This is a genomic window from Bdellovibrio sp. MYbb2 (assembly GCF_056175685.1).
Genome location: NZ_JBJKJI010000001.1, coordinates 1,678,660 through 1,792,592 on the forward strand (window position 1 = coordinate 1,678,660; position 113,933 = coordinate 1,792,592).

110 protein-coding genes and 1 tRNA gene (2 of these 111 only partly in view) are annotated in these 113,933 nt (G+C 50.5%); 59 read left to right on the forward strand and 52 right to left on the reverse strand.

Annotated elements, in window-relative coordinates; genetic code table 11:
- Window positions 1-649, reverse strand: the 5' portion of a protein-coding gene (locus AC04MQ_RS08105; RefSeq protein ID WP_015091907.1) for an FUSC family protein. 386 nt of this gene lie to the left of the window's left edge; only the first 649 of its 1,035 coding nucleotides appear in the window; its start codon is at window positions 647-649; the stop codon falls past the left edge of the window.
- Between the two features lie 31 nt (window positions 650-680).
- Here AC04MQ_RS08105 and AC04MQ_RS08110 point away from each other — a divergent pair, with 31 nt between their 5' ends.
- Complete coding sequence (locus AC04MQ_RS08110; protein WP_475391803.1) at window positions 681-1,313, forward strand: DsbA family oxidoreductase; 633 nt, start codon at window positions 681-683, stop codon at window positions 1,311-1,313.
- On the opposite strand, the gene AC04MQ_RS08115 is transcribed toward AC04MQ_RS08110, so the two are convergent.
- Window positions 1,279-2,100: a substrate-binding periplasmic protein gene (locus tag AC04MQ_RS08115; RefSeq protein ID WP_475391804.1), complete on the reverse strand. Its 822-nt coding sequence runs from the start codon at window positions 2,098-2,100 to the stop codon at window positions 1,279-1,281. The genes AC04MQ_RS08110 and AC04MQ_RS08115 overlap by 35 nt on opposite strands.
- 45 nt (window positions 2,101-2,145) lie before the next feature.
- On the opposite strand from AC04MQ_RS08115, the gene AC04MQ_RS08120 reads away from it, so the two are divergent.
- Window positions 2,146-3,330, forward strand: a complete 1,185-nt coding sequence (locus tag AC04MQ_RS08120; protein ID WP_015091905.1) for an RtcB family protein — start codon at window positions 2,146-2,148, stop codon at window positions 3,328-3,330.
- On the opposite strand, the gene AC04MQ_RS08125 is transcribed toward AC04MQ_RS08120, so the two are convergent.
- The 4 genes from AC04MQ_RS08125 to AC04MQ_RS08140 form a co-directional block, all read right to left on the reverse strand.
- On the reverse strand, window positions 3,327-3,806 hold the full coding sequence (locus AC04MQ_RS08125; RefSeq protein WP_015091904.1) for a hypothetical protein: 480 nt from the start codon (window positions 3,804-3,806) through the stop codon (window positions 3,327-3,329). The two genes, AC04MQ_RS08120 and AC04MQ_RS08125, sit on opposite strands and share 4 nt — an antisense overlap.
- A gap of 108 nt (window positions 3,807-3,914) precedes the next feature.
- Complete coding sequence (locus tag AC04MQ_RS08130) at window positions 3,915-4,511, reverse strand: DUF4360 domain-containing protein (RefSeq protein WP_015091903.1); 597 nt, start codon at window positions 4,509-4,511, stop codon at window positions 3,915-3,917.
- A 56-nt stretch (window positions 4,512-4,567) separates the two neighbouring features.
- Window positions 4,568-5,284 carry a DUF4360 domain-containing protein gene (locus AC04MQ_RS08135; RefSeq protein WP_475391805.1) on the reverse strand — a complete coding sequence of 239 codons (717 nt, stop codon included), beginning with the start codon at window positions 5,282-5,284 and terminating at the stop codon, window positions 4,568-4,570.
- A 140-nt stretch (window positions 5,285-5,424) separates the two neighbouring features.
- Complete coding sequence (locus AC04MQ_RS08140) at window positions 5,425-8,064, reverse strand: ATP-binding protein (protein WP_475391806.1); 2,640 nt, start codon at window positions 8,062-8,064, stop codon at window positions 5,425-5,427.
- Between the two features lie 120 nt (window positions 8,065-8,184).
- Here AC04MQ_RS08140 and gloA point away from each other — a divergent pair, with 120 nt between their 5' ends.
- From gloA to mdtD, 8 genes are all read left to right on the forward strand, one after another.
- Window positions 8,185-8,694, forward strand: a complete 510-nt coding sequence (gene gloA / locus AC04MQ_RS08145) for a lactoylglutathione lyase (RefSeq protein WP_475391807.1) — start codon at window positions 8,185-8,187, stop codon at window positions 8,692-8,694.
- A gap of 4 nt (window positions 8,695-8,698) precedes the next feature.
- On the forward strand, window positions 8,699-9,451 hold the full coding sequence (gene mtgA, locus AC04MQ_RS08150; protein ID WP_475391808.1) for a monofunctional biosynthetic peptidoglycan transglycosylase: 753 nt from the start codon (window positions 8,699-8,701) through the stop codon (window positions 9,449-9,451).
- Window positions 9,452-9,524: 73 nt separating this feature from the next.
- On the forward strand, window positions 9,525-9,932 hold the full coding sequence (locus tag AC04MQ_RS08155) for a hypothetical protein (RefSeq protein ID WP_041577892.1): 408 nt from the start codon (window positions 9,525-9,527) through the stop codon (window positions 9,930-9,932).
- 9 nt (window positions 9,933-9,941) lie between these two features.
- Window positions 9,942-10,610 (forward strand): AlkZ-related protein, encoded by a 669-nt coding sequence (locus tag AC04MQ_RS08160; RefSeq protein WP_475391809.1) that lies wholly within the window; start codon window positions 9,942-9,944, stop codon window positions 10,608-10,610.
- An 85-nt stretch (window positions 10,611-10,695) separates the two neighbouring features.
- Complete coding sequence (locus tag AC04MQ_RS08165; protein ID WP_475391810.1) at window positions 10,696-11,841, forward strand: CapA family protein; 1,146 nt, start codon at window positions 10,696-10,698, stop codon at window positions 11,839-11,841.
- A 33-nt stretch (window positions 11,842-11,874) separates the two neighbouring features.
- Window positions 11,875-12,369 (forward strand): Cys-tRNA(Pro) deacylase, encoded by a 495-nt coding sequence (ybaK, locus tag AC04MQ_RS08170; RefSeq protein WP_015091895.1) that lies wholly within the window; start codon window positions 11,875-11,877, stop codon window positions 12,367-12,369.
- 123 nt (window positions 12,370-12,492) lie between these two features.
- Complete coding sequence (locus AC04MQ_RS08175; RefSeq protein ID WP_015091894.1) at window positions 12,493-14,157, forward strand: ATP-binding protein; 1,665 nt, start codon at window positions 12,493-12,495, stop codon at window positions 14,155-14,157.
- A gap of 46 nt (window positions 14,158-14,203) precedes the next feature.
- A complete protein-coding gene (mdtD, locus tag AC04MQ_RS08180; protein ID WP_015091893.1) occupies window positions 14,204-15,637 on the forward strand; it encodes a multidrug transporter subunit MdtD in 1,434 nt (477 codons plus the stop codon).
- Here mdtD and AC04MQ_RS08185 read toward each other — a convergent pair.
- Window positions 15,634-16,404 (reverse strand): protein-glutamine glutaminase family protein, encoded by a 771-nt coding sequence (locus tag AC04MQ_RS08185; RefSeq protein ID WP_015091892.1) that lies wholly within the window; start codon window positions 16,402-16,404, stop codon window positions 15,634-15,636. The genes mdtD and AC04MQ_RS08185 overlap by 4 nt on opposite strands.
- Window positions 16,405-16,494: 90 nt before the next feature.
- Here AC04MQ_RS08185 and AC04MQ_RS08190 point away from each other — a divergent pair, with 90 nt between their 5' ends.
- From AC04MQ_RS08190 to AC04MQ_RS08205, 4 genes are all read left to right on the forward strand, one after another.
- Window positions 16,495-17,592: a 2-methylaconitate cis-trans isomerase PrpF family protein gene (locus tag AC04MQ_RS08190; protein WP_015091891.1), complete on the forward strand. Its 1,098-nt coding sequence runs from the start codon at window positions 16,495-16,497 to the stop codon at window positions 17,590-17,592.
- A gap of 128 nt (window positions 17,593-17,720) precedes the next feature.
- Window positions 17,721-19,274 (forward strand): Rossmann-fold NAD(P)-binding domain-containing protein, encoded by a 1,554-nt coding sequence (locus AC04MQ_RS08195; RefSeq protein ID WP_475391811.1) that lies wholly within the window; start codon window positions 17,721-17,723, stop codon window positions 19,272-19,274.
- 63 nt (window positions 19,275-19,337) lie between these two features.
- Window positions 19,338-21,053, forward strand: coding sequence for an ATP-binding protein (locus AC04MQ_RS08200; protein ID WP_475391812.1), 1,716 nt, complete (start codon window positions 19,338-19,340; stop codon window positions 21,051-21,053).
- A gap of 34 nt (window positions 21,054-21,087) precedes the next feature.
- Complete coding sequence (locus tag AC04MQ_RS08205; RefSeq protein ID WP_080602415.1) at window positions 21,088-21,729, forward strand: response regulator transcription factor; 642 nt, start codon at window positions 21,088-21,090, stop codon at window positions 21,727-21,729.
- Between the two features lie 18 nt (window positions 21,730-21,747).
- Here the strand turns inward: AC04MQ_RS08205 and AC04MQ_RS08210 are convergent, their stop codons facing one another.
- Entirely contained in the window at window positions 21,748-22,281 is a 534-nt protein-coding gene (locus AC04MQ_RS08210) for a YceI family protein (protein ID WP_475391813.1), read from the reverse strand.
- 156 nt (window positions 22,282-22,437) lie between these two features.
- Between AC04MQ_RS08210 and AC04MQ_RS08215 the strand changes: the two genes are divergently transcribed.
- Window positions 22,438-22,710: a GNAT family N-acetyltransferase gene (locus AC04MQ_RS08215; protein WP_015091886.1), complete on the forward strand. Its 273-nt coding sequence runs from the start codon at window positions 22,438-22,440 to the stop codon at window positions 22,708-22,710.
- Window positions 22,711-22,712: 2 nt separating this feature from the next.
- Here AC04MQ_RS08215 and AC04MQ_RS08220 read toward each other — a convergent pair whose 3' ends face one another.
- Complete coding sequence (locus AC04MQ_RS08220; protein WP_015091885.1) at window positions 22,713-23,192, reverse strand: C40 family peptidase; 480 nt, start codon at window positions 23,190-23,192, stop codon at window positions 22,713-22,715.
- A gap of 160 nt (window positions 23,193-23,352) precedes the next feature.
- On the opposite strand from AC04MQ_RS08220, the gene AC04MQ_RS08225 reads away from it, so the two are divergent.
- The 9 genes from AC04MQ_RS08225 to AC04MQ_RS08265 all read left to right on the forward strand — a co-directional run bounded on the left by AC04MQ_RS08225 (window position 23,353) and on the right by AC04MQ_RS08265 (window position 37,380).
- Entirely contained in the window at window positions 23,353-25,050 is a 1,698-nt protein-coding gene (locus tag AC04MQ_RS08225; protein WP_475391814.1) for an NAD-dependent malic enzyme, read from the forward strand.
- 167 nt (window positions 25,051-25,217) lie between these two features.
- Window positions 25,218-27,020 carry a sensor histidine kinase gene (locus AC04MQ_RS08230; RefSeq protein WP_475391815.1) on the forward strand — a complete coding sequence of 601 codons (1,803 nt, stop codon included), beginning with the start codon at window positions 25,218-25,220 and terminating at the stop codon, window positions 27,018-27,020.
- Window positions 27,021-27,145: 125 nt separating this feature from the next.
- Window positions 27,146-28,567 carry a S8/S53 family peptidase gene (locus AC04MQ_RS08235; RefSeq protein WP_475391816.1) on the forward strand — a complete coding sequence of 474 codons (1,422 nt, stop codon included), beginning with the start codon at window positions 27,146-27,148 and terminating at the stop codon, window positions 28,565-28,567.
- Window positions 28,568-30,004, forward strand: coding sequence for a S8/S53 family peptidase (locus tag AC04MQ_RS08240; protein WP_475391817.1), 1,437 nt, complete (start codon window positions 28,568-28,570; stop codon window positions 30,002-30,004).
- Between the two features lie 291 nt (window positions 30,005-30,295).
- On the forward strand, window positions 30,296-32,374 hold the full coding sequence (locus tag AC04MQ_RS08245; RefSeq protein ID WP_015091880.1) for a methyl-accepting chemotaxis protein: 2,079 nt from the start codon (window positions 30,296-30,298) through the stop codon (window positions 32,372-32,374).
- Window positions 32,375-32,376: 2 nt separating this feature from the next.
- Window positions 32,377-33,201, forward strand: a complete 825-nt coding sequence (locus tag AC04MQ_RS08250; protein WP_475391818.1) for a CheR family methyltransferase — start codon at window positions 32,377-32,379, stop codon at window positions 33,199-33,201.
- A 1-nt stretch (window position 33,202) separates the two neighbouring features.
- Window positions 33,203-33,673: a chemotaxis protein CheD gene (locus tag AC04MQ_RS08255; RefSeq protein ID WP_015091878.1), complete on the forward strand. Its 471-nt coding sequence runs from the start codon at window positions 33,203-33,205 to the stop codon at window positions 33,671-33,673.
- Between the two features lie 9 nt (window positions 33,674-33,682).
- Window positions 33,683-35,158, forward strand: coding sequence for a chemotaxis protein CheW (locus tag AC04MQ_RS08260; protein ID WP_041577885.1), 1,476 nt, complete (start codon window positions 33,683-33,685; stop codon window positions 35,156-35,158).
- Window positions 35,159-35,223: 65 nt separating this feature from the next.
- The gene (locus AC04MQ_RS08265) at window positions 35,224-37,380 is read left to right on the forward strand and encodes a DUF748 domain-containing protein (protein WP_041577884.1); all 2,157 of its coding nucleotides are present in this window, start codon (window positions 35,224-35,226) and stop codon (window positions 37,378-37,380) included.
- On the opposite strand, the gene AC04MQ_RS08270 is transcribed toward AC04MQ_RS08265, so the two are convergent.
- From AC04MQ_RS08270 to AC04MQ_RS08320, 11 genes are all read right to left on the reverse strand, one after another.
- Window positions 37,381-37,779 (reverse strand): hypothetical protein, encoded by a 399-nt coding sequence (locus AC04MQ_RS08270; protein ID WP_015091875.1) that lies wholly within the window; start codon window positions 37,777-37,779, stop codon window positions 37,381-37,383.
- A 145-nt stretch (window positions 37,780-37,924) separates the two neighbouring features.
- Window positions 37,925-38,215 carry a hypothetical protein gene (locus tag AC04MQ_RS08275; protein ID WP_148278843.1) on the reverse strand — a complete coding sequence of 97 codons (291 nt, stop codon included), beginning with the start codon at window positions 38,213-38,215 and terminating at the stop codon, window positions 37,925-37,927.
- Between the two features lie 67 nt (window positions 38,216-38,282).
- A complete protein-coding gene (locus tag AC04MQ_RS08280) occupies window positions 38,283-39,638 on the reverse strand; it encodes a cytochrome c biogenesis ResB family protein (RefSeq protein ID WP_475391819.1) in 1,356 nt (451 codons plus the stop codon).
- A 19-nt stretch (window positions 39,639-39,657) separates the two neighbouring features.
- Window positions 39,658-41,037: an ammonia-forming cytochrome c nitrite reductase subunit c552 gene (locus tag AC04MQ_RS08285; protein WP_041577882.1), complete on the reverse strand. Its 1,380-nt coding sequence runs from the start codon at window positions 41,035-41,037 to the stop codon at window positions 39,658-39,660.
- Window positions 41,038-41,046: 9 nt separating this feature from the next.
- The gene (gene nrfH, locus AC04MQ_RS08290) at window positions 41,047-41,502 is read right to left on the reverse strand and encodes a cytochrome c nitrite reductase small subunit (protein ID WP_015091871.1); all 456 of its coding nucleotides are present in this window, start codon (window positions 41,500-41,502) and stop codon (window positions 41,047-41,049) included.
- Window positions 41,503-41,645: 143 nt separating this feature from the next.
- Window positions 41,646-41,954: a hypothetical protein gene (locus tag AC04MQ_RS08295; protein WP_475391820.1), complete on the reverse strand. Its 309-nt coding sequence runs from the start codon at window positions 41,952-41,954 to the stop codon at window positions 41,646-41,648.
- 110 nt (window positions 41,955-42,064) lie between these two features.
- Window positions 42,065-42,763, reverse strand: coding sequence for a hypothetical protein (locus AC04MQ_RS08300; RefSeq protein ID WP_015091869.1), 699 nt, complete (start codon window positions 42,761-42,763; stop codon window positions 42,065-42,067).
- Window positions 42,764-42,767: 4 nt separating this feature from the next.
- Window positions 42,768-43,535 carry a TIGR02147 family protein gene (locus tag AC04MQ_RS08305; protein WP_015091868.1) on the reverse strand — a complete coding sequence of 256 codons (768 nt, stop codon included), beginning with the start codon at window positions 43,533-43,535 and terminating at the stop codon, window positions 42,768-42,770.
- Between the two features lie 122 nt (window positions 43,536-43,657).
- The gene (locus tag AC04MQ_RS08310; RefSeq protein ID WP_015091867.1) at window positions 43,658-44,590 is read right to left on the reverse strand and encodes a PLL family lectin; all 933 of its coding nucleotides are present in this window, start codon (window positions 44,588-44,590) and stop codon (window positions 43,658-43,660) included.
- 92 nt (window positions 44,591-44,682) lie between these two features.
- Window positions 44,683-45,375 (reverse strand): RluA family pseudouridine synthase, encoded by a 693-nt coding sequence (locus AC04MQ_RS08315; RefSeq protein ID WP_015091866.1) that lies wholly within the window; start codon window positions 45,373-45,375, stop codon window positions 44,683-44,685.
- 78 nt (window positions 45,376-45,453) lie between these two features.
- Window positions 45,454-46,128, reverse strand: a complete 675-nt coding sequence (locus AC04MQ_RS08320; RefSeq protein WP_041577881.1) for a hypothetical protein — start codon at window positions 46,126-46,128, stop codon at window positions 45,454-45,456.
- Between the two features lie 88 nt (window positions 46,129-46,216).
- On the opposite strand from AC04MQ_RS08320, the gene AC04MQ_RS08325 reads away from it, so the two are divergent.
- Complete coding sequence (locus tag AC04MQ_RS08325) at window positions 46,217-46,378, forward strand: hypothetical protein (RefSeq protein WP_475391821.1); 162 nt, start codon at window positions 46,217-46,219, stop codon at window positions 46,376-46,378.
- Window positions 46,379-46,464: 86 nt separating this feature from the next.
- Window positions 46,465-46,680, forward strand: a complete 216-nt coding sequence (locus AC04MQ_RS08330; protein ID WP_235046134.1) for a hypothetical protein — start codon at window positions 46,465-46,467, stop codon at window positions 46,678-46,680.
- A 14-nt stretch (window positions 46,681-46,694) separates the two neighbouring features.
- Here the strand turns inward: AC04MQ_RS08330 and AC04MQ_RS08335 are convergent, their stop codons facing one another.
- The gene (locus AC04MQ_RS08335) at window positions 46,695-47,633 is read right to left on the reverse strand and encodes a glycerophosphodiester phosphodiesterase family protein (protein ID WP_475391822.1); all 939 of its coding nucleotides are present in this window, start codon (window positions 47,631-47,633) and stop codon (window positions 46,695-46,697) included.
- Window positions 47,634-47,778: 145 nt separating this feature from the next.
- Between AC04MQ_RS08335 and AC04MQ_RS08340 the strand changes: the two genes are divergently transcribed.
- Window positions 47,779-48,681, forward strand: a complete 903-nt coding sequence (locus AC04MQ_RS08340; RefSeq protein ID WP_015091860.1) for a mechanosensitive ion channel family protein — start codon at window positions 47,779-47,781, stop codon at window positions 48,679-48,681.
- A gap of 1 nt (window position 48,682) precedes the next feature.
- On the opposite strand, the gene AC04MQ_RS08345 is transcribed toward AC04MQ_RS08340, so the two are convergent.
- A complete protein-coding gene (locus tag AC04MQ_RS08345; RefSeq protein WP_015091859.1) occupies window positions 48,683-49,486 on the reverse strand; it encodes a class I SAM-dependent methyltransferase in 804 nt (267 codons plus the stop codon).
- 215 nt (window positions 49,487-49,701) lie between these two features.
- Here AC04MQ_RS08345 and AC04MQ_RS08350 point away from each other — a divergent pair, with 215 nt between their 5' ends.
- Both AC04MQ_RS08350 and AC04MQ_RS08355 read left to right on the forward strand, forming a co-directional pair.
- Entirely contained in the window at window positions 49,702-50,376 is a 675-nt protein-coding gene (locus AC04MQ_RS08350) for a response regulator transcription factor (protein WP_015091858.1), read from the forward strand.
- A gap of 118 nt (window positions 50,377-50,494) precedes the next feature.
- Window positions 50,495-50,758: a helix-turn-helix domain-containing protein gene (locus AC04MQ_RS08355; protein WP_475391823.1), complete on the forward strand. Its 264-nt coding sequence runs from the start codon at window positions 50,495-50,497 to the stop codon at window positions 50,756-50,758.
- An 8-nt stretch (window positions 50,759-50,766) separates the two neighbouring features.
- Here the strand turns inward: AC04MQ_RS08355 and AC04MQ_RS08360 are convergent, their stop codons facing one another.
- Window positions 50,767-51,456, reverse strand: a complete 690-nt coding sequence (locus AC04MQ_RS08360; protein ID WP_475391824.1) for a class I SAM-dependent methyltransferase — start codon at window positions 51,454-51,456, stop codon at window positions 50,767-50,769.
- 50 nt (window positions 51,457-51,506) lie between these two features.
- On the opposite strand from AC04MQ_RS08360, the gene AC04MQ_RS08365 reads away from it, so the two are divergent.
- Window positions 51,507-51,995, forward strand: coding sequence for a hypothetical protein (locus AC04MQ_RS08365; protein WP_015091855.1), 489 nt, complete (start codon window positions 51,507-51,509; stop codon window positions 51,993-51,995).
- A gap of 5 nt (window positions 51,996-52,000) precedes the next feature.
- Here AC04MQ_RS08365 and AC04MQ_RS08370 read toward each other — a convergent pair whose 3' ends face one another.
- Window positions 52,001-52,999 carry a zinc-binding dehydrogenase gene (locus tag AC04MQ_RS08370; protein ID WP_475391825.1) on the reverse strand — a complete coding sequence of 333 codons (999 nt, stop codon included), beginning with the start codon at window positions 52,997-52,999 and terminating at the stop codon, window positions 52,001-52,003.
- A gap of 245 nt (window positions 53,000-53,244) precedes the next feature.
- Between AC04MQ_RS08370 and AC04MQ_RS08375 the strand changes: the two genes are divergently transcribed.
- From AC04MQ_RS08375 to AC04MQ_RS08385, 3 genes are all read left to right on the forward strand, one after another.
- Complete coding sequence (locus AC04MQ_RS08375; protein ID WP_475391826.1) at window positions 53,245-55,539, forward strand: nitric-oxide reductase large subunit; 2,295 nt, start codon at window positions 53,245-53,247, stop codon at window positions 55,537-55,539.
- Between the two features lie 93 nt (window positions 55,540-55,632).
- The gene (locus tag AC04MQ_RS08380; protein WP_475391827.1) at window positions 55,633-56,046 is read left to right on the forward strand and encodes a DoxX family protein; all 414 of its coding nucleotides are present in this window, start codon (window positions 55,633-55,635) and stop codon (window positions 56,044-56,046) included.
- Window positions 56,047-56,082: 36 nt separating this feature from the next.
- Window positions 56,083-57,063 (forward strand): hypothetical protein, encoded by a 981-nt coding sequence (locus AC04MQ_RS08385; protein WP_475391828.1) that lies wholly within the window; start codon window positions 56,083-56,085, stop codon window positions 57,061-57,063.
- Here AC04MQ_RS08385 and AC04MQ_RS08390 read toward each other — a convergent pair.
- On the reverse strand, window positions 57,060-57,665 hold the full coding sequence (locus tag AC04MQ_RS08390; RefSeq protein ID WP_475391829.1) for an HAD family hydrolase: 606 nt from the start codon (window positions 57,663-57,665) through the stop codon (window positions 57,060-57,062). The two genes, AC04MQ_RS08385 and AC04MQ_RS08390, sit on opposite strands and share 4 nt — an antisense overlap.
- A gap of 27 nt (window positions 57,666-57,692) precedes the next feature.
- A complete protein-coding gene (locus AC04MQ_RS08395) occupies window positions 57,693-58,487 on the reverse strand; it encodes an MBL fold metallo-hydrolase (protein WP_015091849.1) in 795 nt (264 codons plus the stop codon).
- Window positions 58,488-58,663: 176 nt separating this feature from the next.
- On the opposite strand from AC04MQ_RS08395, the gene AC04MQ_RS08400 reads away from it, so the two are divergent.
- Window positions 58,664-59,557 carry a GlxA family transcriptional regulator gene (locus AC04MQ_RS08400; protein ID WP_158320241.1) on the forward strand — a complete coding sequence of 298 codons (894 nt, stop codon included), beginning with the start codon at window positions 58,664-58,666 and terminating at the stop codon, window positions 59,555-59,557.
- Here AC04MQ_RS08400 and AC04MQ_RS08405 read toward each other — a convergent pair whose 3' ends face one another.
- Together AC04MQ_RS08405 and AC04MQ_RS08410 are read right to left on the reverse strand one after the other, a co-directional pair.
- Window positions 59,558-65,329 carry an RCC1 domain-containing protein gene (locus tag AC04MQ_RS08405; protein ID WP_475391830.1) on the reverse strand — a complete coding sequence of 1,924 codons (5,772 nt, stop codon included), beginning with the start codon at window positions 65,327-65,329 and terminating at the stop codon, window positions 59,558-59,560. It abuts the gene before it with no gap.
- Window positions 65,330-65,456: 127 nt separating this feature from the next.
- The gene (locus tag AC04MQ_RS08410) at window positions 65,457-67,205 is read right to left on the reverse strand and encodes a tetratricopeptide repeat protein (RefSeq protein WP_475391831.1); all 1,749 of its coding nucleotides are present in this window, start codon (window positions 67,203-67,205) and stop codon (window positions 65,457-65,459) included.
- A 218-nt stretch (window positions 67,206-67,423) separates the two neighbouring features.
- Between AC04MQ_RS08410 and AC04MQ_RS08415 the strand changes: the two genes are divergently transcribed.
- Window positions 67,424-68,056 (forward strand): hypothetical protein, encoded by a 633-nt coding sequence (locus AC04MQ_RS08415; protein ID WP_475391832.1) that lies wholly within the window; start codon window positions 67,424-67,426, stop codon window positions 68,054-68,056.
- An 11-nt stretch (window positions 68,057-68,067) separates the two neighbouring features.
- Window positions 68,068-68,994 (forward strand): hypothetical protein, encoded by a 927-nt coding sequence (locus AC04MQ_RS08420; RefSeq protein ID WP_041577877.1) that lies wholly within the window; start codon window positions 68,068-68,070, stop codon window positions 68,992-68,994.
- Here the strand turns inward: AC04MQ_RS08420 and AC04MQ_RS08425 are convergent.
- Window positions 68,942-70,471: an MFS transporter gene (locus AC04MQ_RS08425; protein WP_015091844.1), complete on the reverse strand. Its 1,530-nt coding sequence runs from the start codon at window positions 70,469-70,471 to the stop codon at window positions 68,942-68,944. The genes AC04MQ_RS08420 and AC04MQ_RS08425 overlap by 53 nt on opposite strands.
- Window positions 70,472-70,520: 49 nt before the next feature.
- On the opposite strand from AC04MQ_RS08425, the gene AC04MQ_RS08430 reads away from it, so the two are divergent.
- Window positions 70,521-71,087, forward strand: a complete 567-nt coding sequence (locus AC04MQ_RS08430) for a TetR/AcrR family transcriptional regulator (protein WP_015091843.1) — start codon at window positions 70,521-70,523, stop codon at window positions 71,085-71,087.
- A gap of 1 nt (window position 71,088) precedes the next feature.
- Here AC04MQ_RS08430 and AC04MQ_RS08435 read toward each other — a convergent pair whose 3' ends face one another.
- From AC04MQ_RS08435 to AC04MQ_RS08445, 3 genes are all read right to left on the reverse strand, one after another.
- A complete protein-coding gene (locus AC04MQ_RS08435; protein ID WP_015091842.1) occupies window positions 71,089-71,355 on the reverse strand; it encodes a hypothetical protein in 267 nt (88 codons plus the stop codon).
- 96 nt (window positions 71,356-71,451) lie between these two features.
- Window positions 71,452-71,814 (reverse strand): hypothetical protein, encoded by a 363-nt coding sequence (locus AC04MQ_RS08440; RefSeq protein WP_015091841.1) that lies wholly within the window; start codon window positions 71,812-71,814, stop codon window positions 71,452-71,454.
- A gap of 169 nt (window positions 71,815-71,983) precedes the next feature.
- On the reverse strand, window positions 71,984-72,832 hold the full coding sequence (locus AC04MQ_RS08445) for a TIGR02147 family protein (protein WP_015091840.1): 849 nt from the start codon (window positions 72,830-72,832) through the stop codon (window positions 71,984-71,986).
- Window positions 72,833-73,056: 224 nt separating this feature from the next.
- Here AC04MQ_RS08445 and AC04MQ_RS08450 point away from each other — a divergent pair, with 224 nt between their 5' ends.
- Window positions 73,057-73,710 carry a hypothetical protein gene (locus AC04MQ_RS08450; protein WP_015091838.1) on the forward strand — a complete coding sequence of 218 codons (654 nt, stop codon included), beginning with the start codon at window positions 73,057-73,059 and terminating at the stop codon, window positions 73,708-73,710.
- A 239-nt stretch (window positions 73,711-73,949) separates the two neighbouring features.
- On the opposite strand, the gene AC04MQ_RS08455 is transcribed toward AC04MQ_RS08450, so the two are convergent.
- The 5 genes from AC04MQ_RS08455 to AC04MQ_RS08475 form a co-directional block, all read right to left on the reverse strand.
- Window positions 73,950-74,025 (reverse strand) — tRNA-Gln (locus AC04MQ_RS08455).
- A 267-nt stretch (window positions 74,026-74,292) separates the two neighbouring features.
- Window positions 74,293-74,619 carry a septation regulator SpoVG gene (spoVG, locus tag AC04MQ_RS08460; protein ID WP_011165187.1) on the reverse strand — a complete coding sequence of 109 codons (327 nt, stop codon included), beginning with the start codon at window positions 74,617-74,619 and terminating at the stop codon, window positions 74,293-74,295.
- Window positions 74,620-74,910: 291 nt separating this feature from the next.
- The gene (locus AC04MQ_RS08465) at window positions 74,911-76,338 is read right to left on the reverse strand and encodes a trypsin-like peptidase domain-containing protein (RefSeq protein WP_015091837.1); all 1,428 of its coding nucleotides are present in this window, start codon (window positions 76,336-76,338) and stop codon (window positions 74,911-74,913) included.
- A gap of 40 nt (window positions 76,339-76,378) precedes the next feature.
- Window positions 76,379-76,627 carry a DUF1844 domain-containing protein gene (locus tag AC04MQ_RS08470; RefSeq protein ID WP_011165185.1) on the reverse strand — a complete coding sequence of 83 codons (249 nt, stop codon included), beginning with the start codon at window positions 76,625-76,627 and terminating at the stop codon, window positions 76,379-76,381.
- A 44-nt stretch (window positions 76,628-76,671) separates the two neighbouring features.
- Entirely contained in the window at window positions 76,672-77,484 is an 813-nt protein-coding gene (locus AC04MQ_RS08475) for a M48 family metalloprotease (RefSeq protein WP_015091835.1), read from the reverse strand.
- Between the two features lie 158 nt (window positions 77,485-77,642).
- On the opposite strand from AC04MQ_RS08475, the gene AC04MQ_RS08480 reads away from it, so the two are divergent.
- From AC04MQ_RS08480 to AC04MQ_RS08525, 10 genes are all read left to right on the forward strand, one after another.
- Window positions 77,643-78,617 carry an AAA family ATPase gene (locus AC04MQ_RS08480; protein ID WP_038451994.1) on the forward strand — a complete coding sequence of 325 codons (975 nt, stop codon included), beginning with the start codon at window positions 77,643-77,645 and terminating at the stop codon, window positions 78,615-78,617.
- Window positions 78,617-79,486, forward strand: coding sequence for a DUF58 domain-containing protein (locus AC04MQ_RS08485; protein WP_015091833.1), 870 nt, complete (start codon window positions 78,617-78,619; stop codon window positions 79,484-79,486). The genes AC04MQ_RS08480 and AC04MQ_RS08485 overlap by 1 nt, the downstream gene beginning before the upstream one ends.
- Complete coding sequence (locus tag AC04MQ_RS08490; RefSeq protein ID WP_475391833.1) at window positions 79,486-80,385, forward strand: hypothetical protein; 900 nt, start codon at window positions 79,486-79,488, stop codon at window positions 80,383-80,385. Before AC04MQ_RS08485 ends, AC04MQ_RS08490 begins: the two co-directional genes overlap by 1 nt.
- The gene (locus AC04MQ_RS08495; RefSeq protein ID WP_015091831.1) at window positions 80,382-81,392 is read left to right on the forward strand and encodes a vWA domain-containing protein; all 1,011 of its coding nucleotides are present in this window, start codon (window positions 80,382-80,384) and stop codon (window positions 81,390-81,392) included. The genes AC04MQ_RS08490 and AC04MQ_RS08495 overlap by 4 nt, the downstream gene beginning before the upstream one ends.
- Window positions 81,392-82,456, forward strand: coding sequence for a vWA domain-containing protein (locus tag AC04MQ_RS08500; protein WP_475391834.1), 1,065 nt, complete (start codon window positions 81,392-81,394; stop codon window positions 82,454-82,456). Before AC04MQ_RS08495 ends, AC04MQ_RS08500 begins: the two co-directional genes overlap by 1 nt.
- A 245-nt stretch (window positions 82,457-82,701) precedes the next feature.
- Window positions 82,702-83,304, forward strand: coding sequence for a tetratricopeptide repeat protein (locus AC04MQ_RS08505; RefSeq protein WP_475391835.1), 603 nt, complete (start codon window positions 82,702-82,704; stop codon window positions 83,302-83,304).
- Entirely contained in the window at window positions 83,288-85,273 is a 1,986-nt protein-coding gene (locus AC04MQ_RS08510) for a BatD family protein (RefSeq protein WP_475391836.1), read from the forward strand. Before AC04MQ_RS08505 ends, AC04MQ_RS08510 begins: the two co-directional genes overlap by 17 nt.
- A gap of 2 nt (window positions 85,274-85,275) precedes the next feature.
- On the forward strand, window positions 85,276-85,713 hold the full coding sequence (locus tag AC04MQ_RS08515; RefSeq protein WP_475391837.1) for a hypothetical protein: 438 nt from the start codon (window positions 85,276-85,278) through the stop codon (window positions 85,711-85,713).
- Between the two features lie 171 nt (window positions 85,714-85,884).
- The gene (locus tag AC04MQ_RS08520; protein WP_015091826.1) at window positions 85,885-86,613 is read left to right on the forward strand and encodes a tail fiber protein; all 729 of its coding nucleotides are present in this window, start codon (window positions 85,885-85,887) and stop codon (window positions 86,611-86,613) included.
- A 29-nt stretch (window positions 86,614-86,642) separates the two neighbouring features.
- On the forward strand, window positions 86,643-87,458 hold the full coding sequence (locus AC04MQ_RS08525) for a tail fiber protein (protein WP_475391838.1): 816 nt from the start codon (window positions 86,643-86,645) through the stop codon (window positions 87,456-87,458).
- Between the two features lie 32 nt (window positions 87,459-87,490).
- Here AC04MQ_RS08525 and AC04MQ_RS08530 read toward each other — a convergent pair whose 3' ends face one another.
- On the reverse strand, window positions 87,491-88,021 hold the full coding sequence (locus AC04MQ_RS08530; protein WP_475391839.1) for a hypothetical protein: 531 nt from the start codon (window positions 88,019-88,021) through the stop codon (window positions 87,491-87,493).
- 129 nt (window positions 88,022-88,150) lie between these two features.
- Here AC04MQ_RS08530 and AC04MQ_RS08535 point away from each other — a divergent pair, with 129 nt between their 5' ends.
- A complete protein-coding gene (locus AC04MQ_RS08535) occupies window positions 88,151-88,423 on the forward strand; it encodes a peptide methionine sulfoxide reductase (protein ID WP_041577875.1) in 273 nt (90 codons plus the stop codon).
- Here AC04MQ_RS08535 and AC04MQ_RS08540 read toward each other — a convergent pair.
- A complete protein-coding gene (locus AC04MQ_RS08540) occupies window positions 88,420-89,226 on the reverse strand; it encodes a hypothetical protein (RefSeq protein ID WP_475391840.1) in 807 nt (268 codons plus the stop codon). The genes AC04MQ_RS08535 and AC04MQ_RS08540 overlap by 4 nt on opposite strands.
- Window positions 89,227-89,411: 185 nt before the next feature.
- Here AC04MQ_RS08540 and AC04MQ_RS08545 point away from each other — a divergent pair, with 185 nt between their 5' ends.
- Window positions 89,412-89,735, forward strand: coding sequence for a hypothetical protein (locus AC04MQ_RS08545; protein ID WP_015091821.1), 324 nt, complete (start codon window positions 89,412-89,414; stop codon window positions 89,733-89,735).
- Between the two features lie 3 nt (window positions 89,736-89,738).
- Here AC04MQ_RS08545 and AC04MQ_RS08550 read toward each other — a convergent pair whose 3' ends face one another.
- Both AC04MQ_RS08550 and AC04MQ_RS08555 read right to left on the reverse strand, forming a co-directional pair.
- The gene (locus AC04MQ_RS08550) at window positions 89,739-90,050 is read right to left on the reverse strand and encodes a helix-turn-helix transcriptional regulator (protein ID WP_475391841.1); all 312 of its coding nucleotides are present in this window, start codon (window positions 90,048-90,050) and stop codon (window positions 89,739-89,741) included.
- A gap of 221 nt (window positions 90,051-90,271) precedes the next feature.
- Window positions 90,272-90,979, reverse strand: a complete 708-nt coding sequence (locus AC04MQ_RS08555; protein WP_475391843.1) for an NAD-dependent deacylase — start codon at window positions 90,977-90,979, stop codon at window positions 90,272-90,274.
- A 122-nt stretch (window positions 90,980-91,101) separates the two neighbouring features.
- Here AC04MQ_RS08555 and AC04MQ_RS08560 point away from each other — a divergent pair, with 122 nt between their 5' ends.
- Window positions 91,102-93,360: an aconitate hydratase gene (locus AC04MQ_RS08560; protein WP_015091818.1), complete on the forward strand. Its 2,259-nt coding sequence runs from the start codon at window positions 91,102-91,104 to the stop codon at window positions 93,358-93,360.
- Window positions 93,361-93,427: 67 nt separating this feature from the next.
- Here AC04MQ_RS08560 and AC04MQ_RS08565 read toward each other — a convergent pair whose 3' ends face one another.
- The 6 genes from AC04MQ_RS08565 to AC04MQ_RS08590 form a co-directional block, all read right to left on the reverse strand.
- Window positions 93,428-94,504, reverse strand: a complete 1,077-nt coding sequence (locus AC04MQ_RS08565; protein ID WP_475391844.1) for a PA0069 family radical SAM protein — start codon at window positions 94,502-94,504, stop codon at window positions 93,428-93,430.
- Window positions 94,505-94,554: 50 nt separating this feature from the next.
- A complete protein-coding gene (locus AC04MQ_RS08570) occupies window positions 94,555-95,334 on the reverse strand; it encodes a substrate-binding periplasmic protein (RefSeq protein ID WP_015091816.1) in 780 nt (259 codons plus the stop codon).
- Window positions 95,335-95,412: 78 nt separating this feature from the next.
- Window positions 95,413-95,904 (reverse strand): hypothetical protein, encoded by a 492-nt coding sequence (locus AC04MQ_RS08575; RefSeq protein ID WP_015091815.1) that lies wholly within the window; start codon window positions 95,902-95,904, stop codon window positions 95,413-95,415.
- Window positions 95,905-95,908: 4 nt separating this feature from the next.
- Complete coding sequence (locus AC04MQ_RS08580) at window positions 95,909-97,114, reverse strand: hypothetical protein (RefSeq protein ID WP_475391845.1); 1,206 nt, start codon at window positions 97,112-97,114, stop codon at window positions 95,909-95,911.
- Between the two features lie 93 nt (window positions 97,115-97,207).
- Window positions 97,208-98,827, reverse strand: coding sequence for an FAD-dependent oxidoreductase (locus AC04MQ_RS08585; RefSeq protein WP_475391846.1), 1,620 nt, complete (start codon window positions 98,825-98,827; stop codon window positions 97,208-97,210).
- Between the two features lie 81 nt (window positions 98,828-98,908).
- On the reverse strand, window positions 98,909-99,388 hold the full coding sequence (locus tag AC04MQ_RS08590; RefSeq protein WP_015091812.1) for a hypothetical protein: 480 nt from the start codon (window positions 99,386-99,388) through the stop codon (window positions 98,909-98,911).
- Between the two features lie 216 nt (window positions 99,389-99,604).
- Here AC04MQ_RS08590 and AC04MQ_RS08595 point away from each other — a divergent pair, with 216 nt between their 5' ends.
- From AC04MQ_RS08595 to AC04MQ_RS08630, 8 genes are all read left to right on the forward strand, one after another.
- Window positions 99,605-100,183: an HD domain-containing protein gene (locus AC04MQ_RS08595; RefSeq protein ID WP_015091811.1), complete on the forward strand. Its 579-nt coding sequence runs from the start codon at window positions 99,605-99,607 to the stop codon at window positions 100,181-100,183.
- Window positions 100,184-100,289: 106 nt separating this feature from the next.
- Window positions 100,290-101,297 carry a GDP-mannose 4,6-dehydratase gene (locus AC04MQ_RS08600; protein ID WP_475391847.1) on the forward strand — a complete coding sequence of 336 codons (1,008 nt, stop codon included), beginning with the start codon at window positions 100,290-100,292 and terminating at the stop codon, window positions 101,295-101,297.
- Window positions 101,298-101,389: 92 nt separating this feature from the next.
- Entirely contained in the window at window positions 101,390-102,775 is a 1,386-nt protein-coding gene (locus tag AC04MQ_RS08605) for a UDP-glucose dehydrogenase family protein (RefSeq protein WP_475391848.1), read from the forward strand.
- Window positions 102,776-102,788: 13 nt separating this feature from the next.
- Window positions 102,789-104,204 carry a hypothetical protein gene (locus tag AC04MQ_RS08610; RefSeq protein ID WP_475391849.1) on the forward strand — a complete coding sequence of 472 codons (1,416 nt, stop codon included), beginning with the start codon at window positions 102,789-102,791 and terminating at the stop codon, window positions 104,202-104,204.
- Entirely contained in the window at window positions 104,188-104,772 is a 585-nt protein-coding gene (locus AC04MQ_RS08615) for a hypothetical protein (RefSeq protein WP_475391850.1), read from the forward strand. The genes AC04MQ_RS08610 and AC04MQ_RS08615 overlap by 17 nt, the downstream gene beginning before the upstream one ends.
- Complete coding sequence (locus tag AC04MQ_RS08620) at window positions 104,772-106,016, forward strand: TolC family protein (RefSeq protein ID WP_475392014.1); 1,245 nt, start codon at window positions 104,772-104,774, stop codon at window positions 106,014-106,016. Before AC04MQ_RS08615 ends, AC04MQ_RS08620 begins: the two co-directional genes overlap by 1 nt.
- Entirely contained in the window at window positions 106,013-106,957 is a 945-nt protein-coding gene (locus tag AC04MQ_RS08625; RefSeq protein ID WP_475391851.1) for an efflux RND transporter periplasmic adaptor subunit, read from the forward strand. The genes AC04MQ_RS08620 and AC04MQ_RS08625 overlap by 4 nt, the downstream gene beginning before the upstream one ends.
- Complete coding sequence (locus AC04MQ_RS08630) at window positions 106,957-108,939, forward strand: ABC transporter permease (RefSeq protein WP_475391852.1); 1,983 nt, start codon at window positions 106,957-106,959, stop codon at window positions 108,937-108,939. The genes AC04MQ_RS08625 and AC04MQ_RS08630 overlap by 1 nt, the downstream gene beginning before the upstream one ends.
- Before the next feature lie 22 nt (window positions 108,940-108,961).
- On the opposite strand, the gene AC04MQ_RS08635 is transcribed toward AC04MQ_RS08630, so the two are convergent.
- The 5 genes in view from AC04MQ_RS08635 to AC04MQ_RS08655 are tightly spaced (each overlapping or abutting the next) and all read right to left on the reverse strand, a layout consistent with a single transcriptional unit that may run on beyond the window.
- Entirely contained in the window at window positions 108,962-109,732 is a 771-nt protein-coding gene (locus AC04MQ_RS08635) for a polysaccharide lyase family 20 protein (protein ID WP_475391853.1), read from the reverse strand.
- Entirely contained in the window at window positions 109,729-110,877 is a 1,149-nt protein-coding gene (locus tag AC04MQ_RS08640) for a glycosyltransferase family protein (protein ID WP_015091802.1), read from the reverse strand. Before AC04MQ_RS08640 ends, AC04MQ_RS08635 begins: the two co-directional genes overlap by 4 nt.
- A complete protein-coding gene (locus AC04MQ_RS08645) occupies window positions 110,874-112,118 on the reverse strand; it encodes a glycosyltransferase (RefSeq protein WP_015091801.1) in 1,245 nt (414 codons plus the stop codon). Before AC04MQ_RS08645 ends, AC04MQ_RS08640 begins: the two co-directional genes overlap by 4 nt.
- Entirely contained in the window at window positions 112,115-113,272 is a 1,158-nt protein-coding gene (locus AC04MQ_RS08650; protein WP_015091800.1) for a glycosyltransferase family protein, read from the reverse strand. Before AC04MQ_RS08650 ends, AC04MQ_RS08645 begins: the two co-directional genes overlap by 4 nt.
- Window positions 113,265-113,933, reverse strand: partial view of a polysaccharide deacetylase family protein gene (locus AC04MQ_RS08655; protein ID WP_015091799.1) — the 3' portion only. Its footprint extends 21 nt past the window's final position; 669 of the gene's 690 nt are visible here — the last part of the coding sequence; its start codon lies beyond the right edge, outside the window; its stop codon occupies window positions 113,265-113,267. The genes AC04MQ_RS08650 and AC04MQ_RS08655 overlap by 8 nt, the downstream gene beginning before the upstream one ends.

The window sequence follows — 113,933 nt, forward strand, 5'->3', positions numbered from 1 at the left end:
CGTGATCCACCTTCAACACATCCACGGCAATCAAACTCAGCAGGATCGCCAGAGCATAGCCCGTGGCGTACAGATGCCGCGACTTTTCTGTCGTCATGGATTCTTTCAGCGTGGTGCGAAGCCGTGCAAAAGGGTTGGGCTTGTGTCGGCGCAAAAACACCAGGATGGCCAATGAAACAAAAACGCACAGATAACCCAGGAAAGCATAACTTACGATCGGCACAAAATATTTTTGCAGATCACCGGCATAGGCTCCGGCCAGAACCTGAAAGATTGAAAACAACAAGGCCCGTTCAAGCTCTGCCCCTTTGCCTCCGCCCATCAGGCCCAGCCAGTACACCAGACCCAACAGCGTCGGAATGAAAAGAGCGTTGTGTTTGTGAGTCAGTATTCCCAGGGAAAGCCCTGCCGCCATCATCACAAAGGTAAGCGTGATCGTCCACAGACGATGCCCCAAGGTCCCCAGGTGATCATTCAGGGGCAGCAGGAACCCCATCAGCGAACCAAAGATCGCCACGGGCAGTTGTCCCATCATCATGCCGACCACCAGGGGAAAGGCTGTCGCAAAAGCACAAACGAACATGCGAGGCCATGGAGATGGCATCGGCTGAATTCGCAGAACTTCGTCGATATGTTGGCGCAGACTCATGAAACTCAGTATACTACTGCTGAGGTGCCTTATGAAAAAGAAAATCAAACTTGAGCTGGTGGTCGATATTGTTTGTCCATGGTGTTATGTCGGAAAAACAACACTGTTCAAGGCCATGGAGTCTGTCAAAGATGAGTATGACTTTGATGTGAGTGTTCTTCCGTTTCAACTGGATCCTGGCACTCCGGCAGAAGGTGTTTCGCGTGCGGCGTATCTGGCGGCCAAGTTTGGCAATAGCGAACGTTTTCAAATGGCAGAACAAAGAGTCGTTCAAGCAGCGGCGGCAGCAGGCGCGGAACTTCATTTTGATAAAATGCAGGTGCAGATCAACACGATGGACTGCCATCGTCTGATCTGGTGGGCGGGCACCCGAAACAATCAGGTCGCGGTCACCAATGAAATTTACCAGGCTTACTATGCCGAGGCCCTGGATCTGTCTCAGCGTGAAGTTTTGGCAGGTGTGATGGCGCGAGTGGGTTATGACAAGGCTGACGTGTTGACCTTCCTGCAGAGCGATCAGGGTTTCAATGAAGTGGCTGCGCTGATTGATGAAGCGTATGCGCTGGGAATCAGTGGTGTGCCGTTTGTTATTTTAAATCGGGAGGCTGGAATTTCAGGAGCTCAGCCACTCAAGGTGTTTTTGCAGGCCTTTCAACAAGTTTAAGAACCGGGTGTGGGGGAGGCAGTGAAATATGAACTCCCGCAGGTGCCTTCAGATTTAAGAACCATTTTTTGTAAAGGTGATCAAACTGACCGGTGCGTTTGATTTCCTCAAAGGCCGTTTTCCATTTTGTGATCGTCAAAGGTGCAGTCCCCCGCGAAAAGGCAAAGTACAACGAGCTGTGACTTAGTGACAGAACTTTGACGAAGGGGCTGGAGGTGTATCCCGCGCGGCGGAAAAGTTCGGCGACCGCCAGCTTATCATCACAGATGGCATCCATCCGGCCTGTCATCAGCATTTTTACGGCGTTAACCGATGAATTCACCGGAACGATGTTGCGAAAGCCCTCTTGTTCCAGAATATTATGAAAAGCCGTGCCCCGATGAGTGGCGATGCGCAGTTCTTTTTTCAGGGATTGCAGGGTCACTTTGCCAAGGTCATAGGTGCCTCGCATATAAATGGCGATTTCACCGTTGGCAATGGGACCAATCAGCGTGAAAAGTTTTTCGCGTTCGGGATTGCGGACCACCGTGAACAGCAGAACGTCCGGCTGATTCACGGCAAGGTGATAAGCCCGCGGCCAGGGCAGAACTTCAATACTTTGTGTGAGCGACGCTGATTTTTGAATCATGCGCGCCAGATCCACAGCCATGCCTTCGGCGGCACCCGATTTTTCATAGGTAATAGGAGGCCAGTGCTCGGTCACAATTCTTAATGGAATTTGTGAAGACCAGCAGGGCTGCGCCAGTGGCAGCAGTAAAAAAATAATCAAAAAAAACAGCTGCGACATGTGTTAATCTTATCACAGATCAAACATCGGTGGAGGAAGAGCTATATGCCAGTCCTGTCGAATATCAAGTCTGCTCACGTTCCAGTGAAAATCTGGTCCCCGGAATCCGAAGTTGAGTCACAAGCGCTGAAGCAACTTCAGAATGTGGCGTCGTTGCCATTTGTATTCAAACACGTGGCTGCAATGCCTGATGTGCATCTGGGAATTGGAGCCACAGTCGGAAGCGTGATCGCCACCAAGGGCGCGGTGATCCCGGCGGCTGTGGGTGTGGATATTGGTTGCGGTATGATTGCCGCTCGTCTGAATGTGAATCCGGAATTGGTGCTGCATGATCTGGATCGCCTGCGTGCCGGAATTGAACGTGTGATTCCGTTGGGGCATGAATCCAACAAAAAGCTGACCCAGGAAGTGCAAAACTGGAAGGGCTGGAAGAACATGCCTGAGTCCGTTTCATTGTTGCGCTTAAAAGACCGCGCCGCTCACCAACTGGGAAGTCTGGGTGGAGGCAATCACTTTATTGAAATCTGCACCGACGAAGAAGGTGCCGTGTGGGTGATGCTGCATTCCGGTTCCCGCAACGTTGGTAAAAGTCTGGCCGAAGAACACATCCGCGAAGCCAAAGGCGAAATCGCAAAGCTGGCGGTGAAGTTGCCCGATCCGGATCTGGCTTATTACCTTGAAGGAACCACGGAATACGAAAATTACATGCGCGATCTGGAGTGGGCACAAAGTTATGCTCTGGAAAACCGCGAAGAGATGCTTCGCCGGGTGATGGAGGTGATTTCCCATCACGTCGGGAAAAAAGGGGCGCCGCTGCCGTATTCCCTGAAGGTCAATTGTCACCACAACTATGCCACGCGCGAGGTTCATTATGGTGAAGACGTTCTGGTCACCCGCAAAGGGGCCGTGCGCGCAAGGCAAGGGGATCTGGGCATCATTCCCGGTTCGATGGGGGCCCGATCTTACATCGTCAGGGGTAAGGGCAGTGCCGAATCTTTTGATTCCTGTTCGCACGGGGCGGGTCGGCGCATGTCACGCTCGGAAGCCAAACGTCGTTTCAGTCTGGCGGACTTGCAAAAACAAACTGCGGGGGTGGAGTGTCGTAAGGACGCCGGGGTCATTGATGAGATTCCCAGCGCTTACAAGGACATCGACCAGGTGATGAAAAATCAAACGGATCTGGTCGATGTGGTGGCGGTGCTAAAACAGGTGCTGTGCGTGAAAGGCTAGTTGCGTTTCTTGCGGGACTGCTGGCGGTGAGCTTCCTGCCAGTTTTTTCGGTGATGCACTGTCTGATGCTTTTCAATTTTGGTTTCTGGCAAATGTTGTAGATCTGCTTTCAGTTGTGAATGCAGTGGCAGCAAACCGACACCGGACATCAACAGATCCCGGTACTGTTTTCCGAAACCTTCTTCAACGTGATTAATCAAAAGTTTTTCGATTTCCGCGCGAGCCACACCGGCGTCTTCTTCAGAGACGTGTTCCAGTTCGGTCAGGATATCGATATCGGCCATCAGGGAGGTCAGTTCGCGCAGCCACAAGTAGCGTTCTGCGGTCATCAAAACCTGGAACCATTCTGTCGGAGCGGCTTGATAGCCCACTTCGCGGTCGAATTGCTCTTTCAGAGAATTCAATACTTCTTTTTGCAGAGCCCACAGGGCTTGACGGACTTGAAGAGTGGCAGAGTGATGAGCTGATTTGGACATGGGGTAGGGCTCCTGGTTCGCTTTTAAAAGCCGATCCTAGCGTATTTTATCGCCAATGACATCTACTTTTAGCAGCTCTGCAGGAGCCCAATTGGGGTTCTTAAGAAACTAGCGGCAACGTCTCCATTGCAAGTGGTAGATCAGGCCGGAGCTGATGTCGGCGCTGTCCACTGTTGCCAGGGTTTGTTCGCCACGGGCGTTGGATTTAGCCATCATGGATGTGTTGACACGCAAGTTCACGTTGGCTCCGCACGGCGTCCAAACCATAGTGCTGGCAATCAGACCGTCAGAAATAGTGTAACTGTCGTTCACCGGACCCATGAACGTGCGGCTGATTCTTGGACCACGCGCACCAGCCCAGAAGTATTCCGCATCAAAGCGTGACATACCACCACGAGGCACGAAGTTGAATCCACGGTAATCGACCTGGATGACTGCCACGCTGTAACCACTTGGCACTGTCACTGGGACAGAGATGTTACAGGATTTGCGATCCATGGATCGGCCACTGCCGGCTTCCGCCACATAGTTATCAAACAGGATGCTGAGTGCAGAAGCATCCGGACTCACAGTGACACTGGCGCTTCCCGCAGGACAGCCGGTTCCACCGTAGGCTGGTTGACCCAGGCGAATTTCCTGAGCGTTGGCTTGCAGACTCATTGCAGAGATCATCCCCGCGATTGCGATCAATAGTTTACCTTTCATAAATCCCCCTTGTGATTATGACATTGTTAGTTCGTTAATTTGGTTTTGAATTTTAATTATGGGAAACGCGGCGGTCTGCCAGGATTGTTCGGTCGACCCGGTCCCGGATCACGTCCTGGTGGCTGATTGACGCCACCATTACTTGGTCGGCACGTCTTCCAGGCCAGTTGGTATCTTTGTGACTGAACCTGACCGTCGATGCTGTCCAGAGTGATCTGGGCGGTCAGCAGGGACGACAGGTTCAGGTTGCGGGCCATCAGATAAGTAGTGATGTACAATGATTGAATGGAGTTGGCGTTACATGCCGCCCACGGAGCGACACGGCTGTCGACCTGATGACGGATATAGTATGTGTCGTTGTAAGGTCCGCGGAATTCCTGTGCGCGGAAGTTGTAAGTGCCACCATTTTCATAGCCCGGGCGTTCGTTGCGGGGCTTGCTGCCATCGAAAGAATAAAGCGCCTGGTGAGTCACCATCGTGCCGGCTTCGGCGTAAGCAAAGCCGCGATAGTCAGCGGAGGTCACCGCGAAAGTCCATCCCGCAGGCACCTGGAAGTTCACCTTCAGTTCGCAGTTCAGGCGAACGATCGGGCGTTGCATGGTGGATTCAGCGATAAAATTGTCCAGAAGCAAAGAGAACGTCTGCGCATCCGGAGAAATCGTGGCGTTGTAAGTGCCTGCCGGACATCCAGTACCAATTGCCTGAATGCTGTGAATGCGGATGCCTGGTGGCGTTTGGGCCAAGGCTGCCGGTGCAGACATTAATAGAGACATTCCAAGTAATGAAGTGATTCCCCGCCAGATCATAATGTTTCCCCCCAGAAACTGGTGACATCGGTCACCTGGGAATCCATATAGCAAGGGCCGGGCCAGCGCTTTCGGTGGCAGCGTGGCTCCACCTCTGTCATGACGCACTAGCGAGACTGGTGTCGTTCTTCGCTCAGTTTTTGAATATGATTTAGCAGGTCGGCTTTACGCAGGGGTTTGATCAGATGCAAATTGCAACCAACGGAAAGACTGCGATCAATTTCATTTTTCAAGGCAAAGGCGGTGAGTGCCCAGATAGTCGCAGGCGGTTGTTTGTGTTCTTGTTCCCACTTGCGGATCTTCTGGGTGGCGGTAAAACCATCCATCACCGGCATCTGCATATCCATCAATATAAGATCAAAGCGCTGCTTTTGTGCCAGCTCCAAAGCCTGGCGTCCGTTGCTGGCCTCGGTGATCTGGTGAGGGGTGTTTTTCAAGTAAGCCTTGATCAGCAGACGGTTGTCATCGGTGTCATCCACTATAAGAATGGACAAAGGTTCCAGCGTCGTTGCGGTTCCGGTTGATGCCGGGCCACTGTCTTCGGACGGACTTTGCATTTCTTCCTGCACATCGCGCAGCCAAGGCAGTTCCAGACTGAATGAAAAACGGCTTCCGCGGTGCAGTTCACTTTCAATGGTGATGTCACCATTCATCATCTTCACCAGTCGTTTCGAGATAGAAAGCCCCAGACCCGTGCCGCCAAACTTGCGGGTGATAGTTGAGTCGGCTTGAGTGAACGGCTGGAACAGTTGTGGGATCTTGTCACGCGGAATGCCAATGCCGGTGTCACTGACATGGAAAATCAGATTGCCGTCCAGTTCGGTTTGGTTCTTCATCAGCTCCACCCGGATTGAACCGTCCGTGGTGAACTTCAAAGAGTTGCTGATCAGATTTGAAAGCACCTGGCGGATGCGGGTCGGGTCACCCATGAAAATACTGTGGGTGTCCTCGCTGAGATAAACAGTCAGTTCCAGATTTTTTTCGCGGGCCTTCAGTTCAAACATCTCGGTGATGTCGGCCACCAGACTGTGCAGATCAACTTCGGTTTTTTCAAGCGTCACCAGGCCGGCTTCGATTTTTGAAATATCCAGAATGTCGTTGATGATGCTTAAAAGATTGTGGCCGGCTTTTTTGGAAATCTCCACATAGTGCTTCTGATCATCATTCAGCGGGGATTCTTCCAGCAGGTCAGACATGCCGACGATCACGTTCAGCGGAGTGCGGATTTCGTGGCTCATGTTGGCCAGAAACTCGGATTTTGTTTCTGACGCCTTTTTCAGCTGCACATTCAGATCAATCAAGTGCTGGGTTTTTTCATCAACGATTTCCTCCACCGTGATGATGCGGTTGGCGATGGTCAGCAGCAGGGCGCAGATCAAAAACACAAATATCAGCGAGGTCAGCAAAAACACGGCGGCATTAAATGCCGAACCCTGGCGCAGGGACGTGTCCTGCTGAACCGTGATTTCCCACTGCCTGTCGCCGACCTCCAGATGGGAACTCCATTTGAAGTCCGCATGGAAGTCGTTTGCGGTGTCCGTGAGGGTGTCGACCATCAGTTCGCGGGCTGAAGCATTGGTGACGTCTTCGATCAAAACACGATAGCTGGGATCATTCAGAACATCGGTCAGGTCCCGCAGAATACCATCCAGGCGCAGAACCTCCAGCAGCACTCCTTCAGGGCGGCCAATGGCCAGGAACAGGTAGATGCCGCGGGCCGGGTGATTGAATTCATTCAGCTCCAGCGGGCTGGAGGTGATGATGCGTTTTTTATCCAGTGCCTTTTTTAGCAGGGCATTGCGATCCGGATGAGTGCCAAAGTCATAACCCAGGATCTTGCTGTTCAGCGCGCTGGGTTCGATGTATTCGATGCGAAATTTTTCAGGCTGGGTGCGGTCGTAAGGAATCCAGGCCAGTGCCTGAACCTCGGGACGGCGCGAATGCAGGGTTGTGGCAAATTCACGGAACTCCTGACGGGTCACGGTGGTTGAGCTGTCGAAAAAGCTCTTCAGTGAAATCAGCATGTCGATGTTGCCGTTAAAGTCCTTTTCCAGAACATTGAACGTGAACTCGGCCTTGCGCGTGAATTCGCCAGCCTGCTTTTCCTGTTCCGAGTGGGTCAGGTACTGAGAGGCAGACAGAATCAGCGCAAACGCCACGCATACCGGCACCAGAACTTTGGTGACAGATTTAAGCCAGTAGCGGCGCGACTGGGTTGAAAACATCAAAGCCAGCGGGGCAAAGATCAGGCCCCCAATGGCATCGCCGACGAACCAGTGAATCCAGTTCATCAGAATATTTTTCTGCGACAACAGGTCGTTGAAATACAGCAGTCCGACACCCCAGCTGGCGCTGAACAAAGCCGCAACGGGCCCGGATAAGAACAGGAACAGAATCACTTCGCGTTCAAGATAGAAGCGTTTTGGGAAATGGAGAAAACGTCGGATTAGCAGGGCGGCGATGATGACTGAAAGCGTGTTTCCTGCTGAAATCCCCAGTGGCAGCAGCAGATTTGAAATACTTTCCAGGTGGCGGGCATTGACCAGAAAGGCGCCAATCAGAACCCCGGGCCAGCGGTTGACTCCAAAAAGCAACAGCGCTGCGATACTGATACCAAATGGGGGCCAAACCAATGACGCATAACCCGGTGGCAAAGCCAGCAAAAGCCCCAATCGTCCTGTCAGATAATACAGAACGAAAATAAGAAAGGTCTGAAAGGCCCAGGTCTTTAAAAGTCGGTGGAACATAAGTCCATTTTAACGATGTTCCAGAGGGGAAACAATCTATACCTATTTACCCTCTACCAAATGCCTTTTTGAACTGTTGTCAAAAGCGTGTTATGAATAGACCACGGTTAGGAGAATTCCATGTCAAACATCCCTGGGGTGTGCGCAAGCCCCGACAAAGAAACACAGCAATACGTTTTCAACCACACCATGCTTAGGATCAAAGACCCTAAAGCTTCGTTGGATTTCTATACCCGCGTTTTAGGGATGACACTGGTACGAAAGCTTGATTTTGCAGAGTGGAAGTTTTCCTTGTTCTTCCTGGCATATGTTCCGGAAGGCACCAAAGTTCCCACCGATAATGAAGCCAATGCCCGTTATGCCTTTGGTCGGGAAGCAGTCCTTGAACTGACCCACAACTGGGGCACCGAAGAGCAGGAAACCACGCCGTACCATAACGGCAACACCGAGCCTCGCGGTTTTGGTCATATCTGTATTTCAGTCCCGGACATTCAGCAGGCCTGTGCCCGTTTTGAATCCCTGGGTGTGAACTTCCAAAAACGTCTGGGCGAGGGCGGTATGAAAAACATCGCTTTTGTCAAAGATCCGGATCAATATTGGATTGAGGTGGTTCAACCAGGTCTTCTGTAAAAACATGCGCAATCGTTGGCAAACTCTTAGAAAATGGATCTTGAAAGCAGTGCTGCTTTTTTTGGTGAGCACTCTGGGATTCGTTTTGCTGTATCGCTTCGTTCCGGTGCCGTTGACGCCACTGATGGTGATTCGTTCGGTCAGTTCGGTGTGGGGTGAAGAGTTTGTCGGCATTCACAAGGACTGGGTTCCGCTGGAAGAGATTTCGCCCTCTGTTCAAAAGGCTGTGCTGAAGGCCGAGGACTATCGCTTCTTTGAACATAACGGTTTTGACTTTGACGCCATTGAAAAGGCGATGAAGTACAACAAAACCCACAAGCGTAAAAAAGGTGCCAGCACCATCACTCAGCAGACGGCCAAGAATGTGTTTTTGTGGCCTCAGCGTGACTGGGTTCGCAAAGGTCTTGAAGCTTACTTTACCATTCTGATTGAATTCACCTGGCCCAAAGAACGCATCATGGAAGTTTATCTGAATGTGATCGAGCTGGGCCCCGGAGTTTACGGAGTCGAAGCAGCTTCACAGAAATACTTCAAGCGCAGTGCCCGCAACATCAATCCGTATCAGGCGTCTTTGATTGCGGCGGTGTTGCCAAATCCCCGCCGCTTCCGTATTGATCGCCCTTCCAACTATGTTGTCGGCCGTCAGCGCCGCATTTTGAATCGTGTGGCTCCGGCCATTCCCAAAGCGGCCGATGCTTCTGTGCTGGACTTCCTGGATCTGAAGTTTGACAGCGAAGAAGACGAATCCGCCAACTAAAATCCAGCGTCGAAGGACAGATTGCCTTCATCAGTAAAATCCCCAAGACTTTGACTAAGTCAGAAGGGGATTTATGCACCATCTTGTCCGGTATGTGCTTTTGCTGCTGACACTGGGACTGGTTGCCTGCGGAGCGATCTCTTCCGGCGGGGACAGTTCGAAGGATCCGGACACCAATCCGCAAAAGCCCGTGGACCCGCAAGAGCTGCACTACCCGAATGTGGATGCCGAGGTTTTCTCTGTCAGCTGTTATCGCTGTCACAGTCATCTGTTTGGAGTCACCCGCGGGGGCGTTGCTTTGGATTCCTATGCAGAGGCCAGCTTCAATGCCGCCAGAATTTATCAGGCCGCCATCGTCGAAAAGCGCATGCCTTTGGGGGGCATGCTGACCGTGCGTCAGTATGAACTGCTGAAAGCGTGGCTGGAGGCGGGGGCCCCGGCCTTCGAAGCCAGGGTTGCGCCGGACGCTTTGGCAGACTAGAATTTCCCCATGAGTTCAACCAAGCAAAAAGCCCAGATGATAAAGGCAATCAACGAACGCGGATGCCTGTTGGTGTATCCGCTGGAAAACCGCAAAGAGCCCGCCAGTCTGTGGTCCGAACTTTACCCGCGCACGAAAATGCGCTGGGAATGGGACCAGGATGGTGACAACCGCGTGGCGGAAATGTGGGTTTTGCGTGAAGAGCTTTCGCGCAGTGAAGAAGTCATCTATGCCAAGTGGTTCCGCAACCGCGCGACTTTTTTCTCGAAAGAAGTTTATCTGAATATGCTGGCGTATCTGGGAAGCTCACAGGGGCGCATTCAGTTGCCGCGTTCCAGTCAGGAAGCTCTGGACAGTTTTTTACTGGATTCCCCGCAATCAACCAAGGTGATCAAGGAAAACCTGGGCTGGCAGGGCAAATTGATGGAAAGCCATTACAATCGGGCGATGAAGCCCCTGTGGAACTATCTGTTTGTGGTGGGTTATGGAGAAGTGCAGGATTCCAGCTTCCCGTCGTTGAATATGGCCGCGGCCCAAAATCTGTTTGAAGACCTGTGGCTGCAATCCCAAAGCATCAATCCAGACAAGGCGGAAGCTTTTTTGGAAAACAAGCTGGGCTCTGACAATCCGTTTTTTAAATACGCGCAGAAGATGGTGAAAAGCAGCTCTCAGCTTTAGTTTCCTGCCTGTTGTCAGCGCTGTATTTCTTCAGAACCCGCAGCGCTCTTTTGCCTCCGTTTTAAAATCAGTAAAAAGTGATGTCATGCAAAGACATCACTTCATTCTTCTTTTGATTTCGGTTCTTTTCATTCACACCTCAGGCGCGCTGGCGGCCCCGCAAGTCAGGTTTCAAACCGAGTGTCAGCAAGGGCAGGACCGCATAGGTCTGTCCTTTGTGGGCGACATTCTGGTGCATGAAGCCTTGTACCGGGCGGTCGTCAACGGCACTCAGCATTTCAATCAGATCTGGCGGCGCACGGACCCCTTGATGATGAAAGCCCATTTTTCAGTCGGGAATCTGGAAGGCCCTGCGGCCCTGGGGGTCGACAAGCGGGGCAAGGATCACGGGGACGTTGGTTTCATCTATGACGAGGTCGTGTATTCGGGGTCTAATTTTTCCTTTAACTATCATCCGCGCATTTTGTCGGATCTGTATCGTTCGGGTTACGATCTTTTGACGGTGGCCAATAATCATTCGCTGGACCGCAGTTGGCTGGGAATTGATAAAACCATCCGGGCCGCACGCAATGTCGGAATTCCCACGGTGGGAATTCGCATGTCATCAGAACGCAGCGGAGCTTTTCATCAGATTGTTTCTATCGAAGGCTTCCGCGTGGCCTTTTTGGGCTGTACAGAAATGAGCAACGGTCACAACGACAGCAAAGATCAGGTGCTGTTCTGTTATAAGAATCCGGACAAGATGGTTGATCTGATTAAAAGCATCACCGCGGATTCCAGTGTTGATGCGCTGATTTTGCTGCCGCACTGGGGGCAGGAATACAAGCATTTTCCGGATTCACGTCAGAAAGCCTTTGCGCGACGTTATCTTGACGCTGGGGTGACAGCGATCATTGGTTCGCATCCCCACGTGCTGCAGCCGTGGGAAAAATATGTCACCAAAGACGGGCGTGAAACTTTGGTGGCATATTCACTGGGGAACTTTGTGGCAGGCCAGGCAGGCCTGGCTCGCAAAACCGGGTTGGTGGTTTATCTGGGGCTGGCCCGAACCGGGGGGCGGGTGAAGATCTTTGGTGCTTCTTATACACCGACATATCGCGAGGGTACCGAGATTTATCCGGTCACGAAAAATCAGGCGGTTTTTGATCACGTTGCAAGTATGTACGGTCAAGAGCGTCGCTTGGATGTTGCCGGGGACCTGATGACTCATCTGTGCACGAAAAGTGAATGATTTGCACCGTCCTTCGGGGTTACACTTAAATCCATGAGCGACAAAGACAAATTCCCCGTGACTCTGGCCATTCGTGAACTGCAGAAGCATGACGTGCAGTACACCGGACATCTTTTTCCCTATGAAGAAAAAGGCGGAACGTCTCACTCTTCAAAAGAGCTCGGTGTGCCCGAGCATCATGTGATCAAAACCCTGATTATGGAAAATGAAAAGAAAGAACCCCTTGTGGTTCTGATGCATGGGGATCTGCAGGTTTCCACCAAACAACTGGCGCGCGAACTGGGTGTGAAAACGATTTCACCTTGCAAGCCGGAAGTGGCGGACCGCCATTCGGGTTATCAGGTGGGTGGCACGTCGCCTTTTGGAACCAAGCGCGAGATGCCGGTGTATATGGAAAAAACCATTCTGGATCTGGATCTGATATTCATCAACGGGGGCAAGCGCGGATTCCTGGTTTCAATGAAGCCCCAGGAAGTGCAACGGCTTTTGCAGCCCACGTTGGTGCAGGTTGGTGTTAAAGCTTCTTGATTACAATGGCCTTTGAATAGCTGTTTTCTTGTTTGTTTACATCTTCAAGATTCTCAAGATTGTCTTTGATGGACAATTTTTTGAACCCACATAGGCTGAAACCAGCGCTTGTTCGGAGGTTTCATGTCCTATGAGGGCGGTGTAAGAAAGCTTGTGGAAGTGATTCAGAACTTGTCTGCGACCCGGTCTTTGGATGAAATCACAAAGCTGGTGCGGACCGCGGCTCGGGTGATTGCCGATGCAGACGGAGCCACGTTTGTTTTAAAAGACGGGGATTTCTGTTTCTATGCCGATGAGGACGCCATCAGTCCCTTGTGGAAGGGGCAGCGCTTTCCGCTGGAATCCTGCGTTTCTGGCTGGGCCATGCTGCACAAAGAAACGGTGATCATCGAAGACATCTATCGCGACGAACGCGTTCCCTGGGACGCCTATCGTCCGACCTTTGTTAAAAGCATGATGATGACCCCCATTCGACGGGAAGCCCCCATCGGGGCTATCGGCACCTACTGGAAAGACCAAAGAGTTCCCACCGACGAGCAGCGCGAACTGCTGCGAGCTTTGGCAGATTCGGTTTCGGTCAGTATCGAGAATCTGAACAACTATAATGATCTGCAAAAACGCATCGAAGAACTGAAAGAAGCCAATCGTTCCAAAGATGAGTTCCTGATGACCGTGTCCCACGAACTGCGCACACCTTTGAATTCCATTATGGGCTGGGCCGAAATTCTGCTGGAGGCAAGTCCCGGGGACAAGGATGCGCGACTGGGTCTTGAAACCATCGAACGCAATGCGCGCAATCAGACCCGCATTATCGAGGACCTGCTGGATTCATCCCGCATTCTGCTGGGACGTTTTCATATGGAAAAACATCCGGTCGATCTGGTTGATGTGGTAAATCAGGCCGTGGATGCCGTTCGGCTGATGGCCGAAAAAAAGGACATCCATATCGAGATCGTCAAAGGTGTTGCGACCGCCATGATTCAAGGGGATGTCGAGCGTCTGAAGCAAATCGTCAATAATCTGCTGATCAATGCCATCAAATTTTCACACGCCAAAAGCCGCATTGAAGTGGCCGTGATTCGTCAGGGGCCAAGCTTTTCCGTGTCGGTGAAAGATGAAGGCGTGGGGATGGATGCAGACTTCATTCCCCAGGCTTTTGAAAGATTCCGTCAGGCCGATGGTTCGACCACGCGAAAATTTGGCGGTTTGGGTTTAGGGCTTTCAATTTCCCGACACTTGGTGGAAGCGCATCAAGGCACGATCATCGCGCGCAGTGAGGGCACAGGCAAAGGCTCGGAGTTCTCATTTTCAATTCCCGCCTGGAACAAGCAGGGTGAAATCGTCAATGAGGCGGCCACGATGGCGCCATCGCGCAACACCAAACCTTTGCAAGGGGCTCATATTCTGGTGGTGGATGATGATAAAGACTCACTTCAGGTGATGGAAACGGTCTTAAGAATCAACGGCGCAGATGTTGTGGCGGCAGATTCGGTCGAGGAAGCCCTGCTGTCTCAAGGAGTGTTCGATCTGATTGTGTGTGATCTGAGTATGCCCGGTGAAGATGGGTTTTCCTTCGCGCATCGGATACGCGCCGGGGAAACACGCTTTTCCCGACAGGTTCCTATGATTGCCCTGACGGCGTTTGTGGATAAAGGCAGCGAAACCAAGGCCTTGGGCGAAGGGTTTGACTCTTTTATGGGGAAACCTTTTGCCGTGCCTCAGTTGATTCGCAGTCTGGTGGAACTTAACAGTGCGAACTATACGCATTCGCGCAGTGATTGTGGCTGACACGCACTTGCTGTAAGATCAGGGGAATCATAGAAATCGAGTTTTTATGGCCTCTGCTGCTTCAGCGAATTCAGACGAACGATCCCAAAATCTTTTACTGTGGCTGGTCGCCATTGGTTTCTTCATGGAGACCCTGGATTCCACCATCGTTAACACCGCACTGCCGGGGATGGCGAAGAGTCTGGGGGAAAGCCCCCTTTACATGCAATCCGTGGTGATTGCTTACTCCCTGACAATTGCATTGTTGATTCCCTCATCGGGATGGATCACCGACCGCTTTGGAACCAAGAAGGTTTATCTGGGCGCGATCCTGGTTTTCACCTTGGGATCTTTGTGTTGTGCGTTTTCTCAAACGTTACCGCAACTGGTGATTTCACGCGTGCTGCAAGGGGCGGGTGGGGCGTTGCTGCTTCCGGTAGGACGTCTGGCGGTGCTTCGTGCGTTCCCGGCGGATAAGTTTTTGCAAGCCATCAGTTTTGTCACCATTCCCGGCCTGATTGGGCCTTTGATCGGTCCCACGCTTGGCGGGTGGTTGGTGGAGTATGCTTCATGGCACTGGATATTTCTGATCAATATCCCGGTGGGGCTTGTGGGTTGTTGGGCAACCTATAAGCTGATGCCGGATATTCGCGGTGCCAAGGCATCGCGCTTTGATATTTCAGGTTATGTGCTTTTGGCTTTCAGTATGGTTTCCATTTCTTTCGGGATGGAGGGTTTGGCTGAACTGGGGCTTCGCCCCGGATTGGTGATGATTCTGCTGGTGTTCGGTCTGGCAAGTCTTGCGGCGTACTGGCTGCATGCCGGGCGCACAGAAGCTCCGTTGTTTTCTTTGAATCTTTTTAAAATCGGAACTTACAACATCGGTCTGTTGGGGAATTTATTTGCCCGGATCGGCAGCGGGGCGATGCCGTTTTTGCTGCCTCTGCTGTTGCAGGTGGGCCTGGGTTATTCGCCTTCCTACGCGGGGATGATGATGATCCCAATGGCGGTGGCGGGCATTATGGCCAAACGTTTTGCCACGCCTTTAATCACGCGCACCGGTTATCGCAACATGCTGGTTGGTAACACCTTGCTGGTGGGTTTGACCATGGCAAGTTTTGCACTGATGTCGGAATCCCAGCCCATGTGGCTTCGTCTGGTGCAGTTGTTCTTCTTTGGCTGGGTGAATTCATTGCAGTTCACGGCGATGAACACACTGACCCTGAAAGATCTGGGCAGTGAATACGCCAGCAGTGGCAACAGTCTTTATTCGATGATGCAGATGCTGGCGATGAGTCTGGCCGTCGCGGCGGCCGGAGCGATGCTGACCGGGTTTTCGGATCAGTTTGGTTCAGTAAATCACGGCGCCTTACGCACGTTCCAGTGGACCTTCATTTGTATGGGGGTGATCACGTGCAGTTCGGCGGCGATCTTCTGGCAGGTGCCGGTCGGTGAGCGCAAGAAAGAGCCCATCCCGCAAAGCGAACCGTCACTGCATTAGTAACCTTCGTCGATCATCATCATGCGCTCTTCGTTGCGCATAAGTTCAAACCACAGGTTGTCTTCGCCATCGACTTCCTTGCTGCGCACTTTGTATTCTTTCAAGGTGCCCTGCACAGATTTGTTGAAATCATTGTCTTTAAAATTCACCCGGATCGTGCCTGCGTCATTGTAAGTCGCCGCTGGTGTGAACTTCAGGTTCACTTTCATTTTCGGGTTGTGACGGGTCATGGTGGCCTGCCACTCCGTAACCGGGACGGCTTTTTTCTCTAGGGACGGGTCCATCACATACGGAACCAGTTCCGATCCTCTTTTCACCAGCACCACCGGGGCCACATGGTATTTCCAGTCGACGGTCATCCCATTTTTGGTGGGATTCGGGCGGCGCAGGCGCGGGGATTCATCTTCGTTTACTGACGCAAAGACTTTCAGCGGTGTGATACCCTTTAGCAGCATCAAGCGTGACATTTCATGGGCACGCTCTTCACATCCGGCGATGGAAAATTCAAAAGGGATGTCCCCTTGGGATTTAAGTTCGCTGAATAGTTTCTGAGCATCGGCTTCGCTCATCACGGTGGCCTTGTCGCCCTGAAGGGTGGCGGTGGCCACTTTGGCTTCAGTGGGCTTTTCGGTTTTGCACGGCACACTTTCGCGGTTGTTCAGATAGCGCAAGGTGGTGTCCAGGTTTGTCGCAAAGGACGACAGATCATCGGCAGCAAAGCCCGCCTGACAGAACAGCAAAAGAAGTGGCAAAATGATCTTACCCATGGGAGTCTTTTCGGCAGGACACCCTTCAGGCATAAGTCAGTTCACTGGATGATGGTCGGGGTTTTCACGGTATTTCCAAGGAGCGAATGAATGGCACAGCGATCTTTCCCGGCAGTTTACATGAGAGGCGGCACCAGTCGTGTGGTGGTGTTCAAGAAAGACGATTTGCCTTCGGATCCGGCGCTCTGGAATGAGATTTTTCTGTCCTGCCTGGGAAGCCCGGACAGTCATGGTCGTCAGCTGGATGGCATGGGCGGAGGCATTTCGTCACTTTCCAAAGTCAGCGTGCTGTCGCCCTCGGCACGCGAAGATGCGGATGTGGATTACACCTTTGCCCAAGTGTCGGTGACGGAAGCCAAGGTCGATTACAAAGGCAACTGCGGCAACGTCAGTTCCGCCGTGGGTCCCTTTGCGGTGATGGCTGGGTGGGTGAAACCCTCGGGCAATGAAGCGTGTGTGCGCATTTTTAATACCAACACCTCGAAAATCATTCATTCCTATTTCCCGGTGGAAAATGGCGAACCCGTGTTCGCGGGTGACTTTGCCATTCCCGGAGTCAGCGGCACCGCAGCCCCAGTGCGGCTTGAGTTCCAGCAGCCCGGCGGTGCGGTGACCGGCAAGCTTCTGCCCACCGGGCAGGTTCGCGAAACTTTGAAAGTTTCTGAATCCGAGTCCATGGAAGTCACGTTGCTGGATGCTGCGAACCCTTGTGTGTTTGTACGGGCGAAAGATCTGGGACTGACCGGAGCTGAAACGCCGGCGCAATTGGAAGCCTCAGTGGAACTGCTAAAAAAACTGGATCTGGTTCGCCGACTGGGCTCCGTGAAAATGGGGATAGCTCCGGATCTGGAAGCTGCCAAAAACTCGATCGCCGTTCCGTACATCGCCCTGGTCAGTGCGCCGTCATCAGACGGGATGAATTTTTCCATGCGCGTGATCGCCAGCGGGCAGCCGCACAAGGCTTTGCCGTTGACGGTGTCGTTGTGTGCCGCCGTGGCCGCCAAGATTCCAGGAACAGTGGTCAGCGAACTTGCCAGTGGTATTTCAAATGAAGTGCAGATTGGAATGCCGTCAGGGGTTTTGACCTTGAACGCTGACGTCACTCAGGAAAAGGGGCAGTGGACGGCGGTCAGTGGCAGCTTTTTCAGAACTGCGAGACTTTTGTTTGCGGGCCGTATCTTCGGCTGAAAACGGGCTTGATGTAAAAATTTTGAACAGCTGAATGTCTTCTGGACGATTTCAGCGGGGGAATATGGTGGCATAGCGGTTGCTTTAAGGGCTTCGGGCGATTTTGCCCTTTGGCTTTTGAGGTCCCTGTGAGCAAGACACGTTTATTATCCCTGCTGATTTCGCTGATGCTGGTGGTGCCCGCTGTTCAGGCCGCGCCGACCTGTGAATCTGTCTTTGCTCCCAGTGTTTGGAAAGAAAGTGGTGGTAAGCCCTTCCCGCAGGATCCTGCGACATTAAAACGTATTGCAAAAGAGCAGCAGGAAAGTCTGAAGGTGTCTGAATTCCTGATGCAGGAAATGACCCGTCAGTCGACGGCACTTAAAAAAGAAAACAAAGGCAAAACCATTGAGCTGGATGTTCTGTGTCTGGGAGCGGGTCCGCAGTGTGCCGCGGCTTCGTTGGTGCTGGGAAAAACCAATCTGAAATCCCTGGTGGTTGAAAAAACAGATCTGGTGGCCAAGACTTTTGCGGAAAAAGATTTCTATATCAACAGTATTGAAGCTCACCGTCTGTCCATGCATGAATTCCCGGGTGGGGTGGGCAGTCTGTCGCACCTGACGTCGCAGATGTATGCACATTCAACCCAGCTTGCGACTCATATCCAAAGTCAGCAGTATGTTTCAAAAGTTCCTGTGATGCTTGAAACCACCGTTGTTGCCGTGAACAAAGTGATGGTGGATGGCAAGCTGCAGATTGAAGTGGTGACCGATCAGGGTGTTACTTTGCGCGCTAAGAATGTGATTCTGGGCACAGGCCTTGGCGAAGTGGGAACCAAAGTCAAAGACGCCTCTTACCAGGAAGCCTTTGCGGAATTCCAAAAGCTTCATCAGGCCGAACCCACTGTCTTGCGCCCGATCATGAGCACCGACGCCTTCCTGGTGTCGTTGCGTGAAAGCCGTTTGCAGCAGTTGGGCGTGCACATGCCACGTGATTTGATCATCATTGGAAACGGTGATGGATCCCGTATCGCCATCGAGGGGCTCTTGAATCCGCATGTTAAAACTCAAGAAGATTTCAAGATTCAATGGATCGGCAACACCTTCCGCACAGCGGAAGAATACATTCAAAGCCAAAGCGGCTGGGATCGCTATGTTGATATGATCGTGCCGCAATACCAGAAGAATCGTGTTACGGGTTTGCCGGGTCATGTGGAAAAGGTCGAGCGTCTTGGGAATGGTCGCTATTTGGTGACTGCACGTGATGCGAAGAACAACATCGTCAGTCAGGCTGAAGGCGACATGATTATTGATTCCACAGGTTATACCAATCTGAATGGTCAGCTGCTTTCTAATGTGGCTAAAAGTCCCGAGCTGGTGGATGTTATGGGCCCTCTGAAAGAGCTGAATCTGTCAGAGACCGTTGTGGCCCGTCAGTATGCGGATGCCAGCGGGGAGAAATTGCCGATTTATGCCGTGGGATCTGCGGCAGGTAATTTGGCTAAAGACACAGAATTGGCGGGTTCTCCGAATAAGAATCCGGTGGCGATTTTCAACACGGTTGCAAGAACTTCGCAGTTCATCTCGCAACTGATTGGTGTCAAACCTCTGGAAAGCCAGCGGGGTGTTCGCACGGAACGGCCCGAGACCAAGACGTCTCAAGAAATCATCAAGGAACTTCAAGCCCGCCGCGGGGTTCATTAGGCCCTTAGCGTCAGCTTTCAATGAATTTGCGCAGCCTTGATACCATGGTTAGAATTTTAAACAATGGTATTTCTTCTGGTGTTCCTATCATTGATGCTGACGTTTTCGGTTTGTACGGTCTTAAGTTGCTATCTGTGGCCGTATCGCCGACAGCTGCTGCATCGGATGATTCTGAGCATTCAGATAACCTATGCTGTCTGGTCCTTTTCAATCATCACCGTTCTGGTGATTGATGACATGGCCGTTAAAATTTTCATGACTCATTTGCGCCAGCTGGTTCTGCCACCCTTGTGTGTGACCTGGGTGCTGGTGGGAACCGCCATCTTCCTTCCGAATGTGTGGGAAAAAATCAGGCGCTGGCAGTGGATTCTGTATGTGCTTCCTTCAGTCGTGATCGCGGCGAATCTTATCTCGATGCTGGGTTTTCCTTTTGCGAAAGACTGGATCTTCTTTAACTTCCGCTTGGTCGAGGGATTTGAAGGTCTTCCTATCTTTGACCGCAGTCCGCTGCAAAAAACCAATTTGATGTACTCGTTCTTCTGGATTCTGGTTCTGTACCTGATTTATTTCTGGGTGCTGGCCACCAAGAAAGGCCCGCGCCGCTGGCATGCGTTTTACATGTTTCTGGCAAGTGTGATTCCAGTGGGGGCCGAAGTTCTGGGGCAGACCGTTTTTAAACTTCAGCCGCAATTTACCCAATTGACCGTCGCCGGGATCTGGCCTTCGATGCTGGCATTGAACTATGCCGCGGTTCGCGGGGATCTTCTGGAAATCAGCACCCTGGCGCAAAGAAGTGTGTTTGATCACCTGCCTAATCCGATCATCGTGCTGAACACCCACGGCGAGTTCTGGGACTGCAATCAGGCCGCGAAAAAGGTGCTGGATCTGGGAGCGACCGACTTTGGGCAAAGAGCCTCCCAGATTCCCGTGATACGCGAAATTATTGCGGGTGAAGAATCCTTTGAGTATGCCAGCCGATCCTTCCGAATTGTCGAACACACGGTGCACATGACCAAGGGGCCTGAAACCGCTAAGATCTATGTGTTGATGGATGTGACGGATCTGGAGGAAAGCAACCGCACTCTGCGCGAGCTGAATGCCCAGATTCTGCAGATGACCCGCTTCAGCCGCAAGGTGCAGACCGTGCTGTCCCACGACCTGACGGGTTCGCTTTCCGGCGTGCAGCTGCTGCTTTCCGGAGTCATCAATCAGATGAAACAAAGCGGGGATCAAACCCCGGTGGAGTCCCTGCAAAAGGTTCGTGATGCGAACAAGTCATCCATGAATCTGTTGCGTGATGTTCTGGCCTGGAGCCATGAAGATGAAAGTCAGCGCAGTATCGATTTCAACGGCCGCGTGAATGCTGCGATCGAGCAGTTGTCACCGCAGCTTATGCAAAAGAATATTCAACTGCACAAAGATCTGCCTGAGCATGAAGTCCATCTTTCGGGATCAGGCAAAGTGTTGGAGGCCGTTGTTCGCAATATTCTTTCAAATGCCATTCGTTTTAGTCCGCGTGAAGGTGTGGTGCGTGTGACCGGTCAAAAGCTTGAACGTCACATCGAGCTGAATATTCAGGATTATGGACTTGGGATGTCGCAGGAATTGATTGATGAACTGTTCAGTTCCAAAGCCGCGTCAATGGCCACTGGCGGGGGGTTCCGCATCGGTCTTCATTTTACAAAAGACTTTATCACCCAAATGGGGGGTGTGCTCATCATAGAATCTTCAGAGGGAGAAGGGACTCTGGTCCGTGTACAATTGCCGTTATTTGGTTGACCTGTTACTCTGAGCAGAGAATAGTTGGTAAAGCATGAGCACACTAGAGAACACACTTCAAAGTCCTGTATCGTTTTTTATTGTTGATGACCATCCGGTGACCCGTCATGGGCTGCGTGTGGCTCTGACTTCTTTGTCTGCAAAGATACAGTGTCTGGGTGAAGCTTCCACTGTGGCTTCCGCCATGCAAAATCTGAAAAGTCTTGATGTGAATTATGTGGTGCTTGATCACATGCTGCCAGGTCAGTCCGGTCTGGAGCTTCTGACGATGGCATCTTCCGCACGTCCGGATCTGAAGTTCATGCTGGTCACTCAGTGTGAAGATGCTGAAACCCTTGCCCAGTATCAGCGACTGGGTGTGAAGGTGTTGTTGTCGAAAGTTTCTGCCATGGATGTTCTTGAGGACGCGGTGAAATCCCTGATCCAGGACAAACACTATCTTTGCCCGGCTCTTGAAAAGGTCATGGAAGAACCACGCCTGACGAATGTGCTGACTCCGCGTGAGCTGGAAGTCGTGCGCATGATCGCGCAAGGCAAAACCAACAAAGAAGTGGCTGCATGTCTGGAGTGTTCTGAACACACCATCAAAACTCACAAAACCAATGTGATGAGAAAGCTGAATCTGTCAAACGCGGTTGAAATCAGCGTCTGGGCCCTGAAGCGCAATCTTGCTTAAAGGCCCTTCCGTTTTTAATTAAACCTGTTTCGTGAACTGGACATCCAAAGAGATGCTGACGTCGTCACCGACCAGCACGCCACCGGCTTCCAAAGCCGCATTCCAGCTTAAGCCAAAGTCTTTGCGTTTGATTTTGGTCGTCGCAGAAATCCCGATTTTGATATTTCCATACGGGTCTTTCATTTCAGCAGTCGGGCCTTCCACGGCCAGAACCACTTCCTTGGTGATGCCATGAATGGTCAAGTCTCCGGTGACCTTCAGGTCGTCGCCATCTTTTTCCACTTTCGTGGATTTGAAATTCAGGGTCGGATATTTTTCAACATCAAAGAAGTCAGCACTTTTCAAGTGGGTGTCGCGCTGGGCTTCACGGGTGTTGATGCTGGATGCATCGATCACAGCTTCAATCGAAGACCTGGTAATGTCGGATGAATCCAAAGAAAGGCTGCCGGTCAGTTTTTCGAAACCGCCGTGAACTTTCGCAATCATCATGTGTTTGATCGTGAAGTTTGCGCTGGAGTGCATAGGGTCGATGTTCCATTTGGTAGTTGTCATAAGTTCCTCCTTCAAGGGGATGAGTGTTCGTTATGGATTCATCCTGCCACGGTCTGGATTGTTGCGTAAGGAGACATATCTGCAATAGATTGTTGCAAATATGGAACTATCTTGGGACCTTGTTTCAAGATAAGATGGTCCGTATAAGGAGACTATATGAAAGTGGAAAACAGACTGAATGACAAATTCGTGCTGGCAATCCCCGGAGCCGGGGAAGGTGTTCTTTCGTATCGCCGGGGCCGAAACAATGCGTTGGATCTTTATTCCACTGTGGTGCCGGAAGCGGCGCGAGGTCAGAACCTGGGGGATAAGCTGGTGCGAGCGGCTCTGGATTTTGCCAAACAGGAAGGGGTGAAAGTCATCCCGACCTGTCCGTATGTGGCGCACTGGTTTAGCAAACATCCCGAAGAGTCGGGAATGTTGCTTTAAAGCTACTGAGGGTAAATCTGAAGGCCGTGTTCAAGGCCGAATTCAAGAATCTGATCCGGAGAAATTCCGGGATCATTGCGATGAATCCAGTCCGGATAATATTTCACATAGTGGGTCCCGGCGAAGCTCATTGGCAGGGGCTTCATGTTCAGGGCAATTCCCACCAGTTTGGAGCAATACGTCTTCTGGTTGTCCCAGACGAAATTATAATCAAATGGCAGTCCCATTTGCCCCAGCAAAGCCTGTTCGTTAACCAGCTCATCCGGGATTTCGACGCGAATGTGGCCGGCAGGCAGGTGGTGGGCAGGCACACGGCGGCCGCCTTCACGGGTGTCGGCTTCGTACACATAAGACTTGTATTCCAGAGTTACGTGGAACAGTGGCTGTGGCACGCGGGGGTTGCTGTAAAAATGCAACACTGCCGCGAAGCTTTGAGCAGAAAACAACAGGCCAAACAAAGATAACAGAAGGCTTTTTCTCATGGACCCATGCATAGTCCTCTGGCTGCAGTTTGGCAAGGGCAGGGGGCGGGTTTTTACGAATTTCACTGGGTAAATTATGCAAGGGCCATTGCTTGCCTATAGGGCGGGCAAGGAGTAGGTTCATGCTCATAACGACCCTTCCTTTACTTGAGGATTATTCGTGGAAACCGACAATAAATACGCGCGCCCTGTTTATATTCCGTACTCTGGAACTGTCCTGCTTGAGATGTCTTTGCTGAACAAAGGCAGTGCCTTTTCCGAAGAAGAGCGCACGCATTTAAATCTGCACGGCCTGGTGCCTCAGACCATCGAAACCATCGAAGAACAAGCCGAGCGTGTGTATTCCCAGTATCGTCTGCTGAAAGCCGATATCGACAAACACGTCTATCTGCGCAATCTGCAGGACACCAACGAAACACTGTTCTATCACCTGGTGGTGAATCATCTGACCGAAATGATGCCAATCATTTACACGCCGGTGGTGGGTGAAGCCTGCGAACATTTCTCTGAAACCTATCGTGCTTCGCGCGGTCTGTTTATTTCCTATCCGAACAAAGACCGTATCGACGAAATGCTTCGCAACGTGACCAAACAAAAAGTCAAAGTCATCGTCGTGACCGATGGCGAGCGCATCCTGGGCCTGGGGGATCAGGGCATCGGTGGCATGGGCATTCCGATCGGCAAACTTTCCCTGTACACCGCGTGCGGTGGTGTCAGTCCGGCGTACACTTTGCCGGTGGTGCTGGATGTGGGCACGAACAATCAGGCTTTGATCAATGATCCGTTGTATATGGGCTGGCGCCAGCCGCGTGTGACAGGTCAGGAGTATGAAGACTTTGTCGATGCCTTCGTGCAGGCGGTGAAACGCCGCTGGCCGGATGTGCTGTTGCAGTTTGAAGACTTCGCTCAGAAAAATGCTTCGCCGATCCTGAAGCGCTATCGCGATGAGATCTGCAGTTTCAATGATGATATTCAAGGCACGGCCGCGGTGACCGTGGGCTGCCTGATTGCTGCCAGCCGCGCCAATGGCGGACGCCTGCGTGATCAGCGTGTGGCTTTCCTAGGGGCGGGTTCTGCAGGGTGTGGTATCGCCGAACAGATCATCGCGGAAATGAAACACGAAGGGCTCAGTGACGAACAAGCCCGCAAGCAGGTGTTCATGGTGGATCGCTTCGGTCTGTTGACGGACAAGATGCCTAACTTGCTTGAGTTCCAAAGTCCACTGGTGCAAAAAACGGAAACCTTGTCCGTGTGGGATATCACCAACGAAGAGATCTCGTTGCTGGATACGGTTCGCAATGCGAAGCCGACAATTCTGATTGGTGTTTCTGCGCAACCGGGTCTGTTCACCGAAGAAGTCATCCGCACCATGCAAAGCCACTGCGAACATCCAATTGTGATGCCGTTGTCGAATCCAACCTCTCGGGTGGAAGCCACTCCGGCGGATATTCTGCGCTGGACGGATGGCAAAGCTCTGGTGGCGACGGGAAGTCCGTTTATGCCGGTGCATATGAATGATCAGATTTACCCAATTGCTCAGTGTAATAATTCTTACATCTTCCCGGGAATCGGTCTGGGCGTATTGGCGTGCGGTGCTCGTCGTGTGACGGACTCGATGCTGATGGCTGCCAGCAGTGCCTTGGCGGATTGCTCGCCGCTGGCCCAGAATGGCAAAGGGGCATTGTTGCCGGAACTTTCGCAGATCGAAAAGGTTTCGCGCACGATCGCCTTCGCTGTGGCGAAAGCGGCGCAGGCCGACGATGTGGCGATGAAAGTTTCTGATGAAGAGCTTTTGGTGTTGATCGATAAGAACTATTGGTATCCGAAGTATCGCAGTTATAAGCACGCATCTTCTTAGTGTGGCGGGATTGTAATAGTCTTGACCGAGGCTTAGCTTGAACTTGCAATCCTTGGCTGCTATTTCGTCAAAGCAACTAAACTAGCGTCAATTGACATGTTTCGGAGCCACCCATTCGTTCCATCTGTACGTTCCTTATTTTATTTGCGTTCCAGGCCCAGGCGGCGGTGACTGATATCACCAGCCAGGTGCAAATGGGCGAAGCCGCTGCCAGCGTCAACAGTCCCGCAGCCGTGGAGTTTCACCCCCCGGGAGCCAAAGAACTGTCCCGGGGTTACACCGAACAGGATCAGTGGTTTAAGATTTCTTTGCACAACGAGCAGAGCGCTGTTCAATCAAAAGTGCTTTACTTCGATGCTCCGCTGATGGGGCGCCTGTATTTGCAGAAGCAGGGCGAGACCTCGCAATGGGCTTCCGGGCCCGGGCTGCCAATGGCTGAGCGGGCATTTCAAAGCCGCTTTGGGGCATTTCCCATTGAGCTTGCACCCGGTGAATCCGCCACTTATTTTATCAAACGGGATTCACATCACGCTTTAAATACGCGTGTCTTTTTGGCGGACGCCGCGGAGCTTGAGCATCAGGACGATCTGTCGCGCACAATTTTCTATTTCTATCTGGGCGGGATCTTTTCGCTGGTCGTGTACAATTTTCTGCTGGGCCTGTTCACCACGCAGAAGGACCACTTAAGCTATTCACTGTTTGCGGCAAGCTTCGGAGTGACGGCGCTGGTGTTGCACGGGGTTTTTGACAGCTATCTGCTTCCGAACAGCAGGTTTGTTTTTTCGAACTATCTGATGTTCTTTTCGTCTGTCAGTCTTTTTTCAGCCAGCTTGTTCGTTGAACGCTTCTTAAGCATTAAAAAAGAATTCTCGGTCGGGTATTGGGGACTTCGCCTGTTTGCTGCCTTATCGCTGGTGACAATGGTGGGAAGCTTGTTTGCGCCGACGTACCGGGGTTTGTTCTTTCTGGGGTACCTGATCGATATTTCGATCGGCTCGGCGATCCTGTTTTTTATCTTCTGCGGTTTCTATTCGTTGATTCGCTATGGCCACAGACTGGCGTCTTATTTCCTGATGAGCTGGCTGGTGGTGTTGATCGGAACCTTTATCTGGTTTGCCTCCATCCATGGTTTTATCACGGGCAACATCTACACCCAGTATTCACTGCTGTTGGCGAATTTGGGTGAAATGATCGTGCTGTCGTTGGGACTGGCTTATAAAATCCGCGTGCTGGATGAAGAAAAGCGTCTGGCCCAGCAGGCGGCCGTGGACAAGGAACGCTATCACCGTCTGGTGCGTGTGCTTTCTCATGATGTGGCCAACACGGTTTCGGGCCTTTTGTATCATTCAGAAATGCTGAAAGATCATGTCAATGCCAAGGCCGCAGATGCGCACCTGGATCGCATCAACAAGTCTACTAACAAATTAAATCAGATTCTGAAATCTGTTCGTCAGGAAGAAGTTTACCACGTGTTCAAGCAGAATGCCGAAATGCAGCTGGTGGAACTGGCTTCGGCGTGCTGGGAGGCTGTGAATCATTATTCGTGGCAGATTGAGGAAAAAGAGCTGCTGATCGAAGTGGAAATCGAAAATGATCTTTGCGTGCGGGCGGATCGTTCTGCGCTGGTCAATCAGGTTCTTTCCAATGTTCTTTCCAACAGCATCAAGTTCTGCGAGCCGGGTCGGGAAATCCGCCTGGTGGCTCAGCGGAAGGCGGATTTCGTGGTGCTTGAAATCCGGGATCAGGGAATGGGCATTCATCCCAATGAAGTGCACCTGTTGTTCAATCGAAATAAACTGTTTTCCCATAAGGGCACCGGCAACGAAGAAGGCACCGGCTTTGGCACCTCACTGATTGCTGAATACATGCAGCTGTTCGGCGGTCAGGTGGAAGTGTCTTCGGTTCATCATTCAGTCAGCCAGGCCTCGGGTACGACAGTGAAGTTGGTATTTCCTTCTGTCTCGACTTGAGACATTTCCCAGTGACAAATCCTGCCGGGTTTCAAGGGCCTAGACAGCATCGGTGTCTGGATCAGCCTCTGGTGACTCTGGGCAGGCATGCCGAGTGCATTGTTAAGTCCCACAGGGGGCTTGCTATGAAAAATCAAAAAATCCACATTCTTGCTTGTGTTATGGTGCTTTTCAATACCATCCAGGCCGGGGCATTCGTGGAGCTTGAAAAACGCCAGCCTCTGCTCGTCGAAGACGGGCGTTTGACGCCTTACTGGGCACAGGAATACATCGGTGCTGATCTGGTGAAAGAAGAAATGCGCCAGATGCCGAATCTGCCGCGTGTTCCGATGGCCGTGTACGATGTTGGTTTTGAAAAAGAGCATATCAATCTGGCCTTCGATATCCCGGTGGATCGCGCCATGAACGGGAATCGTCCGATCAAAGGGCATCACGGCACCAGCGTGGCTGCGTTGATCAATGGTAAGGGGATGGTTTCAGTCTCTGAATCTGTGAACTATGTACAGCTTAAAAAAGTGTCCCCGGCCGTATTTTACTTTGGGGCTGTTCGAGAGCTTAAAGAACTTCCGGTAAAGCCGCAGGTGATTTCCAATTCCATGGGCTGGACGTCCGAGTCTGTGCTGGAGCTTGCCACCGAAGTCGATCAGATGGGTATTATCTGGGTGATGGCGGCGGGTAATGATCATCCCAGTGAAATCGTTGAGCACGAACGAGTGGCTCCGGTGATCAGCGTGGGTTCTTATTCTCCGCGGGGTCTGCAAACACTGTCTTCCCAGGAATCGGACCAGCTGGATATTCTGGCACCGGCTGATGAATACCAGGCGGCGATTGATGGCAACGGCCAGGAAATTCTGTTTGGTGAAACCAGCGGGGCCACGCCGTTGATTTCCGGCTCTATCGCCAATGCCAGGGCTTTGATTCCGTCTTTGTCCCGTGCGCAAGTTGAAGCTCTGATTAAAAGAACGGCGATTCGTTCTTTCCACAGTCTGTATTCTGAAAAAAACAAAGCAGGACTTTTTAATGCCTATCGTTTCTTTAAAGTCGTGCAGCGCCTGCATGCGGTGTGCGGCTTCAATGCATCTTGTGTTCAGGTTCAGATGGACAATCGCCAGAACTATTTGTTTGAAGGTAAGTCCCTAAGTCCGCGCATCCAATCTGTCTGTCAATCCAAACACGCCCTGGCGAAGGCTGAAATAAATTCCCTGCGCGCGCAGTATCTGCTGAATGCGGAACAGACGGCGTATGCGCGTCTGCTGTCTTGTGCTTATCGTAACGAAGGCTACAGCATCAATGCTGACTATTATGAAAATGTCGCCCTGATTCATGAAAACCCGAAGGCTTTGCAGAACAAGATTCAGACCCAGGCCGTGCAGGCGGTTTTGCATGGTTACAATGCCAGTGCGGCTTTGCGTGACCTGCAGATTCTGAATGACTCCTTCCGCGAAGCCCTGCTTAAGGCTCAGGCAGGCGAAGCCGAGATGACCGACTATCGGGCCGGGGAGCTGTTGAAAGCATATGACAACACCACGAAAGTGGAGATTCCCTAAATGAAGTTTCTGTTTTTGTTGTCATTGATGATTTCCTGCCGGGTTCTGGCTTTTGTAGAGCTGGAAGACCGCAAACCCCTGGATGTGGAAGGCGAAAAGCTGACCCCGTACTGGGCGCAGGAATACATCGGTGCGGATCTGGTGAAACAGGAAATGCGGCAGACACCGGGCCTGGTGAAGGTGCCGGTTTCTGTTTATGACAGTGGATTTGAAAAAGACCATATAAAGCTGACCCGGGACATCGAAGTGGACACCGCTTCCGGTGGGATGGGCGAAATCGGGTATGGTGGCCACGGGACCAGTGTTGCCAGTCTTCTGAACTGGCCGGGGATGGTGTCGGCTTCCGAGGTTGTGGACTTCGTGCAGCTTCGTCGGGTCAGTCCGGATATTTTCTATTACTCCGCCCTGCAGGAAATAAAATCAATGCCGGTCCGTCCGTGGATCATTTCCAATTCCATGGGTTGGGAAACATCTGAAGTCACACGCTATGCCCAGCAAGCCGACCAGATGGGAATCATCTGGGTGATGGCATCAGGCAACTCGCATCCGCTGAAGATTGAAGATCACGAGCGTCTGGCGCCGGTGATCAGTGTGGGATCTTATTCGCCGCGGGGTCTGCAGACCATGTATTCGCAGGAATCCGATCAACTGGACATTCTTGCCCCGGGTGATGACTATCAAGCGGCCATTGACGGGATGGGGGCCAGGGCCCTGTTTGGAGCCACCAGCGGCGCGACACCTTTGGTTTCAGCGACGATTGCGAACGTAAAGTCCTTGCTGCCGTCATTGAATCGCTCGGATGTGGAGTTCTTGCTGAAGAAAACGGCTCTTCGCTCTTTCCACAGTTTATATCTGCCCGAAAATAAAACCGGCTTGTTGAATGCCTACAAAGCATGGCGCGTGGCCCAGAATCTGAAGGCGGTGTGCAAAGATAATCACCAGTGCCTGCAGACTGAAATCCGTAATTCAGTTCATTATCGTTTTGCCAGGTCGGCGCTCTCAGCGGTGACCGAGAATCTGTGTCAGGGCAGGGATGTTTTGTCCCAGCAGCACATGAATGAACTGCGCCGTCAGTACTTTCTGAACCCGCAGCACGCCCGGTATGCGCAACTGTTGTCCTGTGCTTATCGCAATGAAGGTTATAGCGTGAATGCGGATAACTATGATTCGATGGTTTTGATTCAAACAAATCCCCGAGCCATGCAAGCCAAAGTCAGAAGGCAGGCGGTCACGGCTGTGCAGAAAAACTATGTTAACAGCGGGGCCCTGCGCGACGTGCAGATACTCGATGATTCATTCCGGGCAGCATTGGTGCTTGCGATTAAAAACGGCAATGCTCTTTATCCCAGTCGAGCGCAAGAATTCCTGCAAAAGTATGATGAAACAGGTCGAGTTATCATTACGGAATCGCTCCATAATCTCAAAAAAGAGCGGTAAAAGATCTGTAAACAAGAAAAATGGGAGCGAAAAAAAATCACCCATTGGTATGAGCTTATACTCGGGTTGCAGGTTATTTATTACAGCCCCGCAAGACAAGTCACCGGTTCCGAACTTGCTAGGAACTCAAACCCCATAAAATGTCCATTAGTTTACTTGATTACTGATTCCTAATTTTCTCGCCTTTTAGCGTAAAGATTAAGATTTAGACAAAACAAAAACTTGCTCTCGTCCTGCGAAATATTCTTACCGAACAGTTGTAGGTCGAATATTTGTAAGGAGAGACCTTCGATGAGCACTGCACGTAAACTAGTAGATCAAAGTCCCCAGCTTGATGAACTGACCAGCCTCCGTGAAGAAATCAAGGCTTTGCACCGGGTGCAGGCAGTCATTGAGTTCAACCTTGATGGCACCATTATCACAGCCAATGAAAACTTCCTGGGCGCATTGGGTTACTCCCTGGATGAAATTCAAAATCACCACCATTCCATGTTCTGTGATCCCCAGTATGGTATGAGTCCCGAATACAAAAAATTCTGGCAGACTCTGGGTAAAGGTGAATTTGTTGCTGGTGAATTCAAGCGCATCACCAAAGCTGGTAAAGAGATCTGGATCAATGCTTCTTATAATCCCATCTTTGATAACGAAGGCAATCCGTGCAAAGTGGTGAAGTTTGCCACCGACATCACGGCGGCTAAAACTAAAACCTCTGAATATGAAGGCAAAGTCATGGCGATCAGCCGGGCTCAGGCCGTGATCGAGTTTAATCTGGATGGTACGATCCTGAATGCCAATGAAAACTTCCTGGCAACTGTTGGGTATGGCCTGGGTGATATCCAGGGCCATCATCACCGCATGTTCTGTGATCCGGCTTTTGCTGCTTCCCCTGAATACAAGATGTTCTGGGAAAAGCTGGCGCGTGGCGAATTTGAGGCGGGCGAATTCAAACGCTTTGCCAAGGGCGGGCGCGAAGTATGGATCAATGCTTCTTATAACCCGATCTTCAATGCCGATGGCAAACCATTCAAAGTGGTGAAGTTTGCCACAGACATCACTGCCGCAAAAATGAGAGCTGCAGAAGACGCCGGAAAAATCTCCGCCATCAGCAAAGCTCAGGCGGTGATTGAATTCAATATGGATGGCACAATTATCAGTGCCAATGAAAACTTCCTGGCGACAGTGGGCTATGGTCTGACTGAAATCCAGGGCAAGCACCATCGTATGTTCTGCGGCAGCGAATATACGGCAAGTGCTGATTATACGAATTTCTGGGCCAAATTGAACCGTGGTGAATTTGATTCCGGTCGCTATCAGCGCGTGGGTGCTGGTGGCAAGTCGATTTGGATCCAGGCGACCTACAATCCGATCATGGATATGAATGGCAAACCTTATAAGGTTGTGAAATTCGCCAGCGATATCACCAAACAGGTAGAGCTTGAACAGGAAGTGAAAAGAAAAGCCGAAGAAGATCAGATGAAAGTGGATTCCCTGTTGCTGACTGTAAATAAGGCAGCGGCCGGCGATCTGACTTCACCGATCACGGTTTCAGGTGCAGATGCCATTGGCCAGCTGGCGGATGGTATTCAGAAAATGATGGTGGACCTGCGTGGAGTGATCTCCATCGTTGTGTCTTCTGCGAATAGCTTTGGAACCTCCTCGAAGTCCATCGCCGAACAGTCCACTTCTGTGGCTGCGGGAGCGCAAAGTTTGGGTGCGACCGTCGAGGAAATGAACGCATCCATCGAAGAGTTCACAGCTTCCATCGCATCTATTGCTGATAATACGAAACAGGCCAATGAACTGGCGAAAGTCACTCAGAAGGAAGCAGAACAGGGCAGCCAGGCCATTTCCAAATCCATTGAGGCCATGGAATTGATCAACAAGTCGTCTGAAGACATCAGCGAGATCATCAAAGTGATCAGCGAAATCGCAAGTCAGACAAATCTTTTGGCCTTCAATGCGGCGATCGAAGCGGCTCGTGCCGGTGAACACGGTCTGGGCTTCTCGGTTGTTGCGGACGAGGTTCGTAAGCTGGCGGAAAGATCCTCCCAGGCGACGAAAGAAATCTCCAAGCTGATCAACGAATCCACCAAACGTGTGGAACAGGGCAGTTCGATTTCAAAACAAGCGGGTGAAGCCTTCAGTAAAATCGTGGCGGGTATCGAAAAGACCACCCAGTCCATTTCTGAAGTCACTCTGGCAGCGGAAGAGCAGTCGGAAGCCGCCAAAGGTGTCAGCGCTTCGATCCAGCACATTGCTGCAGAATCCGAAAAATCAGCGCAGTCATCCGAAACCATCGCGAACAACACCGGAATACTGGTGAAGGAAGCTGATGAGTTGAACAGAACAGTGTCCAGATTTGTGGTGTAGACGTGGCAGAAGCAGCTAAAAAACTCGAAGGAGCAGCCCTGACAAGGCTGCTTTCTTTGGTGAAGACACATACCGGAATCACAATGGAAGAGCGTAAGCGTGATATGCTCACGGCGCGCATCAAACCGCGTCTGCGTCTTCTGGGGCTTGAATCCCTGGAAGACTATATTGACCACCTGGAACAGGGGAAGGTCGAGATCCAGGATTTCGTCAACCTGGTTACAACAAACGAAACTCATTTCTTCCGCACGCAGACCGCGTGGGATTACTTCCAGAACGAATACCTGCCAGAGTGGCATAAAAAGAATCCGGACACGATTCTAAGAATCTGGTCAGCCGCCTCTTCCACGGGTGAAGAAGCTCACTCCCTGGGAATGGCTTGCGAAGAATTCCGCTTCAAGCATCCTTCTTTCAAATACAAAATCATGGGTTCGGATATTGACACCAATGTTCTGGCGAAGGCTCGCACGGGTGTCTTTAAAGACCGGACTTTGGATGAACTTAAGAACCGTCATCCTGTTTTGATGGAAAAATACTTCCGCGAACAGGCTGATGGCAGTTTCCGCATCAGCCCGGTGATCAGCGCCAATCTGGAGTTTTTCCAGCACAATCTGCACAAGGTGCCACCGAAGGGTCTGATGTTTGATATCGTCTTTTTGCGCAATGTTCTGATTTACTTTAATGATCAGGATCAGGAGCTTGTACTTTCAAATGTGCACCGGGCTTTGAAGCCTGAAGGCATGTTGATTCTGGGTGAGTCCGAGTCTTTGGCGCGCCACAAGACTCAGTTCACTTTTAAAAAACCTCTGATCTATATGAAGGGCTGATATGTTGCCGGTCGAACACCACGTCAGAATTGGTCAGATCCTGATCGCTGAAAACGGCGAGGTGCTAAAGACTGTGCTGGGTTCGTGTGTGGGTATAGCTTTGGTGTGGAGACGCCAAAACAAGTGGGCTTTAGCTCACTGCCTGCTGCCGTACCCGGAAACCTTCAAAGAGGACAAAGACGCCCGCTATGTCAGTCAGACTATTCCCCGCATGCTGGAAAGAATGGGCGCAACCATGGCTGACGTTTCCGAACTGGAAGCCATCGTGGCCGGAGGCGGCCGCATGATGGACGGGGATAAAAGTTATACCAAGTTTGTCGTCGGGGATGAAAATCTCAAGGCGGCAAAAGCAGTTTTAGAAAAGCATCGTATCCGTATCGTGGCGTTTGAACCCGGCGGAGAACAGGGAACCAAGATGCGTATCGCCGGGGACGGTGATTATGCCATCGAAAAGCTTCCCAAGACGGCCTAGGAAGGAACTATGAAAAATTCTTCTCATACAAAGATGTTTGCTTCTTTCCGCCTGGGTCCGGCTGAACTGGCCCTGTCAATTTCCTCGTTGCAGGAAGTGGTGAACTATCCCGAAAAAATCACACTGGTGCCGCTGGCGCCGAATTATCTGACCGGACTTTTCAATCTGCGTGGCACCGTCACTCCGATTGTGGATATGGGCCGTTTGCTGGATATGGAAACTTCCGGCAACAACAGCGTCAAGAAAGTGGCGATTGTGCAGGTGAATAACGTGCGCATTGGTCTGCTTTTTGACTCGACGTCAGAAATTTTGAATGTGCAGCCCGCGGATATTGCACGATTTGACAACCCATTAGAGGGACGCAAATCGGTCATTAGCAGTGTGCTGAAGTTGAATGGCGGGGATCGTATCGTAGAGGTGCTGGATCCTGAAGCCCTGGTTAAGATAGAAAACATCCCGCAGATTCTGGAGCAAAGTCGTAACACGGTCACAGAGATGACCCGCAAGTCATCAAAACGCGACCAGTGCATTACGGTGCGTTCCGGGGATTTGGAATTCGGCCTGAGCATTTCGGGTATTCGCGAGATCATTCGAGTTCCTGAGATCAAACGCAGTGTCTTGGCAGTGGATTACTGCATCGGCATGGTGAATCTGCGGGGCACGATCATTCCTATTCTGGATTTCCGCATGTTCCTTAAGATTGAAGGTGAGGAATCCAGGGACCTTGAGTCCCGTCGTATTGTGATTTTGAAACTGCAGAATATTCAGGTCGGTTTCATGGTCGACAGTGTCGACAGCATCGTGACTTTCTTTGAAGAGGAAGTGCTGCCGATTCCGATGTTTGCCCAGGAAAAAGTGGAAATGATGCGCGGTCTGCTGGCGCAGGAAAACAAAACCAACGTTGTGCTTTTGAATGAAAGCAAGATTTTGTCCGATCAGGAGATTATGGCAATCACCCGCGGTCATGACTCGCTTTACGGCAACCGCGAAAAAGAGGCTGAAGCCGCCAAGGCGAAAACGGAAAGAAAACCATATATTTCATTCCGTCTGGATTTCCTTCTGTCGACGCGTTTAAGTTCTATTGACGAAATTGCCAAAGTCGAAGGGGAGCTGATGCGGCCACCGGGATATCCGGAATATGTCGTGGGCATGATGAAGATGCGCGGAGAAGTGGTGACAATCGTAGATTTGCGCACCTTCTATGGGATGAAGGCGTCCACAGATATTGCCAATTCACGGGTTCTGATCGTCAAAGGTCAGCAAAACAAATTCGGCCTGCTGGTGGATTCCGTAGAGTCGATTGACACAGTGGACGAAGCCAACAAGACACGTATTCCCACGGTTCTGGCACCCGACGCCTCGAAAACTTTGCAAGGGGATATGAAAGAAATTGTGGAAGTCACCGATCTTGCTGGGGTGAAAAAGACGTTTATGATTCTGGATGTGCCAGAGCTTATGAATCGTCTGGATGTCCGCGCGGCATAAATAACAAATTGATTACTTGACGTACCAGCACAAGTACTGGATTAGTCATGCAAAGGGAACTTTGTATGACTACGACGGCAAAAAGAATCCTGCAAATTTGCATCTTATTGCTTGGCCTCTACAGCCTTGCGGGTTTTCTTGTGGTTCCCTGGATTATCAAATCCCAAATCACCAAACAGGCTGAACTTCGACTGCAAACCACTCCGCAAGTGGGCTCCGTATCTTTCAATCCGTTCACGTTTGAGCTGGTGATTGAAAAGTTCGTCCTTCCTTCCAAAGATCAGGAAAAGCCGCGTTTGGCTTTCAATCATTTTGCGTTGAATTTGACGCTGTATGCACTGGTGAACCAAGAGATCCTTTTAAAAAGTGTCACTTTGGACAAGGCTTCGGCGCGTTTTGTGGTCTTTAAAAACGGGGCCACCAACTGGGATCTGACTCCGACGGGCGAACCTGAAAAAGACACATCCCAGGATTCTGATTGGGTTCTGACACTTGAGCAAATTCAGATCCGCGAAAGCGGTTTGGACTTTTTTGATTTCACTCATGCGTTGGCGCTGGAGCTTCCATTGGGGCCCATGAATCTGACGGCGGCCAATATCAGCACCTCTTTGGGATCGACCACGTCGCTAAAGTCATTAAATGTTTCTGTCGGAGAACAAGGCACAATAAGTCTTAGTGGCGACATGCAGTTAAAACCAGTGACGGTCAATGTGGCGGTGAAAGCCCGTCAGATTCCTTTGGATTTTTTGACGGCTTACCTGTCAGACCACACGCACTTGACGCTGCAAAAAGGTCAGGCCGATACGATGTCCCGCATTCAGTATAAAAACGGCCGAGTGTCCGTCACAGGTGAAGCCCAGATTCATAATCTGGCATTGGTGCCTGAAAATCAGGAAAAGCCCGTGCTGGAATGGAATCAGCTGGATCTGCAAGGGATCGATATCAGCACCAATCCTCTGGATTTGAAAGTGGCCGAACTGGGACTTAAAGGTCTTAAGACAGAAGTGGAATTAAGAAAAGACGGGACGCTGAATTTCCGATCATTCTTAAAGAATTCAAAAACGGCGCCTAAAACATCCGCACCGGTTAACTATCATGTGGGCAAACTCAGTCTGACGGAGGGGCTGGTCAGCTATGCTGATCTTCAGATTCGTCCTAACTTTAAAGCTCTGGTGCAGAATCTTGAAGGTTCTGTCGGACCGATTTCGCCGAAGGTGGACGAAAAGATTCAAATTGCCCTGGCCGGGCAGGTAGAGGCTTACGGAAAGTTCAAAGGCAAAGGCTTCATTATTCCCGGGGTCAAACGCCCGACGCTGGATCTGGAAATGAACTTTCACAATATTGAAATGACGACATTTACGCCGTATTCGGGTCACTTTGCAGGTTATGAAATCAAGAAGGGTAAGCTTTTTCTGGATTTGAACTATAAGCTTGTGAACAACCGTATCAAAGGTGGGAACAAGGTTTTGCTGGATCAGTTCACATTGGGGAACAAAGTTGAAAGCAAGAATGCAACAGCTTGGCCGTTGAAGCTGGGTTTGGCTTTGATGAAGGACCGTAAAGGGCAGATCAAGTTTCAGTTGCCGGTGGAAGGGGATGTGAATTCACCGTCCTTTTCATTGGGAAATCTGATTTGGACGGCGGTCAAAAACATGATCATCAATATCGTGGCGGCTCCTTTTGATTTCCTGGCCAGTCTGGTCGGGGGCGGGGACGATATGCAGGACATTCGCTTTGCCCCGGGGGAAGCGGAGTTAAAATCCGCAGAAAAAGAAAAGCTGATGAAGCTGGCCCAAGCTCTGGCCGAGCGTCCACAGTTGAGTCTTGAGATCCGCGGCGAATATCAGGCCGCTGACAAACAGGCCCTGCAGATCAACGCACTGGAAGAAAAGTTGCAACTTTTTCTTGTGAAGAACAAGGATCGCAGCAAAGCCGTGCGGACCGTCGCCAAAGAGTACCTAAAGCCTGAAGAATTTGATGCCATTGACGAGCAATTCGCCAAAGACCCTGTCGGTCGCGCCACCGCCTGGGAAAAGAAAACAGCTGAAACACTTCCTGTCAGTGAAGATGAGCTGAAGAACCTGGCGCTTTCCCGCGGCAAAGCCGTGATGACAGAGCTTGCAGCCGCCCAAGTGGCAACTGAACGTATGTACCTGCTGTCAGGAACTGCCGGGGATGCGGGTAAGACCCCGCAAGTGACTTTGCTGTTGAAAGAAAAGTAATCAGTTGCCCGTGCAGAAAGTGCGAATGGTGTCCGGGAAGCAGGTGTAAGAAATCGCCGGATCCTTCGGGCCTTGTCCATCCAGATAAACCAATTTGCCCCGGTCATCTTCGACATGCAATTCGATGTGGCGTTTAATATCGGAATCACCTGCCACGATACTGACACCATTGTCACGGCATTCAAGTGTTTGAATGGGGTATGGCATCGGCCGAATACCATAGGGGATGTGGGTGTCGATCCAAAGAACTTTCATTGTCGGTTCCTGAGTCACCGTGATGCGCAGATTGGTATTGAAGATGTCATGGTGATAGGGGCGCTGACAAAACAAAGTGTGTGGCGCAGCCTGCACCACAGAGCTGCAAATTACCATAAAAAGAACCGATGCCAGTTTTTTCATATAGTCCTCGTTTTAAATTGAAGCTCGGTCCAACGAAAAGTTTTGTCAACGGGACTAACATTAAGATGCTTTCACATTTGGGAACCAGGCAAGTCAGCTAACGGGAAAGGATGCCATCAGCGGACTTGCCCGGGGGAATCGGTTTTTAGTTTCGGCAGACGTGTCCGTGATAGACGTTGTTGCCAGTGTAGCACTTGCACGGCTGACCAAAGCGGTCCGTGTAACCCATGTCGCAATAGTTCCCACGGTTCATACAGCAGTAACGGGATGTGGATCCGCCACCACCTTGCAGGTCCACGTCCGTCGGCATATCAGCGGTGGACATCTCGACCATGGATTCAATCTCTACAGGCAAAGTCACCAGTGTCTGATCTTCGGCGTGCGCAAAGCATGAAAGCCCCAGAATCATAAATAGAACCATAACTAAATTTTTCATGAAATCCTCCTTGAGCTGTTTATTGTGTATGAAACGCTCAAGGCGGCAATATGTATTCGGTCACTTCTTAGGTGGAACGTGGACGAACATGCGGACGATAGCGGAAGTAAAACAGCAGAATGATTCCCACACACATAACAAGTGATCCCAGATATTTCCAGACACGACCGGGATCGCGATTCACTGACAAGATGGAAGCCGCGACGCCGCCATTCGGAGATTCCTCGAAGCTGGCTTGATAGATGTAATAGTCCTGATGCTTCAGCGGTTCGTTCATTGAAATGGTCGCGCGCTGATCGGCGAACTGCACTTCACTTTCATAGGCCATGGCGCGCATGGTGCCGGGATAATCTGTTTTTTTGAAATTTCTTAAAGAGATATCAAAACCCAGAGGGATTTTTTTGTGATGATACGCGACCAGATAAACCCATTCGTCAGTGAAGACTTTGATATAGTCATTTAGCACCAGATAACTTTCCTGTCCGTTATAGCGAACTTTCAGGGAAGCGCGCGTGGCGGGTGTCGGGCGGTCCATCGCACGAACTTCATATTTCTGCACAGCTTTTGTCAGGAACTGCAGGGTGCGCAGATCAAGCCCCATCCAGGCAGTTTGAATGCGGTCGCCTTCGGCCAGGGTGCCTCTCTTATAGGGATTCTGGTTGTCTTTGCTGTACAGGGCATAGTTCAGTTGCTGTTTTTCATTCTGATACAGACGGATTTCGTTGATCTCGGGACGGCGCTGCCACAGGCCTCCCATGGTCAGCAGAACCGGGCCGATTTGTTTTTCTGCGCGTTCAAAGGCGTTTCGCTGAATCAGCCAGTCGATTTCACTGACATTTGCATTGGCCAGTTGAAAGCGCACGGCGGAACCACTTTGCGCCGTCGGGGAAGCTTCGACACGGGTTTGGGCCAGTCCATAGGGGATGGATTCCAGCAATTCAAAATGCAACCCCTTGGCCTTAATCAGGAACGGTTCTTTGGCCGTAATCGGGTTTTTTAGAAAGTTCACTTCTTCGGAATAAACTTTGTCATAGCCATCACCGCTGCGCGATCGGTAGACGGTCAGCTGGGTGTCCTGCAGTTGCACTTCGTTAACAGCTTCTGCCGTGCCGGTCAGGCGGATGATGCCATCCACGCCGTAGAGCTGGGTTAACAACGCGCCAAAGATGATCATAATGATGCCGACATGGGCAAAGATGAACGCCGCGTGACGGGGCTTCCAGGGCCAGCGATCTGCGATCACCGCGACAAGGCTTGTGACCAATAGACCCAGAGCGCTGTACATCCAGACGGAATTGTAAACCAGCTGCTTGGCAGTCCAGGCGTCAAAGCGGGCTTCAACGAAGGTGCCCACCGAGATCAGCACGGCCAAAACGGCGATGATAACCACCGCCAGTTTTAAGGAAGCAAAAAAACGAATCACCGATCGAAACACGCGGAAGCTACTTTCCGGCTACTTTTTTGGCGCGAAGACTTGCCACCAGTTTCTGTCCTTCGCGGACCTTTTCGATGGAAAGACCCAAAATGCGCGCAGCCTCCTGAGGCGCATGGAAGCCTGAAGAGTTTTCAGCTTCAACAAAGTCGAACAGGAATTGGGCTTCTTTCTGCAGAGCGCGGGCTTTCATCAGGGTCTCGGACGGATTTTTTTCGTCTTTGAACTCTTTCAGGTCATTGATGTAGTCCACTAAAGCATCAAAGGCCACATCACGCAAAGAGGTATGACGATCCTGAATGGTTTCCACACGGGCTTTCAGTTCTGCTTCGGGCACGTTATGGCAGGTCTGACAGGCTTTGTTGATATTCAAAAGCGGACTGCGCACCTGGTGGTCGGTGACCTTCATGGCACCGACACGCTGATAAGGCATGTGACAGTCCACGCAGGCAACACCGGCGCGGGCGTGGGTGCCCTGATTGAACATTTCAAACTCGGGGTGCTGCGCCTTCAGAACCTCCGCTCCAGTCAGAGCATGAACCCAATCTTTGAAGCCGTTTTCTTTATAGTATTCCATGATCTGGTCAGCCTTCAGACCTTTGCCCCAGGGATAAGTCAGGCGTTTTTCTTCACCCTTAAAGAAGTACTCAACGTGACACTGACCGCAGACAAAGCTGCGCATTTCCTGGCGGGAAGCCATTTTGTTGACGTCATATTCTTTGATACCCTGCTGGGCTTTGACCAGCTTAATACCTTCCATGAAAGCCGGACGGGTGATTCGCAAAGACATGGTGGACGGGTCATGACAGTCAATGCAGGACACCGGGTGCTGAACCGAGTGCACGATGTCTTTGTAGGGGATTTTGCCCATTTCCTCAAAGCCCTTGGTGATGTCGCCATCCCCCAGTTTTTTGTACAGCAGGTAAGTGGAAGCATGGCAGTTCAGGCAGGTTCCGGGTTGTTTCGCTACATTTTGGCGCTCGGTGAAGATCTGATCCACCAGCATGTAAGCGTGACCACGCTCTTCGCGGAAGTCCTTGGAAAACGCATAGCCGGCCCACATGATTTTCAGGCGAGGATCTTCATCCAGCTTTTGGGCTGAAACCACATCACGGGGGTCTTTGTCCGTCGGGATGTGGGGGAATGCCTCCGATCCACCGTACTTGGTGCGGGTCATATCCGCCGTTTTCAGATAGGAGTCGTACTGGTGGGGGAAGTTTTTCCCCCAGATCGCCGGATCATCAATGTCGTCGGTGATTTCCACCACGCGATAGAATGGGTTTTTCTCTTCGGATTTTCTTTCAAAAATATTCACCAGCAGGGCTGTGACCAGCACAGTGATAATAGCGGCGCCGCCGACAGCCAGAAACATCCATTTATTCTTATTCATACCAGACTCCTATCGAACGTGTCCCACACCACGGTGGCAGTGCAGACAATTGGCTTCCTCGTTGTGATTTTTATCAGTGCGATCCATGGCCTGCACCATCGGCTGATGGCAGGTCAGACAGGAACTTTTCACCACTTTCAGACTGTGTTCCTTGATCAGGATGGGCTCGTGAAAGTTTTGAAGGGTGAATGCCACAGAATGATTCCAGCCATTCAGCGCCTTGACGGCATACTTTCCGACGATGTTATGGGGCAGATGGCAGTCATTGCATTTGGCGACGTGGTGATGGGCGGATTTTTGCCATGAATCCATATTTTCACGCATGACGTGACAATTCACACAGGCCTTGGGATCGTCTGACATGTACGAATACCCTTTGGCATAGATGAACGAATAACAGCCCAAGCCGATGACAACACCGAAAAGAACCAAAATAAGCAGATTAAGTTTGCTGAAGTTGGACATAAACGGATTATCAATTACTTTTCATTGGCTGAGTAGGTTTATTCCAACACTGGCCTTTCAATCCAACCCGGGTTGAAGGCAAAAAAAAGCCGACCCCACGGGTGGAATCGGCGGATTTTTAACAAAAATAGGATGGCAGGTATTTACTTCGAGCTGATTTCAACAAGAGCGCAAGTCGGGGTCTGAACAACAACTTCGTATTGAGTTGTCCAGGATTCGCCTTCATCGTTGGCGCCAGAGATTTCAACAGTCACAGCCGCCTGACGCTGGTCAATTTTGGTGTAACTAGTGATGGCAGATTCGAACTCGTGGCCTTGGATGCCGGTTGCATCGCGCAGATAATCAGCTTCAGCCGCGCCTTGTGTAAATTGCGCGCAAGGAAGTTTGTCAAGTTTAGCAGCCATAGCGGAAGTGGAAACTAGGGTCGTCAGAACAAGAATCAAAGATTTCATGGAAAACTCCTTGGGTTGTTAATTTGTACAGCCGCTGTTTAGCACACTCCGGAAGGGGGCTCCAGTCAGGGTTGCGTGCTGATAAATATTTCCTTTTGCTCCAGGCCGGGTTAGTAGAGCAGACCCGCTTCCAGCAAGAGGGCATTTTGTTCCTCCGGGGATTTGCTTCTGAAAGTGTCAGAGATCAGCAACCCCACGACATATCTGATTTTTTCAGACGAGAAAATGAATTTGGCTTTCGGGGACAGGCGGTAAAGCACTTCATGCAAAATCGCGGTGGCTCGTTGTTCCGGGAACATCCAGTCCCACAAATCACTGTTGATTTTGTAATAACGATCCTCGGGCACAGTGGGGCGGCTTTGCGCAATCAGCTGTTCCAGCTTACAACCGCGAGGGATAAAGCCCATGCCGGTATCTCGGATGATCACCAGATCCACGCCCGCAATTAGATTTGCTTCAGCATAAAAATTCTGAACCAGGCCCACAGCTTTGCCGTACCAGGTATAGCCTTCGTGCGGAAGACGTTTCAGTATCTCCATGGCGATCAAATTTTCGGGTGCAATGTTTGGATTCATAGGGAAGGTCAGAATCGCCTTCGGCATTTTTGGAGTCAGGCGATAGCGGAACTTTGCTTCGGCATAGTCATACATCGTGACATAGCGGCCTGGTTCCGGGGCAATGGTGCTGTTTTCGCAGACCAGAACCTGACCGCCATTTCCGACTTCCTGCCAGTCGGTCAACGCCAGGGCCTGAGATCCGCAGATCGTCAGTATTGCAAGCGGCATCAGTACAAAAGCTTTCAAGTTCATGATGTCATCCTTCCAGTTCGTTAATTTTCGTCAGTGGGAAAAGCTGAATATTCAAAGAATAAACTTCCGATGTTTTTCCCTGATGGCCCAGACGGCGCGCCAGTTTGCGACGGAAGGCCTGAATCAGCTTCTTTGCCTCAGGCAGCAGTTCCGGGTTTGTCGGCATCGTGATGGAGCTGATGTCGCGCAGATGCACTGGATCCTGCTTCATACTTTTTAGCGCCAATTGGATTTTTTGATCGTGAGACCGGCGAATCATTTCTGACGGCACATCCTGAGTGGTGGTGATGTTGGCCTCAATAGCCGAGATCCTGTCTGGATTTCGGCGGATAAGACCTGCTTGCTCCAGTTGCCCAAGAATCTGCTGCACGCGAGTGCGGGGGATTTGCAGGCGTTCGGCAATCCAGCTTTCATCGGCTTTAAAGTTTTTTGTTTTCATCAAAGACACCAAAGCAAAGTGCTCCCAGTCACCCACGATTGAGAACTGATCAGGTTCAAGAACCACCGGGATTCTTTTTTCGACTTTGCGTTTTTTCGTGTCGGCGGCGGCCTCGGTAAAACGGGTGATGTCTTCTTCACTTAAGCCCAGCTTTGAAATCAACTGAGTCAGTGTCGTTTTGTTGGGAAGGCGTTTGTCTCCAAGCAGTTCAGAAAGGTGACCGGAAGACAGTCCCAGATCACGGGCAAACGCGCGTTGGGAATAACGCGGATTCTGATTGCGTCTTTTGGTAAAAATTTGCAGAAGAAGCTTTGAAACCGATTTTTCAGACATGACGATTTCTTAGAATAATTGCCGGGCATTTTCAGCAAAATTACACTTGCAGGTGTGAAAGGTGCTCCGGCGTGTTCTGCTGGAGCACTTCTTTGTCAGGGTTCTGTTCGAATCTATCGCTCTTACGGTGTAAACACCTTAAACCAGATCGCCTGGTCAGTGCCTTTCACATAGATGACCAAATATCCCGGTGCCAGTGCCGAGGCTCCGGGGCCGGAGGTTAAAATGCCTCCCAAAGATTCCCAAGAGCTCCATTTGCCATCCCACCACAGGTGCCAAAGAGCGTTGTCAGTTCCACGAACAAACACATCCAATCGGCCTGAGCCCCATGAAGCGACGTCGGGATCTGAAGTCAGAACGCCACCCAGTGATTCCCAGCCGGACCAGCCGCCCGCAAACCACTTGTGCCAGAGGGCGTTGTCAGTACCGCGAACAAAGACGTCAATTCTGCCTGCAGAACACGAGGCTGCCGCTGGATCCGAAGTCAGAACGCCGCCCAGGGATTCCCATTCAGACCAAGCACCGCTGGCGAACCACTTGTGCCAGAGGGCATTGTCCGTACCGCGCACAAAGACATCCACTCGGCCAAATTCCCATGAAGTCACTGCGGGACCGGAAGTCAGCACACCGCCGATACTGATCCATTCACTCCACTGAGTGCCCCACCAGTATCGGGCCCAAAGTGCATTGTCAGTGCCTCGGGCAAAGACATAGATCTGTTCCCCTTGGCAGGCCGCCGCCGGAGCAGATGTCAGCACACCTCCCAACGAAAACCATTCTGACCATCCGGCACCATTCCAATAGCGCGACCACAGAGCATTGTCGGTGCCTTTTACAAACACGATGTTACGGAAACCCGACATGGAGCAACTGGCCGGATCGGAAGTGCCAATGCCACCGAGGGTGATCCAATCGGACCACCCGGCGGGATTGAATTTTCCCGTCATGCCGAATGAAGGATCATTTGTCGTGATGGGTGAGTTGGGCACGTACCCCTGGGCCGAGAATGAAGACAACAACAACGCCGCAAAAAGTGAAATTATTTTGAAACGCATAACCACCTCCTTGTACGAATGTGTGGAGCTGATGGCTTCAAAGTATCACTGGGAATTTGCGCTGCCAAACCAGTCAGGATCAGACTGGCCTTTTAATATTCGTAATCAATGAGCGTGCGGAAATAATTCGGGACAGGAGCCTTGATGGTGATGCGCTTTTTATTATGCGGATGCGTGAATTCGAGACTGGCAGAATGCAGGCGCAGTTCTTTGAAATTCGTGGTGGCTTTTCCGTACTTCGGGTCGCCGACGATGGGATGACCTTCACCTGCAAGATGCACACGGATCTGGTTTTTCTTGCCGGTCAGCAGGTTGATTTTCAAAAGACTGAATTTCTCAGTTTCTTTCAGAACCTCATATTCAGTGATTGCCAGCTTTCCTTTGTCGGAATCCTTGCTGGAATGGACAACATAGTTTTCGTCCTCTTCCAGATAACTGGTGATTGTGCCGCTTTTCTTCGGCATCTTGCCGTGAACGATCGCGTAGTATGTTTTGATCGTGGATTTCCAGTCGTCTTTCAGAAAGTGCATAACCTCTTCGGTTTTTGCAAAGATCAAAACACCGGTGGTGGCCTGATCCAGACGATGCACGACAAAAACACACTTGTTGGAACGGGGATTGCCCTTGCGGACGTACAGATTCAGCAGATTATGAACCGTATTGTCGCGATCCCATTTTGCCGCCACGGTCAGAACACCAGCCGCTTTGTTGCCGACGATGACATCCAGGTCTTCGTGAAGGATTTCAAAGCCACGGGGCTGATGCTTTTTAGGGATCTTTTTCATTGGGAACCTGCTGTCGTTAGAGGGCCTGTTTTAGCCTATCCAGACAGCAGGTGCCTAGTGGAATTTCAGAAAAATGTATTATTTTTTCTGATTTAAGTGGAAGTAGCCGGATCCATCGACCGTCAGTTCGACTCCGCTTTGGGAAGGCACAGACATGTCGGTGTCTTCAAGGTTGCCGCCGCTGCAGTCCTCGTTTTGTTTCACTTCCACACGGACATTGTATTTGAATGGCGGCGCATAGTTTTTCCACATCTTCTTGTTCCCCGGTCTTACGCAACCAGAGTCACCGATACGCCCCACGGTATTGTAAATAGTGACCCAAGCCGAGTGACCGGAGGTGTCGTTGTTGCGCATGGAAACCGTCGTCAAAGGATTGGCGTCCTTGTCCGTGCCGTCGCCCTTGTTTTCAAGCCACAAAGTGCCAGTTGCGCTTCGGGACATTTCCACCTTGTCGTTGCCGCCAACCACGGTGCTAAGGTCACTGTAAGTGGCGCCGGAACAATCGCGGTTTTGTTTCACTTCCGCACGCACGGTGTAAGCCGGACCGGTCATATAGTCGTGGAAGGAAATGGTTTGCCCCGGTTGCAGGCAGGCATTGTCGCCGATGTCCCCGACGAAGTTGTAAACTGTGATCCAGACCGACGCGCCGACAGAGTCCTTGTTGGTGATGTCGATGCCATAAGGCTTTGGTTCAGCAGCGTTGGCGGCCGTGGCAGAAAGGGCGATTAAGAGTGTTGTGATAAGTGCTTTCATGGTTTCTCCTTTTTGGTTATCAGTCATCTGATGCCACTCTGGAAAAGCAACGGCGGTGCCAGCGTTGGGCGGGCGTCATAAGCAACAGATGGCAGTTGGGAAAACCTCTGCCGAAGATCCGGCAGAGGTCCGTGACGGCCCTTCGGCGCTTGCCGGGAATCCAACAGCTCCCAAGGGATTTAAAACCGCGTGGCATCGCCTGGATGACAACTGGTCTGTGTGGACGGGCTTCAGGCTAGGGTTGTTTTAGATTTGTGATCGGATCATGATTGTTGCCAAGGTTCATAGCGCAGCTAGGGCTTTTATTGTTTAATGTAAGCCATCCAGGAGGTGTCTGTGGATTCAAGCAAGACGTCTGAAGTGTCTCCGATCGCTGGCAACTTTAGCAAAGAACGCAATCCATCTGTTCAGAATGGTGTTCAGTACAATCAAGGGGACATCGAAGATCATCAAAGCAAAGAGGATCTGGAAAAGAACTGGGATAAAAAGGACGGTGACAAGTCCGAAGTCATCGACAGTGAAGGTCATCGCAATCGGATCAATCACTACTGAATTTTCAGCAGCACTTATTCACACAGCTCGTCGCGGATCTTCATGAACAGGTCCGCACGATCGGTGATCACACCATCGGCGCCAGAGGCAATAACCCATTTTAATTCTTCCACCGAATTCGGTGTCCATGCGACAACGCGAATGCCTTTTTGATGCAGGCCAAAGACCACTTCCGGAGTCAGTTGTGGCCAGCCCGTTGTGACCAGACGGCTTCCCAGTTTGGTGGCGGCGTCCAGAGCTCCGCGGGCGTCCCAGATCAGGGGCACCACGTCGATATCCGGGGCCTTGGCCTTCAGGTTCTTTAATGTTTCGTGATTGAAGGACTGCACAAAGAAGCGCTCAGGGTTCCAGCCGCTCTGACGGATTTCTTTGATAATCAAATCCAGGTACTGATCTTCCGCAGGGAAGTATTGCACCTGATCCTTGAAATATTTGATCTCAATATTCAGGCGGGCGGGTTTGCCCGCGACCTTATAATCTTTAAAGACACTAAAGACATCGCGAAACAATGGGATCGGTTCGGTGCGTGGTTCTGAATAAAGACGCTCTCCACAATGAATCTGTGCGGCTTCGGCATAGCTCATACTGCGAAGCGCGGCTTTTTCCAGGGACTTTCCATGCAAAGCACAGCGTTCGGTCTGGATGTTCGGAATGGGATCGTGGGCGGTGACGATCTGATCATCACCAGTGATCATTAAATCCAGTTCTGCCGTGTCGGCTCCGGCATCATAGGCGGCCTTGAAAGAGGCGATGGTGTTGTTGGGATAACCATCAATCCCCCGGTGGCCGTGGACCTCCATGTTTCTGGCAATCAGGCACATCACGGCGTTTTTACCCAAAGTGTCGCCGCTAAAGGGGCGGCGCTGAACTGGGCCGGGTGTTTGCGCCAATGAAGGCTGGCTGAATGCCAAGATCAGCAGCAAAGCCCAACCTGGCAGGAAAATACTTTTCATAGAATAAAGATATCGGACGAAACTGGACCTGAATTAACTCTTCAAATTGTAAAGTCTCATTTTGTGACACTGATTTGTGACATGTTGGAAGGATTCGTGAGGCCTGATAGGTGCCCACACCCGGGATCTTTCATAAAATATCCGCATGGAAGACACAGAGTTGTATCAGCAGTTAAAACAAGTCTGGCAAATGCTTAATGAGCCCATCTTTCGCATTAAGGATGCCGAGATTTCCGCTGCCAGTGTGCTGGTCTCTATCCTGCTGTTGATTGTGGCAATCTACGGATCGAAGCTGGTCAGTAAGATTGTGGTCAAACAGCTGTCGCGCCGACGTGTGGATAGTGGAGTGCGGGATTCGATCGCAAAATTTGTGCGTTATGCGCTGGTTGTGATGGGGGTTCTTTTTGCCCTGGATAACATGGGGATTTCGATCAGCTCTTTGGCGGCGGTGGGTGCGGTGCTGATGGTGGGGATCGGTTTTGGTTTGCAAAACGTCACCCAGAATTTTATTGCCGGTATTATATTGCTGATAGAGCGTCCGATCAAAGTCGGCGATATCATTCAGGTGGGGGAAACCTCGGGCAAGGTCATTGATATCCGTGTTCGTTCCTCGATCATCCAGACCCGGGATGAGGTCACGATCATTGTTCCCAATTCCAAGTTCATCGCCGAAGAAGTCACCAATGAAAGTCTGGCCTCGGGAAAAATCCGCCAGCATGTCAAAGTGGGCGTTGCTTATGGTTCTGATGTCGCATTGGTAAAACAAGTGCTGATTGAAGCGGCTTTGCAGCACCCGGAAGTGGTGCAGGACCCTAAACCGAATGCGTTGCTAAAGGATTTTGGTGAATCGGCTTTGATTTTTGATCTGCGCTTTTGGTGCCGCAATATCTGGAGAATTGAAACCATTACCAGCGATATCCGCACCACCATTGATGCCCGCTTTCGCGAAAATAAAATCATGGTGCCGTATCCAAGAATGGATGTGTCGCTGGTGAATCAGGAAATCACCCGGCCGAATGAAAAACGCGGCCGGGATCTGGATCAGTAAATTAAGGCTTTACGAACTTCAGGGTCATGCGATCGCTTTCGCCAATCGCTTCGTATTTTGCGCGGTCCTTGTCACCTTCGGCAAAGGATGGTGGCAAAGTCCAGACACCTTTTGGATAGTTCTTGGTGTCTTTGGGATTGGCGTTGATTTCAGACTTGGCTGCCAGTTTGAAACCGGCTGCTTCCGCCATGCGGATAACCTGTTTTTCGCTGACGTAACCGCTTTTGGATTTTCCGTCCTCTTTTTTACGGGCATCGGCACGGTGTTCAACCACACCCAATACGCCGCCTGGTTTCAGGGCATTGAAGAATGACATGAATGCGGCCTTTTCAGATCCATGAGTCATCCAGTTGTGCACGTTTCTGAAGGTCAGAACCAAGTCCGCTGAATTGTCTTCCGCGATTTTTCCCGGAGGGGCAAAGTCGTTCACAGTCACTTTCGCGGCGATTTCAGGACGGGCTTGCAGCCAATCCAGGAACTTCTGGCCACCGCCGTAAACAGACACCGGAACTGCCGCGGCAACGTACTTGCCCTTGGCAGAAAGATATGGAGCCAGGATTTCAGCATACCAGCCAGCACCCGGAGAAATTTCAACCACAGTCATTTCCGGCTTCAGACCAAAGAATTCCAAAGTCTCAACCGGGTGGCGATAAGTATCGCGGGCTTTGTTGCTTTCTGTGCGATAAGGGCTGTTCAGTGCTTCCTGAAGCGTGGTTGGCAGTGCTGGTGCCGCAGGTTTTGTTTCTTTCGGGGTTGAACTGCAGGCTGCGGTAAAGAGCAAAGGCAGCAATAGAATTGATCTCATGATGTCTCCTTTTTTTGTTTTACCTAGCATGATTTTTATAAGTGCTATGAGGCAAACTAAAATTCACTAAGTATAGCAAACAAATCGCCCAACATCCGTTCGGTAATTCCACTGGTTTCGCGTGTTAATTATGAAGATTGGGATAACTTGAAGATTCCAGATACTTTATACCCCTAAATAAGTTATCGTCGCGGACACAAAAAAAGGATAAAAAAATGTCTTATCGATTTCTATTGCTCGAAGACGACCCTGAAATTGCGGCCATTGTTCTGAAGGGGCTTTTTGCCGAAGGTTATGAAGGTGAATGGGTGGCCAATGGTGAACGCGCCTTGGACCACATTCAAAGTCAAAAATACGACTTCATGATTTCAGATGTGTTGCTGATGGGAATAAGCGGATTTGAGGTGGTGCGCAAAGTGAAAGCCATTCACCCGGAACTTCCTGTCATTTTTCTGAGTGCGCTCAATGCCGATGAAGAACGCATCACTGGTTTATCCTGCGGGGATGAGTATTTGTGCAAACCGTTTTCGGTGACCGAACTGCTGATCCGTATTCGCAAAATAATTCAACCGCAGGAAAGTACCGCGGTTTTGACCTACGGAAATCTAAAGCTGGATCGACTGAAAAGAAAAGTGATTTGTGGAAGCAATGTAATCGAAATGCAGGAACGGGAATTCAAGCTATTGGATTTATTTCTGTCCAACCCTCATCGGATTGTCACGCGTGAGCATATTTTACGCGAAATTTGCGGGTATAATTACATTCCTACTACAAATGTTCTGGATGTTCTCATCTGTCGCCTGCGCGACAAAGTCACGGCCGGGACTGGTAAAGTGTCCATCCGGACCATTCGCGGAGTTGGATACAAGGTTTTTTTGGAATCCGTATAGACCGTTCCGGGGGCTTTGTTACGAATAGGAAATTGGCCAGATTCAAGCTTCTTTCCTCGTCCAAACGGAGTATGTTCCCAGAACTTTACAAAACAATCTTCTTTTTTTAGGAAGCAGTATGACGATCGCCAAGTTCCTCAAGGACAAGCGAACTGACGCCGCATTGACTCAACTTGAAGTCGGGCAGCGATTGGGTTTTCATAAGTCGCAGTTTATTTCCAGTCTGGAAAGGGGTACCAGCCGTCCTCCGATTGAGGTTTTGAAAAGGATGTGTGAAATCTATCAGATTCCGGAATCGGAGATGAGAAAAGCCTATGTGGACAGTGTCATCAGCACTGCCGAAAGACGTGCCAATGATGAGTGGGATAAAAACCCGCAGTAACTTGCTGTCTACTTTTTTCCAAACCAGGCACAAATCATAAAAGCCTGAAAGAAGCGAATCGGCAGTGAAATACCACTTTTCCGGATCAAATGTTCTGTTTCCTCGGGGGGAAGAACGGTCAGTATTTCTTTCAGTTGTTTCGGCAGATTTGCCAGGGACTCCGGCGTGGCCCCCATCAGGGTTTGCACAGCTTCCCACCCTTTAAGCATGGCCGGGAACTGGGGCGAATTCAGATTAAAACTGATTTCTGCATTGACCAGAAATCCACCGTCTTTCAGACACTCCGTCATCTGTTGAAAGTAGCCGGCCCGGTCATCACGATGAACAAAGTGACTGACCAAAAGACTGACGACGGCATCAAACTTTCTGTCGCGGGGTGCATCCTGCACATACCCATGAATAAATTCGCACCGGTCTGCATAACCCGCCTTGCTCATTCTTTCACGGCAGACCTCCAGCATATTGGCTGAGGGGTCGATGCCGACAAAGTGCCATTGCGGAAAGGCTTCGGCCAGGGTCATGATTTCAGCGCCAGTACCGACCCCGACACAAAGAATCAGCGATTTTTCAGGAAGGTCTTTTAATACCAGCGTCGACAAAAAATGCAGGCAATCAGAAATGCGGCTTAATTTACTGTTGCGTTCATCATAGCGCTGGGCTGCTTCTTTATTGAAAAAGTCCTGGGTGGGTTTATTCATGACTCGACTTTATACTTTTGCTAAATTGGAGGCAAGGAGCCATCTATTCAATGAAACAGCCACTGAATGATCTTTATTGGATCGAAGATCTGCTGCCGCCGGGATATGACTGTCTGCCCAAGCATGGCGGACTTGCTTACTATCTGGATATGAAGCTGGTGCTGATCCTGGTGGAACGCAAAGGCCTTTACGAACACAAAGGGGTCAGTTATCCCTTTGAGCTTTGGAACGGTTGCATCATTCCGGTGGAAAAGAAAAAGCAAAGCGCTTTCTTTTTGAAATATCTGTTTTTGGAAAATCACCCGGCGAACAAGGACTGGTTGTACATTCCCGCGCAGTCCGAGGACTTTGAAGATGAAGTCAAACAGCTGATGCGCGAAATCAGCAAAGGAAATCCCTTGCTGGGGCTGCCGGTAAAATCAACTTTATCTGAAAAAGCCGAAGGGACTTCCGCGAAGAAAACCCCGCGGAAAGCCAAGACGGATAAAAAGAAGGAAAACGCCTTCTTTTTATCCATTGCCAAAAAATCCGGAAAATAAACTTCTTATGGCAGCAAAGCCATGCGGGACTTGATTCGTCCTGCTTCCAGCTCGTGCAGCCAGTGATTCACTTCCTTCATCGGGGCTGTTTGCACCTGCGGTTTGATCTTTCCTTCCGCTATCAGTGCATAAAGCTCCTGCATTTCAACGTGGGTGCCCCAGAAGGATGCCTGCACTTTGGTTTCAAAGGTGATGGCCGTAGCCGTTGTCAGTGGCACTTGTGCAGACCCCAAGCCGATCAGCAGAATGGTGCCCCCGGGTTTTACAAAGTTCTGGGCATCTTTGAATGTTGATTCAAGGCCCACAAAATCCACCACCACATCATAAGACAGGGGCTTCAGTGAAGAGATCTGCTTGGAGTTTAAAACATTCTGCACGCCAAAAGATTTGGCCATTTCCAGATTGGCATCTTTTAAATCCACGGCGGTGACCTCGGCCCCTAAAGCCAAAGCAATCTGAACACCGTTCATGCCAAGACCGCCCAAGCCAATAGCCAGCATTTTTGAACCCAGGCCGACACCGCCCTTGGTTTTGATAGCGTGATAAGGTGTTAACACTGCATCGGTCGCCACAGCCGCGACCTCTGGACTGATACCTTTAGGGACTTTCACGATATTGCGTGCGGGAACTTTCAGGTATTCAGCATAGGCACCGTCTTGTCCCAGACCGATAAAGGTTCTGCTCGGGTCATTGCAAAGATTGTCGTGTCCCGTGCGACAGTAGGTGCAATGTCCACACGGGTTGGGTCCGTGAACGGCGTAAAGATCACCGGCGTTGAAAGTGCCAGTGACTTCGGAACCTTTTTCAACCACCTCACCGCAGGCTTCATGGCCCATGGTGAAAGTTTCTTTGTAAGGGACTTCGCCGTGCAGGACGTGAAGGTCAGAATGGCAAATGCCTGCCGCACGGACTTTAAGGATAACATCCAGCGGACCTGGGGTTGGTTTGGGAATATCGACAAGGGAAAGTTCTTTTTTTCCAGGGACGTATCTTGCTGCGAACATAATAGCTCCTCTGATAAACATGATTTTCCATGTAATGGTTTTAGAAGTCATTATGCAGAAACACAGAAACTTTCTCCGCCCCGGGGTGGAAAAGTTTCAATCTTGATATCGATCAAGGTTCTTAATTCAAAACACGTCCATTTTGATTTGCAAAACCGCATTTGCGGGACGGCAGGGTTCCACGGAAACTCTTGCGAATTCTGCCGTCATCATTTTGTTTAATAGCTGTATATGGAGAAACTAAAATGAGCATGAAAAAACTTTGGATCGCGTTTGGGGTTGTGGTTGTTGCCTCGTTCTCGGTTTTGATTTTCTATGGCGTCGAAATTTATCGGGAAGCACCACCAATACCCGATAAGGTTGTCACGGCCACGGGTGAAACTCTTTTCACCGGCGAAGACATTCTGAACGGTCAGAATGTGTGGCAGTCCATGGGGGGACAAGAGGTCGGATCCATCTGGGGTCACGGTGCCTATGTAGCTCCGGATTGGACGGCGGACTGGCTTCATCGCGAAGCTGTTTTCATTCTGGACAAATGGTCCAACGCGGAATTCACCAAGCCTTATGAGCAGCTGGGTGAAGAACAAAAGGCCGGTCTGGTGGCACGTCTTCAAAAAGAAATGCGCACCAATACTTACTCCAAAGAAAATGGCACTTTGACAGTCTCGGCCATTCGTAAAGAGGCGATGGAATCCAACAATGCCCACTATCGCTCTTTGTTCATGGATGATCCGGCATTGAAAAGCCTGCGTGAAGCTTATGCGATTCCGGCAAACTCGATTCGTGATCAAGATCGCATGCGCCAGATGAATGCCTTTTTCTTCTGGGCATCATGGGCGGCTGGAACAGAACGTCCCGGTCAGACGATCACTTATACGAACAACTGGCCCCCGGATAAATTAATCGGCAATGAACCAACGGGTTCCATGCTGTTGTGGACGGGATTCAGTGTCATCATTCTGCTGGCGGGTGTAGGGGCGTTGGGGCTTTACTATGCGGCTCAACGCGATGAAGATCCCGGTGTTGCCAGTCTGCCTGAAAAAGATCCTTTGCTGGGCCTGAATCCAACACCTTCCATGTCAGCGACGCTGAAGTACTTCTGGGTGGTGACGGCATTGATCGTGGTGCAGGTGATTTTGGGGGCGGTGGCCGCCCACTATGCGGTCGAGGGTGACGGCTTCTATGGTATTCCGCTGTCAGACTTCCTGCCGTACTCGGTGACTCGCACCTGGCACGTGCAGATGGGTATTTTCTGGATTGCGACTTCATGGTTGGCAACGGGATTGTTCATTGGTCCTGCGATTTCGGAACATGAACCGAAATTCCAAAGATTCGGCGTTAATTTCCTTTTCATTTCTTTGCTGGTGATCGTGGTCGGTTCGATGGCGGGCCAGTGGTTCGGGGTCATGCAAAAACTGGATCTGGTGCAGAACTTCTGGTTCGGCCATCAGGGTTATGAATACGTGGATCTGGGCCGCTTCTGGCAGGCGTTCTTGTTGATTGGTCTGTTCTTGTGGTTGTTCCTGATGGTGCGCTCGGTGTGGCCGGCGTTTAAAAAGGCCCAGGAATCACGTCACTTGCTGGCGCTGTTCCTGATCTCTTGTGCGGCGATTGCGTTGTTTTATGGCGCGGGCCTGATGTGGGGACGTCACACAAATCTGGCCGTGGCCGAATACTGGAGATGGTGGGTTGTTCACTTGTGGGTTGAGGGCTTCTTCGAAGTCTTTGCAACCGTTGTTATTGCCTTCTTGTTTGTGCGCATGGGACTGGTCAACGTGAAGCTTGCTTCCAGTACCGTGCTGTTTTCGACCGTGATCTTCCTGTTCGGGGGCATTCTTGGAACTTTCCACCACCTGTACTTTACCGGGACTCCAACGGCGGTGCTTGCGTTAGGGGCGTCGTTCAGTGCGCTGGAATGCGTGCCTTTGGTGCTAATGGGCTTTGAAGCTTATCACAATCTGAAACTGGGTAAATCAACAGCATGGTTGAAAGCCTACAAGTGGCCGATTTACTGTTTCGTATCCGTGGCGTTCTGGAACTTCCTGGGAGCTGGCATCTTTGGTTTCCTGATCAATCCACCGATTGCCCTTTATTATATGCAAGGCCTGAATACGACTCCACTGCATGGTCACACTGCTTTGTTTGGGGTCTATGGTATGCTGGGGATTGGCTTGATGCTGTTTGTGCTGAAAGGCCTGGCGGCCCGCAACGAATGGCGTGACGGAGTTATCGGCTTTGCCTTCTGGAGCATCAACATCGGATTGCTGCTGATGGCGCTGTTAAGTCTGCTGCCTTTGGGGTTGCTGCAGACCATGGCCAGTGTTGAACACGGTCTATGGTACGCAAGGTCGGCCGAATTTATGCAGACGGAACTGCTGGATATCATTCGCTGGTTGCGCGTGATTGGCGATACGGTCTTTGCTTTAGGGGCATTGGCTTTGGGCTGGTTTGTGATTGGTCTAAAAACCGGCCATTCCTTGAAAAAGACGGTGGATCTTTCCCAAACTACATATCCAAGTTCCTCACCGAAAAAACGCTAAAGTTAGCGAGGCTCTTTGTAAAGGCAAAGAGCCTCTTTGTTCTTCTCCTTTGGGGTTTCGCCTGATAGAAATTAGGTATAAAGGAATCCCGCAATGAAATCTCAAATCAAACTGGCTCTTCGAATTTTGCTTGGCGCGTTTCTGGTTTATGCAGGTTCCGGTCATTTAACCTGGCTTCGCACCGAATTTTTGGCGCAAGTGCCGAAATGGCAGCCTTTGGATCCTGATTTTGTTGTCGTGGCCTCGGGGATTGTCGAGATCCTGCTGGGTCTAAGCTTCCTGTTCCTGACCCGTTACAAAGCACAGGTCGGAGTCGTCGGGGCTTTGTTCTTTATTGCGATCTTTCCCGGGAATATCAATCAATACGTTTATCAGATCGATGCCTTTGGTTTGAATACCGACAAGGCCAGACTGATTCGGTTGTTCTTTCAGCCCGTCCTGGTGGCCTGGGCCCTTTGGTGCACCGACGGCTGGAGTTATCTAAAAGCCCGCTTCGGAAAGCCCTAAAATAGTTGGCACGGTTTGAGCTAAGTGTAGGTAGTGGTGCAAAAACGGCTTAAAACCATTTTATTGGCGATTATAGGGCTTTTGATAAGTCCGGGCCTTTTTGCGGCAGATCTGACTGAAAGCTTTCATCAAACCTACCATCAAGGTCAACTTGGATCCGAAGAACAAAGTTTGCTTCGCCAGTTTGATTTCTACTTGGTGCCTGGAATTTTGTCTGAAGCTTTCCTGAAAGAGGACGATCGATCCTCGGTCAGTTTTGCCCGCCTGACGGGCGACTATCTGGGCGAGCAGCAAGCGCTGCTGAAGAATGTTTATAAATTCAATTCGGTCAGGCTTTCCAGCTCTTCCAAATCAGTTGCTGAAATCAAAGAAAATATCCGGGCAGCCTTGAGTCAATCTGCTGCTGCGAACAGAAAAGCGGTGTTTCTGACTCATTCTTTAGGTGGGTTGGCGCTGCTTGATGAATTGGTGGATTCGCCAATTCACAGGGACACTGTGGCTGGGATCATGTTCTTGCAAAGCCCTTTCAAAGGCTCGCCGATTGCGGATGCGTATTTTGATAATCCAATTTATCTGGATAAACTGCTGGGCACGGTGATTCCGTTCTTTAACACTTCGCCAGACACCATTCGTTATTTGGGCATCGCCAGCCGGTCCAAGTTTATGAAAGAAAACAGCGAAGCGATCACTGCCATTACCAGTATTCCCATGATCACCGTTGGTGGGGTTGTAAACGGGCATAAAAGTTTGTTCACTCCGGCCGTCAATATTATGGCGATGGGGTGTCTGGAAAAAGTCTTTGGTCAGTGTGTGGTGCGACTTTATTCAGGACCGTATGATCTAAGTGACGGGATGGTGCCTTTTGAAAGCTCCAAACTTCCCAATGTGGATTTTGTCCGTCTGGATGGGGTCGATCACGGGGAAACTGTTGTGAATATTCCGTATCAACACTATGACAAAGCACAAACAACGACAGCGTTGCTTCGTCTGTTGCTGCCTTCTTTGAAAATTCCTTAGCGAGTGTGAACAAGGCTGTGGTCGTCAGTGACTTTCAGGCAGTTCATATTTGCGGTGTGAGCGGCTTCAATCCCCAAAACAGCGTCTTCAAAAGCCAGGCAGTCCGCCGGCGCAATTTGGACCTTTGCAGCGGCCATTAAGAAGCAATCCGGTGCGGGTTTTCCTTGAGTGTAATCCTCAGCGCACACCAAAGTGTCGAAGTACTTCTGAATACCCAATTGGTTCATCGTCAGTTCAACGATCTTGCGGCGGCTGCCGGTGACGATCGCCATTGGAATCTGCCCGTGATAGTGCTGGATGATTTCCATGACAGACTTGATAGTGGTGACGTCGCCTAAAGACGCCAGATAGTGGGCTTCTTTTTCTTTTACAAACTGTTCGGGATTGATGTCCGTTTTGTGCAGTTTGTTCATTATCTCGACGATGCGAGCCGTGGGGCGCCCGGCCCAGGACATGTGCTGATCACGGCTCAAAGACAGATCATATTTGTCCAAGGCTTTGTTCCATGCCGCCAGATGTGCTGGCATGGTGTCGGCAACGGTGCCGTCAAAGTCAAACAACAGGGCCTTAAATGATTGATCAGGAAAGAATTTATTCAGCATTCACAGAGCTTAGCACAAGATTCCATTCTATTCCATGTTTGAAGTGTTTTGAGGAAAGGTCAGTTCTTCTCCGTCTAAAGGCGCCAGCACGCGGTTTTCGATATTCAGTTTTTTACGGATGTCATACACCTGCTGTCGGCTGGTGGGGCAGTGATCCAAGGCCTCCAGGTGATTGACCAGGATGGTTCCGCCAAAAAGTTCCGAGACGGGGCCGATGTCTTGTTCGCTCATGATGATTTCGCCACCAATATCAAATTGGGCACCGCCGCCGGGCATGATCACGATGTCAGGCTGATGGGTTTTAAGGGCTTCCTTCACCGGGGGGCTCAGGGTTGAATCACCCACCACATAGACTGTGGGTTGGTTGGGAAACTTCAGTATGTATCCGTATCCATGGGCCATCATAGCTCCCACCAGGCCCCGACCATGCAGGCACGGAATCAACGTGATGGTGCCTTGGAGGAAAGGGTTGTCAGTATTTTTTTTCAGACTGGTGGCGGGAAGGCGGTATTTATCCAAATAGGATGTGTCGTCTTCCGAACATAAAATTGGAATTGAGTTTCTGCGAATCCAGCGGGCACCGGCACGGTCCAGATGATCGAAGTGGCCTTTTTGGCAGTGAGTGATCAGAACATGAGTCACTGTTTCCAACACTTCATCCGTTCCTGCGGGCAATTCCACCAAGGGATTTCTGCGACGGTTCATTGTCAGATACTTTAAGCTGGGAATGCTGCCTTGGCGAGCCAGCATCGGGTCGACCAGAATTTTTGCAAACCCATAGTCCAATAAAACAGTGGCGTTGCGGATTTGACGGATCTTCATGTGATCTCCTTGGTATGGATCTATTGTGCAGCACAGGCCTGTCTGGTAATATGTCCTAAATGGACATTAATATGTCTTTTTAGGACTTTTCCTGAAACAGGGTGTTTATGCTTAAAGTGGGGCTTTTCATTTATCCGTCGTGCATGCCAGCAGGGCTGTTTACAGGGTTGGACTTTTTGAAAGCAGCCAATACCGTGACCGGGAAAAATCTGTTTGAAGCAAAGCTTGTGGGTTTATCCAGCAGCGCCGTGACCTGTGCGCATGGAGTGAAAATTACTCCTGAATCTGCCATTCGTGATTTTGATTATGACGTTCTTATCATTCCGGGATTTTGGGCTTGGTCCGTTGAAAGTGTTCGTCGGGGAGTCGCCGCTAATAAAAATCTGCAGGAATTTTTAGACCGTGTCCCAAAAAAGAAGTCTTTGTACAGCTACTGCACTGGAAGTGTCTTTCATGCCTCTACCCAGCGACTGTCGAAAAAAAGTGCCACGGCCAGCTGGTGGCTGGCGCAGGAACTGGTAGGAGCTTTTCCAAAAGTGCAGTGGCAGTTTAATCAAATTTCCGCCGGGGATGTGAGCGACATGACTGCCGCAGGGGCCAATGGATTTTATCCGCTGTATTCCCATCTCGTGTCTCAGACTGTTGGAAGCAAGGCCTTTGCTGAAATTCAGAAGTACCTGATGACACCGGTTCAGTTCAATGCCAACAATCCATTTTATGAACTGGAAAGTCTGACAGGCCGGGAGCGCTTGGATCAAATCCGTCGTTTTGTGGAAAAGACGGCGGTTCGGGACATTCGCCTGTCGGCCGTTGCAGAAAGCCTGGGAATATCGACCAAGACTCTTTCCCGAAAGTTGCGCGAAGATGTGAACTGGACTCCGGCGCGGTTTTTCAGAATGATCAAACTTAAGCAGGCTGGGGCGCTTCTGACCTCCACTGAAAAATCAGTGAAGGAAATCTGTGACAAACTGGGATTTGATGATGAGGCACAGTTCAGAAAGGCCTTCAAGCGCTGCGTGGGGCTTACTCCTGGTGAATACAAGCGAAAGTTCCAGATCAGACGTGTTTAATTAATAGAGCCACTTGTGGATGTAGGCCGGCGTGCTCCAGATGATAACCGAGCTGAAGTAATTGATTGTTGGCTCGGCCATACCAAAGATCCCGCCGTTGATGCCGGCACAACGGTACGAACCATCCATCAGCTGCCCGCAAACGGTACTGTTGGCGATGTATATTTTCGAATACGCCCGGCCGGAATCATAAATCAACGGAGTCGGGTAGACCGTCGAGGAACCGCTTTCATTCGGTATCGACAGCAGACCTCCGCCACCCCAGCATTTTGCGACGCCGTCCGTGCGGATACCACAAGCCAGATTGTTGCTGATTGAGATGTCTGAATAGTCCGTCGCACTGTCAATTGCCTTTGGTACATTCGAGCTGGATGTGCCATCGCCCAGAGCTCCCGAACCCCAGCATTTCAACTTGTTCCCGGTTGTGATGGCGCAGGCTCTAACTTCCTCGATGCTGATTGCTTTGTACGTTTCGGTACCGTCAATGCGGGTGGGAGTGAGGTAGGTCGTGGTGTTGCCTGTACCCAACTGACCAACAGCATTGGTTCCCCAGCACTTCAAGTGATAGTCCGAGGTGATGCCGCAACCATAGTTAAAGCCCAGAGCCACATGGCGATAGTACACTCCGGCGTCAATGGTTTTGAATTCGGAAATATTTGTCGTGGTTCCGTCACCCAGTTTTCCCGTGGTGTTGGATCCTGTACAGCGCAGGACGCCGTTGGTGGTGATCGCACAAGTGGCAGAGCCACGCATGACCGCAGATGTATATGAATTGAATTTGTCGGCCACTTGTGGGGTGGAGGCGCTGCCGCCGACGGCCGCCGCAGTACCGATGGCTCCGTTGGTATTGGTGCCCCAGCATTTCAAAGTGCCCAAGGTCGTGATGGCGCAGTTGTTCATTTGATCGTGCTGATAAGGTAATGCAGAGTAGTTGGATGTCGGATCCATCATCACAGGGCCGGATCTTCTGGTCACATAGGTACCATCACCGAATGAGCCTCCAGCGGATCCCCAGCAATACAGTTTGCCTGTGCTGATCCCGCAAGTCTGGGCATAGCCTTCGGTATTGAGATAAGAGAACCCTAAAGAAGAGAAGTTATAAGACCCAAGGTCATTTGAGATTCTTGTGTATCCCGCATAGTAGTTGCCGTATCCAAAACCAGCGGTCGCAAAGCCACGCACGTCATTTTTCAACTGACCCCAGCATTTCACGGCACCTTGCAAAGTGACCCCGCAGGTTTTTTCACCCACCGTAATAACTTTTGAATAAGCCTGACCAGCGTCAGCGGTGATTGGAGCACTGCTGTTGGTTCTGGTTCCATCTCCAAGTTGTCCTTTGTCGTTAACACCCCAGCACTGCAAAACATTGCCATCGGTGATTGCGCACGTGGTGCCTTTCGGGGTCACGGCTGTCGTATCATCATTTGTCCAAACCCAGATATAAGAAGTGGAACTGTTGATGTCCACCGGAGCCGATTTTGTCGCGGTCGTGCCGTCACCGACTTGTCCGTTGGTATTGGTGCCCCAGCAGCGCAGTCCACCGTTGTCTTTGATGGCGCAGGAGTGATGAGAACCCATGGAAACAAATTTATAGTCGGTGGTGGCATCAATGGCTGTTGGAATACCTTTGGTGACATTCGTGGTGTCCCCCAAAGCCCAAGAGGTGCCTTTACCCCAGCAATAAAGTTTTTTTCCTTCCGTGATGCCGCAGGTTCCACTGGCATTGGCAGTCACGAACTTGTAATCAGTTGTTGCGTCAACAACGGCCGGAACCTGTTGCGTGGTCGCGTAACCTGTTTGACTGTAATCACTGCGGCCCCAGCATTTGATTTTTTTATCCGTCGTCAGGCCACAGGTGTGATTTTCACCGGCACTGATGGACTGGTAGGTGGTAGAGGTGTCAATCGCCACTGGCGAATAAGCCGTCGTGGTGCTGTTGTTACCCACTTGGTAATAGGTATTTTGCCCCCAGCAATAGACGTAGCCATCGGTGGTCAATGCGCAGGTGTGGTTGCGCCCGGTGGTCACCGTCGCCCAATTGGTGCCGGCGACTTGTCCTGCGGTGTCCAGATAGGTAGGCGCACTCGGGCCAAGACCCAATCTTCCGGTGGCGATATTGTGCCCCCAGCAGCGCAGGCTGTTGTCACTAAGAACAACGCATCCGTGAGCAAAGTTTATTGCCAGGGAAAGGGCTGTGAGGTTTTTTTCCGCATCGGCAATAAAATACTGTGCCTGATATTTGGCGTCCATCCACACCGCCGGGGAGTTGGTGTGGGTCATGTGAACATTCATCAGACGTTCACCAGTGACCGCCGGATTGGCGGTGAAGGTGACAGGGACTGACACCGATGTCGAGCCCGCCGGGATCGTGAACGAGCCTGATGTCAAGCTGCGCTCAGAGGACGTGGCATCGCCGGTCACACGATAGTAACCAATGACATCAAAGGTTTTGGATCCGGAAAGAGTGAAGGTGATGTTTTTGGTTTCGCCTTCTTGAACTCGATTCACCAAAGGCGAGGTGATCGCCAACGTCACGACCGAGTCTTTGATCCACGAAGTTTCGGTGGCCACGGCCACATCCTGGAAGTTATTGAAGGTGTCCCCACCGATCACACATAGTGTAACCGGACCATTGGGCAAGGCCGAAACGTTATAAGCGATAGGGGCGGCAACTGCCGCTGCGGCGAAATAGCTGGCGGCCGCGCAAGTCCCTGAAGTGATGACGGCATACTTATATTGAGTGATGTTTGTTCCGGCGACAGTCACATTCAAGGTTGCGGTTGTCGAAACTCCGGTCGGGAAGCCGCTGATAGTGGACTTCAGAGCATCACGTGTCCAAGATGCGGAAGTCGAACTCATCGCGCCGTTTTCGTGATCATCAAAGCCCAGAACACAAAGGGTGTAATTGCCAACTTCTGGCAAAGCGTCCGTGATTGGGGTTGAAAGTGGATAGCTGGCGCCGGTGTATCCGCTAAGACAGTTGCCTGCTCCGCCCGGCGGGATAATGAAGTAACGATAGCTTGCCGCAGTTCCATTGACAGTCACATTCAAAGTCGGGCTGCCATTGGTCCCAGCCGGGGCTCCGGAAAGTGTCACGGCAGCAGGTGGCGTTTTATCATAGTAATAGTAGGAACTGGCTGTGACCACATTGCCATTGGCACGGGTCAGTGACAGCGTGAAGGTGTAAGGAGTCGCCGCGGTCTCTGGCAGTGAGAAGATATTATAATTCATCGTAAAGTAGCCGTCTTTACAATAGGTCGCGCCAGTGCCAGCCGCAGGTTGGCCGTCCACGGTGCCGTAAATCAGAACGCCGGATTCAGAACAGGTTCCGGTGATGGGGAACGAGGCCGCATTGTACATATTGACATAGCTTCCCGCTGGAGGACCGGTGATCGTCAATGTCGGCATCATGTTGTCGTGAATAATAAAATCCGAAAGGCACGACGATTCATTCTGAGCGGTATCACGAGTTTTAATATAAATCGTATTGGTGGTGTTGGCGGTCGCGAGGGTCCATGCTTTCGGGAAGGCCACGGTTTCCCAAGTCCCGCCGGTCAAACACAGGGCATTGTTGGTGATGTACATTTCCGTGCCCGTGGTCGTCGCCGTCAGGTTCACATTCAGGTTGGCGGTCAGTGCATCTCCGCTGTTGATGGCAACGGCTGACAACGTCGGCGCCACCGTGTCTTTCGTGAAAGAGGCGGTGACCTGAGGGGCATTGATACCCGTGGCACGTGAATGATTGACCGTAAAGCTAATGGAACCATCCGCCGGAGAAGTCACGTTGAAGGTGGCAGTCCAGGCACCCGAGGTGCAAGTCGGTGTCTGCGCCGCAACACCTGTTGGTTGCACCGTCACGACTTTGCCGTTTTCAGAGCAGGCTCCGGAAACCGTGAACGAGGCTTTGTTGGCATTGTTAATGTAAGTTCCCGCTGATGGCGACGCCAGGGACACTGTCGGAGCGGTGGATGAATGAGTGATGGTGTCTGACAAACATGCCGTCAGGTTGCCCGCAGCATCACGGTATCTTGCATAGACCGTGTTCACGGCATCGGCGGTGGATAAGGTCCAGACTTTAAATGCAGCATAGGCCTCCCAAACACCATCGCTGGAACAGCCTGCGGTGTTGGTGATGTACATCTGGGCAGCCCCTGCGATCGAACTGTTGATGGTGGCGCTCAGACTTAGAGTGTCTGTGGCGCCATTGTTGATGCTGAAAGTTCCAGTCGGTGCCACGGTGTCTTTGGTGTAGCTGGGGGAATTGGCCGACGCCGAATTACCCAGACTGTCAGTCAGTGTTGCCGTCAGGGTGAACGCACCTTGAGCAATGGTGGAAAGATCCAGAATAGCTGTATAAGAAGTGCCAAGGCATGTGCCTGTGCCTGTCCAACCGCCGGGGCCGGTAAAGGTGATGGAGCGGTTGTTCTTGTTACAAGTTCCACCGACCGTGAAGCTTGTCACGTTTGAACTGTTCACATAGGTGGCAGTGGCCGGAGTGTCGAAGGTGATTGCTGGTGGGGTGGCAAGTCCCGAATCATGCACAATCGAGTCAGTAACACAGACGGATTCATTGCCTGTGGCATCGCGGAACTTGGCATAAACCACGTTTGTGACGTCACTTGCCGCCAGTGTCCAGTTTTCAGTGGTGGCATAAGTCTGCCATGAACCACCAGCTGAACAACCTGCCGAGTTGGAGATGTACATTTCTGTGGCGTTGGTGGCGGCAATATTCAGGGTCACTGCTAAATATCCCGTGCTCGCATCATCGTTGTTGATGGTGAAGGATGTCACTGTCGGTGGCACCACACTGCGAGGGACGTTGACCGTATCAGATCTGCTATTGAGGACTTTATCCGAATGAGTGGCCGTGATCGTGACAGGCGAGCCCGTCAAACCACTGACATCCAAAGTTTTAGTGAAAGTACCGGATGAACAATCCGCCGAAGTATTGACGGTCCCGATGGCAAGGCTGACGGATTTACCGAACTCAGAACAAATTCCTGACACCGTATAGTTTGTCTGATTCGCCAGGTTGATACCTGGAGAGCTTGTAATATCAATCAGCGGTGGATCGATATCCTTTTCGATCACATAGTAAAATTCCTTGGCGGCAGCACCCGGAGCAGTCACCTTGAAAATCAGGTTTCCATTATAGATGTTTGTCAGACCGCTTAAATCCAGATTCTGCGCCCAGGTTTTGTTTGCACACGTAAATGAGGCAATGGCCGGAACAGTCAGGGTGGAAACTTCAATTGAAGAGCCGTTCACACAGTTTCCATAGAAAGGAACGGCGGTGTAATTGTTTTCATTGATCAGACCGTTGGTGGCGGTGTTGATGGAAAAGGCCGCCATATAGGTGATCGGTTCAGAACAGTTTGAAACAATGACTTTACCGGCGCTATCCAGTGAAAAGATGCGGAAGGTGTATTGAACACTGTCTTCTTTGGCAAAGCCGGCAGTGGCAGTGGTGTCCGTGTTGCTCAGCTGGATGCGGGGAAGGATCGGGGTGTCGCAGGTCGGGCCTTTGAAGAACAAAACTTCCTGCTGCACGAACTGAGCGTCTGCGGACGGGACCCACTTGGCTGTCAGATCGCCATTGTCCGTTAAGGCGTCTTCATCCCATAAAAGTGAACTTGCACCGGTGGCGGAAGTTAAATCAAAAAGACTCGTATCCAAGGTACAGGCTGACAAAATGAAACAAGCGGCTGCTAAAAGCAGTGACTTTCGAATAAATCGAAGTGCGAGGGTGGCTATCACGTTCCGTTGTTCCATACTATATTTATCGGGAACGGCTCACATTTTCAACAGCTGGGTTCGGCAATCCTGACATGCAAAGTGTTACGCTCAGAAGGATTGCCGGCGGAACGTCTCGGGATGAGACTCTAGGGGGCGAAGCCCCCTAGGAAAGAAGTCGTAGAAGCTTGCTGCGAATGTGGTTGGCGCGCTTCTGGTCGGTGGTCAGGTTCGCGGCCTTTTCATACATCTGTTTGGCTTTGTCTGTTTTGGATTCCATGGAATAAGCGTCGGCCAGGTGTTCAGCAATGATGCTGGCCGAGGCCTGATACTGGTGGGCTTTCTCCAGAACTTGAATGGATTCAGTGAAGCGTTTTTGTTTGAACAAGACCCATCCCAAAGTATCCAGAACGTATCCGTCCTTGGGATCAAGTTCCAAGGCACGTCTTGCCAGTCTTTCAGCTTCAGGCAAATGCTGGTTCAGTTCAGCCAAAGAAAATGCCAGATAGCTTAAGCTCTGCACATGATTGGGTTCGATTTCCAGAACCTTTTTCATTTGGGCGATCATGTTTTCTTTCTTGCCCAGACGATCCAGAATCAAAGCGTGTTGGAACAGCAGCTCGACATTCTTTGAATATTTGAACAAGCCTTGTTCCAGCACCTGAGCCGCGCCCAGGTAATCCGCCTTGGCATCCAGCAGGGAAGCGTACATGGTATATACCTGCGGTTTGTCGGCATTGGTTTGCAGGCCCTTTTTGGTGACGACCAGGGCCTGGTTTAATTTTCCCTGACCTTTCAGCAAATGGGCTGCGTGCACGATCGCTTCGCTGAAGTGTTTGCTGGAATGCGGGACTTGCATATAGTTGCGGATCGCATTTTCCATGTCGCCGGTTTCTTCCTGAACTGCGGCAAGATAATAGCGGGCCGAATCCGCCGTCGGGTACTGGCTGACGATGTCTTTAAGTTTTGCTCCGGCCTGATTGAAGCGTTTTTGTTCGATCAACAGCAGGGCCATTTTCATCTGCACATCCAAAGAGGACTCGGAATTGCCGGTGATCATTTCCAGCTGCGCATAGGCTTTTTCTGAATAGCCGTCTTCCAGATAGATTTGTGCGATCAGGTCGGCCACTTTCGGGCTGAAGCTTTCTTGTTTTTGGTATTCAAGACACAAAGCCATAGCTTTGGCGCGGTTGTTTTGTTGCAGGTAAAGATTTGCCAGCGAAATCAACGCGTCTTCAAAGCCCGGCTTGATGGCCAGCGCTTTCTTGAACGCGGCTTCTGCTGACTTTTGGTGGGTGGCGCCTTCCTGATCCAAATGGGTCAGGCCGATATAATAGTGCACCTCGTGCGGGGTTTCATAGCTGGCATTCTTTAGCAGCGAGTTGAAATACTGCTCTGCTTTCTTGAATTCTTTTTTATCTGCATACAAAGAACCGATGTAAATCGGAGCTTCGCTGTTTTTGGGCTGCAGACGCAAAACATCCTGATACTGAGCGATGGCTTTATCATAGGATTTTTCAGCAGAGTACAGTCCGCCCAATACCAAAAGGGACTCGACATTTTTCGGATCGTTGGCGACAGCCTGTTCGGCTTTTTGAATCGCCTCTTTCACCTTGCCGACTTTCAGATATTCAGCAGACAGACGCATCTGCACCGCGGGGGATTTTGGATCCAAGGCGGCGACCTTTTCAAAAAGGGCCACGGCCTGCTCGGACTTTCCTTCGCGACTTAAAACATCACCCATAATGAAGCTGTAGTCAGCCTCAGCACGTGCACTGACGGAATCCGACTTTGCAGAGGGAATCTCTTGTATTTGATTTTCAGTGACGGTGGTTTTTTTTGCAGGCGTGCTTGCGCAGGCTGTAAGTGTGAGCAGAAGAGCGGCACTGGCAGTCGTTTTGAAGGATGGGCGCATCAGTTCTCCTTGTCAGAGTACAGTGTAAAGAACTTTGCTGATTTATAATAAATTTGTTGAAGATCGAGCCTAAGACTGGCCCTAGATGCGGCTTACACGATATCCGGGGGACGCGGATACTAGTAATGTTCACTTGTTGCTGGACTGACCCTTGCAATCTAAGTCTGCGAATAAGGTTTTCTACCTAAAAGACAAGCTATTGCTATAGGGAGTGGAATATGAAGGCACTATGGGTCGCAATTTGTTTACTGTCTGTTCCTTTGACATCCCTGGCAGAAGAGCATCTGGCACTAACCCGCGTGCTTAGAGGCAGCCTGGAGCTGCTAAATCAAGATGGCCGTGCGATCGAGATCAAGGATGGCACTATCAAGCTTGAAATCAGCAAGCCTTCCAAGCTGTCTTCGCCTGTTCGCTGGATGAAAAACGAGCGGGTGGTTCGAATTCAGGATCAGGGAAATGTCTTTGAATTTAGAATTCCTAAAAGCTCGATTGAATCCGACGGGCAGTTCCTGGTTAGCAGCAAAGCGGCCGAACAAAGAGCCAACCTCAGTTCAGTTGTGCAAAAGTCGGAAGTGAATTCCGAACGATTGGAAGTCGTGAAGGGCTGCAGCTACTTTGTTCTGGTGCCGACTCCAGTGACCCATGTGGATGGCAATGGCAATATCTCAACCACCATCGAGATGCAGCAGCAGACTTATTCAGGACGGCAGGAGGTTCTTGTTCATGCGATGACCTGGACTGAACAGGTCGTCATGCAGATTTATAACGACGAAGGCGCGGTCGAAATCAAGTCCGAGCCCGCGGCAAGAAATGAAGAAGTGGTTGTTCGCGAACTGTCGGATTGCCGATAGCAGAGGAGCTTATGAGACAGCTTGGCAAGTTCCTGATTATCATAGCGCTAGGCCTCATTTTGGGTGCAGAATCTTTTGCCGCTTCGGCCGAGGCTTTGCTTGCGCGGGATTTGAGAAATGCCAAGGTGACGTTTGGTCATGAACAGCGGCTTTATCATTACTTCGATATCTATCAGGAAGGCACACCTGCCGCCCAAGCCTTGATGGCGACGCCTCAAGGGCGAAAGCAGGTTTTAAACACGCGCATTTCCTACGCCACTTCTAAATTTTGGTCCAAAGCTTCCGGCAGCAAAGGGTTGTTTGCCGGGGAAGGTCTTTATCTGGCCATCGACCCGAATATTTCTGAAAGCTACGGCAAGATGATGATCGAATTCACGGTGAAGCCTGATTCGTACTATATCAGCCTGGCCCGTGGTCTTTACCTGAGTGAAGACACCGTTAAAGCTATTTATCAGGAAGGCCATCTGGTGGCAGACGCGGCTAATGGCATTCCTGATTCCATGCGAATTTCTGAGATGACCTTGGCGATGATTCTTCAGCCTGAAAATGCGCGCTTCCGATTGCTTCTGCAGAAGGCACTGAAAAATGAAAACATCATGATGGCCGAATATGTATGGCGTTCGGACTTGGATGTGGTCTGTGGGGAAGAGTCCTTGCAAACCGCTTTTGTATATATTGGGACCGACCCGACACTGCCGGAATTCAGTGCCGTTGAAATGGCCGACGTAAAGCAGGCTTATGCTGGGATTGCGATGACGGCCAAAGAAAAGCGCGCCTCTTTGGACGCGCAAAAATTAAAGACCTTGATTCAAGTCAACCAGCAGGCATCTTCAGCCAACGAGATGGTTGAAAATGCCTTGGCGATCTATAAATCCGAAAACGAGTTTAAGAACGCTGTGGGCCGCCTGCACGGTTGCCAAGCAGAACAAAAACAATGATCCCGACCAGGGCAATCATGACTCCGGCGGTGACCAGCACATTCTGATGGGCTGAAGAAAACGCGGTCTTGGCTGCCGCTAGGATGGCTTCGGTTGTGCTTGGGTCAAACTGTTTTGCCGCGATCATGGTGTCACCGATAGTGAGCGTCGCCTGCTTGGGCAAGGTGGCGATAACTTCCGAAGCTTGGGTGATCGCATGACGGTAGCTTGCTGACATCATCAAACCAAAGAATGTAATACCCAGTCCCATACCCAGTTCATAACCGACGGCTTCAATAGATCCAGCCGCTCCGGCCTTCTCGGGTGGGGCTGCATTCATAATAGCAATGGAAGAAGCCGTAAGGCCGATGGCCAAGGACAGCCCCAGAATAAAGAGGGAGCCGACAATGACGGGGCCAATGGAACCAAAGTCTGCGATTGTCAGCGTTAGCAGGCATGCTGCCGATACGAGAAGGCTGACGGTTGCGACAAGTCTTACGCCAAAGGTTCCGACAAGATAGCCGGAAACGGGACCTCCGAGCCCGGTGGCCAGCATCAAGGGAAGCATGACCGAACCTGCCTGAAGGGGCGTTTTATCGAAGACAAACTGAAGCTCTTGCGCAATGGTGAATTCAACCCCCGCCATGGCTCCTGAAACAACCAAAGCCAGCAGCAATCCGACGCGAATTTCCTGTTTCTTAAATAGCTCCAGATCCAGAAGCGGGAACTCGGAAGTCTTTTGTTTTCTAAAGAACACAAACAAGCTGAGTGCGCCGAGGGCCAGTGTTCCTGAAAGCTCCAAAATGCTGATGTCTGCCTTGAATGCTGATTTAACGGCATAGATGCAACTTATCAATCCCACAATCAGCAACAAAGCCTGATCAAAAGCCCACTTGCCGGAAGGTTGAACTGCGGATTTGGGATACACCATCACCCCGAATGGAATGATGATCAAAATCAAAGGAACGTTCATCAGAAAGACATAGCTCCAGGAAAAATGCGTCAGCAGATAGCCGCCGATCAGAGGTCCGATGGCCCCACCAGCCGCGCCCACCGTGGCCCAGGCGCCCAGGGCAAGAGCGCGCTCTTTTTCGTTGTCAAAGGCAATGCGAATGATCGACAGAATGCTGGGCATGATCATCGCGGCACCAAATGCGGTGGCGGCTCTTGCAAAAATAAGGAAATTGGCTGACGAGGCCCATGAAGCAACGAACGAAGCGCTGAGGAAGACCGTCAAGCCAACAAGAATCATCTTTCGTCCACCGACGCGGTCGGCGAGTGTTCCCATGGGGATCAGCAGACCCGACATCATCAAAGCATAGATATCAATAATCCAAAGCACCTGCGTGCCGCTGGCTTGCAGGGATGTGGTCAGTGTCGGGATGGCCACGTGCAGAGTAGTCATATTGATCACGACGGGCAAGCTGGCCAGCAAAGCCGCAAATAGAATAAGCCATTTATTGTGTTTTAGCGTATTTTCCATAACTTTTGACATCATACCTACCGTCCGGTATGTTTGTAAAGGCACATAAAATCCCGGGATAAAAATGAAAACGAAAAGTCAGACCAAAAGAAAAAAAGACCCTGAAAATGTGAGACTGTCTTTGTTGAGGGCGACAGCCAAGCTTGCAAGTGAGCAGGGGGTGCCTGCGATAACTTTAAGTTTGGTTTCAAAAGCCGCCGGTGTGACCAAGGGGGCGTTGTTTCATCATTTTGAAAACAAGCGGGCTTTGATTGTTGCGATGATGGATTTCTTGATCGAGCGCATGGATGAAGACATTGATGCGCTGATCGCAAAAGATGCGAAAGAATATGGAGTATTCACCCGCGCTTATGTGCAGGTGATGCTTGATTTGCACAGTGAGTACGGAAAGGCCTTTTCGTCCTTGCTTTTGTCTGAACCCGAGATTTCGGCTTTAAGCGCGGCTTGGTATGGGAAAAGGATGAAAATGCACGCAAAAACGGATTCAGATCAGCAGTTGGAAATTATCAGATACGCTGCCGATGGCGCCTGGCTTGCGGCGGTGACGAACTATAATCCCAAGATGGACATCGGCAAGATCCGCAAGCGCCTGGTTGAGATGAGCCACGGGAAGAAAGCTTCCCGCAGTTAGTCTATTTGTTTTTGAATCCCAGGATGTCCACGTAAGTGATGCCTTTGGCAACTGAGGACGACGGCGTCGCTCTTTGACCTTTGATCAGAATTTTACCGGAAGTGAAAAGCTCTTTGTACTGGGTGCGGGTGATCTCGCGCAGGTTCAGGTCTTCGTTTTGGTTTTTGATGGCCGTTAACAGAACCCCATCAAGGCGTTTGGCAGACTTAAACAGCTCCAGAACAATGCGGAAGGATTTAGGTGGTTGTGGAGGGATGAAGTCTTGCATAACGTATTTCCTGTTTTTATGAGATGACGGGCGAAAGTCCCATAAAAACAGGGGCATAGGCAAGGGGTTTTGGCCCTTTTGTAGTTTTAACTGTTACTAATAGCCTAACAGGGCGTTGAAGCCTTCACATTGCGCCTCAACCGGGCCAGCAGAGGTTTGAATCGCTAGGTTCAGGGCATCTCCATAAGGGGACTGAGCGCCTTCTTGAGCAAAGGTGCTAACCACCAGTTTCCCGGATTTCCAAGCCTCCAGGCGAACCACGCCGTGAGCGGCACGCAGGTAAAAATCAACTCCATTGGCAGAACCTTTTTCAAGGGTCGCATATTCGCGGTCTGGCTGTTCTTTAGAGGATTTAAACGGGGTATCGCTGGTGGTGAGAGTGCAAACAGCGGCGTGAGCGCTTACGAACGGAGCCAGGGACAGAGCGATCGCAGTCAGGGCACGTTTGAAGGTTTTCAAAGGTTTCTCCAGGGGTTTGGTTGCTAGATGACTTATTGTTTATTCCAGTGAAACGCAAATTAAGTGTTTGAAAGTGGGGCTGCAGGGGAAGGGTTTTGTAAATTTGGGAGGGCAGCCGTCTTTAACGGAAGGGTAGGAGATTTGCTTGGTGGAAGTCCTGTAACAGAAGTTAGCCTTTAATGACTTCTGAAACCGACAAGAGTTGTTGATTAAGCCTGTAGACTTTTTTTCCGGTGATACTTTTTTCATTAAAGATCGCCAGCAGTTGGCTGTTGAAGTCCTGAATCAGTTCTTGTGCCTTCTGGAATTGGTCAGCAGATAAGGCTATGAAAGTTGAATAGAGCTTTCTGTTTTCTGTGGGCCCGCGAACAGCCTCTTGGGCTTGTCTGAGTCCTTCGGCATGGAAGGAGCGGACGTGCTGGTTGTCCGGACTTGAAGGGATTCTAAAAAAATCATTCTCTGTGCGGTAGATGGTGCTGCCGTCCTCTTTGACTTCTCCGATTACAAGTTTTTGCCAAATCAGACACTTTAACGCGTTCTGAATTCGCTCGATAGAGCTGCGAAAGTCCTGAGCCCAACTTTCCAGGTTTGAAGGTGAATCGGCAAAACTCAGATAAGTAAACAGCTGGGGCACTAAAGGATCGCTAAAAAAGGCTGAGATGTCCTGGATCGTTGTTTCCTGCAGATTGCGTGTACAGCGTTTATAGATTTCTCTTAAATAAAGAGTGCGCATTGAATCGGTTGTAGCCAGTTGAAAGTTGACCAAAATGTTCATGTAGGTAAGTTCGTCTTCATTGAGCTGTAGTCCCTTGATCAGGGCTGGAATAACAGAGTGAGTTGGCGGTTTTTCACCCAAGACCAAGTAGCGTAAGTAAGAGCGGCTTCTTATTCCCATTTCTCCGGCCCAGACTTCATAAGAAAAGCCTTCTTCAGTGCTTTTGCGATACTTGTAAAGTGCTTTTAGAAATCCAGGCAGACTATTATAGTCATAAATGTTCGGCTTTACTGCTGTCTTCATATCCACATTGTGACAAGGTCACTGCAAATTGAGACGTCCAGTTTCTTGTTCTCTAAAAAAGAACGTGGCTCCAATGCGGAGCCCGCCGCCCAGAAAGTGCACATCTCTTATCCGTATAAACCTTTTGGCTTTCTTGCGAAGGTGGTCCGCTTGGTGCACTAGGTGTTTATCAAAACAAACAATCGCTGCCAGATCGCGTCCTCTGGATAACGAAGGAGATCCTTGTGAAAAAGTATGTTTTAAGTTCGCTTGTCATTTTGTTTGCTGCATCTGCTTTTGCGGGAGGCGGCACTGTTGGTACTGATGCCGTTGTGGGTTCGGCACAGCGTTTTTATTATGGAGAAGAAGAAATCGCTTTAGATGAGCTCACTCAGGAGCTTCATGCCAATTATAATTTACTGGTCGTCAAATCTGACATGGACAGAGGGGTGTTCCCGGCTGATGTAACGAAATATAGCGATATTGCATTTTTAAAGCTGGGCAATGGCTATAGAATGGTTAGCAAAGACAAAAACAATGGACCGGCGGTCGCTGATCTGGATCCAAAGTATAACTCAATCGTGGGCAAACTTTTTTCAGACCTTCAGCAAGAGGCGAACTTTATAGCTATTGATGGTGCTAGCGAGTATGGACGCGGAGGATCTTCTCTTTTTGCAGCAAACTTGTCTGGTGTAGAGCAAGTGACTTTGGTTTGTCAGAGAGTCGTCTATTCTGATCGCAGCGGTGGAACTTCATGCAAGACGAAAACTTCAGGCATTGATTTTGCCAAAAGAGGAACTGTCGTAATGGTGTCGAGTGCAAGAGGTGGCCCGGGAATCGTTGTTCCAAAAAAATATTTGAAAACTTGGGATAGCGCTTATTGGGACAGAAAGTTTTAGGAAAAACAGGAGGGGCCTAGCGGGACTCGGTCTTCCCAGGTTGGGCTCCTGCCCAACCTTCCAGAGCCGGGGCCGTTCGCTCAGCCGGCCATCGTGGCCGTCTGCCCTGAATCAAATGCTCCTTAGGTCGCATCCGACTCGGGTCGCTCTCTCTCTTCGAGTCCTGCTACCCCGAAGACGTAGCAATGCCCGAAGCGAGTTTCTTAGTGTCTATGTTGTCTGATTTTTTAAAGGAAAAATGGATGGGGTAGCAGGACTCGAACCTGCGAATGACAGAATCAAAATCTGTTGTCTTACCAACTTGACGATACCCCAGCAAGATGCGTTCGAAGGCCCAAATTACGGATATTGCGGCCCAAAATCAAGAAAAGACTTTATGCGTTGAAAGATAACGCGCCATGGGCCTAGAAAAGAACCGGGAACCTTTTAATGAAAAAGCCCGTCAGGGATCTGACGGGCTAAATATTCCAGGGGTTTTGCTTGAAGCCGCCTCCGCTGACTGCCTCCACATTAGGCAGCCAGTTGTGCGTGAGCAGGGAACTCTACCCCGGCCCCATGGCCCTAGGGTGAATCAAGTCGAACCTAGTAATCGTCGTTGCCGTAGTCGCTCCCAGGAGCTTTTTGGCGTTTTAGACTGACCAGGGTTTCGCCCATGGATTTTAATTCTTTTTCGTAGGCCTCAAATATGAGGTCTTCAATCATCGCCCGGGTCTCCTGATTCAGGGGGTGGGCGATATCGCGGAACTGACCGTCTTTGCGTTTTTTGCTGGGCATAGCCACGAACAAACCGCTGGTTCCTTGGATGACCTTCAGATCCCTCACGACAAAACAGTTGTCCAGAGTGATCGAGACGTAGGCCTTCAGCCGGTCCTCATTGACGGGGAAAACTTTCACCTCGGTGACTTTCATACAGTCCCTTTCTTGTTGCCGTTCTTGTTGCAATAACAGTTGCTCATTCTAAAAGCCGTTTGACCGACCTTTTTGTCGCAATCTTGGAGCCAAACTATGGTCCGTATTTCTTCTCGGTGAGCCCAAGAAAAACTAAAGACCTAGGTCGAGGGTTTTTTTATATTTTTCCTGAAATTCCGCGATCTGCCTCAATTTGAGGCAGCTGTTTACTTATATAGCGCCAAAATAAAAAAGCCCATCCGAAGATGGGCTTTGAAGCACTGCTCTTTATTAAAATTTCCGAAGGCCAAACTATTCGATGCTGATGATCTGAATACGGGTGTTGCGGGCAATTCTTAGGGTGTTCTTGCCCTTTTTAAGAGCCTTTAAAACGTCCTTCGCGGTGTCTACCGGCTGTTTATTAACATCCAGGATCACATCGCCCACTTGCAAACCACCCTTCGAGGCGTTCGAGTTTCTTTCAGTCTCGATCACCACGGGTTGTTTCATATCGTCCGGCAGGCCCCATTCTTTGCGAAGCTCTGTGGTTGGATCAATCACCGTGAAGCCCAAACCGAACGGAGCTTTCTGGCCCGCGTAGGTTTTGGTCGCCGCACGAACCGCGCGTTTTTCGTCCAGACGTTCAGAGGTCACCACATTCAAGGTCATTTCCTTGTTGTTGCGGATGATCTTGGTTTTGATCGGTTGACCGATAGGGGCGTCCGCCACAGCATCCATCAGATCCAACGAGGTTCTGATTTTCTTGCCGTTAAACTCGGTCACGATGTCATACATCTTTAAACCGGCTTTCAAAGCCGGGCTGCCCGGGGACACTTGCGTGATCACAGCGCCACGAAGTTCGCCCAGTCCCAGGTACTCGGCCGCTTCCGGATCCAAGTCACCCAAAGCCGTACCCAGGAAACCACGGGCAATGCGGCCCTTGGATTCAAGGATTGGCAAGATGGCTTTGACTTCATCAATCGGAATCGCAAAACCGATCCCTTGCGCTCTTGCATCAATCGCCGAGTTCACGCCGATCACCTGACCTTTGGTGTTCACCAGCGGGCCGCCCGAGTTGCCGGGATTGATGCTGGCATCAGTCTGCAGCAATGGAATTTTATTGATCTCAGTGATGTCGCGGCCTTTGGAGGAAATAATTCCTTTCGTCATCGAGTGGCCGTGACCGAACGGATTCCCGAACGCCGCCACCCATTCACCCACTTCCACGTCTTTGGAAGACCCCAGAACCGCCACTGGCAGTTTGGCTTTTGGAGTGATTTTGATCAACGCGATGTCAGTGCGCTCGTCGCTGCCGACAAGGGTTGCTTCATACACATCAGTGGATTTTTCGCTCAGTTGAACGTTGATGATGTCAGCGCCGGCGATCACGTGATTATTCGTGATGATCAGGCCGTCTTCACGGATGATGAAGCCTGTGCCCAGGCCCATTTGCTGTGGGCGCTGTTGCTGTTGCTGGGGTTGCTGCATGCGGAAGCCATAAAGCTGTTCCAGCATATCCAGCATCGGGTCGCGCATGCGCGGAGAGTTCTTGGGAATTGCCGTGGTGGAGATATTCACGACCGCCGGGTTGATGGCCTTGGCCAGTTCAACAAACAGGTTGCCGGGCAGGGCGGCGTTCAGATTCATCTTCGGCGGATCTTTCGGGAGTTCCTTCGCGCCCGTGGTTTGGGCTTGAGCGGTCATAGCGACAGACAGAATAAGAACCAACAGCGTCTTCATGGACAGTTTCTCCTTACATTGGCACGAATTTCATTTGTGCTTACATGGACACAAATTTCATTTGCAGATCACTGATTAAGTTTTCCAAAAATTTGGCTTCATCGCCAGTCAGATTTCCTTTGGTCTTCTGTTGCAGGACCACCAAAAGGTCGATGTTAAAGCGAGCCATATTTTTATCTTTGCTCACTTCGCCGTTTTGAGGATTTGGAGCCAGACCCATAGCCATAATCGCAGACGATGCAACAGACATAATTAGGACTGAAAAGGAGGCTTCAATTTTTTCGTTCATAAGACCCTCGTCTTTAATGTGAGTTCCCTGCTGATCCTGTCAAGTCAGATGGGGTAATAACCCATCAGCTTTTGCAAGCGGACCTCAATGGCCGGGTGGGATTTCAGGAACAGATTCTTTTGTCTAAAACCTTCCGGGTTCACCATGAAAAGGTGACTGGTGCAGGCCGGGATATCCAGAGGCTGGGTCTGAGCCAGACCCTCCATGCGCCACAAAACTTCACCCAGACGGTTGCGGCTGTCCAGAAGTTCAGAGGCCATCAGATCATTTTCAAAGAAGGATTTTTCCACCACCACAAGTTTGATGATCAGCCAGCCAATCGGGGACAGCACAGGCATAAAGAACTGAAGCTTGTAAGGGATCAGATTGTCCAGAAACTGCCCCAGACCCACGACGGAATTAGCCAGGGTGCTGCTGACGCTGAATGCGAAAGTATCCAGGCGGCGAATGTGGCAGATTTGATGGGCCACGACCGCTTCAAGTTCTTCGTCGCTTAGTTTTTGTAAAAGCCCGGCAGTGAAACCCAGCGATCCGCGTTTCCAGGAATGACCCACACAGAATGCGTTCACCGACGCATGCGGGGTGATATAGACCGCGGGTGGCGGCATGGACAGTTGGGCTGACATCTTTTGAACCTTGTCGATCAGACCCCAGGAATCCTGGCCCTTGATTCTTTGCGCATTCAGTTTCGCCAGCACGCGGCTTTCACCATAGAAGAACACGAAGAAGTTCAAAAGAACCGCAAAGAAGAAACCAATCAACAACCCCAGACGTTCCCCGAACTGATAGCCAAGTACCAGCAGGGCCAGAGAGCTTGATAGAATGAATATCCAGACTTTTGTATTGTTGTTGATCATATAAAATTAGTCCCACTAAACCCGACCCTTGGCAAGTACAGGAACGGCGCATAGTTTTTCGTCGGGATTTCACTCTAAACTTGCGTAGTTTTTAGCTTAATTGTGAAATAGAGAGGTTCATCTACTCAGGAGGCAAGAACGTGAGTGAAGTCGATATCATGGCCCTGAATGCCGCGATCAAGCAAGAGAGCCAATTCATTGATAAAATGATGGCTGAAATCAACAAGGTTGTCGTAGGGCAAAAGGAAATGGTGGAGGGCATCATGATGGGCCTTCTGACCGGTGGCCACATCCTGCTGGAAGGTGTGCCGGGCTTGGCGAAGACGCTGACCATCGCGACCGTTTCCAAATCCATTTCATTGGATTTCCAACGCATCCAGTTCACTCCGGATCTTCTGCCTACCGACTTGATTGGGACCATGATCTTCAATCCAAAATCCGGTGAATTTGCTCCGCGCAAAGGACCTATCTTCACGAACATCGTTCTGGCGGATGAGATCAACCGTGCGCCAGCGAAAGTGCAATCCGCACTGCTTGAGGCCATGGCTGAAAAACAAGTCACCATCGGGGATGAGTCTTACAAACTTTCCAGTCCCTTCCTGGTTCTGGCGACTCAGAATCCATTGGAGCAAGAGGGTACTTATCCACTTCCAGAAGCCCAGATGGACCGTTTCATGTTCAAGATCAACGTCGTTTACCCGGGTAAAGGCGAAGAGCTTGAAATCTTAAACCGCATGGGCACGAACGAAAAACCGGAAGTACAGCCGGTGATCTCGAAAGAGGATCTTTTGCGTGCGGCTCATCGTGCGGATCAGATCTATGTTGATAACAAAATCAAAAACTACATCGTGGAATTGATCATGGCGTCCCGTAAGCCGGGCGAGTACGGCTTGAGCCGTATTGCGAATCTGATCAATGTCGGTGGTTCTCCGCGTGCGACGATCAGCTTGTATCGTGCGGCGAAAGCTCATGCGTTCCTGCGTGGTCGCGGTTATGTGACTGCCGAAGACGTAAAGGCCATTGCGTACCACGTTCTGCGCCACCGTCTGATTCTGACGTACGAAGCCGAAGCTGAAAACATCAGAACTGATGACATCATCAAAGAAATCCTAAGTCAGGTCGAGGTGCCATAGTGAGTCTGCCTCCTGAGGTCTTAAAGAAAGTCAAACTGCTGGAGATCAACACAAGAAGACTTGTGAACAATCTCTTTGCCGGTGAATACCATACGGCCTTCAAAGGGCAGGGGATGACTTTTGCGGATTTCAGGGAATACGTTCCGGGCGATGATGTTCGTTCGATCTCGTGGCCGCTGACTGCGCGCACGGGGAAGCCGTACATCAAAACTTTCGAGGAAGAGCGTGAGCTGACTCTGATTCTTGCCGTGGACGTCAGTGGTTCCAGTGATTTTGGAACCGGGCCTTACTTTAAGGGTGAAGTCATGACCCACATGGCAGCGCTTTTGGCGTTTTCTGCGGTGAAGAACAACGACCAGATTGGGTTGTTGTTGTTCAGTGATCAGGTTGAGCACTTTGTTCCGCCGAAAAAGGGGCGGGGCCACGTGCACCGTCTGCTGCGTGATTTGTTCTATTATAAACCCAAAAGCCATCGCACGAAGCTTTCCTCCGGGTTCTCTTATTTGCAGGGGATCTTGAAGAAACGCGCGACGGTGTTTGTATTCAGTGATTTCATGGATCAGGGCTTTGAACAGTCCTTGCGTTTGCTGGGAAGAAAGCATGACGTCGTGGCCTGCGTGGTGAACGATGCGGCCGAGTATTCACTGCCGTCCATGGGGGTGATCGAAGTGCAAGATGCAGAGACCGGGGAAATCGTCACCGTCGACACGTCTTCGCAATCTTTCCGTGCCCAGTATGAAGAGGCCGTGGCCAAACGCAAAGATGCCCGGGATCGTCTGCTTCGCCTGGCTCAGGTGGAGCGTGTGGATGTGAAGTCCAGCGAGGATTATGTAAATCCTTTGGTGGCCTTCTTTAAGAAGAGAAGATAATGGCTTTAATTCAGTGTAAGGCAGAAATACCCGCAGTCGAGGGACTGAAAGACAACGAGCTCACCGTAGGGCGCGAGTTTCTTTTGGTGTGTGACGGGGAATTCCCGCGTGACCTTCAGCAGGAAAAACTTCATTTTGTTCTGAAGCCGGAACAGAAATACCAGATCAAGCTTCTGGGTTTTGAATTCCGTTCGCCGACATTGGCTGATATCAAGGCCACCGCGTACACGGCTGGCAATATTCCATTTGAAAACCTGCAACTTAGTGACGGCGTGCAGACGCTGGACCTGGGGCCGATTCAATACGGTGTGACTTCCGTGTTGCCGCCTCCGCCGCAAAATCCGGGTGAACAACCCGTAAAACAGGAACCTTTCGGCCCCATCGGGCCTGCCAGCATCGGTGTTCCGATGCTTTACTGGGGTATCTTGGCGGCGTTCCTGGGCGTGATTGCCTTGATTGCGATCACCAGGATTTATCGCGTGATTCAAAGACGCAATATGCTGGAGCGTCTGCGTGAACATGACTCGGCCCAAACACCGCTGCATGAATTCCATCAGAACTATCGCCGCCTTCAGCGCGCCAATCCGGTCTTCTTCGGCAAAGACGCCAAAAAAGAAGAGATCGATCAGGTGCTGGTTGAAACCCACAAGATGTTTAAGCTTTTCCTGACCCGCCAGTTCCGTGTGCCGGCGTTGGAGTGGAGCGAGCGTCTGGTGATCAAGGATATTAAAAAGTATCATCGCAACGTCTATGTCGAAGCGGGCGAAGGCCTGCTGAAGCTGTTCCATGAATACCAGCACGCGTTCGCTGATAAGCAGAACCTTTCCAGCAGCGACGTTTTGAATCTGGCCACCCACTGCCGCACTCTGGTAGAGAAGATGGAAAGGGTGTCCTCATGACCTATCATTCATTGTGGGCCCTGTGGTTCCTGCTGCCGTTGGTTTTGATTCTGATCTGGAATTTCTGGAAAAGAAAAAAGAAGACACCAACTTTGCAGTTTGGCTCGGTTGAACTGCTAAAGTCAGTGGCGCCGACCTTGCGTACCCGTTTAATGCACCTGCCGGTGATCTTAAAATCCCTGGCTTTGGTGTTTGCGATTGTCGCTTTGGCGCGTCCGCAGGAAATGAACACCAAGATCCGCAAGAATGTGGAAGGTATCGACATCGTCATCTGTCTGGACGTTTCAGATTCAATGCTGATTGAAGACATGAAGCCTTTGAACCGCCTGGAAGCGGCGAAAGAAACCATCGCCAAGTTCATCAGTGCGCGTACTTCGGATCGTATTGGTCTGGTGGTCTTTGCCGGTGAATCGTTCACCATGGTGCCACCAACGCTGGATTATCAAATGATCTTGCAGCGTGTGAATGAGATCTCAAGTGCTTCCAGTGCAAAAATCAAAGATGGAACCGCTTTGGGTGTGGCGATGGCCAATGCCGCGGGCCGTTTGAAAGATTCCCAAGCCCGCAGCCGGGTCATGATCTTCATGACGGACGGGGAGAATAACTCTGGCACCATCGACCCTGAAACGGGTCTTGAGATCGCCAAGGGTTACGGTATCAAGGTTTATTCCATCGGTATCGGTAAAGATGGTCCGACGCGCATCCCGGTGTATTCGCGCGATATCTTTGGTCAGAAGGTAAAGACTTATCAGCCGTTTGAAAGCACCGTGAACGAGGATCTGCTGGGCCGTATGGCTTCGGACACCGGTGGTAAATACTATCGCGCGACCAATGAAGGCGCCTTGCAACGGGTCTTTAGTGACATCGACACTTTGGAAAAAACCAAGATCGATGTGAACAAGTTTACGAATTACACTGAAAAGTTCCCGCCCTTCCTGATTTGGGCTTTGGTTCTTTATCTGGCCGGACTGCTTTTGGGCCGTTCCTGGTTAAGGAGGGTGCCATAATGTTCCGCTTTGAAAACCTTGCGGCATTTAATTACCTGTGGCTGATTCCGGTGATTATTATCGTGGGCTTTATCTTTGATCGTATGTCGCGAAAAAAGATGGAAGCCGCCATCGGTTCAAGACTGTATCCGTTCCTTTCAAGCTCCGTATCGCGCAAGAAGCGTTCAATCAAAACCACTTTGCAGGTTTTGGCCGTATTCTGTTTTGTGCTGGCTTTGGCTCGCCCACAAATGGGTGAATCCCAGCAGGAAGTTAAAAGTGAAGGGGTTGAGATCATCTTCGCCGTCGACGTTTCTGAAAGTATGATGGCCGAAGACGTGAAACCTTCGCGTCTGGCACAAGCTAAAGCCGAACTGAGCCGGCTGGTGGACCTGATGCCGGGAAATAAAGTGGGCATCGTGGCCTTTGCCGGTTCGGCGGCTTTGCTTTCGCCACTGACGAATGATCCGGGCGCCATCAAAATGTATCTGGAATCCCTGGAGCCAAGCTCTGTGTCCTCGCAAGGAACAAACTTCACCGAAGCTTTGAAGATTTCCAAAGAAGCTTTCGAGCGCGGTGGGGTTTCCACCGATGAAACTGTAAAAGTAACCCGCGTGATCCTGATTGCTTCTGACGGAGAAGATCACGAGCAGGGGGCCTTGGATGAAGCTAAAAAAATGGCCGGCGAAGGTGTCAGAATTTTTTCGCTGGCTTACGGGACGGAAAAAGGTGGCGCCATTCCGGTTCGCGACGGCATGGGCTTCTTAAAAGGTTATAAAAAAGACCGTCAAGGTCAGACCATTCTGACGACGGTCAAAGGCGATGCTTTGCGTGCACTGGCTGAATCCGGTCAGGGCAGCTTCTATTTCGCGACATTTGGTGGTGAGCAGACGAAGTTGCTGGTGGAAGACATCAGCAAACTTGAAAAAGCCCAGTTCGACACAACCATGGCCACCCAGTACGAAGAACGCTTCCAGACAGTTTTGATGTTTGGAATCATCATTGCTTTGCTTGAACTGTTCCTGGGTGAACGCCGCAACTCTTTCCTGTTCTGGAAAGGCCGTTACGAGGTACCACCCGCATGAAGCGCCTTGGCTGTGGTTCTTACTCGAAGCTTCGGACAGTCCTCGCTCGTGATGGGCAGGGGGTAGGTATGGCATTTCGTGGCTCGCTGTGGAACTTGCTTCGAGCAAGAACCACAGCCAAGGCTTTGTGTATTGGAATGACATTAGCAATGGTAAGTTGTGGGCCGGGCAGGCCTCATCTTAAAACTTTGGAATTGAATCGTGAGGGGAACAAGGCTCTGACGGGGCAGACTTTCCCGGGGGCTATGGAGAAGTATCTTGAAGGTCTTCATTATGATCCCTTTGTCAGTCAGCTTCATTTGAATTTGGGTTTAAGCTTTGAAGGTTTGCAGCAGGCGGAAAAAGCGCTGCAGTCTTATCGCGAGGCCGAAAAGCTTGCCTTGGCTGACAAGAATTTTGAGCTGGTGTTTATGGCGCGCTTTAATCAGGCGCAGCTTTTAGGCAAGGCCAAACAGGTGGACGAGGCTTTGGCGGTTTATCAAAAGGCGCTTGAGATCATTCCTTCTTCCAAAGAAGTAAAAACCAACATCGAGCTTCTGACCCAACAACAGCAGGGACAGGGCGGCGGTGAAGGCAAGCAGGATCAGCCGCAAAATGGTGACAAGAACCAACAGCAGCAAAATCAGGATGGAAAAGATCCCAAAGAAGGCGACAAGGATCAGGAACAAAAAGAGGGTAAAACCCCTCAGCAGTCCCAAAAGTACAAGCCTCGTCCGTTCAACGGGAAAGAGCTGACTGAAGGGGACGTGAAAAAGATCCTGGGCGAATTGAAACAGCAGGAAGAAAAAATCCGTGCTGAATACAATCGCAAAGATGTGAAGGAGCAGCCTCGTGACAAAGACTGGTAATTTCCTGTTCTTTCTAAGTTTTATTTTCTTCGGGCTTTTTGCCCAGGCCGCCGGAACGACCGTGCAGTCCACTGTGGACCGCAACGAAATGGGTATTGGTGATACGTTCACTTTGACCGTGGCCGTGACGTCCAGTGAAGACGTCGACATTCAGGACCCACGTTTGCCGGATCTGGACGGCTTTGATCTTTTGAACAACTGGCAAAGCAATGCCGTGGCTCAGAAGCTGGTCAATACATCATCCGGGATGCAGTTCCAAACCCAGCGCCGCAAAGAATTCCATTATCAGCTAAGCCCTAAAAAGACCGGCACTCTGAGCGTGGGTTCCTATGAGGTCGTGATCGGTGGCAAGGTTCACCGCACACAACCCATCGTGATCAAAGTCGGTCAGGAAAGTATGGGTGGGGGGAAACCTCCGAAGCGTCCGTCGATGGCTCCTCCGGGTTTTGATGATCCGTTTGAATCCATGGATCAGGCCGAACAAGAGATTTTTGATCAATTGTTGCGTCAGCGCCAAAGACTGTTGCAGCAGCAAGGGCAACAACCGCAACAGCAGGAAGATTATGGCGGCTATCCGAATACGACGGGCTTGCCAGAAGCCGCCTTCCGCAGTCTGCCGACGAACCCCAACGAAGCCTTCTTTATTTCTGTTGAAGTCGACAAGACCGAGGTCTTTGAAGGCGAGCAGGTCACAGTCAATTGGTACATCTACACCCGTGGTCAGATGGAAACCCTGGATCGTTTGAAGTTCCCAAGCCTGAAAGGCTACTGGAAAGAGATCATTGAAGAGGTGCCTTCTATCCAGTTCACGGAAGAGATCGTAAACGGGACCCCTTGGAAGAAAGCCCTGCTGGCTTCCCACGCCTTGTTCCCGATCAAACCGGGTACTGCGACAATTGATGAATACAAAATCAAATCCCGCGTGCGTCTGCCGACTCAAGGGTTCGGATTCTATGGCAAGCCGTATGAATACACGAAGAGCTCTGCCGCTGTTCCTGTTAAAGTAAAACCTTTGCCGGTGGAAGGGCGTCCTTCGGACTTTACCGGAGCCGTGGGGCAGTTTGAACTGCATGCTTCCGTGGAAAATCCGCAGGTTCTGGTGAATCAGCCATTCAGTCTGAAAATCCGCTTTGAAGGCGCTGGCAATGCGAAGATGATTGATCTTCCGGCCCTGAACCTGCCAACGGGGCTTGAACAGTACGACAGCAAGTCTGAATCCAAGTTCTTTAAAAACGGGCGAAGCTACAAGGAATTTGAAGTGCTGGTGATTCCTCGTCAGGAAGGCCAGATGGTTCTGCCGGGCTTGAGTGTCAGCATGTTTGATCCTCAGACCAAGAAGTACTACACACGCACGACTCAGCCGATCAATTTGACGGTTTCGAACAATCCAAATGCGCCGGTGGGTTCTTCTTCACGTATGGCGGATGCCGGTAAAAAAGCGGATGCCCCGAAAGTGGCTGAAAACCGTCTGCCAGATCCATTGATGCAGTGGCAGCCAGCGGCTGAAGCCAGCGTCCTTTATCGTCCATGGTTGTGGGCCGTATTGTATTCTGTAGCGTCTTTGTTATTGCTGGTCAGAGCACAGCGTGAATTCGGCTGGGGTCGTCGTCGTCGTACTTTGAAAGAACTGGTGCAAAAACGCTTCAAAGTTGTCGATACTGCTTTGGGTAAAACTGATTACCGCAAAGTGGGTGTGGAAATGACCAACACGTTCTACACCGTTCTGGGTGAAGTGTCCGGGACCGGCGGAGCGGCGATGGAAATTGAACGTCTGCTGGAAGTCATTCCGCCAAGTATTCGTCGTGATCACGGTGATGCTATCGCAAAAAGTTTTGAGTTCTTCCAGACCTTGAGTTTTGCTCCGGAAGAGATGCTGGGCAAAATGAAAGAAAAAGAAACCATGAAATCCCAAGTGGATCATGCTAAAAAAGTTCTGAACGCGGTGGTATCCGCGGTCGAGGAGAAATAGAAATGAAATCTTTGATTGTTACCTCATTGGCCCTGATGGCCTTACACGCAGGGGCGCAGGTCCCAGCGGTTGAACCTGGTCCTGCGCCTCAGGGCGAAGCCAAGGTGGACCTGAAATCCGCTCATCACACGAATAAAGATGTTGTGATCGGCGAACTTAAAAAGTGCCATGATCAGACCATGGCTGAAGCCAAAGCGGCCAATCAGCCGATTCCGGTGGGTAAAGTGGTTGTGGATTTCAGCTTTGATTCCGAGGGCACGGTGACGAAATTTCAGTTCAAGGAAAACCGCATTCGTCCGGCGTCGGAAGCTTTGAATTCCTGCATCGAAACATCCATTCGTCAGGCCAAATTTGAAAAGCTTCAGAACCAAAGAGCGGGGAAAGTCGTCAGTGTTTTCTATCCGTACATCTTTGAAGTTCAAAAAACCAAGAAGAAATAGTCCCTAGCGGATTTTCAGCAGCTGCCGGGGCCCCGGCAGGCTGCCTTGCCGATTTTCCGGCAGCACCCATCCCAGATCAAAATTAAGCCTGTTTCAGAGGGATAAAGCCCTGGCACCGCCGTTGCTTCATAGGTTTGTATCGAATACAAATCACCCCTGAAAGAGGTTGTTATGAAAAAGTTCACTCTCGTTCTTGCCCTGCTGACCCTGTCTTTGACCGTTAAAGCCCAAGCCCGTGAATTAGAATGCGGAATGTCTGAAGTGCGTGCCTTTAACAGTGCCGTAACACCGGATGAAAACGCATGGACCAAAGCTGACGGGCGACTGATGCGAATCACGATGAATCAGGCCCTGTTCGCCTTGTTGGGAGTTCAATATGGCGGTGATTACAGACAAACCTTTGCTTTGCCTAAGATTGAAGACATCCAGTTGAACGGTCAAAGTTACAGCTATTATATCTGTGTGCGCGGCATCTGGCCGAGTGGGGGTACAGACTCTGCAAACACCGGTTTCATGCGCCAGTATGCTGGAAACTTCAACCTGGATTCCTACAACGAAAGGATGTTGATTCGTGAAGAAGCCCTGCCAATTGAAAGATATCCGGCTTTGGCGAGCATCCTGAATCGGGATCTGGTGCAGGATAATAGCGTTCTGATGCCCACAGTGACTTTGCCGGCAGTATTAAAGAATGTTCCGACCGGGACTGAACTGAACAACATACTTGAAGTGAACGGTAATTATCCTGCTTACCAGATTGCCTGTGAAAAAGGCGGCGTGTACTTCGCGCTTGGAAAAATGCGCGAACCGGAAAACGCAAAAGAGATCATCGTCGAAGGCATGGCAGGCATTTCTTTCGGTGGTGTGACCAAAGAAGCGGCTCACATGTATGAATGTCTATAGGGCTGCGGCACCATTTGAAAGGGGTTTTTATGAAAACGATCATCCTGATGTCCCAAATTTTGATTGCTCTGACTGTGACTGCAAGCGTGCAGATCGCAAAGGCTGACGCTGATTTTGAGTGTGTGATTACTGAGATGCGGGCTTTTAAAAGCGAAACAATTCCTGACGAGCGAATGTGGGTAAAGGCTGACGGCCGCCTGATGGAGGTAAGGAATGACAACCTGACAGTTTATGCACTGATTGGATCTTCCTATGGCGGGGACGGGATCAGTAATTTTGCGATCCCCAAGCTTGAAGAACTGAACATCAATGGTTCTCATTATAGCTATTACATGTGCAAAGAAGGCGCATGGCCTGGAGAAATTGCGATGCTGGTGGGTACGGCCGGAGTGGTTCGACAAATTGCAGGTCACTTAAATGATCTGGAGATCCCGCAGGTTGTTCCGATGAATCAGGAAAAATCATTTGTCCAAAAAAGTGAAGAAGAGCTTGCTGCGAACGTGAATTCGGATCTGATTATTGAAAAATGGACTGAATCCTACAGAGAATGGGACGACAAGTACGGTGGGTACAAAGTTCGCTATCAGGATTATTCCCGGGTAGTGGTGCCGACAGTTGTCCTGCCTGACGTCCAGAGCGCAAATGCCGATCAAAAACTTTCCACAATGCTGCATGTGCAAAGTTCGGTCTGGCCGAAGGAAGATGACACTTTATGTGTAAAGGGGGCTCTGGTTTTCTCTTTGCGCAAGTTCAACAGAAGTGACTTGGTGGAACTTCCCGCGGGCTTCCCGGTCTCGGTGAATGGCGCCGCCAAAATGCTTGGTCATATTTACGAGTGTCGTTAAATAAAAAAAGCCGGATTTTCATCCGGCTTTTTTTATTGTTTGAAGAACGGCAGCGGTTCGTATTTTTTATGGCGCTGGGAAGGGGACTTGCCGCTTCCTTGCGCTGAAGCTGCACCGATGTACAAAAGCTCAGCGCCGTCTTTTTGTTCGGTTTTGAAGATCGAATAGGTTTTGTCACCCACATTCGGAGCTTTGTATTCGTCACACAAGTATCCCGAGACGACTTTTTTCTCCCCCCGTTTCCAGTCGGTGTAATCGCAGTATTTCACCATATTCAAAGCCTCCGCCACTTCTTCAGTCAATGGAGTGTACGAGGACTCAGACACAGTCAAATCAACATCAGTCCCGGCCGTGGCGGGGGTATACTGGATTTCAAAAGCCAGATAGGCCTGCTTGCATGCATCTTCTTCATAAGCCAGATGGGTCAAAATCCACTGGTTTTCAGAAACCTGCAGATGCGTGGTCAGCGCATCGCCCTCGTCCATGTAACAAGGTCGTTCATAAAGAGCCGCCTGCGGAGCCGCCCATACCAATTGTGTCAGCAGTAAAAATAGATGCGTCATCCCCCTAGACTATCGAACAGAGCTTCGTTGCCAACAGAAATCAGAGTGGCTGGTGCAGAATGGCAGAGCAAAAGACCTTGGGCTCCCTTGCGCTAGGGGGGATAATCAGAGGCAAAGAAGGAGGTGGTTATGACAACTCCCGATTTCTCTCCGTTTCGCCATATGAACGATATCGAGGGTCTTGAGCCCGAAGGCATCTTTGTCGACGCCAAAACCGGAGAGCCGATCCTGCTTCGGGCCGACAATGACTATTGGGTGAATCCTTTTGCCTTAAAATTCATTCCGGTCCGCGACCTTTCCCAAAACGGTTATCAGGATTACGTCGAGCTTTTTGAAACCGACGAGGAAGAAGCCGAACGGGAGGCCGGCGGCGCCAAAGAAGCCGGGGCTCCGGGCTACTAGCTTGCCTTGGAACCCGCGGATGAACCGCGCTCTTCCAAGAGGCGCAGGATCTCGTCGGATACCGTGTCCTGGATAATTCGTTTGGTCGCTTCGGCCTGTTTTTTTGCGTACTCGGCCCGCTGCGCTTCCATCAGCTTATTGCGATGGAAAAGGTAGCGACCCATCATGGTTTTAATATTTTCCACAGTGACGGTTGAATTGAGTAAGTCCTCAGTGAAACCACTCATGCTTCTTTGTTGGGCCTCGAGGGCTTTTTCTAAAACGTTTGAAAAGAACTCATGGAAGGACTTATGGTGATAAAGATCCAGATCGATAAGATCATAGGCAATGAGTGCCTCCAGATATTCCTCTTTTGTTCGAAGTAGCAGGTCCTCGTCGATGCCTTTTGGCGCGGCATTGGTTTTCATTTTCACAAGTTCATTGTATAAGCCAGCGCAATATGACCAACGGCGACCGAAGATGGCGTCTAAACTCCAATAAACACCAATGGGCGCAAGGACCATTGAAAGAAAGCCGGAAGACAGCGATCCTTCTTTTGTGATTAGCGCTGATCGGACCGTCTCCAAAAAGGTCTTGTCGATGGCGAATGAAACCAGAAGGGCGATCAGGGCCAGAAAAGGAGTTCCGGCAATGACGGTGATCCAGAAGGCGCGCAGAAGTTCGAGGAACCGGCGGGGAAGTCGCTGATTCAGAAAATTCACATCCAGAAATACAATTTGGGTTCTTTCCTTTTTTCGGATCCGTAGAAGATCCTCACGGGAGAACTTTGGCGCGCGATAACCATCCAGCTTAAATGACGTCATATCAGATTTATCGGATGGACAAATAAAATCTTGATTACCTTAGTCTGGCGGCCCTTTTTGTCTAAGAATGATACGCCGCAAAGCAGTTTCAATGAGTTTTCAATGAACGGATGGATGGCAGGCTTTCTTGCTCTTTCGGTCTATGTCCTTTAAGCATGGGGCCGTTTTCCTAAGGAGGAATCAAAATGCGTATTCTTTTGGCGACTTTGACTTTGTTGGCATCTTCAGCGGCCTTTGCCGGTAACCTTTGCACTAAATGGGAACACAGCGACCGTTATACAGCGGCGATCAAGGTTGTGGCGGCTCAAGAGGACTTCTCTTACGACGAGCTTTGTACATTCGAAAGAATTCTGGACATTGAAGCGCAACCATCCCGCGTGATCACACCAAAAGGGGACGTGATTCCTCACGTGCGCATCCAGTTGCACATGGCTTACGAAAGCTGCCTGTACATGGTTCGTGACTCTGACAAAGTGATCACGTCCCAGCGCTGCTATTCTGGCTGGTAATATTTAGGCGCTTTCAAGTTTGACGTTGTACTTGAAGCCTTCAGCATAAAGGGCGTCCCGAAGAGCCAGTGTAACAAGCGCGATTTCGGGATAGCCCATTTTTTTTGCGATTTTCGCTGCCCTTCCCGGGGAGGGGATTCTGCGGCCCTTTTCCAGATCACAAAGACTTTGTACCGACATCCCCAGTTTCTTTGCGAATTGGGTCTGAGAAAGCTCGTTAGAAGTTCTCCATGAGACCAGCAGGCTTGCCACAGAAAGACGGCCGTATTTAGCCTCCATCATTTCAAGAGCGTCGGATCCCTTTTTAGTACTCATGTTTGTGACCCTCCAAAAGTTCAATGTGGATCTGCTTTTCAAGCACTCGATATATAAGTCGATAAGAGCGACTAAGTCTAATTGACCGTTGCCCGGTTCGGCTGCCCTTTTTACGTCAAATCGACGTAAAAAGCAAGTTGCATGGAAGTTATTGCAGGGTACGGTCCCGTAATGAGTTTGAATGAGGCCCTATATTTGTATTAGAAGGGACGAGGCGCGGATTACTCGAGAAATTGAGCAATAAACCGAGGAACCTCCGTGGAGGCCGGGCCGACATAGTGCTCGTCAAACGCGGGGGAGATCTCGGTGTCCTTTAGATTGATTTCTATCTTTCTGGCTTTCCACGCAAGACGTACAAAGCCCGCCGCCGGGTAGACATTCCCACTGGTTCCAATCGAGATAAAATAATCCGCCTTGTCCAGGGCTGCATAGATTTCTTCCATATAGTGGGGCATCTCGCCAAACCAGACAATGTCGGGGCGAACTCCGCCTTGGCGCCCACACTGCGGGCAGGGTTGATCCACCGCCAGATCCAGCAGCCACTCAAAATGCTCGTCACAATGCAGGCAAAACACGCGATCCAGGCGCCCGTGCATGTGCAGCAGGTTTTTTGAGCCTGCGCGTCGGTGAAGGTTGTCGACGTTCTGGGTGACCAGCAGGAAGTTTCCCTCCCGAAGGTTTTCCAGTTCGACCAGGGCTTGGTGGGCGGGATTTGGGGTCAGGTTTGGCTCTTTCAGTTGAGCCCTTCTCAGATTGTAAAAGCGCTGAACCAAAGACGGGTTTCGAGCAAAAGCTTCAGGTGTTGCCACGTCTTCAATTCGGTGATCTTCCCACAGACCATTCTGGTCCCGGAACGTGCGAATTCCGCTCTCGGCCGAGATGCCGGCACCAGTGAGGATGACGATGTTCTTAAATAGTCTTAAGTCCATTATGCCTCGCGCAATTCAGGCCATGGGGACGGTCCCGAGAATGAATCCCAACCCCGCATTTTGTTTGAGATTTCAACTGATTTTCATTAGGATGGGGCGTTCTTAAAAGAAAGGCAATTACAATGGCTTCGAAAATCGAAACTTCACCTGAAATGGTGCAGAACGTATACAAGAAGACAGCTGAAAGATTGGCTGTTGTTCGCAATCGCTTGAACCGCCCTTTGACATTGGCGGAGAAAATTTTGTTCGGTCACTTGGATGATCCACAGAACCAGGAATTGGTTCGTGGCGAAAGCTTCCTGCTTCTAAGACCAGACCGCGTGGCGATGCAAGATGCGACAGCGCAGATGGCTTTGTTGCAATTCATGCTGGCAGGTAAAGATGAAGCGGCTGTTCCTTCCACAGTACACTGCGATCACTTGATCCAGGCTTACAAAGGTGCCGGCGCAGATATGACTGTTGCCAATGCAACCAACAAAGAAGTTTATGACTTCCTGGCAACGGCTTCTTCCCGTTACAACATCGGCTTCTGGAAACCAGGCGCTGGTATCATTCACCAGGTAATCCTTGAAAACTACGCGTTCCCAGGTGGCTTGATGATCGGTACGGACTCTCACACTCCGAATGCGGGTGGTTTGGGTATGTGTGCTGTGGGTGTTGGTGGTTCTGATGCTTCTGACGTGATGGTGGGTCTGCCTTGGGAAGTTAAAAATCCTAAGCTGATCGGTGTTCACCTGAAAGGCAAACTGGGCGGTTGGGCGTCTGCTAAAGACGTGATCCTGAAACTGTGCGGAATGCTGACTGTAAAAGGTGGTACGGATAAAGTTGTAGAGTACTTCGGTGAAGGCACGTCCTCCATCTCTTGTACTGGTAAAGCAACTATCACCAACATGGGTGCTGAGCTGGGTGCTACCTGCTCTGTATTCCCATACGATGAGCGCATGGGCGCTTACCTGAAATCCACAGGTCGTGATCAATTGGCGTCCATCGCTGACGGTCACAAAGACATCCTGTCTGCAGATGCGGACGTGGTGGCAAACCCAGGCAAATACTTCGACGAAGTTTACGAAATCGACTTGTCTGCTTTGGAACCACACCTGGTGGGTCCTCACACTCCAGACTTGGCTCGTCCAATCTCTGCACTTAAAAAAGAAGTGGCTGAGAAAGGCTACACAGTTAAGATTTCCTCTGCTTTGATCGGTTCCTGCACGAATTCTTCCTATGAAGATATCGGTCGCGCGGCTTTCGTGGCGAAACAAGCTATGGAAGTGGGCGTGAAAATGACGTCTCCGTTCCTGGTATCTCCGGGTTCCACTCAGATTCAGAACACGATTGAGCGTGACGGCCAGATGGCGACGTTCAATGAAGTGGGCGCGACTGTTCTTGCGAATGCGTGCGGTCCTTGTATCGGTCAGTGGAAACGTGACGACATCAAGTCTGGCGAGAAAAACACGATCGTAACTTCCTTCAACCGTAACTTCCGTGCACGTAACGATGCGAACCCAGAGACTCTGGCGTTCATCGCTTCTCCTGAGATTGTTATGGCTTTGGGTCTTGCAGGTCGTTTGGACTTCAACCCGGCAACTGACGAGCTGGAAGGTCCAAAAGGCAAAATCAAACTTCAGGCGCCAGTGGCCCCGGAATTGCCGGCTAAAGGCTTCATCGCGGACACTGAAGGCTATCAGAAACCAGCAGGTGCAACCGCTCAAGTGGCAGTGAATCCTTCTTCTGATCGTTTGCAGCTTCTTTCCCCGTTCACTAAATGGGATGGCAAAGATTTCGTTGATCAATTGGTTCTTGCGAAAGCAAAAGGCAAGTGCACGACGGATCATATCTCTCCGGGTGGTAAATGGTTGAACTACCGTGGTCACTTGGACAACATCTCCAACAACATGTTGTTGGGTGCGGATAACGCGTTCACAGGTGAAATCGGTAAAGGTAAAAACCAACTGACTGGTGAAACAGCAGAATTCGCTCAGGTGGCACGTGCTTACCAGAAAGCGGGTAAAGGCTGGGTTATCGTTGGTGACGAAAACTACGGTGAAGGTTCTTCCCGTGAGCACGCGGCAATGTGCCCAAGACACTTGGGTGCTTCTGCAGTTATCACGAAATCCTTCGCTCGTATCCACGAGACGAACCTGAAAAAACAAGGTGTGCTGGCTTTGACTTTTGTTAATCCAAAAGATTACGACAAAGTTCAGGAAGCAGACCGTTTGTCCCTGGTTGATCTGAACGATCTTGCTCCAGGTAAAAACGTGAAAGCAAACATCAAGCACGCTGATGGTTCTACAGAGACTATCGAGCTTAAGCACACTTACAACGCAGAACAGTTGAAATGGTTCCGCGCGGGAAGTGCGTTGAACTTGATCCGCGGTCTGTAAGATCCGGCTTGAATTCAAAAAAACAAAACCCCTGGTGTTTTACATCAGGGGTTTTTTATTTTCGGCATCAATCAATATCAAAACTCAGCTGATTGGTCGGGCGTTTGAAGCTTGCCGACGACAGATGAAACTCTTCTTTGTTCAAGCTCCATTTGCGGCAATAGATTTCAAACATCTGCTCCAGATGATCAGCCCGGGCGCCTTCACCTCGCATGCGCGAACCAAAGTTGGGATCATTCAGGCGGCCACCACGGATGTCCTTCGCCGCATTGAGCACCTTGTCTTTTTTTAACGGTTCATGCACTTCCAGCCATTCTGAAAAAATCGGCAGCACCGTCGATGGCAGGCGCAGGGGAGTGTAACCGGCAAATTTCGCCCCGGCTTCTTTCGCGCGCTTTAAAATCATCGGCATTTCATGATCGGTCAGTCCGGGAATACATGGGGCCACGTTCACCCCCACCGGGATGCCCGCTGCTGCCAGAGTTTCAATGGCTTTCAGGCGCGCTTCCGGACGTGATGTGCGTGGCTCCAATTTCGCTGCCAAATCCGCATTCAGAGAAGTCACAGAAATGTAAATCAGAACTCCGTCATACTTGGCCATGTCAGTAAAAATATCCAGATCCCGGGTGATCAGCGCATTTTTGGTGATCAATGAAGCCGGGTTTTTGAATTCGGCCAAGACCTGCAGACATCCACGGGTCAGCTGCATTTTTCTTTCCAGCGGCTGATAACAGTCCGTGATTCCGCTCATCATGATGACATCGCCCTTCCACGAGGGCTTCATCAAAGCCTCGCGCAAAAGCTGGGGGCCTTCTTCTTTCACATAGATTTTGGATTCAAAATCAAGGCCTGGAGAATGCCCCAGATATTCGTGTGAAGGACGGGCATAGCAGTACGAGCAGCCGTGCTCACACCCACGATAAGAGTTGATGGAATATGTGAAGCCAATATCCGGGCTTTTATTCTGGGAAATGATAGTGCGCGAGCTGTCCTTCAGGATTTCTGTGCGCAGCAGGGGCTTTTCTTCGTCCTGATAATTGTCGAAGTCCTCTTCGGTCGGTTCATAGGTCAGTGAATCATAGCGATTTGAAAAATTGCTACTGGCCCCGCGCCCCTTGATGTCTTTGCGAAATTCCCGGCTCATGGGCGCGAGTATGGCACAGCCAAAGTGGAAAAGGATTCACTTTATAGGGGCTAGGGTTCGGACCGCCCGGGAGCGCTAAAATCCTGCGCCAGCGTCAAACGATACTTGCGGGCGATTTGTTCCAGTGTTCCGTCTTTATGCAGTTCAACCAGATAACGTTGAATTTTCTCAAAACGCTGAGGGTTAAAGCTCTTTTTGGAAAAGGCGATGGAATAGGCCACCGGCTCACCCAGTTCTGGAACCTCCCGCAAAGGGCTGCGGGTCTTTTCGATCCAGCGCAGGGCTACATCGCGATTTCCGTAAGCCAGGGCATAGTTTTTCTTTTCAGCTTTTAGCAAAGAATTAAAGATGGTTTTTTCAGGTTCAATTTTAAAATTCTTGTCTGCAAATTCGTGAATGCGGTTCAGACTTATTTCGGTCATGGACGGGGCCAGAACCCCGACCCGCATGTCCTTTAGATCCGCATAGCTTTTTACTTTTTGAGTCGCCTCGGACAGGCCAAAGAAAGAATAACGCCCGCGGAAAAGGGTGTGCATATAAAATGCGGTTTCACGCGGCCCGGATCGCGACAGGGGACAGCCGATATCGGCCTGACCTTCTTTCAGCATTGATAAGAAATTTCTTAAAGGCGCGAACTTGAATTTGCAGTGGGACTTTTCCAGTGAACAAAGTTTTTGAACGATCTCATAACAGGCGCCCCCAATACCGGCAGAACCGTCATTGAAATAATACGGTTCATACTCTTGTCCGACCACCACCAGAGCGTGGGCTTTCGGGGAATTTAAAACAATAAGGCATAAGGCGGTCAGGGCGGCGGTCCATCGTCTCATACCCTTCAGTGTATCGCAAATTTGATTGAATTTTGATATCCGTGAGGTCCAGAGCCAGTCAAAGGGATACTTGTAATTTTAGAAACCCAGATTCAGGATCTTTGGACCCACGGTCAACCAAACAAAGAACCCAATAGAGTTAAACACAATCGCCAGGAACAGACGGTTGCGGCTGGTCTTGCTTAAAGGGACTTCATGGCGAAGCACACGGTAACCCAGCATCATCGAATAGAAGTTGCAAAGTAAAGGCACCATCGTGCAGCCGATGATGGCATTCCAAAGAGCTTTCTTGGCCAAGGCTTGAGTGTCATAGCCGCTCTCTGTAATAATCTGGACCCGGGGCTTTTCCTGACTTTCCATCAACAAAGACGCTTCCATGTATTCGTGTTCAGGAATTTCCAACGTGAGCTTACCCAACAACTGACCAAAATGCGGAGCCACACCACGGGTTTGTTCGTCCCGCACACGGGGATGGAACCCTTGTGAAGTCAGGTAAGACTTCACCACCTGGGCTTCAGAAAAGTCCGCACAATCCATCAGAAAAACATAATTGGTGTTTTGTTGGTTCATGCGGCTATTTTACGCCGCCATCCCAGACCTGTACACAGGCATTTTTGGAAACTTTGCGGTCGGCAATCCACGGGAAGACCTGCTTCATTCCGAAGAAGCTGTCCATACCCGACGTATAATGGAACTGCTTCAACTGTGAAGTTCGTGCATTGAACTTTTTTGGAAACAGCACGGCCTCAGTAGCGATGCGTAGGGTGTTGTCCCAGATGTCCTGCTCTTCCTTGCTGGGCTTTGCGCCACTCCAGAAAAGTTTGTTCTTGTCTGAAGGCGGGCACAGGGCGTGAGCCAGCGGGCCGTTTTTCTGTCCGTTGTGGGTCTTCATCCAAAGGTTGAACTGCGACGGGGTGGTGACCACTTTGGCCAGATCACTTTTGCCGCTGTTGTGCGTGCCTTTGATGAATTCTTTGTGACGGGTTTCCGTGTTGGCGCGATTCACCGCAATTTTAGCCACGGCCATCGGATAGTGCAGGCCATGTTTGTAACAACGAGCCATTTCAGCATACATCGTGCGCGCCAGAGCATCGACGGTGATCAGATCCTGCTGTGTCATCATCTTGCCGTCTTCACGGGCGACTTTGGGAACGGCTTGTTTTTTCAGGTGGGGCAGCACATAGGAATCAAACGGATTGTCACCCTTGTAGGCCGCTGGCGGATTCTTCGGATTGATCATGCAGGCACCCACCGAGGCTTTAAGTGCGGCGGCAGTTTCCTTCACACCTTTGTTGGCGATGGCGGCTTGAATTCCGGAAATGCTTTTTTGAACCTCTTTGGTTCCGCCACCGGTTGTGGATTTTTGAACGGGTGGGCAGTATTCGGATTTGTCGTCAGCCGCGCCATAGACGGCTTTGGTTTTGCTGCGATTGACATAGGCTGCATCAACCCAGCCGGTGCCTTGTTGGGTGTAGGTGATGCCATCACGCTCGCGGGTGTAAGAATACTTGATCTGCACGTATTCTTCCGTTTGCATGGTGCCGGTGTAGGGATCTTCCACCTTCATCTTGCGCGGCTTGGACGTCACTTCGATGGAAGCATCACGATCCGGCCAGCCGACGGGCCGGCAGTTGGGATCGGCCGAACAGTTCTTCCAGTTCATTCCGGGTTTATTGAATACAGAAACGATCTGGTCTTCTTCCAGATCAAGATAGGCTTTGCCATCAGCCCAGGCATTCACCGATGTCGTCATAAAAAGCAAAAGGGCAATAAAACGCATAAATCTATATCGTTCTATCGCCCGTGATCTTTAGAAAAAAGCGCCTGTATTCTCAAATTAATACAGGCCTTTTATTGAGGAATGTGGAGCTTCTTAACCTTTGATTTTTGTCGCCACTTCGATGGCGCAGTGGTGAGCCGTTTCAAAGCACGGATTCATCCAGTTGTCCTGATTGGCGAAGTGGATGATGCCATTGATGGATTCAGACGCCTTCTGAGGCAAGCCATCCTGAATCAGGCCCGCGCGAGACAGCGGCAAAGCGTGACCCCAGCGAGTCAGGCGGATGCCGTGCACGTCGTTCATGCTGAGGTTCATGGTTTGCAGAATCGGTTCCACGTCCTGCAGATATTTGGCTTTGTACTTGTCATGGGAAGCCGGGTTGAACAGGAACTGACGGGCTCCATCGTAAGGGATGCCGTGATAAAGCGTCAGTACGCTGTGATCAACTTTTTCTTCCTGAGCCCACGTACCAAAGCAGATGTCAGTGAAGCTGCGGTCACCGCGTCTCATCGGCGTCGGGGACGGTGGTACTTGGCCTTTCAGGCAGTACAGTTCATAGCTGGGGCTTTGGAAATTCTTTTTAGTCAGGATGTTGCCAACCAGATACGCACGGTAGGGAAGCATGGTGATCGCGTCAGCCTGATCTTTTGGCATCTGTGGCAACAGACGTTTTGCAACGAACTTCTGGCAGGCCATAACAACCTGTTTTGCGCGGATCTTTTTCAGAACACCCATGGTGTCTTCATACAAGATCACAGCGGAATCACCTTCTGTGGTCACGCGCAATACGATGCTTCCTGCGCGCAGGGATTTGTCACCCGCATCTTTGCGGATCTTTTGCGCCATCTTGTGAGCCACGTAAGCATTACCACCCGGGTAAGCCATCAAAGTGCCGGTCTCAGCACAGATAAAGCCCAGGTATTGGTAAGCAGACAGTTCGTCCGTGGAACCGCAGAACGAGCTCCATCCGTACAGCTGGAAGTATTCAAGCAAGTGCTTGTGAACATCGCCGAATTCTTTGGTCAGCCATTGTTCGAAGTTCAAATGATCGACAGATTTAGCCAGTTCACCGTTATAGTCGAAGTCAGCTTCCGCACCGATTTCAGCCAGGCGTTTGAACACCTTGTTGAAATTGTCAGCGGCGGCCTTATCAGTGGCGCCTTTCCAGAACGGGGAAGTGAATTTGTTGTTGTAAAGAACCGTGGTGTGGTCCGAGTTTTCACGGCGCGCTTTGTCCCAGATGCCCAGTTCAGTCAAAAGACTGCCCAGTGGGGCTGTCTGATCCGGCTCGACCAAATAAGCCACCCCTGTGGAATAGACAGAGTTTTTGTACTGTTCACCTTTGGAGTTTCCACCCAGGCGGAAATCCATTTCAAGCAAAGCGATCTTTTTGTCGCGCAGATAGTAAGCCGTGGAAAGGCCGGCAATACCGCCACCCACAATCACAACATCCAGATCCTCAGAGAAGGACTTGGGTTCGCCGCCTTTTTTCTCGATATAGCCGTCGATGTTCCAGAAGGCATCATGCGGGCGATTGATGTCGTCCCCGTTGAAGTCGATGCTGTTGTTTTCAGAGTCCTTCAGGCGCGCGATCGGCCAGTCATCAGTCAGCTGGTCATTGACCCACTCAGAGCCTTTGGCAAGGCCGGAAGCGGGGATGGAGGAAAGGGCTGCTACGGACAAACTGGTTTTAAGAAAATCACGTCTTTGCATGGCGTCTAAATAATTCCGGGGCCCAAAACAGACAAGAGGAGTTCTAGGAACTCCTCTTGTTGAAAGGGTATTGAAAGTGCCTTAGTCCACAGTAGGGGTGTCACACTGAGGGACCGTGTAAGATTTTCTAAACATGAGTGTTTCTCTTTCGACGTTGCGGTTGGAAACACGTTTGTAAACCGGGATGTTCACCGTCAGTGGGTATGAACCAGTGACAGTCTCCATTTTACAGCGGCGCTGGTTGTTGTTCCAGAAGCAGTTCTCCACTTCGTGTGTGTAATCGATCGGCGTGGAAAGATAATCGCGGTCGATCACGATGATTTCTTCACGGTCACCGCGAGTACGGCTGACTGTGGTGTCTACCGGCTTCATCGTGCGCAGACGGTCGCCGTCCTGACATGCGAACATGTAGTCGATAGAACGCCCCATATAGATGGTCGGAGCTTTGATGATCGCATAGCGGTCACGAACGATCTCTTCCCAAGACGAGTTTGCGTTAACTGCTGCAAATGCAGGCATAGCGGACATCAGAGTGATCAAAAGGGTCAGAATACGTTTCATATTGTGGGGTCTCCATTTTGTGTTCGATTTTATTTGTCCTCTTTGCGCAAAGAGATGGAGGCAGCTTCTGGCAGAGCACACAATTTTCTCAAGTTACCTTCCCGTAAAAGGGGCTTCTTTTGACTTTTGACTGTTCCGAGAAATTCTGAATCTGATGCGTTGAGTTAGGTGGATTCTTCATGCAACTCCCTAAACGGTAGGGTAAGCAACCAACCCATGAATATCGAAATGCCTGCTCTGCCGGAAAATTTGAATCGTCCTGAAATCGTGGAAAAGTCCTGGGTTGTGACCCTGTCGGGAAGTCGCTTCAGTATTCTGAAGCCAGATCCGGATGCGGTTATGATCGAAGACATCGCCTGTGCGCTGGCTCGTCAGGCAAGATTCAATGGTCACACACGCTTTTTCTACAGCGTGGGTCAGCACTCCTGCCTTGGGGCGGAAGTTTCCCCGACGAAAGAGATCGCCTTGCACATGCTTTTCCATGATGCGACCGAAGCTTATGTGGGTGACCTGGTGTCTCCGGTAAAAGCTTTGCTGCCGGATTTTGAAATTATTGAATCCCGCATTCACTGGGCTATTTCCAAACGCTTCAATCTGGAATACCCACTTCCAAAAGTGGTGAAGCAGATTGACCGTCGTTTGCTGGCGACTGAAGTTCGTGACCTGATCACGAAAGATCTGAAGTCGTGGAATATTTCTGAAGACGAGCCGTTTGATTTCCCGATCATCCCTTGGCCGTCAGAAGTGACCGAAGCCCGCTTCCTGGATCTTGCAAAGAGCTTGCTGAAGAAATAGATGATCACTCACTAACGATGATGTCTGCGGAATCACGCGGAACAAACTCGGATAAAGAATTCACATAACGCCTCTGTCGCTTGTTGCGCCAGAGGCGTTTCTATATATGGTGCCTGAATCTCAGGAGTACCAGTTGAAGAAAGTTTTAGTGACCGGCGTTGCTGGTTTCATCGCGAGCAAAGTGGCGGAGTTGCTGTTGGCTGATGGCGTGGAAGTCATCGGCATCGACAATTTGAATTCTTATTATGATGTTCGCCTGAAGAACTGGCGTCTGGATCAGTTGAAGAACACCAAGGGCTTTACCTTTCAGCACTTGGATATCGAGGACAACAAAGCGCTTGCTGAGCTTTTTGACCAGCATCAATTTGATGTGGTCTTCAATCTGGCGGCGCGCGCGGGTGTTCGCTACAGCATGGAAAACCCGCACATATATATGACAACGAACGCGATGGGTTCCCTGAATCTGCTGGAACAGATGAAGCGCACAAAAGTTCCAAAGTTCATATTGGCTTCAACTTCTTCTTTGTATGCCGGACTTCCGATGCCGTTCAATGAAGAGCTTGCAGTGAACACGCCGATCTCTCCTTACGCGGCTTCGAAAAAAGCGGCCGAGGTGATGGCTTATACTTATCACTATCTTTACGGCATTGATGTTTCCATCGTTCGTTACTTTACAGTTTACGGTCCGGCCAGTCGTCCTGATATGGCGATCTTTCGTTTTATCGAGTGGATGACTCGTGGCCAGGCGATTCGTCTGTTTGGTGATGGAGCTCAATCGCGCGATTTCACTTACGTCGATGACATCGCTCGCGGAACAATTCTTTCTGCAAAACCTTTGGGCTATGAAGTTATAAATCTTGGTGGCGGAAAAAATCCAATCAGCATTTCACGCGTGATCCATGGGATTGAAAATGAACTTGGTGTGCAAAGTGGAATCGAAGAAAGTGCTGCGAACAAGTCTGACATGAAAGAGACTTGGGCTGACATCAGCAAAGCAGAAAGACTTCTCTCGTGGAAACCCGCGGTACACTTCGATGAAGGACTTCGCAAAACAGTTCAGTGGCACAAAGATCATCGCGCGTTGCTCACAGATGTCTCTTGCGAAGTCTTGTAAAAGTTTCGATCACTCACTCTGCATCGTTCTCAAATTACCGGTAATAGTATAAGGTCCGCCCCGATATTGTTTTGTTTGTCAGAGGGGCGTGTATGAAAATTTCTGTTATTGGAACCGGTTATGTTGGTTTGGTCACCGGGACCTGCTTTGCTGAAAAAGGTAATGATGTTTTGTGTGCTGATATCGATGTGAAGCGCATTGAAAAATTAAATAACGGAATTGCTCCTTTCTATGAGCCAGGTCTTGAAGAACTCATCAAAAAGAATTTCCAGAAAAAACGTCTGACGTTCACTGCGAACATTGAAGAAGCCGTTCAGACGTCTGACGTTCTGATGATCGCCGTGGGCACACCTTCTGATGAAGATGGTTCCACGGATCTGCGCTATGTGATGAGTGTTGCTGAAAGCATCGGCCGCTTCATGACTGCCGACAAAGTCGTCGTTGTCAAATCCACGGTCCCAGTTGGGACGTGCGAGGCCGTGCGCGCGGAAGTGATGCGGGTACTGGCTGAACGTGGTGTTTCGTACGATGTTCAAATTGTTTCCAATCCCGAGTTCCTGCGTGAAGGAGCGGCGTTGGAAGACTGCCTTTATCCAGAGCGCGTGATCGCGGGTGTGCAAAGCGAAGAAGCCCGCCAGTTGATCATTAGTCTGTACCGTCCGTTTGTGGATGATGAATCCCGCATTCTGGTGATGGATGTGTATTCTTCCGAGATGACCAAGTATGCGGCCAACGCGATGCTGGCGACGCGCATCTCTTTCATGAACGAACTGTCCCGTGTGTGCGAGCTTTCCGGTGCCAATATTGATCTGGTGAAAAAAGGCATGGGCATGGATCGTCGTATCGGTCCTCACTTCCTGAATGCCGGCGTTGGTTATGGTGGTTCCTGTTTTCCGAAAGACGTGAAGGCTTTGATCAAGACCGCGAGCAATCTGGGAAGCCCGATGAGCATCCTGCAAGCGGTGGAAGATGTGAATCTGCAGCAGCATGATCATTTCTTTAAGAAAGTTCAGAACTATTTCAAAGGCGAACTGGAAGGAAAAACGATTGCCATCTGGGGCCTGGCCTTCAAGCCCGGCACTGATGACTTGCGTGAGGCTCCGGCTTTGCGTCTGATTGAAAAGTTTCTTTATTATGGGGCGCGCATTCGTGCCGCCGATCCGATTGCTTTGGAAGGTGCACGCAAGTTGCTAAGCTTCGAATCCCGCGTTCAGTTGTTGGATTCTTTCTATGAGGCTTTGCAGGGGGCCGATGTTCTGGTGATCGCGACCGAGTGGCCTGAATTCAAAGGCGCCGACTTTGCTCAAGTGAAGTCTATGTTGAAATCGCCGGTCATTTTTGATGGTCGTAATATCTTTGACCCGGCGGATATGGCCCGTCAGGGCTTTGACTATATCAGTGTTGGTAAAGATCCGGCATTCCAGCGTGTGGTTCAGACGGGCAGTCACGTTGAAATCAGCAATCAGTGGTTGAACTAAGCAGGAGCCGAAGTTGACAAGATCTCAAAGTCATATTTTTGACGGAACCTGCAAGGCTGTATTTGATAAGCAGCAAAATCTTGGCGCTTACGCCAAGGTGAGCTTCTTCCATTCCGCCAAGGGCTCCGTTCACGTGATCTATGATCGCAACGCGATTTGGTCAGAATCTTTCGTTCGTAAAGTGACCGGATCTGGTCCGGAAGCATTGACTCTGCCGCAGGTGAATAAAGTTCTTGCAAAAGTCCGTTTGGCTTTCAGCGTGAAAAGTTTGATGCAGACTCTGGGTCTTAAAAACCGTCCGGCCGTGGTTCGCGAGCATCACTATTTTGATTCTCCGGATTCATTAGTCGGTTGCCTGGATGTGCTTTTAAGTCTTACGGCAAAGCAGATGTTTGAAAAGTACACGCGCATGGAAACCCGCATGGTGTCTTTGCGTCGTCCCGGGCAGTCTGAAATCCTGCGCGCCTTGGTTTTAAAAAACAAAGAAGCCAAAGGCCTGGCCGTCGTTTTCGATGTGACCGGGAAGCTGGCGGATCTGCATATGCAATCCTTTGAAGCCGGTCTGCTTCTTGGAAAGTTTGAATTGGCCGATGGGGGAGTCCTTGTAAGCCCGGCGGCAGGTGAATGGACGACTCAGAAAAAATCCTTCAGCATTTTCGGTGAATCCGGGCAGGAGCTTTCCTTCCAGATTACGGGGCGAACTCCCGCAGAAAAACGCTTTGAAAAAGACGAAGAACTGATCGCGGCGGCTCTTGGTAACCAGTTGGTTCCGATTGAGCTGAATTATCATCCGTTTTGGCGTCCGCTGGGGCACACCACCCTGCGTATTGGACGTCGTCTGTTTGAACTTTCCGCTACGGGCTGGAAAGCCCACAATCAGGGTGCTAACACGGCCCGTGCATTTATCTTTAATAATCCTTTCTTCCGCAAGCAGCTGCGTTTGTTTGCTGATCAGAATATTGCCCCGATGTCGGTGGGTGTGACCTTGATGGTGGCCAAAGACAAAGTGGACACTTTGTTGGTCATTCTGGAAAATCTGGCGGCGGCACAAGGTTCGGCGAAAGAAAAGTTCAGCTTGCTTAAGAACAATTGCAATCAGGGGATTGTCAGGGTTTTGACTCAAGCGGGGATTGAAGGCTTTGATCACAAGGGCTATCTGGAATTCAGCACCGTGCTGACTTACCGTGAGCTTTTGCTGAATCCTCGTCATCCCGTGGAAGGCTTGCGTGTGTATCCGCTGCCAAACACGACGTTTGATGAAGTCGCGGCCCGAAAATGGATTCCAACTTTGCTTTATCGTAACAACACCGTATCCAGCGAAGTCATCCGCGCTTTGCCGGTCTTCCCTCGTGATTTCTTCTTTATTAACTGGCGGCGCCTGCAGGGGCTGATTCAACGTCAAGGAGGCCACAATGCTGAAAACGTTTAATTTTGCTTTGGCTCTGTTGGTGGTGCCGGGAATGGCGATGGCCACTCCGGTATATAAGTATTTTTTGAAAGAAAATGATCTTATCGCGGATACTTGCACTGAAGACGGTGAATCCCTTAGCAGCAAGTTGAATATGTCCTTTGCAGAGCCGGCGGCGAATCAAGTGCAAACCCGTCTGCGTATCAAGGCTTGCACCCATAAATACGGGCTTAAAAAGTTCACTTTTAATCTGCCAATGCCAGTTCAATTGTTTGATGAAACTGTGCTGCTTGGCCATCCTGTTGGTAAAACACTGAAAGTCGGCGCCCATTGGCTGACTCGCGAAGCCAACGTCAATGGACGTGCGGTGTATTCGCTGTCCCCGGACTCTTTCGGTGAACAGGCTGATGGCGTTCAATCCATTCGTTTCTTTGTGACGCTGGATCCAGTTCAGCGTGAAGCGCTGCTGGCGAAATTTCAAGGTCGCTTTGTCTGGTCGGGGATCAGTATCACTTATAAAAAAGGCTTTCTGATGCCGACGGTTCGTCTGCAGGGTGATTTTACTTTGGTAGAGGATGAAACTCTTTGATGACTAAAGCGGTTCTGGTCCTTTTATTGACGATTTCTTCTGTATCCCAGGCGGCGGTCGTCTGGGATTGGTCGACGTTGTTGAAAAAAACCTATTCTCAGAACGCAGAAATTCAAGCCTTTGAAAAACAGAAAGAAGCAGCCTCTTATCAAAAAGACGCCGCAAAGTCTGACTTCCTGCCGTCAGTGTACCTTTTTGCCGACCGCACCCGCCAAGAGCAGGAGGGCGGACTTCTGGGGTCTGATATTACCACTGACACCTATGGAGTGAAAGCGAACTGGAATCTGTTCAATGGTTTTTCTACCTATAATACAGTTAAAAAGTATTCCTTCCAGGAACGTCAAAGCCTGTCCCAGCTGCAAGAACAGAAAGCCGAAGTCCGCTACACTCTTCGCCGGGCTCTGTTGCGTATTTTGATTTCCCAGCGCGCGACAGAAACATGGAACAAACTTTTGCGTTTGCAGCAGGATCAAACCTCGGTGGTGCAAATCAAATACAATAATGGAGTTGAAGCCCTTTGGTCAGTGGAACTGTCCCGGGCCAATGTTGAAATCACCAAAGCCACCCTGGCTTTGGAAAATCAGAACTATGTCGCGGCAATGGCTGAAATCGAAGCCTTGTTGGGGGAAAGTCTGCCTATAGACACGAAATGGGTCGACGACATTGATGTGCTGCTAAATTCGCAAATCAACACTCCACTGACGGACAATCACCCGCGTCTGATGCTGTTGCAAGATCAGGTGGATGAAGCGTGGGCTGATTCCGCGATTCAGAAGTCCGGCTATTTGCCATCTTTGAAGGCCAGTGTGCAGTGGGCGAAAGCAAAACCCGAAGACCAATCAACAGTGCAGGAAAACCAGTACGGTCTGACTTTAAGCCTTCCGTTGTTTGAGGGTTTTTCGACCGTCAATCGCTCAGGACAGAGCCGGGCCGTGGCACTGTCCCGGGAATTCAATCTGAAGGACGCGCGCACGCATTTGCAGAGAAATGTTGAAAAAGCGCGCAGTCTTTTCGGTGCGAATCTTAAATATCTAAAAGCTAAAGAACTTGAAGTCAAAGCGACTCATCTGTGGTCGCGAACGGTTGAAAGACAGTATCGACTGGGTGTTCGCAAATACTCGGACTGGGATCAGGCACAGACCAAAATGATCACCGGTGAACGCGATTATCTGCAAAGTCTGCGCGATACCCTGGAAAGTCGCATAGAACTTGAAAGACTGTTGGCCGTAACGGAGGAACAGTGAAAAAAACATTGATTATGGCAGGAGTGGCAACGGTCGCTCTTTTGCTTTTTGCCGGGTATAAGTTTTCCCGCACTTCCGAAAGAAGTGCCTGGAAGGTGCTGACCGCAAGCACCGGAGAACTGGTGGTGAAAGTCACAGCCAATGGTTCTGTGACTCCGAAAAACAAAGTCGTGGTGAACACTCCGATCGCGGGTCGTGTGGACCGTGTTGTAGTGGAAGAAGGCGCCAAGGTCCGTAAAGGGCAGCAACTGGCACTTTTAAGTTCCAGTGACCGGGTGGCGTTGATGGACTCCCTGCACCAGGGCATCCCTGCCGAAGAACGCTCGCGTCTGCAAGAAATGTATCGTCCTACACCGATTCTGGCTCCAGCGACGGGGACTGTGGTTCTGCGCAGTGTGAATCAAGGTCAGTCGGTGACTCAGGAAAATACCTTATTCGAGATTTCTGACGTTCTGATTGTGATCTCGAAGGTGGATGAAACCGATATTGCCAAAGTTCATGTCGGTCAAACCGTGGAAGTGGGAATTGATGCCTACGGGGGCGAGCGCTTTAGCGGGGTGGTGGAACGCATTGGCCAGCAAAGCACGGTGACTAACAATGTGACCACTTATGACGTGTTCATCACGGCCTCCACCGACTTCCCGGATAAAATCAAATCCGGCATGTCAGCCAGCGTGGACTATCTGATTGCGAAAAAAGAAAATGCCCTGCTGTTGCCAAGCTGGCTGTCTGAAGGACGTAAAAACACAACCGTGAAGCTGCAATTGGTTGGCCCGGGTGGTGAACATGTTGAACGGGAAGTCACTTTGGGTGAATCCAACGGCGAGTCCGTCGAAGTTTTGGCGGGTCTGACCGTTGCAGATCAGGTTTTGTACAAGCCATTGTCATATGAAAATGACAGCAAAAGTCTGCCATTCAGCGTAGGGGCCAAGAAGAAATAATGAAGCCTTTGATTTCTGTTCGCAATCTCAAGAAACAATACGTCACCGAAGTCGGTGAAGGGGAGTCTATTGAGGTTTCAGCCCTTGCGGGTGTGAACTTGGATATTCACCAGGGCGAATTCGTGGCGATCATGGGTCCTTCGGGATCAGGCAAGTCCACTTTGATGCAGATTCTGGGCTTGTTGGATCGTTCCACAGGTGGAGACTATCATCTGAATGGTCAGAACATTGACGGTCTGGATGACGATCAGTTGGCGGAACTGCGGTCGAATCTGATTGGTTTTGTTTTTCAGTTCTTCAATCTGCTGCCAAGATCCACCTGTATAGACAATGTGGCTTTGCCAATCATTTATTCCGGTGGCGAAAATCCGCAGGAGCGCGCGATTGAGCTTTTAAAAGCCGTTGATCTGGGGCACCGTTTGACCCACCGGCCGCATCAGTTGTCCGGTGGTCAGCAGCAGCGCGTGGCAATTGCCCGTGCCTTGGCGAACAATCCCAAAATTATTTTTGCCGATGAACCGACCGGGAATATTTCATCCCAGCAGACAGAAGAAGTTTTAGGCCTGCTGGATGATTTGAACAAAAAAGGTGTAACCATCATTCTGGTCACCCACGAACCGGAAGTGGCTAGAAGAGCCCGTCGTTTGATCACAATCAAAGACGGTCTGGTGGTTGGGGATGAAACCCTGCAAGAACCCCGCATTCGCTGTGAAAATCCGGAAGTCATTGCGACGAAAGAACGCGCAGAGCGATTTCAGTGGAAACGCTTGCGTGAAAACCTTCGCATGGCCTGGGTGTCATTGACCTTGAATTTGTTGCGTACCAGCTTGGCTACTTTAGGAGTGATGATCGGCATTGCCTCATTTGTGGCGATGGTCGCTATCGGGGAAGGGGCTAAAAAAGCTGTTGGTGATATGATTTCATCCCTGGGCACTAATATTCTGAACGTGCGCGCGGTAAATCCCAAAAGCGCCAAAGGGGCCAGCGAAAGCTTACGCAAATTCGAATTGCATGACTATGAGTCTTTAGAACAGTTCTCGCGCAGCGTGCCTGCAATCAAGAGCGTCGATGCGCAGGTCTACGGGGACGTGACGGCGTCTTACGGGAATAAAAATGCCGTGGTGGAACTGATGGGGGCGACACCTTCTATCGAGGCCATGCAGAATTTTATTCCGGTGATGGGGCGCTTCTTTACCGATGATGAAAACCGTTTGCAGGCGCGTGTGGCTTTAATTGGCCAGACCACGGCCCAGAATCTTTTTGGGGATCGCAACCCGGTGGGGGCTATCCTTCGTATCAATCGCGCTGATTATCAGATTATTGGACTGCTTCCGCGAAAAGGGGCGACGGCTTACAAAGACCGTGATGATCTTTTGATCGTGCCTTTGAAAACGGGCATGCACCGTTTGTTGGGCCGTCGCAGTGTTGCTGTGATGACAATAGAAGCGGCGGATTCGGGGCCGGCGATGAAGCGGGCAGAATACGTTGTTGATGAATGGATGTATTCCCATCGTCAGATTAAAAACGGTGAAGCTCGCAATTACGACATTCGCAATATGAACGACATCCAGGAACTGTACACCCAGTCCACAGGCATTATTTCGTCCATGTTAAAGGCGATTTCAGTCGTGGCGTTGCTGGTGGGAGGTATCGGTATTATGAACGTGATGTTTGTATCCGTGAAAGAACGCACCCGGGAAGTGGGTTTGCGTAAAGCCATTGGTGGCAAGCGTCTGGATATTCTGTCTCAGTTCCTGGTGGAATCCGTATTGATCGGTCTGTTCGGCGGAGTCGTTGGGACCGTTCTGGGATATCTATTATCTGTCGCGGCGGGCGAGCTGCTGGATTGGGCGACGTTATTTTCGATGAGTTCTGTTGTGGTGGCGTTTGTGTTTTCGTTTGTGGTGGGTCTGGTCTTTGGACTTTGGCCGGCGAAACAAGCTTCCGAGCTGTCACCCATCGAGGCCCTGCGCTACGAATAGCCGGGCCTGTTCTTTCAAATCTCTATTTCAGTTTCAATTCAGTTGATGTCGGTGCGCGACGATAGTTGTCGTGATAAGCGACCAAAGGTTCCACCGGAGTTTCCCGGCAGTAAACACCCATCTTGAAGTAAGGTCCTTTGTCGTCGTTGTAGCCAATCGGGCCACGGTAATCGACGATCATTTTTCCGTTTCTCCAGATCTGCACCTGGCCGTTATTCAGATAGGACCAGTGAACACGCACGATAAAGTCATTCCATTCATTTCGTTGGAAGCGGACGTCTTCATACAACAACACTTCAGGTCCCGGTTTTCCATTTTGGATTTTTTCGGCATTGTAGCGAGCCGTAATATGCAGTTGTCCCGTGCCACGCAGACGAATGGCAATTGGCGGATTGCGGTCGCCATCCCCTGGATCTTGCTGATCATGCCACTGGGCAAAGACGCAAGAGTTAGTCACAGTCATCGGGAAGTGCTCAGGCACGAACACCGACAGGTGGTACCATGTGTCCTGGAACAATGGTGCAAAGTAGGGATCACGCAATTCCGAGCGGAAGCCGCCTGAAACATTTTCGTTGTTGCGCAGTTCAAAGCGCACAGCTTTGCTGCCAGAGCGAACCACGTCACTTTGGATTTCGGCAGAATGATCCTGCGGAATGCGTTTGATATCCCAGCCTTTAAAGCCGCCTTTTTCAAAGTCAGAAATAAATACGGGGGCCCCTTCATCTGGAAGCCTTTGGCCCAGCGCCAAAGCTTGTCCTGAAATAAGTACCAGAGGCAAAAGAAGACGGATCATGAATTCGTCCTTTCTTGAAGTATATTCGATAACAACTTCGATGTTTGTTTAGCACCTTTCAGACCGACTTCAAGTGAAGGCCATTGGTGCTGCAGTTGATTTTTTACTTTCTTAAGCAGATCTGCCGGGGTCAGATCCTTTTCATAGATCACCGATAGCAGACCCTGATCGGCCATACGGGTCGCGCGCAGATTCTGTTCAATGTTGGCCATGTATGGATACACCAAAGCCGGCGTGCGGGTGTTGAGGATATTCATCATGGTGTTGTAGCCAGCAAGACTGATGGAAAGGGCGACCTGCGAAAGCTCTTCCTCGAAATTGTTCAAGAAGGGTTCAATTCGCAGTTGCGGATTGTTCGCCGCTTTTTCGGCAAGAGTTTTCTTCAGTGCTTCAGAGGCATAAGGCCCCGGTGCCACCCGGAACAGGTATTCCGGCAGGGACGGCATGATTTCAAGGGCCGCCAACACCAGCTCATCACCGACAACGCCGCCACCCATGCTGATTAGAATTTCGTTGCGGCGGCCTAAGCTGTGTTTGGCCTTCGGACTTTCAGTCACGAAACCTGTGTAGCATAATTTTTCTTGCAGACGGGTTGCCTGGGAAAACGTTTCTTCAAAGCGCAGAATCTGCGGGTCGGAATGAACAAAGACGGCGTCGTAGTTTTCTTCAACCAGACGGACCATTTTCATTTCACGTTCGACCGAGTCCTTTTTTTCAACCAGGATATCGCGAATCGAACAGGACACGTGCACCATCGAATTGACCGTACGGGCCTTCTGGATCAGATCCATGACTTCACCTTTGAACTTGTTGCGCCCAAACGGGAACAGTTCGGTGATCACCGCGGCAAAAGGCAGATCACCTAGCAAGGTGTTGATAGACTGTTGACGCTCTTGAAAGATTTCTTCAGCGGTTTTGACGCCGGCCGGGTCATACAGACTGCAATCTGATTCGCGCATCAAAAGCGGTGTCAAAAAATGATGATGAAAGGACGGGTGCTTCAGTGTTTTTCCAACATCCGGTCCGCCTTGCAGGAAGTGAACCTCAAAGTCTTCATTCAGCGCTTCGCAAATAGCCAGGGACCGGGTCAAATGCCCGATGCCCAACAGATGCTGACAATAAAACAGCAGACGAGGTTTCGTCATCGGTAAGGTCCCAGCAGGCGGGAGCAGTTATTGATCAGATTTGAGCTGTCAAAGACCTGCGCCACTTTTTGACGGGCGGCCAGTCCCAGACTGCGGGCCTTTTCGGTGTTTTGAAGCAAGTCCTTCAGGGCTTGAGTCAATTGCACCGGGTCTTTTTCTGCGATTAAAAGGCCGTCACTGCCGTGGGTGATAAGTTCGGGAATGCCCGACACATTGGTGGCAATAACTGGAAGTTCCATCGACATGGCTTCGGCCACGGTATTTGGAATACCATCGCGATCCCCGCTGGCCGTCAGCTTTGATCCGCAGATAAAAATACCACCCTGATTGAAGCGCTCAATGATCTGCGGATGGGTGGCGGTATAATGGAACTGAATTTCAGTTTCCAGATTCAACTGCTCGCGCAGGGCCAGCAATTCTTTTTTCATTTCACCGGCACCGTAAATGTCATAGCTGAATTTCACGCCGTCTTTTTTCAAAGCCTGCAGGGCAGTGAAGATGACGTCATAGCCTTTTTTCTCGACCAGACGGCCGACGCTGACAAAGCGGGACAGTTCTTCTGTGGAATAGCTTTTCGCAAAGGTCGGTTTGAAGGATTCCAGATTGATGCCGTGATAGACCTTGTGAACCTTTTGCGGTTGCACGGCCGGAAGCTTTTGCATGAATTCATGATTATAGCTGGTGCAGGTCATAATGAATTCAGAACTGTTGATGCGTTCGACCAGTTCTTTTTCAGAAATGGTGTAGATATCCTTGGCATGAGCAGAAATGGAATACTTAAGCCCCGCAACGCGGGACATGTACCAGGTCAGTTCGGTCGGAGTGTGCGCAAAATGTGAATGTAAATGATGAATAGGGGACCTGTCGGTGCCCAGATTCTTTTTAGAGATCAACCAGCCCGCCTGCAAAAAGCGTTTGATCGGGCTGTCGTCACGTTGAACCACGGTGCGGGTCAACGCTACGGTCAAGTAGCGCAGATAGCGAACTGGATGCAGACGCAGCGTGCGCAGGTTTTCTTTTAGAACTGTACCCCACTCGGCCCAGATGTATTCAGGGATGTAGGTGACCGGAGCTTTGATCAGGGACACGATGGGCTGACGTTCCGGTTCGCGCGCTTTACGCATGGACAGGATTTCAATTTGAAAGCCCTGTTGTTCCAGTAAATAGATTTCCTGAGCGATGAAGGTTTCGCTGACTCGGGGATAGCCTTTTAGGACAAAGCCGATGGCGGTTTGTTTCATAAGATGCCTTTACTGAATAGGTCACGGAACTGTGCCAAGCCTTCGGCCGGGAAGTGCGGGGCTTTCCGGGGGCTGCTTAAACGCTGGGTGATCAGCTGTTCGAGGGATTCCGGGGTCAGAGCCTCTGGGGCCAGGAAGTCACAGAGCCCGCGTTTTTGGAAGACAGAAGCCCGGATCAGTTGTTCTTTGCGGGGTTTTACTCGTGGCAGGATGATCGGCTTTTGTCCCATGCTGACCAGTTCCGTCATGGTGTTGTAGCCACCCATGGAAACGACCAAGTCACTTTGTTGAAAAACCGAGAAGCTGTCTGATACGAATTCTTTGACGCTCAATTGAGGCAATCGGACTTCAATCGCCTGCAGGGCTTTGACAGATTCAGGGTTCGCGAAAGGCCCGGTCAGAACATAGGAATTGAATTTTAGCTCGCTGCCACGACGGGAAAGAAGTTCCGTATAAAGTTTCAGGATCTCGTCACCATCGCCGCCACCACCCAGGGTCAGGGTGACGTTCGGAAGTTTGTTTTCAAACGGCATCTTGAAATCGCTGTGATTCAGATTTTCCTGGGGGTGAACATAACCTACATACAGAAGTTTTTCCGCCAGGTCCGGATCAAGGCCATACTCTGCGGCGAAGTCATAAACGTTTTTTTCACCATAGATCAGCACATGGTCAAAATAACGGCGTAAAGAATCCGCCGTGTCACGGCGTTGCCATTCATCCTGGACCGCTTCTTTTTCATCCAGAATATCGCGGAAGCCACAGACGACTTTGCATTTCTTCTGCTTTTTCAGATATTCCAGCGCAGGCAGAAGTTCTTTTTTTACGCCCAGCGGTTCTTTGTCGATGATAAAGACATCGGGCTGGAAGGCGCGCACGGCGCTTAAGATCAAAGATGCACGCAGGTTCACGAATTCATCAATGGGAATATTCAGGCTGCGCGGAACGTACTGCCCTGTGACCTGTTTGGTGAATCCCGGCAGGTTCAGGTATTCAATCCCTTGGGAAGACGAATAGGAACTGGCTTTCGGTGACGCGCAGATGATCAGGATCGAACGATCATTCTGGGCAATCTCATTGGCCAGCTTTTGGGTTCGGCGGATGTGCCCCAGTCCAAAAGTGTCATGGGAATAAAAGACGACACGCTTTTTAGACATGGCGGCCCTCGTTCCAGATTTCCTTATAGGAAAGGACCGGGATATTTTGTTCTTTCACCTGTGCCAGGAACAGATCCAAAACGGCGTAGTCCTGATCTTCCATGTGCTTGTGGTGAAGCATGATGCCACAGCGGTCTGACTGCTCCCATTGGGCGTGAGTACTTTGCCAGATAGCCTCAGGACTGGTCAGCTTGCCTTTTTTTGAGGTGTGCACGTCCACATGGATATTAAGATCCATCAGGCCGTCGATAGCAGCAGACTTGTCGCCATCACGGGATAGAACTTTAAAGCCGACTTCTTTTAAGATCGGCAGAAAACGGTCCTCGATACGGTTCCACGGAGGAGTAAACGCAGCAAAGTAAAGATCACCGAAAAGATCCCGGGTCATGTCCAGTGACTTTTGCATTTCATGACGAACGCTTTCGGGATCACGCTGATCGCCGAATTCGGCTTTCTTGCCTTGGTTTTGGTGATCCAGGTGGGAATATCCGTGGGAATGAACTTCCAGATATTTTCTATCTGAGGCAAAGGCGTTTTTCTTGTAGCTGTCGTTGCAGTACAGGGGAATGGCCGCCGCACACAAGGTCAGTTCATGCTTGCGGAAAAGGTCCATCAGACGTTCAAATTGAGCCGGCATCCAACCAAGATCATCGTTGCGGAA

Coding starts and splice junctions, on each gene's coding strand:
- AC04MQ_RS08110 (WP_475391803.1), top strand. CDS start 681: ATGAAAAAGAAAATCAAACTTGAGCTGGTGGTCGATATTGTTTGTCCA.
- AC04MQ_RS08115 (WP_475391804.1), bottom strand. CDS start 2,100: ATGTCGCAGCTGTTTTTTTTGATTATTTTTTTACTGCTGCCACTGGCG.
- AC04MQ_RS08120 (WP_015091905.1), top strand. CDS start 2,146: ATGCCAGTCCTGTCGAATATCAAGTCTGCTCACGTTCCAGTGAAAATC.
- AC04MQ_RS08125 (WP_015091904.1), bottom strand. CDS start 3,806: ATGTCCAAATCAGCTCATCACTCTGCCACTCTTCAAGTCCGTCAAGCC.
- AC04MQ_RS08130 (WP_015091903.1), bottom strand. CDS start 4,511: ATGAAAGGTAAACTATTGATCGCAATCGCGGGGATGATCTCTGCAATG.
- AC04MQ_RS08135 (WP_475391805.1), bottom strand. CDS start 5,284: ATGTCTCTATTAATGTCTGCACCGGCAGCCTTGGCCCAAACGCCACCA.
- AC04MQ_RS08140 (WP_475391806.1), bottom strand. CDS start 8,064: ATGTTCCACCGACTTTTAAAGACCTGGGCCTTTCAGACCTTTCTTATT.
- gloA (WP_475391807.1), top strand. CDS start 8,185: ATGTCAAACATCCCTGGGGTGTGCGCAAGCCCCGACAAAGAAACACAG.
- mtgA (WP_475391808.1), top strand. CDS start 8,699: ATGCGCAATCGTTGGCAAACTCTTAGAAAATGGATCTTGAAAGCAGTG.
- AC04MQ_RS08155 (WP_041577892.1), top strand. CDS start 9,525: ATGCACCATCTTGTCCGGTATGTGCTTTTGCTGCTGACACTGGGACTG.
- AC04MQ_RS08160 (WP_475391809.1), top strand. CDS start 9,942: ATGAGTTCAACCAAGCAAAAAGCCCAGATGATAAAGGCAATCAACGAA.
- AC04MQ_RS08165 (WP_475391810.1), top strand. CDS start 10,696: ATGCAAAGACATCACTTCATTCTTCTTTTGATTTCGGTTCTTTTCATT.
- ybaK (WP_015091895.1), top strand. CDS start 11,875: ATGAGCGACAAAGACAAATTCCCCGTGACTCTGGCCATTCGTGAACTG.
- AC04MQ_RS08175 (WP_015091894.1), top strand. CDS start 12,493: ATGTCCTATGAGGGCGGTGTAAGAAAGCTTGTGGAAGTGATTCAGAAC.
- mdtD (WP_015091893.1), top strand. CDS start 14,204: ATGGCCTCTGCTGCTTCAGCGAATTCAGACGAACGATCCCAAAATCTT.
- AC04MQ_RS08185 (WP_015091892.1), bottom strand. CDS start 16,404: ATGGGTAAGATCATTTTGCCACTTCTTTTGCTGTTCTGTCAGGCGGGC.
- AC04MQ_RS08190 (WP_015091891.1), top strand. CDS start 16,495: ATGGCACAGCGATCTTTCCCGGCAGTTTACATGAGAGGCGGCACCAGT.
- AC04MQ_RS08200 (WP_475391812.1), top strand. CDS start 19,338: ATGGTATTTCTTCTGGTGTTCCTATCATTGATGCTGACGTTTTCGGTT.
- AC04MQ_RS08205 (WP_080602415.1), top strand. CDS start 21,088: ATGAGCACACTAGAGAACACACTTCAAAGTCCTGTATCGTTTTTTATT.
- AC04MQ_RS08210 (WP_475391813.1), bottom strand. CDS start 22,281: ATGACAACTACCAAATGGAACATCGACCCTATGCACTCCAGCGCAAAC.
- AC04MQ_RS08215 (WP_015091886.1), top strand. CDS start 22,438: ATGAAAGTGGAAAACAGACTGAATGACAAATTCGTGCTGGCAATCCCC.
- AC04MQ_RS08220 (WP_015091885.1), bottom strand. CDS start 23,192: ATGAGAAAAAGCCTTCTGTTATCTTTGTTTGGCCTGTTGTTTTCTGCT.
- AC04MQ_RS08235 (WP_475391816.1), top strand. CDS start 27,146: ATGAAAAATCAAAAAATCCACATTCTTGCTTGTGTTATGGTGCTTTTC.
- AC04MQ_RS08240 (WP_475391817.1), top strand. CDS start 28,568: ATGAAGTTTCTGTTTTTGTTGTCATTGATGATTTCCTGCCGGGTTCTG.
- AC04MQ_RS08245 (WP_015091880.1), top strand. CDS start 30,296: ATGAGCACTGCACGTAAACTAGTAGATCAAAGTCCCCAGCTTGATGAA.
- AC04MQ_RS08255 (WP_015091878.1), top strand. CDS start 33,203: ATGTTGCCGGTCGAACACCACGTCAGAATTGGTCAGATCCTGATCGCT.
- AC04MQ_RS08260 (WP_041577885.1), top strand. CDS start 33,683: ATGAAAAATTCTTCTCATACAAAGATGTTTGCTTCTTTCCGCCTGGGT.
- AC04MQ_RS08265 (WP_041577884.1), top strand. CDS start 35,224: ATGACTACGACGGCAAAAAGAATCCTGCAAATTTGCATCTTATTGCTT.
- AC04MQ_RS08270 (WP_015091875.1), bottom strand. CDS start 37,779: ATGAAAAAACTGGCATCGGTTCTTTTTATGGTAATTTGCAGCTCTGTG.
- AC04MQ_RS08275 (WP_148278843.1), bottom strand. CDS start 38,215: ATGAAAAATTTAGTTATGGTTCTATTTATGATTCTGGGGCTTTCATGC.
- AC04MQ_RS08285 (WP_041577882.1), bottom strand. CDS start 41,037: ATGAATAAGAATAAATGGATGTTTCTGGCTGTCGGCGGCGCCGCTATT.
- nrfH (WP_015091871.1), bottom strand. CDS start 41,502: ATGTCCAACTTCAGCAAACTTAATCTGCTTATTTTGGTTCTTTTCGGT.
- AC04MQ_RS08295 (WP_475391820.1), bottom strand. CDS start 41,954: ATGAAATCTTTGATTCTTGTTCTGACGACCCTAGTTTCCACTTCCGCT.
- AC04MQ_RS08300 (WP_015091869.1), bottom strand. CDS start 42,763: ATGAACTTGAAAGCTTTTGTACTGATGCCGCTTGCAATACTGACGATC.
- AC04MQ_RS08305 (WP_015091868.1), bottom strand. CDS start 43,535: ATGTCTGAAAAATCGGTTTCAAAGCTTCTTCTGCAAATTTTTACCAAA.
- AC04MQ_RS08310 (WP_015091867.1), bottom strand. CDS start 44,590: ATGCGTTTCAAAATAATTTCACTTTTTGCGGCGTTGTTGTTGTCTTCA.
- AC04MQ_RS08315 (WP_015091866.1), bottom strand. CDS start 45,375: ATGAAAAAGATCCCTAAAAAGCATCAGCCCCGTGGCTTTGAAATCCTT.
- AC04MQ_RS08320 (WP_041577881.1), bottom strand. CDS start 46,128: ATGAAAGCACTTATCACAACACTCTTAATCGCCCTTTCTGCCACGGCC.
- AC04MQ_RS08325 (WP_475391821.1), top strand. CDS start 46,217: ATGGCAGTTGGGAAAACCTCTGCCGAAGATCCGGCAGAGGTCCGTGAC.
- AC04MQ_RS08335 (WP_475391822.1), bottom strand. CDS start 47,633: ATGAAAAGTATTTTCCTGCCAGGTTGGGCTTTGCTGCTGATCTTGGCA.
- AC04MQ_RS08340 (WP_015091860.1), top strand. CDS start 47,779: ATGGAAGACACAGAGTTGTATCAGCAGTTAAAACAAGTCTGGCAAATG.
- AC04MQ_RS08345 (WP_015091859.1), bottom strand. CDS start 49,486: ATGAGATCAATTCTATTGCTGCCTTTGCTCTTTACCGCAGCCTGCAGT.
- AC04MQ_RS08350 (WP_015091858.1), top strand. CDS start 49,702: ATGTCTTATCGATTTCTATTGCTCGAAGACGACCCTGAAATTGCGGCC.
- AC04MQ_RS08355 (WP_475391823.1), top strand. CDS start 50,495: ATGACGATCGCCAAGTTCCTCAAGGACAAGCGAACTGACGCCGCATTG.
- AC04MQ_RS08360 (WP_475391824.1), bottom strand. CDS start 51,456: ATGAATAAACCCACCCAGGACTTTTTCAATAAAGAAGCAGCCCAGCGC.
- AC04MQ_RS08365 (WP_015091855.1), top strand. CDS start 51,507: ATGAAACAGCCACTGAATGATCTTTATTGGATCGAAGATCTGCTGCCG.
- AC04MQ_RS08370 (WP_475391825.1), bottom strand. CDS start 52,999: ATGTTCGCAGCAAGATACGTCCCTGGAAAAAAAGAACTTTCCCTTGTC.
- AC04MQ_RS08375 (WP_475391826.1), top strand. CDS start 53,245: ATGAGCATGAAAAAACTTTGGATCGCGTTTGGGGTTGTGGTTGTTGCC.
- AC04MQ_RS08380 (WP_475391827.1), top strand. CDS start 55,633: ATGAAATCTCAAATCAAACTGGCTCTTCGAATTTTGCTTGGCGCGTTT.
- AC04MQ_RS08390 (WP_475391829.1), bottom strand. CDS start 57,665: ATGCTGAATAAATTCTTTCCTGATCAATCATTTAAGGCCCTGTTGTTT.
- AC04MQ_RS08395 (WP_015091849.1), bottom strand. CDS start 58,487: ATGAAGATCCGTCAAATCCGCAACGCCACTGTTTTATTGGACTATGGG.
- AC04MQ_RS08405 (WP_475391830.1), bottom strand. CDS start 65,329: ATGGAACAACGGAACGTGATAGCCACCCTCGCACTTCGATTTATTCGA.
- AC04MQ_RS08410 (WP_475391831.1), bottom strand. CDS start 67,205: ATGCGCCCATCCTTCAAAACGACTGCCAGTGCCGCTCTTCTGCTCACA.
- AC04MQ_RS08415 (WP_475391832.1), top strand. CDS start 67,424: ATGAAGGCACTATGGGTCGCAATTTGTTTACTGTCTGTTCCTTTGACA.
- AC04MQ_RS08420 (WP_041577877.1), top strand. CDS start 68,068: ATGAGACAGCTTGGCAAGTTCCTGATTATCATAGCGCTAGGCCTCATT.
- AC04MQ_RS08425 (WP_015091844.1), bottom strand. CDS start 70,471: ATGATGTCAAAAGTTATGGAAAATACGCTAAAACACAATAAATGGCTT.
- AC04MQ_RS08430 (WP_015091843.1), top strand. CDS start 70,521: ATGAAAACGAAAAGTCAGACCAAAAGAAAAAAAGACCCTGAAAATGTG.
- AC04MQ_RS08435 (WP_015091842.1), bottom strand. CDS start 71,355: ATGCAAGACTTCATCCCTCCACAACCACCTAAATCCTTCCGCATTGTT.
- AC04MQ_RS08445 (WP_015091840.1), bottom strand. CDS start 72,832: ATGAAGACAGCAGTAAAGCCGAACATTTATGACTATAATAGTCTGCCT.
- spoVG (WP_011165187.1), bottom strand. CDS start 74,619: ATGAAAGTCACCGAGGTGAAAGTTTTCCCCGTCAATGAGGACCGGCTG.
- AC04MQ_RS08465 (WP_015091837.1), bottom strand. CDS start 76,338: ATGAAGACGCTGTTGGTTCTTATTCTGTCTGTCGCTATGACCGCTCAA.
- AC04MQ_RS08470 (WP_011165185.1), bottom strand. CDS start 76,627: ATGAACGAAAAAATTGAAGCCTCCTTTTCAGTCCTAATTATGTCTGTT.
- AC04MQ_RS08475 (WP_015091835.1), bottom strand. CDS start 77,484: ATGATCAACAACAATACAAAAGTCTGGATATTCATTCTATCAAGCTCT.
- AC04MQ_RS08480 (WP_038451994.1), top strand. CDS start 77,643: ATGGCCCTGAATGCCGCGATCAAGCAAGAGAGCCAATTCATTGATAAA.
- AC04MQ_RS08490 (WP_475391833.1), top strand. CDS start 79,486: ATGGCTTTAATTCAGTGTAAGGCAGAAATACCCGCAGTCGAGGGACTG.
- AC04MQ_RS08495 (WP_015091831.1), top strand. CDS start 80,382: ATGACCTATCATTCATTGTGGGCCCTGTGGTTCCTGCTGCCGTTGGTT.
- AC04MQ_RS08500 (WP_475391834.1), top strand. CDS start 81,392: ATGTTCCGCTTTGAAAACCTTGCGGCATTTAATTACCTGTGGCTGATT.
- AC04MQ_RS08505 (WP_475391835.1), top strand. CDS start 82,702: ATGGAGAAGTATCTTGAAGGTCTTCATTATGATCCCTTTGTCAGTCAG.
- AC04MQ_RS08515 (WP_475391837.1), top strand. CDS start 85,276: ATGAAATCTTTGATTGTTACCTCATTGGCCCTGATGGCCTTACACGCA.
- AC04MQ_RS08520 (WP_015091826.1), top strand. CDS start 85,885: ATGAAAAAGTTCACTCTCGTTCTTGCCCTGCTGACCCTGTCTTTGACC.
- AC04MQ_RS08525 (WP_475391838.1), top strand. CDS start 86,643: ATGAAAACGATCATCCTGATGTCCCAAATTTTGATTGCTCTGACTGTG.
- AC04MQ_RS08530 (WP_475391839.1), bottom strand. CDS start 88,021: ATGACGCATCTATTTTTACTGCTGACACAATTGGTATGGGCGGCTCCG.
- AC04MQ_RS08535 (WP_041577875.1), top strand. CDS start 88,151: ATGACAACTCCCGATTTCTCTCCGTTTCGCCATATGAACGATATCGAG.
- AC04MQ_RS08540 (WP_475391840.1), bottom strand. CDS start 89,226: ATGACGTCATTTAAGCTGGATGGTTATCGCGCGCCAAAGTTCTCCCGT.
- AC04MQ_RS08545 (WP_015091821.1), top strand. CDS start 89,412: ATGCGTATTCTTTTGGCGACTTTGACTTTGTTGGCATCTTCAGCGGCC.
- AC04MQ_RS08550 (WP_475391841.1), bottom strand. CDS start 90,050: ATGAGTACTAAAAAGGGATCCGACGCTCTTGAAATGATGGAGGCTAAA.
- AC04MQ_RS08555 (WP_475391843.1), bottom strand. CDS start 90,979: ATGGACTTAAGACTATTTAAGAACATCGTCATCCTCACTGGTGCCGGC.
- AC04MQ_RS08560 (WP_015091818.1), top strand. CDS start 91,102: ATGGCTTCGAAAATCGAAACTTCACCTGAAATGGTGCAGAACGTATAC.
- AC04MQ_RS08565 (WP_475391844.1), bottom strand. CDS start 94,504: ATGAGCCGGGAATTTCGCAAAGACATCAAGGGGCGCGGGGCCAGTAGC.
- AC04MQ_RS08570 (WP_015091816.1), bottom strand. CDS start 95,334: ATGAGACGATGGACCGCCGCCCTGACCGCCTTATGCCTTATTGTTTTA.
- AC04MQ_RS08575 (WP_015091815.1), bottom strand. CDS start 95,904: ATGAACCAACAAAACACCAATTATGTTTTTCTGATGGATTGTGCGGAC.
- AC04MQ_RS08580 (WP_475391845.1), bottom strand. CDS start 97,114: ATGCGTTTTATTGCCCTTTTGCTTTTTATGACGACATCGGTGAATGCC.
- AC04MQ_RS08585 (WP_475391846.1), bottom strand. CDS start 98,827: ATGCAAAGACGTGATTTTCTTAAAACCAGTTTGTCCGTAGCAGCCCTT.
- AC04MQ_RS08590 (WP_015091812.1), bottom strand. CDS start 99,388: ATGAAACGTATTCTGACCCTTTTGATCACTCTGATGTCCGCTATGCCT.
- AC04MQ_RS08595 (WP_015091811.1), top strand. CDS start 99,605: ATGAATATCGAAATGCCTGCTCTGCCGGAAAATTTGAATCGTCCTGAA.
- AC04MQ_RS08600 (WP_475391847.1), top strand. CDS start 100,290: ATGGTGCCTGAATCTCAGGAGTACCAGTTGAAGAAAGTTTTAGTGACC.
- AC04MQ_RS08605 (WP_475391848.1), top strand. CDS start 101,390: ATGAAAATTTCTGTTATTGGAACCGGTTATGTTGGTTTGGTCACCGGG.
- AC04MQ_RS08615 (WP_475391850.1), top strand. CDS start 104,188: ATGCTGAAAACGTTTAATTTTGCTTTGGCTCTGTTGGTGGTGCCGGGA.
- AC04MQ_RS08620 (WP_475392014.1), top strand. CDS start 104,772: ATGACTAAAGCGGTTCTGGTCCTTTTATTGACGATTTCTTCTGTATCC.
- AC04MQ_RS08630 (WP_475391852.1), top strand. CDS start 106,957: ATGAAGCCTTTGATTTCTGTTCGCAATCTCAAGAAACAATACGTCACC.
- AC04MQ_RS08635 (WP_475391853.1), bottom strand. CDS start 109,732: ATGATCCGTCTTCTTTTGCCTCTGGTACTTATTTCAGGACAAGCTTTG.
- AC04MQ_RS08640 (WP_015091802.1), bottom strand. CDS start 110,877: ATGACGAAACCTCGTCTGCTGTTTTATTGTCAGCATCTGTTGGGCATC.
- AC04MQ_RS08645 (WP_015091801.1), bottom strand. CDS start 112,118: ATGAAACAAACCGCCATCGGCTTTGTCCTAAAAGGCTATCCCCGAGTC.
- AC04MQ_RS08650 (WP_015091800.1), bottom strand. CDS start 113,272: ATGTCTAAAAAGCGTGTCGTCTTTTATTCCCATGACACTTTTGGACTG.